This window comes from Sphingomonas sp. BL-S-29, assembly GCF_055521495.1.
In genome coordinates, this window is the sequence record NZ_CM145482.1 from 4,422,833 (window position 1) to 4,533,638 (window position 110,806).

The 110,806-nt window shown below is 66.3% G+C and carries 111 protein-coding genes and 2 tRNA genes (1 of these 113 only partly in view); 63 read left to right on the plus strand and 50 right to left on the minus strand.

Annotated elements, in window-relative coordinates; translation table 11 throughout:
- Positions 1-1,089, minus strand: partial view of an acyl-CoA dehydrogenase family protein gene (locus ACZ1I2_RS21040; RefSeq protein ID WP_465172235.1) — the 5' portion only. It extends 129 nt beyond the left edge of the window; only the first 1,089 of its 1,218 coding nucleotides appear in the window; it begins with the start codon at positions 1,087-1,089; its stop codon lies off the left edge, out of view.
- Positions 1,090-1,387: 298 nt separating this feature from the next.
- Here ACZ1I2_RS21040 and ACZ1I2_RS21045 point away from each other — a divergent pair, with 298 nt between their 5' ends.
- The gene (locus ACZ1I2_RS21045; protein ID WP_465175957.1) at positions 1,388-2,611 is read left to right on the plus strand and encodes a TCR/Tet family MFS transporter; all 1,224 of its coding nucleotides are present in this window, start codon (positions 1,388-1,390) and stop codon (positions 2,609-2,611) included.
- A 44-nt stretch (positions 2,612-2,655) separates the two neighbouring features.
- Here the strand turns inward: ACZ1I2_RS21045 and ACZ1I2_RS21050 are convergent, their stop codons facing one another.
- From ACZ1I2_RS21050 to ACZ1I2_RS21060, 3 genes are all read right to left on the minus strand, one after another.
- Complete coding sequence (locus ACZ1I2_RS21050; protein WP_465175956.1) at positions 2,656-2,988, minus strand: hypothetical protein; 333 nt, start codon at positions 2,986-2,988, stop codon at positions 2,656-2,658.
- Positions 2,988-3,473 carry a hypothetical protein gene (locus ACZ1I2_RS21055; protein ID WP_465172232.1) on the minus strand — a complete coding sequence of 162 codons (486 nt, stop codon included), beginning with the start codon at positions 3,471-3,473 and terminating at the stop codon, positions 2,988-2,990. Before ACZ1I2_RS21055 ends, ACZ1I2_RS21050 begins: the two co-directional genes overlap by 1 nt.
- A 95-nt stretch (positions 3,474-3,568) precedes the next feature.
- Positions 3,569-4,183, minus strand: a complete 615-nt coding sequence (locus ACZ1I2_RS21060; protein WP_465172231.1) for a glutathione S-transferase family protein — start codon at positions 4,181-4,183, stop codon at positions 3,569-3,571.
- Between the two features lie 64 nt (positions 4,184-4,247).
- Between ACZ1I2_RS21060 and ACZ1I2_RS21065 the strand changes: the two genes are divergently transcribed.
- The 5 genes from ACZ1I2_RS21065 to ACZ1I2_RS21085 all read left to right on the plus strand — a co-directional run bounded on the left by ACZ1I2_RS21065 (position 4,248) and on the right by ACZ1I2_RS21085 (position 9,576).
- Complete coding sequence (locus tag ACZ1I2_RS21065) at positions 4,248-5,774, plus strand: class I adenylate-forming enzyme family protein (RefSeq protein WP_465175955.1); 1,527 nt, start codon at positions 4,248-4,250, stop codon at positions 5,772-5,774.
- Positions 5,771-6,547, plus strand: coding sequence for a thioesterase family protein (locus ACZ1I2_RS21070; RefSeq protein WP_465175954.1), 777 nt, complete (start codon positions 5,771-5,773; stop codon positions 6,545-6,547). Before ACZ1I2_RS21065 ends, ACZ1I2_RS21070 begins: the two co-directional genes overlap by 4 nt.
- A 144-nt stretch (positions 6,548-6,691) precedes the next feature.
- Positions 6,692-7,420: a hypothetical protein gene (locus ACZ1I2_RS21075; protein ID WP_465175953.1), complete on the plus strand. Its 729-nt coding sequence runs from the start codon at positions 6,692-6,694 to the stop codon at positions 7,418-7,420.
- Positions 7,421-7,510: 90 nt separating this feature from the next.
- Positions 7,511-8,230 carry a response regulator gene (locus ACZ1I2_RS21080; RefSeq protein ID WP_465173881.1) on the plus strand — a complete coding sequence of 240 codons (720 nt, stop codon included), beginning with the start codon at positions 7,511-7,513 and terminating at the stop codon, positions 8,228-8,230.
- 38 nt (positions 8,231-8,268) lie between these two features.
- The gene (locus ACZ1I2_RS21085; protein WP_465172227.1) at positions 8,269-9,576 is read left to right on the plus strand and encodes a sensor histidine kinase; all 1,308 of its coding nucleotides are present in this window, start codon (positions 8,269-8,271) and stop codon (positions 9,574-9,576) included.
- Here the strand turns inward: ACZ1I2_RS21085 and ACZ1I2_RS21090 are convergent.
- Positions 9,557-10,489: a LysR family transcriptional regulator gene (locus ACZ1I2_RS21090; RefSeq protein WP_465175952.1), complete on the minus strand. Its 933-nt coding sequence runs from the start codon at positions 10,487-10,489 to the stop codon at positions 9,557-9,559. The genes ACZ1I2_RS21085 and ACZ1I2_RS21090 overlap by 20 nt on opposite strands.
- A gap of 99 nt (positions 10,490-10,588) precedes the next feature.
- On the opposite strand from ACZ1I2_RS21090, the gene ACZ1I2_RS21095 reads away from it, so the two are divergent.
- The gene (locus ACZ1I2_RS21095; protein ID WP_465175951.1) at positions 10,589-11,380 is read left to right on the plus strand and encodes an SDR family NAD(P)-dependent oxidoreductase; all 792 of its coding nucleotides are present in this window, start codon (positions 10,589-10,591) and stop codon (positions 11,378-11,380) included.
- A gap of 159 nt (positions 11,381-11,539) precedes the next feature.
- Complete coding sequence (locus tag ACZ1I2_RS21100; protein WP_465175950.1) at positions 11,540-13,420, plus strand: ABC-F family ATP-binding cassette domain-containing protein; 1,881 nt, start codon at positions 11,540-11,542, stop codon at positions 13,418-13,420.
- Between the two features lie 37 nt (positions 13,421-13,457).
- On the opposite strand, the gene ACZ1I2_RS21105 is transcribed toward ACZ1I2_RS21100, so the two are convergent.
- Positions 13,458-13,542: transfer RNA gene (locus ACZ1I2_RS21105), tRNA-Leu, on the minus strand.
- Between the two features lie 446 nt (positions 13,543-13,988).
- On the opposite strand from ACZ1I2_RS21105, the gene ACZ1I2_RS21110 reads away from it, so the two are divergent.
- Positions 13,989-14,492 carry a Ros/MucR family transcriptional regulator gene (locus ACZ1I2_RS21110; protein ID WP_465172223.1) on the plus strand — a complete coding sequence of 168 codons (504 nt, stop codon included), beginning with the start codon at positions 13,989-13,991 and terminating at the stop codon, positions 14,490-14,492.
- Between the two features lie 63 nt (positions 14,493-14,555).
- Here ACZ1I2_RS21110 and ACZ1I2_RS21115 read toward each other — a convergent pair whose 3' ends face one another.
- Positions 14,556-16,706: a sulfatase-like hydrolase/transferase gene (locus ACZ1I2_RS21115; protein ID WP_465172222.1), complete on the minus strand. Its 2,151-nt coding sequence runs from the start codon at positions 16,704-16,706 to the stop codon at positions 14,556-14,558.
- 196 nt (positions 16,707-16,902) lie between these two features.
- On the opposite strand from ACZ1I2_RS21115, the gene ACZ1I2_RS21120 reads away from it, so the two are divergent.
- Positions 16,903-17,244: a hypothetical protein gene (locus ACZ1I2_RS21120; RefSeq protein ID WP_465172221.1), complete on the plus strand. Its 342-nt coding sequence runs from the start codon at positions 16,903-16,905 to the stop codon at positions 17,242-17,244.
- Positions 17,245-17,298: 54 nt separating this feature from the next.
- Here ACZ1I2_RS21120 and ACZ1I2_RS21125 read toward each other — a convergent pair whose 3' ends face one another.
- Positions 17,299-19,134: a hypothetical protein gene (locus tag ACZ1I2_RS21125; protein ID WP_465175949.1), complete on the minus strand. Its 1,836-nt coding sequence runs from the start codon at positions 19,132-19,134 to the stop codon at positions 17,299-17,301.
- A gap of 298 nt (positions 19,135-19,432) precedes the next feature.
- Between ACZ1I2_RS21125 and ACZ1I2_RS21130 the strand changes: the two genes are divergently transcribed.
- On the plus strand, positions 19,433-21,007 hold the full coding sequence (locus ACZ1I2_RS21130) for an alpha-N-arabinofuranosidase (protein ID WP_465175948.1): 1,575 nt from the start codon (positions 19,433-19,435) through the stop codon (positions 21,005-21,007).
- Positions 21,008-21,091: 84 nt separating this feature from the next.
- Here the strand turns inward: ACZ1I2_RS21130 and ACZ1I2_RS21135 are convergent, their stop codons facing one another.
- From ACZ1I2_RS21135 to ACZ1I2_RS21145, 3 genes are all read right to left on the minus strand, one after another.
- The gene (locus ACZ1I2_RS21135; RefSeq protein ID WP_465175947.1) at positions 21,092-21,361 is read right to left on the minus strand and encodes a hypothetical protein; all 270 of its coding nucleotides are present in this window, start codon (positions 21,359-21,361) and stop codon (positions 21,092-21,094) included.
- A 77-nt stretch (positions 21,362-21,438) separates the two neighbouring features.
- On the minus strand, positions 21,439-22,071 hold the full coding sequence (locus tag ACZ1I2_RS21140) for a hypothetical protein (protein WP_465175946.1): 633 nt from the start codon (positions 22,069-22,071) through the stop codon (positions 21,439-21,441).
- Between the two features lie 186 nt (positions 22,072-22,257).
- The gene (locus ACZ1I2_RS21145) at positions 22,258-23,766 is read right to left on the minus strand and encodes a YifB family Mg chelatase-like AAA ATPase (protein ID WP_465175945.1); all 1,509 of its coding nucleotides are present in this window, start codon (positions 23,764-23,766) and stop codon (positions 22,258-22,260) included.
- Positions 23,767-23,884: 118 nt separating this feature from the next.
- On the opposite strand from ACZ1I2_RS21145, the gene ACZ1I2_RS21150 reads away from it, so the two are divergent.
- The 8 genes from ACZ1I2_RS21150 to ACZ1I2_RS21185 all read left to right on the plus strand — a co-directional run bounded on the left by ACZ1I2_RS21150 (position 23,885) and on the right by ACZ1I2_RS21185 (position 29,431).
- On the plus strand, positions 23,885-24,166 hold the full coding sequence (locus ACZ1I2_RS21150; RefSeq protein WP_465175944.1) for a hypothetical protein: 282 nt from the start codon (positions 23,885-23,887) through the stop codon (positions 24,164-24,166).
- Between the two features lie 87 nt (positions 24,167-24,253).
- Positions 24,254-24,388 (plus strand): 50S ribosomal protein L34, encoded by a 135-nt coding sequence (rpmH, locus tag ACZ1I2_RS21155; protein ID WP_010162954.1) that lies wholly within the window; start codon positions 24,254-24,256, stop codon positions 24,386-24,388.
- 56 nt (positions 24,389-24,444) lie between these two features.
- On the plus strand, positions 24,445-24,711 hold the full coding sequence (gene rnpA / locus ACZ1I2_RS21160) for a ribonuclease P protein component (protein WP_465181523.1): 267 nt from the start codon (positions 24,445-24,447) through the stop codon (positions 24,709-24,711).
- Between the two features lie 142 nt (positions 24,712-24,853).
- Positions 24,854-25,066 (plus strand): membrane protein insertion efficiency factor YidD, encoded by a 213-nt coding sequence (yidD, locus tag ACZ1I2_RS21165; protein WP_465175943.1) that lies wholly within the window; start codon positions 24,854-24,856, stop codon positions 25,064-25,066.
- 45 nt (positions 25,067-25,111) lie between these two features.
- The gene (gene yidC, locus ACZ1I2_RS21170) at positions 25,112-26,866 is read left to right on the plus strand and encodes a membrane protein insertase YidC (RefSeq protein WP_465172214.1); all 1,755 of its coding nucleotides are present in this window, start codon (positions 25,112-25,114) and stop codon (positions 26,864-26,866) included.
- A gap of 3 nt (positions 26,867-26,869) precedes the next feature.
- On the plus strand, positions 26,870-27,511 hold the full coding sequence (gene yihA, locus ACZ1I2_RS21175; protein ID WP_465172213.1) for a ribosome biogenesis GTP-binding protein YihA/YsxC: 642 nt from the start codon (positions 26,870-26,872) through the stop codon (positions 27,509-27,511).
- 64 nt (positions 27,512-27,575) lie between these two features.
- Positions 27,576-28,706 carry a zinc-binding dehydrogenase gene (locus ACZ1I2_RS21180; protein ID WP_465175942.1) on the plus strand — a complete coding sequence of 377 codons (1,131 nt, stop codon included), beginning with the start codon at positions 27,576-27,578 and terminating at the stop codon, positions 28,704-28,706.
- Positions 28,707-28,762: 56 nt separating this feature from the next.
- Entirely contained in the window at positions 28,763-29,431 is a 669-nt protein-coding gene (locus ACZ1I2_RS21185; RefSeq protein WP_465172211.1) for a glutathione S-transferase family protein, read from the plus strand.
- A 433-nt stretch (positions 29,432-29,864) separates the two neighbouring features.
- Here ACZ1I2_RS21185 and ACZ1I2_RS21190 read toward each other — a convergent pair whose 3' ends face one another.
- On the minus strand, positions 29,865-30,311 hold the full coding sequence (locus tag ACZ1I2_RS21190; RefSeq protein WP_465172210.1) for a cupin domain-containing protein: 447 nt from the start codon (positions 30,309-30,311) through the stop codon (positions 29,865-29,867).
- A gap of 10 nt (positions 30,312-30,321) precedes the next feature.
- Here ACZ1I2_RS21190 and dapE point away from each other — a divergent pair, with 10 nt between their 5' ends.
- Both dapE and ACZ1I2_RS21200 read left to right on the plus strand, forming a co-directional pair.
- Positions 30,322-31,479, plus strand: coding sequence for a succinyl-diaminopimelate desuccinylase (gene dapE / locus ACZ1I2_RS21195; protein ID WP_465172209.1), 1,158 nt, complete (start codon positions 30,322-30,324; stop codon positions 31,477-31,479).
- A gap of 79 nt (positions 31,480-31,558) precedes the next feature.
- The gene (locus ACZ1I2_RS21200; protein WP_465175941.1) at positions 31,559-32,725 is read left to right on the plus strand and encodes a PrnB family protein; all 1,167 of its coding nucleotides are present in this window, start codon (positions 31,559-31,561) and stop codon (positions 32,723-32,725) included.
- A gap of 4 nt (positions 32,726-32,729) precedes the next feature.
- On the opposite strand, the gene ACZ1I2_RS21205 is transcribed toward ACZ1I2_RS21200, so the two are convergent.
- The 5 genes from ACZ1I2_RS21205 to ACZ1I2_RS21225 are packed head-to-tail and all read right to left on the minus strand — an operon-like array spanning position 32,730 to position 37,156.
- Positions 32,730-33,953 carry a threonine synthase gene (locus ACZ1I2_RS21205; RefSeq protein ID WP_465175940.1) on the minus strand — a complete coding sequence of 408 codons (1,224 nt, stop codon included), beginning with the start codon at positions 33,951-33,953 and terminating at the stop codon, positions 32,730-32,732.
- A complete protein-coding gene (locus ACZ1I2_RS21210) occupies positions 33,950-34,930 on the minus strand; it encodes a cobaltochelatase CobT-related protein (protein ID WP_465172206.1) in 981 nt (326 codons plus the stop codon). Before ACZ1I2_RS21210 ends, ACZ1I2_RS21205 begins: the two co-directional genes overlap by 4 nt.
- Entirely contained in the window at positions 34,930-35,481 is a 552-nt protein-coding gene (gene grpE, locus ACZ1I2_RS21215; RefSeq protein WP_465172205.1) for a nucleotide exchange factor GrpE, read from the minus strand. Before grpE ends, ACZ1I2_RS21210 begins: the two co-directional genes overlap by 1 nt.
- Positions 35,482-35,501: 20 nt before the next feature.
- A complete protein-coding gene (gene hrcA / locus ACZ1I2_RS21220; RefSeq protein WP_465172204.1) occupies positions 35,502-36,545 on the minus strand; it encodes a heat-inducible transcriptional repressor HrcA in 1,044 nt (347 codons plus the stop codon).
- A 59-nt stretch (positions 36,546-36,604) separates the two neighbouring features.
- Positions 36,605-37,156 carry a hypothetical protein gene (locus ACZ1I2_RS21225; protein WP_465175939.1) on the minus strand — a complete coding sequence of 184 codons (552 nt, stop codon included), beginning with the start codon at positions 37,154-37,156 and terminating at the stop codon, positions 36,605-36,607.
- Between the two features lie 83 nt (positions 37,157-37,239).
- On the opposite strand from ACZ1I2_RS21225, the gene rph reads away from it, so the two are divergent.
- Both rph and rdgB read left to right on the plus strand, forming a co-directional pair.
- On the plus strand, positions 37,240-37,956 hold the full coding sequence (gene rph, locus ACZ1I2_RS21230) for a ribonuclease PH (protein ID WP_465172202.1): 717 nt from the start codon (positions 37,240-37,242) through the stop codon (positions 37,954-37,956).
- Positions 37,953-38,576, plus strand: coding sequence for an RdgB/HAM1 family non-canonical purine NTP pyrophosphatase (gene rdgB, locus ACZ1I2_RS21235; RefSeq protein ID WP_465175938.1), 624 nt, complete (start codon positions 37,953-37,955; stop codon positions 38,574-38,576). The genes rph and rdgB overlap by 4 nt, the downstream gene beginning before the upstream one ends.
- 153 nt (positions 38,577-38,729) lie before the next feature.
- Here rdgB and ACZ1I2_RS21240 read toward each other — a convergent pair whose 3' ends face one another.
- The gene (locus tag ACZ1I2_RS21240) at positions 38,730-39,287 is read right to left on the minus strand and encodes a CAP family protein (protein ID WP_465175937.1); all 558 of its coding nucleotides are present in this window, start codon (positions 39,285-39,287) and stop codon (positions 38,730-38,732) included.
- A 50-nt stretch (positions 39,288-39,337) separates the two neighbouring features.
- Here ACZ1I2_RS21240 and hemW point away from each other — a divergent pair, with 50 nt between their 5' ends.
- The gene (gene hemW / locus ACZ1I2_RS21245; RefSeq protein WP_465175936.1) at positions 39,338-40,498 is read left to right on the plus strand and encodes a radical SAM family heme chaperone HemW; all 1,161 of its coding nucleotides are present in this window, start codon (positions 39,338-39,340) and stop codon (positions 40,496-40,498) included.
- A gap of 69 nt (positions 40,499-40,567) precedes the next feature.
- On the opposite strand, the gene ACZ1I2_RS21250 is transcribed toward hemW, so the two are convergent.
- On the minus strand, positions 40,568-41,755 hold the full coding sequence (locus ACZ1I2_RS21250; RefSeq protein ID WP_465175935.1) for a penicillin-binding protein activator: 1,188 nt from the start codon (positions 41,753-41,755) through the stop codon (positions 40,568-40,570).
- Between the two features lie 10 nt (positions 41,756-41,765).
- Here ACZ1I2_RS21250 and rsmI point away from each other — a divergent pair, with 10 nt between their 5' ends.
- The 4 genes from rsmI (at position 41,766) to ACZ1I2_RS21270 (ending at position 44,810) form a co-directional block, all read left to right on the plus strand.
- Positions 41,766-42,599: a 16S rRNA (cytidine(1402)-2'-O)-methyltransferase gene (rsmI, locus tag ACZ1I2_RS21255; protein WP_465172197.1), complete on the plus strand. Its 834-nt coding sequence runs from the start codon at positions 41,766-41,768 to the stop codon at positions 42,597-42,599.
- A gap of 179 nt (positions 42,600-42,778) precedes the next feature.
- Positions 42,779-43,132: a YraN family protein gene (locus ACZ1I2_RS21260; RefSeq protein ID WP_465175934.1), complete on the plus strand. Its 354-nt coding sequence runs from the start codon at positions 42,779-42,781 to the stop codon at positions 43,130-43,132.
- A gap of 121 nt (positions 43,133-43,253) precedes the next feature.
- Complete coding sequence (gshB, locus tag ACZ1I2_RS21265; protein WP_465175933.1) at positions 43,254-44,204, plus strand: glutathione synthase; 951 nt, start codon at positions 43,254-43,256, stop codon at positions 44,202-44,204.
- A gap of 6 nt (positions 44,205-44,210) precedes the next feature.
- Complete coding sequence (locus ACZ1I2_RS21270; protein ID WP_465172194.1) at positions 44,211-44,810, plus strand: DedA family protein; 600 nt, start codon at positions 44,211-44,213, stop codon at positions 44,808-44,810.
- Positions 44,811-44,932: 122 nt separating this feature from the next.
- Here ACZ1I2_RS21270 and ACZ1I2_RS21275 read toward each other — a convergent pair whose 3' ends face one another.
- Positions 44,933-45,817: a tyrosine recombinase XerC gene (locus ACZ1I2_RS21275; RefSeq protein ID WP_465175932.1), complete on the minus strand. Its 885-nt coding sequence runs from the start codon at positions 45,815-45,817 to the stop codon at positions 44,933-44,935.
- Between the two features lie 64 nt (positions 45,818-45,881).
- Here ACZ1I2_RS21275 and ACZ1I2_RS21280 point away from each other — a divergent pair, with 64 nt between their 5' ends.
- The 4 genes from ACZ1I2_RS21280 to ACZ1I2_RS21295 all read left to right on the plus strand — a co-directional run bounded on the left by ACZ1I2_RS21280 (position 45,882) and on the right by ACZ1I2_RS21295 (position 52,878).
- Entirely contained in the window at positions 45,882-48,059 is a 2,178-nt protein-coding gene (locus ACZ1I2_RS21280) for a primosomal protein N' (RefSeq protein ID WP_465181524.1), read from the plus strand.
- Between the two features lie 57 nt (positions 48,060-48,116).
- Positions 48,117-49,676 carry a hypothetical protein gene (locus ACZ1I2_RS21285; RefSeq protein ID WP_465175930.1) on the plus strand — a complete coding sequence of 520 codons (1,560 nt, stop codon included), beginning with the start codon at positions 48,117-48,119 and terminating at the stop codon, positions 49,674-49,676.
- Positions 49,677-49,696: 20 nt separating this feature from the next.
- A complete protein-coding gene (locus ACZ1I2_RS21290; protein ID WP_465175929.1) occupies positions 49,697-51,265 on the plus strand; it encodes a hypothetical protein in 1,569 nt (522 codons plus the stop codon).
- A 74-nt stretch (positions 51,266-51,339) separates the two neighbouring features.
- Positions 51,340-52,878, plus strand: coding sequence for a S1C family serine protease (locus ACZ1I2_RS21295; protein WP_465175928.1), 1,539 nt, complete (start codon positions 51,340-51,342; stop codon positions 52,876-52,878).
- On the opposite strand, the gene ACZ1I2_RS21300 is transcribed toward ACZ1I2_RS21295, so the two are convergent.
- From ACZ1I2_RS21300 to ACZ1I2_RS21320, 5 genes are all read right to left on the minus strand, one after another.
- Entirely contained in the window at positions 52,875-53,756 is an 882-nt protein-coding gene (locus tag ACZ1I2_RS21300; RefSeq protein ID WP_465175927.1) for a lysostaphin resistance A-like protein, read from the minus strand. The genes ACZ1I2_RS21295 and ACZ1I2_RS21300 overlap by 4 nt on opposite strands.
- 56 nt (positions 53,757-53,812) lie before the next feature.
- Positions 53,813-54,283, minus strand: coding sequence for a DUF1203 domain-containing protein (locus ACZ1I2_RS21305; protein WP_465172188.1), 471 nt, complete (start codon positions 54,281-54,283; stop codon positions 53,813-53,815).
- Complete coding sequence (gene ada / locus ACZ1I2_RS21310; protein ID WP_465172187.1) at positions 54,280-55,317, minus strand: bifunctional DNA-binding transcriptional regulator/O6-methylguanine-DNA methyltransferase Ada; 1,038 nt, start codon at positions 55,315-55,317, stop codon at positions 54,280-54,282. Before ada ends, ACZ1I2_RS21305 begins: the two co-directional genes overlap by 4 nt.
- A 57-nt stretch (positions 55,318-55,374) precedes the next feature.
- Positions 55,375-56,040, minus strand: coding sequence for a hypothetical protein (locus tag ACZ1I2_RS21315; RefSeq protein WP_465172186.1), 666 nt, complete (start codon positions 56,038-56,040; stop codon positions 55,375-55,377).
- 92 nt (positions 56,041-56,132) lie between these two features.
- Positions 56,133-57,902 carry a methyl-accepting chemotaxis protein gene (locus ACZ1I2_RS21320; RefSeq protein ID WP_465175926.1) on the minus strand — a complete coding sequence of 590 codons (1,770 nt, stop codon included), beginning with the start codon at positions 57,900-57,902 and terminating at the stop codon, positions 56,133-56,135.
- A gap of 285 nt (positions 57,903-58,187) precedes the next feature.
- Between ACZ1I2_RS21320 and ACZ1I2_RS21325 the strand changes: the two genes are divergently transcribed.
- The 5 genes from ACZ1I2_RS21325 (at position 58,188) to ACZ1I2_RS21345 (ending at position 63,188) form a co-directional block, all read left to right on the plus strand.
- Complete coding sequence (locus tag ACZ1I2_RS21325; RefSeq protein WP_465175925.1) at positions 58,188-58,742, plus strand: F0F1 ATP synthase subunit delta; 555 nt, start codon at positions 58,188-58,190, stop codon at positions 58,740-58,742.
- A gap of 29 nt (positions 58,743-58,771) precedes the next feature.
- Complete coding sequence (atpA, locus tag ACZ1I2_RS21330; RefSeq protein WP_465175924.1) at positions 58,772-60,301, plus strand: F0F1 ATP synthase subunit alpha; 1,530 nt, start codon at positions 58,772-58,774, stop codon at positions 60,299-60,301.
- 73 nt (positions 60,302-60,374) lie between these two features.
- Positions 60,375-61,253, plus strand: a complete 879-nt coding sequence (locus ACZ1I2_RS21335; protein ID WP_465172182.1) for a F0F1 ATP synthase subunit gamma — start codon at positions 60,375-60,377, stop codon at positions 61,251-61,253.
- Positions 61,254-61,277: 24 nt separating this feature from the next.
- Positions 61,278-62,804, plus strand: coding sequence for a F0F1 ATP synthase subunit beta (gene atpD / locus ACZ1I2_RS21340; protein WP_465175923.1), 1,527 nt, complete (start codon positions 61,278-61,280; stop codon positions 62,802-62,804).
- Positions 62,805-62,936: 132 nt separating this feature from the next.
- Positions 62,937-63,188: an ATP synthase F1 subunit epsilon gene (locus tag ACZ1I2_RS21345; RefSeq protein ID WP_465172180.1), complete on the plus strand. Its 252-nt coding sequence runs from the start codon at positions 62,937-62,939 to the stop codon at positions 63,186-63,188.
- On the opposite strand, the gene ACZ1I2_RS21350 is transcribed toward ACZ1I2_RS21345, so the two are convergent.
- Complete coding sequence (locus ACZ1I2_RS21350) at positions 63,189-63,626, minus strand: DUF6265 family protein (protein WP_465175922.1); 438 nt, start codon at positions 63,624-63,626, stop codon at positions 63,189-63,191.
- 181 nt (positions 63,627-63,807) lie between these two features.
- Between ACZ1I2_RS21350 and ACZ1I2_RS21355 the strand changes: the two genes are divergently transcribed.
- Together ACZ1I2_RS21355 and ACZ1I2_RS21360 are read left to right on the plus strand one after the other, a co-directional pair.
- The gene (locus tag ACZ1I2_RS21355; RefSeq protein WP_465172178.1) at positions 63,808-65,325 is read left to right on the plus strand and encodes a CpaF family protein; all 1,518 of its coding nucleotides are present in this window, start codon (positions 63,808-63,810) and stop codon (positions 65,323-65,325) included.
- Positions 65,326-65,372: 47 nt separating this feature from the next.
- On the plus strand, positions 65,373-66,530 hold the full coding sequence (locus ACZ1I2_RS21360) for a retropepsin-like aspartic protease (protein WP_465175921.1): 1,158 nt from the start codon (positions 65,373-65,375) through the stop codon (positions 66,528-66,530).
- Between the two features lie 54 nt (positions 66,531-66,584).
- On the opposite strand, the gene ACZ1I2_RS21365 is transcribed toward ACZ1I2_RS21360, so the two are convergent.
- Both ACZ1I2_RS21365 and phaR read right to left on the minus strand, forming a co-directional pair.
- Entirely contained in the window at positions 66,585-66,770 is a 186-nt protein-coding gene (locus tag ACZ1I2_RS21365) for a hypothetical protein (RefSeq protein WP_465172176.1), read from the minus strand.
- A 9-nt stretch (positions 66,771-66,779) separates the two neighbouring features.
- Positions 66,780-67,334, minus strand: a complete 555-nt coding sequence (gene phaR / locus ACZ1I2_RS21370) for a polyhydroxyalkanoate synthesis repressor PhaR (RefSeq protein ID WP_465173878.1) — start codon at positions 67,332-67,334, stop codon at positions 66,780-66,782.
- Positions 67,335-67,429: 95 nt separating this feature from the next.
- Here phaR and ACZ1I2_RS21375 point away from each other — a divergent pair, with 95 nt between their 5' ends.
- Together ACZ1I2_RS21375 and ACZ1I2_RS21380 are read left to right on the plus strand one after the other, a co-directional pair.
- Entirely contained in the window at positions 67,430-68,434 is a 1,005-nt protein-coding gene (locus tag ACZ1I2_RS21375; RefSeq protein WP_465175920.1) for an alpha/beta hydrolase, read from the plus strand.
- 35 nt (positions 68,435-68,469) lie between these two features.
- On the plus strand, positions 68,470-69,642 hold the full coding sequence (locus tag ACZ1I2_RS21380; protein ID WP_465172174.1) for an acetyl-CoA C-acetyltransferase: 1,173 nt from the start codon (positions 68,470-68,472) through the stop codon (positions 69,640-69,642).
- 30 nt (positions 69,643-69,672) lie between these two features.
- Here ACZ1I2_RS21380 and ACZ1I2_RS21385 read toward each other — a convergent pair whose 3' ends face one another.
- From ACZ1I2_RS21385 to ACZ1I2_RS21400, 4 genes are all read right to left on the minus strand, one after another.
- The gene (locus ACZ1I2_RS21385; protein ID WP_465175919.1) at positions 69,673-70,695 is read right to left on the minus strand and encodes an alanine racemase; all 1,023 of its coding nucleotides are present in this window, start codon (positions 70,693-70,695) and stop codon (positions 69,673-69,675) included.
- 105 nt (positions 70,696-70,800) lie between these two features.
- On the minus strand, positions 70,801-71,040 hold the full coding sequence (locus ACZ1I2_RS21390) for a type II toxin-antitoxin system RelE/ParE family toxin (protein ID WP_465181525.1): 240 nt from the start codon (positions 71,038-71,040) through the stop codon (positions 70,801-70,803).
- 41 nt (positions 71,041-71,081) lie between these two features.
- Positions 71,082-71,351 (minus strand): CopG family ribbon-helix-helix protein, encoded by a 270-nt coding sequence (locus ACZ1I2_RS21395; protein WP_465175917.1) that lies wholly within the window; start codon positions 71,349-71,351, stop codon positions 71,082-71,084.
- Between the two features lie 104 nt (positions 71,352-71,455).
- Positions 71,456-73,078, minus strand: coding sequence for an MFS transporter (locus ACZ1I2_RS21400; RefSeq protein WP_465175916.1), 1,623 nt, complete (start codon positions 73,076-73,078; stop codon positions 71,456-71,458).
- Positions 73,079-73,639: 561 nt separating this feature from the next.
- Here ACZ1I2_RS21400 and ACZ1I2_RS21405 point away from each other — a divergent pair.
- On the plus strand, positions 73,640-74,224 hold the full coding sequence (locus ACZ1I2_RS21405) for an HD domain-containing protein (RefSeq protein ID WP_465175915.1): 585 nt from the start codon (positions 73,640-73,642) through the stop codon (positions 74,222-74,224).
- Between the two features lie 22 nt (positions 74,225-74,246).
- Here ACZ1I2_RS21405 and ACZ1I2_RS21410 read toward each other — a convergent pair whose 3' ends face one another.
- From ACZ1I2_RS21410 to ACZ1I2_RS21420, 3 genes are all read right to left on the minus strand, one after another.
- Positions 74,247-74,612, minus strand: coding sequence for a DUF6768 family protein (locus tag ACZ1I2_RS21410; protein ID WP_465175914.1), 366 nt, complete (start codon positions 74,610-74,612; stop codon positions 74,247-74,249).
- Positions 74,612-75,157, minus strand: a complete 546-nt coding sequence (locus ACZ1I2_RS21415; RefSeq protein WP_465175913.1) for an RNA polymerase sigma factor — start codon at positions 75,155-75,157, stop codon at positions 74,612-74,614. Before ACZ1I2_RS21415 ends, ACZ1I2_RS21410 begins: the two co-directional genes overlap by 1 nt.
- Before the next feature lie 140 nt (positions 75,158-75,297).
- Positions 75,298-77,220, minus strand: coding sequence for a PEP/pyruvate-binding domain-containing protein (locus tag ACZ1I2_RS21420; RefSeq protein ID WP_465175912.1), 1,923 nt, complete (start codon positions 77,218-77,220; stop codon positions 75,298-75,300).
- A gap of 110 nt (positions 77,221-77,330) precedes the next feature.
- On the opposite strand from ACZ1I2_RS21420, the gene ACZ1I2_RS21425 reads away from it, so the two are divergent.
- The 3 genes from ACZ1I2_RS21425 to ACZ1I2_RS21435 all read left to right on the plus strand — a co-directional run bounded on the left by ACZ1I2_RS21425 (position 77,331) and on the right by ACZ1I2_RS21435 (position 78,935).
- A complete protein-coding gene (locus ACZ1I2_RS21425; RefSeq protein WP_465175911.1) occupies positions 77,331-78,293 on the plus strand; it encodes a phytanoyl-CoA dioxygenase family protein in 963 nt (320 codons plus the stop codon).
- A gap of 66 nt (positions 78,294-78,359) precedes the next feature.
- Positions 78,360-78,497: a hypothetical protein gene (locus tag ACZ1I2_RS21430; RefSeq protein ID WP_465175910.1), complete on the plus strand. Its 138-nt coding sequence runs from the start codon at positions 78,360-78,362 to the stop codon at positions 78,495-78,497.
- 183 nt (positions 78,498-78,680) lie between these two features.
- Complete coding sequence (locus ACZ1I2_RS21435) at positions 78,681-78,935, plus strand: hypothetical protein (RefSeq protein WP_465175909.1); 255 nt, start codon at positions 78,681-78,683, stop codon at positions 78,933-78,935.
- A gap of 43 nt (positions 78,936-78,978) precedes the next feature.
- On the opposite strand, the gene ACZ1I2_RS21440 is transcribed toward ACZ1I2_RS21435, so the two are convergent.
- Positions 78,979-79,053: transfer RNA gene (locus ACZ1I2_RS21440), tRNA-Val, on the minus strand.
- Between the two features lie 69 nt (positions 79,054-79,122).
- Positions 79,123-79,500, minus strand: coding sequence for a cell cycle two-component system response regulator CpdR (gene cpdR / locus ACZ1I2_RS21445; protein ID WP_465175908.1), 378 nt, complete (start codon positions 79,498-79,500; stop codon positions 79,123-79,125).
- Positions 79,501-79,635: 135 nt separating this feature from the next.
- Between cpdR and ACZ1I2_RS21450 the strand changes: the two genes are divergently transcribed.
- Positions 79,636-80,493, plus strand: a complete 858-nt coding sequence (locus ACZ1I2_RS21450; RefSeq protein WP_465175907.1) for an N-formylglutamate amidohydrolase — start codon at positions 79,636-79,638, stop codon at positions 80,491-80,493.
- Positions 80,494-80,848: 355 nt separating this feature from the next.
- Here the strand turns inward: ACZ1I2_RS21450 and ACZ1I2_RS21455 are convergent, their stop codons facing one another.
- Both ACZ1I2_RS21455 and ACZ1I2_RS21460 read right to left on the minus strand, forming a co-directional pair.
- Positions 80,849-81,622, minus strand: a complete 774-nt coding sequence (locus ACZ1I2_RS21455; protein ID WP_465172159.1) for a SapC family protein — start codon at positions 81,620-81,622, stop codon at positions 80,849-80,851.
- A 58-nt stretch (positions 81,623-81,680) separates the two neighbouring features.
- On the minus strand, positions 81,681-83,129 hold the full coding sequence (locus tag ACZ1I2_RS21460; RefSeq protein ID WP_465172158.1) for an FAD-binding oxidoreductase: 1,449 nt from the start codon (positions 83,127-83,129) through the stop codon (positions 81,681-81,683).
- A 99-nt stretch (positions 83,130-83,228) separates the two neighbouring features.
- On the opposite strand from ACZ1I2_RS21460, the gene ACZ1I2_RS21465 reads away from it, so the two are divergent.
- The 4 genes from ACZ1I2_RS21465 (at position 83,229) to ACZ1I2_RS21480 (ending at position 86,152) form a co-directional block, all read left to right on the plus strand.
- The gene (locus ACZ1I2_RS21465) at positions 83,229-83,666 is read left to right on the plus strand and encodes a hypothetical protein (protein ID WP_465181526.1); all 438 of its coding nucleotides are present in this window, start codon (positions 83,229-83,231) and stop codon (positions 83,664-83,666) included.
- Positions 83,667-83,769: 103 nt separating this feature from the next.
- A complete protein-coding gene (locus tag ACZ1I2_RS21470) occupies positions 83,770-84,279 on the plus strand; it encodes a hypothetical protein (RefSeq protein WP_465175906.1) in 510 nt (169 codons plus the stop codon).
- Between the two features lie 111 nt (positions 84,280-84,390).
- Positions 84,391-85,908: a DEAD/DEAH box helicase gene (locus ACZ1I2_RS21475; protein ID WP_465175905.1), complete on the plus strand. Its 1,518-nt coding sequence runs from the start codon at positions 84,391-84,393 to the stop codon at positions 85,906-85,908.
- A gap of 7 nt (positions 85,909-85,915) precedes the next feature.
- Positions 85,916-86,152: a DUF1289 domain-containing protein gene (locus tag ACZ1I2_RS21480; protein ID WP_465175904.1), complete on the plus strand. Its 237-nt coding sequence runs from the start codon at positions 85,916-85,918 to the stop codon at positions 86,150-86,152.
- 21 nt (positions 86,153-86,173) lie between these two features.
- Here ACZ1I2_RS21480 and ACZ1I2_RS21485 read toward each other — a convergent pair whose 3' ends face one another.
- From ACZ1I2_RS21485 to ACZ1I2_RS21500, 4 genes are all read right to left on the minus strand, one after another.
- Positions 86,174-86,809, minus strand: coding sequence for a glutathione S-transferase family protein (locus tag ACZ1I2_RS21485; protein ID WP_465172153.1), 636 nt, complete (start codon positions 86,807-86,809; stop codon positions 86,174-86,176).
- 129 nt (positions 86,810-86,938) lie between these two features.
- Positions 86,939-87,430, minus strand: a complete 492-nt coding sequence (locus tag ACZ1I2_RS21490; RefSeq protein WP_465181527.1) for a dienelactone hydrolase family protein — start codon at positions 87,428-87,430, stop codon at positions 86,939-86,941.
- Between the two features lie 241 nt (positions 87,431-87,671).
- A complete protein-coding gene (locus ACZ1I2_RS21495; RefSeq protein WP_465175902.1) occupies positions 87,672-88,760 on the minus strand; it encodes an MBL fold metallo-hydrolase in 1,089 nt (362 codons plus the stop codon).
- A 201-nt stretch (positions 88,761-88,961) separates the two neighbouring features.
- Positions 88,962-89,642 carry a cell cycle transcriptional regulator TrcR gene (locus ACZ1I2_RS21500; protein ID WP_465175901.1) on the minus strand — a complete coding sequence of 227 codons (681 nt, stop codon included), beginning with the start codon at positions 89,640-89,642 and terminating at the stop codon, positions 88,962-88,964.
- 188 nt (positions 89,643-89,830) lie between these two features.
- Between ACZ1I2_RS21500 and ACZ1I2_RS21505 the strand changes: the two genes are divergently transcribed.
- Positions 89,831-90,676 carry a YwqG family protein gene (locus ACZ1I2_RS21505; RefSeq protein WP_465181528.1) on the plus strand — a complete coding sequence of 282 codons (846 nt, stop codon included), beginning with the start codon at positions 89,831-89,833 and terminating at the stop codon, positions 90,674-90,676.
- 9 nt (positions 90,677-90,685) lie between these two features.
- On the opposite strand, the gene ACZ1I2_RS21510 is transcribed toward ACZ1I2_RS21505, so the two are convergent.
- The 4 genes from ACZ1I2_RS21510 to ACZ1I2_RS21525 form a co-directional block, all read right to left on the minus strand.
- Positions 90,686-91,711, minus strand: coding sequence for a glycosyltransferase family 4 protein (locus ACZ1I2_RS21510; RefSeq protein ID WP_465172148.1), 1,026 nt, complete (start codon positions 91,709-91,711; stop codon positions 90,686-90,688).
- Positions 91,712-91,716: 5 nt separating this feature from the next.
- Positions 91,717-92,607, minus strand: coding sequence for a UDP-2,3-diacylglucosamine diphosphatase (locus tag ACZ1I2_RS21515; protein ID WP_465172147.1), 891 nt, complete (start codon positions 92,605-92,607; stop codon positions 91,717-91,719).
- An 86-nt stretch (positions 92,608-92,693) separates the two neighbouring features.
- A complete protein-coding gene (locus ACZ1I2_RS21520; protein ID WP_465175899.1) occupies positions 92,694-93,311 on the minus strand; it encodes a glutathione S-transferase family protein in 618 nt (205 codons plus the stop codon).
- A 189-nt stretch (positions 93,312-93,500) separates the two neighbouring features.
- On the minus strand, positions 93,501-94,502 hold the full coding sequence (locus ACZ1I2_RS21525) for an NAD(P)H-quinone oxidoreductase (protein WP_465172145.1): 1,002 nt from the start codon (positions 94,500-94,502) through the stop codon (positions 93,501-93,503).
- Between the two features lie 73 nt (positions 94,503-94,575).
- Here ACZ1I2_RS21525 and ACZ1I2_RS21530 point away from each other — a divergent pair, with 73 nt between their 5' ends.
- The 5 genes from ACZ1I2_RS21530 to ACZ1I2_RS21550 all read left to right on the plus strand — a co-directional run bounded on the left by ACZ1I2_RS21530 (position 94,576) and on the right by ACZ1I2_RS21550 (position 101,127).
- The gene (locus ACZ1I2_RS21530) at positions 94,576-94,773 is read left to right on the plus strand and encodes a DUF1192 domain-containing protein (protein ID WP_465172144.1); all 198 of its coding nucleotides are present in this window, start codon (positions 94,576-94,578) and stop codon (positions 94,771-94,773) included.
- A 124-nt stretch (positions 94,774-94,897) separates the two neighbouring features.
- Entirely contained in the window at positions 94,898-97,213 is a 2,316-nt protein-coding gene (clpA, locus tag ACZ1I2_RS21535) for an ATP-dependent Clp protease ATP-binding subunit ClpA (RefSeq protein WP_465172143.1), read from the plus strand.
- 211 nt (positions 97,214-97,424) lie between these two features.
- The gene (locus tag ACZ1I2_RS21540) at positions 97,425-99,113 is read left to right on the plus strand and encodes a GGDEF domain-containing protein (RefSeq protein ID WP_465172142.1); all 1,689 of its coding nucleotides are present in this window, start codon (positions 97,425-97,427) and stop codon (positions 99,111-99,113) included.
- Between the two features lie 67 nt (positions 99,114-99,180).
- Positions 99,181-99,378, plus strand: a complete 198-nt coding sequence (locus tag ACZ1I2_RS21545) for a hypothetical protein (RefSeq protein ID WP_465172141.1) — start codon at positions 99,181-99,183, stop codon at positions 99,376-99,378.
- A gap of 39 nt (positions 99,379-99,417) precedes the next feature.
- Entirely contained in the window at positions 99,418-101,127 is a 1,710-nt protein-coding gene (locus ACZ1I2_RS21550; RefSeq protein WP_465175898.1) for a long-chain-fatty-acid--CoA ligase, read from the plus strand.
- A 6-nt stretch (positions 101,128-101,133) separates the two neighbouring features.
- Here ACZ1I2_RS21550 and ACZ1I2_RS21555 read toward each other — a convergent pair whose 3' ends face one another.
- Positions 101,134-101,373 carry a ribbon-helix-helix domain-containing protein gene (locus ACZ1I2_RS21555; RefSeq protein ID WP_465172139.1) on the minus strand — a complete coding sequence of 80 codons (240 nt, stop codon included), beginning with the start codon at positions 101,371-101,373 and terminating at the stop codon, positions 101,134-101,136.
- A 100-nt stretch (positions 101,374-101,473) separates the two neighbouring features.
- Here ACZ1I2_RS21555 and ACZ1I2_RS21560 point away from each other — a divergent pair, with 100 nt between their 5' ends.
- From ACZ1I2_RS21560 to ACZ1I2_RS21590, 7 genes are all read left to right on the plus strand, one after another.
- On the plus strand, positions 101,474-101,713 hold the full coding sequence (locus ACZ1I2_RS21560; RefSeq protein ID WP_465172138.1) for an exodeoxyribonuclease VII small subunit: 240 nt from the start codon (positions 101,474-101,476) through the stop codon (positions 101,711-101,713).
- A 4-nt stretch (positions 101,714-101,717) separates the two neighbouring features.
- Positions 101,718-102,614, plus strand: coding sequence for a polyprenyl synthetase family protein (locus ACZ1I2_RS21565; protein WP_465172137.1), 897 nt, complete (start codon positions 101,718-101,720; stop codon positions 102,612-102,614).
- Positions 102,615-102,787: 173 nt separating this feature from the next.
- A complete protein-coding gene (locus tag ACZ1I2_RS21570; protein WP_465181529.1) occupies positions 102,788-103,309 on the plus strand; it encodes a GH25 family lysozyme in 522 nt (173 codons plus the stop codon).
- An 81-nt stretch (positions 103,310-103,390) separates the two neighbouring features.
- Positions 103,391-103,891, plus strand: a complete 501-nt coding sequence (gene coaD / locus ACZ1I2_RS21575; RefSeq protein ID WP_465173875.1) for a pantetheine-phosphate adenylyltransferase — start codon at positions 103,391-103,393, stop codon at positions 103,889-103,891.
- Positions 103,892-104,050: 159 nt separating this feature from the next.
- Positions 104,051-104,785 carry a peptidylprolyl isomerase gene (locus ACZ1I2_RS21580; protein WP_465177102.1) on the plus strand — a complete coding sequence of 245 codons (735 nt, stop codon included), beginning with the start codon at positions 104,051-104,053 and terminating at the stop codon, positions 104,783-104,785.
- Positions 104,786-104,822: 37 nt separating this feature from the next.
- Positions 104,823-105,848 (plus strand): tRNA preQ1(34) S-adenosylmethionine ribosyltransferase-isomerase QueA, encoded by a 1,026-nt coding sequence (gene queA / locus ACZ1I2_RS21585; RefSeq protein ID WP_465175897.1) that lies wholly within the window; start codon positions 104,823-104,825, stop codon positions 105,846-105,848.
- Positions 105,849-106,259: 411 nt separating this feature from the next.
- The gene (locus tag ACZ1I2_RS21590) at positions 106,260-109,856 is read left to right on the plus strand and encodes a hypothetical protein (RefSeq protein WP_465175896.1); all 3,597 of its coding nucleotides are present in this window, start codon (positions 106,260-106,262) and stop codon (positions 109,854-109,856) included.
- Between the two features lie 167 nt (positions 109,857-110,023).
- On the opposite strand, the gene ACZ1I2_RS21595 is transcribed toward ACZ1I2_RS21590, so the two are convergent.
- Entirely contained in the window at positions 110,024-110,371 is a 348-nt protein-coding gene (locus ACZ1I2_RS21595; RefSeq protein WP_465172134.1) for a DUF2200 domain-containing protein, read from the minus strand.
- Between the two features lie 44 nt (positions 110,372-110,415).
- The gene (locus ACZ1I2_RS21600) at positions 110,416-110,772 is read right to left on the minus strand and encodes a DUF1428 domain-containing protein (RefSeq protein WP_465172133.1); all 357 of its coding nucleotides are present in this window, start codon (positions 110,770-110,772) and stop codon (positions 110,416-110,418) included.
- Between the last annotated feature and the right edge of the window lie 34 nt (positions 110,773-110,806).

Genomic DNA, 110,806 nt, shown 5'->3' on the forward strand with positions numbered 1-110,806 from the left:
AAAGCCTTCACCTTCCCAGCCCAGCCCGTTCATGCCCATGATCTCGATCGACAGCTCGGCGCGGTCCTGGGTGATGCGCGCGCCGACATTCTTCATGATCGAGGTCGTGGCCGACGGCCCCTGGTTCGATTTCGCCTCGAGCGCGGCGCGGCGAAGCGTCAGCGCGAAGGCGCGGCTGTCCATCTCGTGCCGCACGATGCGCATGCGCAGGTCGCTGTCGCCGATCCGGCCCTGCTCGTCCGTCCCGCGATATTCCTTGGCGAGCGTACCCATCGTCTTGCCGGCGAACAGGCGCCCGACCGTGCCGCCGCCCGACAGATTCTGCCGTTCGTGCTGGAGCAGCCGCTTGCCGATCGTCCAGCCCTCGCCCTCGCGGCCGACCAGATTGCCCTTGGGCACTTTCACGTCGGTGAAGAAGGTCTCGCAAAAGGGCGACGCGCCCGAGATCATCTTGATCGGCTTCACCTCGACGCCCGGCGAGGTCATGTCGATCACCAGGAAGCTGATGCCTTCATGCTTCTTCGATTTGTCGGTGCGCACCAGCGCGAAGCATTTGTCGGCCCATTGCCCGCCCGAGGTCCAGGTCTTCTGGCCGTTGACGAGATAATGGTCTCCCCTGTCCTCGGCGAACATCTGCAGGCTGGCCAGGTCCGATCCCGCGCCCGGCTCCGAATAGCCTTGGCACCACCGCACCTCGCCTTTCGCGATCGCCGGGATATGCTCCAGCTTCTGCTCCTCGCTGCCATATTCGAGCAGGGTCGGGCCGAACATCATCACGCCCATGCCGCCGATCGGGTTCCACGCGCCGATCCGCGCCATTTCCTCGCCCAGCACGCGCGCCTGCGCCCGATCGAGCCCGCCGCCGCCATATTGCGCGGGCCAGGTCGGCACGCCCCAGCCCTTCTCGCCGAACGCCTTTTTCCAGGCGGCCTCCTCGTCCGACAGGCTGGTCGGCCCCTCGACCACCGCCATCAGATTCTCCTTGCCCTTCAGCGAGGGCGAGAAATGCGCCTCCAGCCAGGCGCGCGTCTCCTGGCGGAACGCGTCGATCGGGGTGACGGCGACGTCGGTTTCGGCGGCGCTGGCCATAATGCTCTCCTTCGGGACCGAATCTGAATATCGGGTATGGCCGAGCATGTGGCACAGATCGCAGGGCAAGCAAAGCGCCCAGGTGCGTGCCTCCGACCTCCTCGGCGCGTTGGGCGGAACCGCGCGACAAGGCGCGCGATTAATCCAAAATGGCCCGAAAAACAGCGGTTTTTGGAGACAATTGATGCCCCCCTGCCCCCTTGCCCCGCCGTGCGACCTTGTGCATGTTCGGTGAATGTTCCGCCGGCGCCCGCGCGTCAGGAAAATTGTGGGACGCGAGCGATCCGGAGGGGAGTGAATGCGCTTCGAACATCGTGCCGTGCCCATCGTCCTTGCGGCCGTACTGATCGACACGATCGGTTTCGGCATCGTCATGCCGGTCTTCCCGCACCTCATCACCAGCATCGGCCATGTCGACCTCGAACAGGCGACACGGATCGCCGGCTATATGCTGGTGGTGTTCGCGGTGATGCAGTTCTTCGCCGGGCCAGTGCTGGGCAATCTCAGCGACCGCTTCGGCCGGCGTCCCGTGCTCATCGCCTCGATGCTCGCCTTCGGCATGGATTACGCGCTGATGGCCTGGGCCCCGACGCTCGCCTGGCTGTTCCTCGGCCGCGCCATCGCCGGCGTCGCGGGCGCGGTCTACAGCCCGGCCAGCTCGGTGCTGGCTGACGTCACCCCACCCGAAAAGCGCAGCGGCGTGTTCGGGCTGATCGGCGCAGCGTTCGGCATCGGCTTCATCATCGGGCCGGCTATCGGCGGACTGCTCGCCGATTTCGGCCCACGCGCCCCGTTCGTCGCCGCCGCGATCCTGGCGCTCGGCAACGCCCTGGTGATGATCGTCGCCATGCCCGAGACGCTCGCGCTGGAGAATCGCCGTCCGTTCAGGCTGCGCGATGCCCATGTCGTCGGCGCGTTCCGCCCGCTGTTCCATGCCGGCAACGCCGCGCCTCTGCTCGCGGCCTGGTTCGTGTGGCAACTCGCGCACATGGTCTATCCCTCGACCTGGGCCTTCTGGGCGGCAATCCGCTTCGACTGGGACGCCAAGGCAATCGGCTGGTCGCTCGCTTTCGTCGGGCTGGTCATGGCGCTGGTGCAGGGCGGGCTGACCGGCAAGATCATCGCCCGCATCGGCGAACGGCGAGCCCTTGTCGTCGGCCTGCTCTCGGCAGGCATCGCCTTTCTCGCCTTCGCCTTCATCACGCAGAGCTGGCAGGCTTATGTCCTGTTCCTGGTCGGCGCCCTGTCCGGCCTGATCTTCCCCGCGATGAACGGCCTGCTCTCACGCATGGTGGACGCCTCGCACCAGGGCGCGCTGCAGGGCGGCATCGGTAGCATGGGCAGCGTCTCGTCGATCCTCGGGCCGCTGCTGCTCACTCAGGCGCTGGCGACCGGGGTCGACCATGGCTTCCCGGGCGCGGCGTTCCTGCTGGCCGCAATCCTCTCCTTCCTGTCGCTCGGCATCCTCATGTGGAAAGTGCCGGATCGCGTGCCGCTGCCGGAAGCGAAAACCGCGATCTGAAAAAATCAAATTCCCCACCGTTCGGGAGGAGGTCTGATCGCGCCCTATAGCAGCGCGAAGCCCAGCGCCTTGTTGACCGTATCGCGTACCACGCTCACCCCCGCGTTGATCGCCTGCTCCGCCGCGAGGATGCCGATCCCCTTCACCGCCAGCAACATGGTCCGCGAGGTATTCTTCTGGATGTCGAGCTTCAGCCGCGCCTCTTCCGCGTCAATGATGCCCGACGCGTAGAGCTCGCCGATCTGGCGGATCGAGATGGCGATCTTCTCGGCTTCGTTCTTCGCATAGATCGCGGCGGTCTTGCCGCCCCCGACCAGCACCGCTGCCATCGCATTGCCGATCTCTCCGGTCAGCGCCCCTACGTCGATCTGCGCCATCAATTTCCTCCCGGTGCCATGCCGCGCTGCTTGGCCTTTTCCAGCATCAGGATCGCGCCGGTCGACTGCGCGAGGCCATTGAAGTCGGGCTCGAGGATTTGCGCGCTCATGCACTGCTCGGTGCCCTGCCGCGTCTGCTCGCGCCGCTTATGCTCCGCCTCCAGCGCGCTGAGGCTGTCCTCGAGCAGGCCGACCATCTGGATGGTCTGGCTGTTCTGCGCGAACACGCCGACATGGACACGCAGGTCCTCGATATCGGCGTGCGCCTTGCGGTAGAAACCGGTCTGGCGCGAATAGACGCAATCGGGCGTGCCATAGCTGTAGAGCAGAGCCTGGCGCTCGGCCGAAAAGCTGCTCTGCAACGCCGAGACCATCTGCTCCGTCTGGCTGTCATAGGGCGCCATCAGGGTCACGGTACAGGCGCCGAGCGACAGCGCGGCCAGGCTCGCCACGATGCTGGCAAAACGTCGGCGACCCTGAGCCATTTAGCACCTCCCCGAATGTGCCGGAGCGCGACCTTATGGCGCGGCACCCGGGCTGTCGATGACAGCTACAGCCGGTCAGGTTGCAATCCGCCCGCTCACGCCCGGGCGCTTGGTCGGGCGGAAACGCGCTCATGCCAGGCGCGGAGATTCGCCTGATCCTCAGGGATCGCGATCCCGACAAAGCCGGCGAAGTCGACCACCGACAACAGCACGATATCCGCCATCGAATAGCTTTTCCCGTCCAGATAGTCCCGGTCCGCCAGCGCGCGGTCGAACTCGCGCATCGCGCCGGTCACGCGCGGCCGCTGGCTCTCGCCGAACTCGGTATATTGCGGCTTCACCACGCGTGCGGTGAAGGGATGGCAATGCGCCCACACCATCGACAGTGGCACCATCAGGCGCAGCTCGGCGCGGCGGGTCCACATATCGACCTCGGCCATGCCCTGCGGCCCCTCGCCGAACATCGGCGGTTCGGGGTGCATTGCCTCGAACAGGCGGCAGATCGACACGCTTTCCGTCAGCACGTCGCCATTGTCGAGCTTCAGCGCGGGGATTTGCCCCAGCGGATTCACCGCGAGGAAATCCGGCCCCTTATGCTCCCCCGCGACGATCGACAGGGTCTCGCTCGGCACGCTCAGTCCCTTTTCGGCGAGATAGATGCGCACCCGGCGCGGATTGGGCGCCGGATTCACCGCGTCGTAGAACAGCATCGGCATCCTCCTTTTTCGAAGATTGCGTATGGCATTTGCGGCGCGCCTCGCATAGCGGCGTCTCATGACAGCCGCTGATATGCTCGCGAGTGATTTCGCGACCCTGCCCGACCTGATCCGAGCGCATGCGACCGAGCAGGGCGGCAAGACCGCCCTTGCCGCGATCGAGGGCAGCATCGACTATGCGACGCTCGACGCGCTGATGGACCGGGTCGCCGCGGCGTTGCAGCGGGACGGCGTGGCGCAGGGCCAGGCGGTGGCGATCGTCGCGGCTTCGCGCATCGAGTATGGCGCGGTCTTTCTCGGCGCGCTCCGGGCCGGTTGCGTCGCCGCGCCACTCGCCCCGTCTTCCACGCCGGAATCGCTCGCCGCGATGATCGCCGATTGCGGGGCGCCGATCGTATTTGTCGACGACGAGGCCGCCGCAGCGCTGGCGGGCCGGGACATCACGGCAAAGGTCGTTCACTTCCCTTCGTTTGAAGACTGGCTCGCTCCCGAGGGTTCAAGCCCCTCCCCGGTCGCCATCGCGCCCGAAGACGGCTTCAACATCATCTATTCCTCCGGTACCACCGGCACGCCCAAGGGCATCGTGCAGAGCCACGCGATGCGCTGGGCGCATATCCATCGCAACGCCTCGGCCGGCTTCGGCGAGGCGGTGACGATGATCGCGACGCCGCTCTATTCCAACACGACATTGGTCAGTTTCCTGCCCACGCTCGGCTGGGGCGGCACCGCGGTGCTGATGACGAAATTCGACGCGCGCGGCTTTCTCGAGCTTGCCCAGGCCCATCGGGCGACTCACGCCATGCTCGTGCCGGTCCAGTATCAGCGGATCATGGCGCTGCCCGATTTCGGCGGTTTCGACCTGTCGTCCTTCCGGCTGAAGACCTGCACCAGCGCGCCCTTCTCCGCTGCGCTCAAGGCCGATGTCATCGCCCGCTGGCCCGGGCTCCTGGTCGAATATTACGGCATGACCGAAGGCGGCGGCACCTGCCTGCTGGTCGCCAACCAATATCCCGACAAACTCCACACCGTGGGCCGCCCGATCGAGGATCATGACATCCGCCTGATCGACGATGACGGCAACGAAGTGCCGCAGGGGGAGATGGGCGAAGTCGTCGGCCGCTCGCCGGCGATGATGACCGGCTATCACGGCCGCTCCGACGCGACGCGCTCGGCCGAATGGCTCGACGCCGAGGGGCGGCGCTATATCCGCCACGGCGATGTCGGCCGCTTCGACGCGGACGGCTTCCTGACCTTGCTCGATCGCAAGAAGGACCTGATCATCTCGGGCGGCTTCAACATCTATCCGACCGATCTCGAAGCCGTGCTGGCACAACACCCCGCCGTCGCTGATTGCAGCGTGATCGGCATGCCGTCCGACGCCTGGGGCGAGACGCCGGTCGGCTTCTATGTGCCGCATACCGGCGTGGATGCCGGCACTGCCGAGATCCTCGCCTGGACCAATGCCCGGCTCGGCAAGACCCAGCGCCTGTCCGCGCTCCACGCGATCGACGAACTGCCGCGCAGCGCGATCGGCAAGGTGCTGAAACGCGCGCTGCGCGATCGTCTCGCGGAGAAGACGCTGTGACCCCGATCGCCGACATCCTCGCCGCCGGCACGCCGATCGAGGGTGGATTCCGCACCAGCATCCCGGCCGACTGGCTGCAGGGCCGGACCAGCTATGGCGGCCTGTCCAGCGCGCTCGCGCTTCACGCGGCGCAGCGCATCGAGCCGGATCTGCCCCCGCTTCGCTCAGCCCAGATCGCCTTTATCGGCCCGCTCTCGGGCGCGGTGAGCGTCACCGCGACCAGGCTCCGCCGCGGCCGTAACGCCGCTTTCATCCAGGCCGATATCGTGTCGGACGCCGGCCTCGGCTTCCGCGCGACCTTCGTCTTCATGTCGGACCAGCCCTCGCGGATCGATCTCGATGGCCGGCTGCAAAGCGCCAGGCGCCCGCCCGCGCCTGATGCGACGCTCTATACCGGGCCCGACGAGTTCTTCACCGGCAACTTCAACTTCCTCGACCTGAAGGAAGAGGCGACGGGCGACGCGGAATGGCTGCGCTGGGCAAGGCTGCGCGCAGCCGAGGGGCTCGATCCGATGGTCCATGTGCTCGCCGTCGCCGATGCCCTGCCGCCCGCGGCATTCAAGCTGCTCGGCAAGCAGCCCGCCCCGATCAGCTCGCTGACCTGGATCGTGAACCTGCTCACCCCGGCACCCGCGACCACCGATGGCTGGTGGCTGCTCTCGGCGCAGTCGGATTATGCGCGCAACGGCTGTTCGAGCCAGGCGATGACGATCTGGAACGCCGACGGCCAGCCAATCGCCCAGGGCATGCAGAGCGTCGCGATCTTCGCGTGATTTTTCCTCCCCGGCACGGGGAGGAATTAAAGCTGCGACAAATTGCGACACTTTCGCGCTTCGCTGACATAGCCGCGCGACACCCGTGAGCGAAAACCCCGATCATAGCCGGCGGGACCGGGCAATCACTCGAAGGAACAAGGTATGCGTAACTATCTTCTCGCCCTCGCTCTGGCGGGCACTGCCATCAGCGGTGCCGCGTTCGCGGGGCAGAATGGCGGCGCCATGCGCGCCGACGCCGGCAAAATGGACACCAATGGGGACGGCACCATCTCGCGCGCCGAATTCATGGCACGATCGGATCAGCGCTTCGCCCGGCTCGACGCCAATGGCGATGGCGTGATCTCGGGCGACGAACTGCCCGGCCGCGGCCGGCTGGTGGCGGGCACCGACACGGACAAGGACGGCAAGATCACCAAAGCGGAATTTTCGGCCCAGGCGGCCGCGCGTTTCGCGAAGCTCGACGCCAACGGCGACGGCAAGATCTCGCCTGACGAAATGAAGGCGATGGGCGAGCGCATGCGCGAAGGCCGGGGCGGACGGGGCGGCGGCATGATGCCGCCGCCCGGCGCTCCGGGGGCCCCCGGCATGATGGGCCGCCACGGCGGTCATGGCGGGATGATGGCCCGTCTGGACACCGACCATGACGGCAGGATCAGCCATGCCGAGGCAATCGCCCAGGCCGAAGCGCGGTTCGCGAAGACGGATGCCAATCATGACGGCTTTATCGACAAGGCCGAGATGGAATCGGCGCGCGACAGAATGAAGCAGCACATGGGCAGGATGCGAGGCCATGGGTGGCATCGCCCCGGCGGCCCCGGCACGCCTCCCCCTCCGGGTGCCGACGCGCCCAAACCAGACGCCGGCCAGTAATTCCCCGACTGGCCTGGCTGCCGGGCGGGTTTTCCCCCTTGCCCGCCCGGCATGTTCCAAAGGCAACCGATCATGCTAGACGCCGACATCATGGGAGAAACGCCACACCTGCTGCTGGTCGATGACGAGCGCTCGATCCGCGAGCCGCTCGCGCAATATCTGACCAAGCAGGGTTTTCGCGTGACTCAGACGGGCGATGCCGAGGCAGCGCGCACGCGCCTTACGGCCTATGCGATCGATCTGGTCATCCTCGACATCATGATGCCGGGCGAGGACGGATTGAGCCTCTGCCGCCATATCCGCGAGACGAGCGAGACCCCCGTCATCCTGCTCACCGCGCGCAGCGAGGAGACCGACCGGATCGTCGGGCTGGAGATGGGCGCCGACGATTATGTCGTGAAGCCCTTCTCGCCGCGCGAACTGGCCGCCCGGGTCAAGGTGATCCTGCGCCGCGCCGCCGCCGGCGGCACGCGCCAGCACGCGCCCGACACCGGCTCCTTCGCCTTTTCCGGCTGGGTGCTGAAATCGGGCGAGCGCGCCCTGGTCGACCGCGAGGGCGTGTCGGTGCCGCTCTCGACTGGCGAATATAATCTGCTCCACGCGCTGGTGACTCGCCCGCGCCAGGTGCTGACGCGCGACCAGCTGCTCGACCTGACTCAGGGCCGCGAAGCCGCCGCGTTCGACCGCGCGATCGACAATCAGGTCAGCCGCCTGCGTCGCAAGATCGAGACCGATCCGAAGAATCCCGATCTGATCAAGACGGTCTGGGGCGGCGGCTACACGCTCGCCGCCGAAGTCACCCGCCTGTGAGGCATATCCGGCTGTGGCCGCGCAATCTTTCCGGGCAGATGGTGCTGCTGATCGCGATCGCGCTGTTCGTGGCGCAGGCGATCAACTTCGCGATCCAGCTGCAGGACCGGCGCGCCTCCCGCTACGATCAGGCCACCGGCCCCGCGGTCGCCCGCATCGTCGATGCGGTCGAGCGCAGCAATCGTGGCGGTCCCTTCGACGGTAGCCGTCGCGGCGTGCGCAAGGCCGACCTCTCGCCCGTCAACCCGGCAGGCGAGCATCAGCCGATCGTCGAGCAGGGATTGCGCACCGAACTGGCGGAAGCCGGGCTGAAAGTCGGGCGGATCGAAACTGAAGTCCGCGCGATTCACAAAGGCGATCGCCGATCGCGCCGCTGGGGTCCGCGTTTTTCGGAACGCATGGTCAAGATGGGTGGCGAGCTGGTCATCGCGGTCGAACAGCCCGGCAAGGGCTGGCTCGTGCTCAGCGCGCCATGGCCCCGCGCCGAAGCCTTTCTGGTCTGGCGTCTGATCTGGCAGACGCTGGTGCTGTACGCGATCATGCTGATCCCGGTGCTGTGGATCGGCCGGCGCATCTCGCAACCGCTGCGCAGCCTCGCCGCCGCCGCCCGCAATTTCATGCCCGGCGAAGTCGATGTGCCGGTCGAGGAACGCGGCCCGCAGGATCTGCGCGACGTGATCGCCGCGTTCAACGCGCTGCGCCTGCGCGTTTCGGCGATGCTCGACGAGAAGGACCGGATGCTCGGCGCGATCGGGCATGATCTGCGCACCCCGCTCGCCGCGCTGCGCGTGCGCATCGAATCGGTCGAGGACGATACCGACCGGCTGAAGATGGCCGACACGATCGAGGAGATGAACCGGACCCTCGACGACATCCTGTCGCTCGCCCGCCTCGGGCGGCCGAGCGAAGCGCTCACCGAGGTCGATCTGGCCGCCCTGGTCGATGCCGTGGTCGAGGATTTCCGCGATCTCGACCATGACGTGACCTTCGAGGAAGCCGACCGGCTGAGGATGCGGCTGCGCCCGTCGCTGATCCGGCGCGCGGTGCGCAATCTGATCGAGAATGCGGTCAAATATGGCGTATCAGCCGAAGTTCGGGTCGTGCCCGGCGACCGCGAGGTCTCGATCGTGGTCGCCGATCAGGGCCCGGGCATTCCGCCCGAACATCTCGGCGACGTGTTCGACGCCTTCACCCGGCTCGAGACGTCGCGCAACAAGGAGACGGGGGGCATCGGACTCGGCCTCGCGCTGGCCCGCGCCATCGTGCGCGAGGCGGGCGGCGACATCACGCTGGTCAACCGCCCGGAAGGCGGGCTTGACGCGACGATCACCCTGCCCCGGCGTTGACGGGCGCAAGCAGCGGCACGTCCCGCAACTCCTCGACGAGGTGATCGATGAACACCCGCACCCGGTGCGGCAGGATGCCGCCGCCGACATAGACCGCGCTGACCACTTCCATGTCGCCCGGATTAAACTCTTCGAGCAGCGCGACCAGCCGACCCGCCGCGATCATCTCCGCGACATGGAACAGCCCGATCCGGGCGATGCCGACGCCGGCCAGCGCCATCTGCCGCATCGTCTCGCCATTGTTGAGTTGCAGGCTGCCGGTCACCGGCTGGTCGATGATCCCCTCGTCGCAGCGGAACGGCCAGGTCGTGCGCGGTCGGCGGAAATTGAACGTCAGGCAATCATGCCGCGCCAGATCCCGCGGGTGCTCGGGCGTGCCGTGCCGCGCGAGATAGGCGGGGGACGCGGAGATCATCCGGCGGCTCTCGCCGAGCTTGCGCGCCATCAGCCCGGAGTCGGGCAGATTGCCCATGCGGATCGCCACATCGGTGCGCTCCGCCAGCAGGTCGACCACATCGTCGGTCAGGTTGAGATCGACCACTACCTGGGGGTGCTTCGCCAGGAAGGTCGCGACCGCCGGCGCGACGAACATCGTCCCGAACGGCAACGAGGCGCTGACCCGCAGCCTGCCGCGCACCGCCCCGCCCGATGCCTCCTGATCGGCATCGTTCAGTTCCTGCAGGATGCGCATCGCCGCGCGGTGATAGGCTTCGCCCTCGTCGGTCAGGCTCAGCGCCCGCGTCGTGCGCACCAGCAGGCGCGCGCCGAGCCGCTCCTCCAGCCGGGCGATCAGCTTGCTCACCGCCGACGGCGTCAGGTCGAGCGTGCGCGCCGCCGCGGAGAAGCCGCCCTCGGCGACGACCCGGACGAACACTTCCATCTCGCCTGATCGTTCCATCAGGATACGCGGCATTGGTGATTTCCAGTCACAGATGCTGATCTGCTTCAGGACATAGTAGAAACCAGGCGTCACGCCTAGATCACTTCCAACGAAACCCCGTGGAGACTCATCATGGACTTGGAACTCACCGACAAGATTGCCCTGGTAACCGGCGGCACCGGTGGCATCGGCCTTGAAATCGCCCGCTCGCTCTCGCTCGAGGGCGCCGTGGTGACCATCACCGGCCGCTCGCAGCAGAAGCTCGATGACGCGATCGCCGACATCAACGCCTCTGGCGGCAAGCCCGTCGCCGGCGTGATCGCCGACGTCGCGACCGCCGAGGGCGCCGCGGCGGTGACGGCGGCGCTGCCGACCGTCGACATCCTGATCAACAATCTCGGCATCTATGAAAGCAAGGCATTCGGCGACATCAGCGATGCCGACTGGGCTAACATCTTCGACGTCAACGTGCTGAGCGGCGTCCGCCTGTCGCGCGCCTATCTGCCCGCCATGCTGGAGCAGAACTGGGGCCGGATCATCTTCATCTCCAGCGAATCCGGCCTCGCCGTGCCGCAGGACATGATCCATTACGGCATGACCAAGACTGCCCAGCTCGCCATCGCCCGCGGCCTGTCGCAGCTGACGCGCGGCACCAACGTCACGGTCAATTCGGTGCTGCCGGGGCCGACCCGGTCGGACGGCGTCGTCGAATTCCTGCGCAGCCAGGCGTCCGATCCCGCGGCGCCGATCGACCAGATCGAAGCGGAATTCTTCCGCGACGCCCGCCCCTCCTCGATCATCCAGCGCATGATCGAAGCGAAGGAGATCGGCGACATGGTGGCCTATATCGCCAGCCCGCGTGCCTCCGCCACCAACGGCGCCTCGATCCGGGCCGAGGGTGGACTGGTCAACACGATCGCCTGACCTTCTTCTGCCCCCCTCCCGCTTGCGGGAGGGGTGGGGGGGAGGGCCTGTCCTCCCCCACTGAACTCCGCTTATGCGGACAAGCCCTCTCCTAACCCCTCCCGCAAGCGGGAGGGGAAGTGCTTCTAATATGCTGCGCTGCATGATAGTGGCGCCCGCATGCTGAATATCAACGGTATCACGGTGCGCCTCGGCGGGCGCACGATCCTCGACCGCGCGACGGCAACCTTGCCGCCGAAAAGCCGTGTCGGCCTGATCGGCCGCAACGGCGCGGGCAAGTCGACCCTGATGAAAGTGATGATCGGATCGATCGAGGCCGATGAGGGCGAGATCGAGATGCCGCGCAAGACGCGCATCGGCTATCTCAAGCAGGAAGCGCCGAGCGGAAAGACCACGCCGATCGAGACCGTGCTCGCCGCCGATACCGAGCGCGCGGCGCTGCTCAAGGAAGCGGAGGACTGCCACGATCCCGACCGGGTCGGCGAAATCCACGACCGGCTGATCGCGATCGACGCCTATACCGCCGAGGCGCGCGCCGCGCGCATCCTGGTCGGACTCGGCTTCGACGAGGAAATGCAGGGCCGCCCGATCGACAGCTATTCGGGCGGCTGGAAGATGCGCGTCGCGCTCGCCGCCCTGCTTTTCTCCGAACCAGACCTGCTGCTGCTCGACGAGCCCTCGAACCATCTCGATCTCGAAGCGACCCTGTGGCTCGAGAATTTCCTCAAGGCCTATCCGGCGATGATGGTCGTCATCAGCCATGAGCGCGACCTGCTCAACAATGTCGTCGACACCATCCTTCATCTCGAGGGCGGCAAGACGGTGATGTACACCGGCGGCTATGACAGCTTCGAGCAGCAGCGTGCCGAACGCGCGGCTCAGCTCGCCGCCGCCAAGGCATCGCAGGATGCGCAGCGCGCCAAGCTGCAGGACTATATCGCCCGCAACAGCGCGCGCGCCTCGACCGCGAAACAGGCCCAGTCGCGCCAGAAGATGCTCGCCAAGATGCAGCCGATCGCGGCGATGGCGGAGGATCCGACGCTGTCCTTCGACTTCCCCAGCCCGGAAGAGCTGCGCCCACCGCTCGTCACGCTCGACATGGCCGCGGTCGGCTATACCGAGGGCAATCCGATCCTGCGCCGCCTCAACCTGCGGCTCGATCCGGACGACCGCGTCGCGCTGCTCGGCCGCAACGGCAACGGCAAGACCACGCTTGCCCGCCTGCTCGCCGCGCAGCTCACCCCGATGGAAGGCGAGATGACCGCATCGGGCAAGATGCGCGTCGGCTATTTCACCCAGTATCAGGTGGAAGAGCTCGACACGACCGATACGCCGCTCGAACATATGACGCGGATGATGAAGGGCATGTCGCCCGCCGCGGTCCGCGCGCAGCTCGGCCGGTTCGGCTTTTCGGGGCAAAAGGCGACGACCAAGGTCGGCAGCCTGTCGGGCGGCGAGCGCGCGCGCCTCGCTTTGGCGCTGATCACCCGCGACGCGCCGCACATGCTGATCCTCGACGAGCCGACCAACCATCTGGATGTCGACGCGCGCGAGGCGCTGGTCCAGGCGCTCAACGCCTATGACGGCGCTGTGGTGATCGTCAGCCATGACCGCCACATGATCGAGCTGACCGCCGACCGGCTGGTGCTGGTCGATGGCGGCGCGGCGACCGAATATAATGGCAGCATGGAGGATTATATCGCCTTCGTGCTCTCCAGCGATGGTGCGACCGGCGGCGGCGGTGCCGCCAAGGCCAAGGTCAGCAAGAAGGACGAACGCCGCGCCAATGCCGAGGCACGCGAGAAGAGCGTCGCGCTGCGCAAGCGGGCGCACGAGGCGGAGGCGCTGGTCGCCAAGCTCTCCAAGCAGCGCAGCGCGATCGACCGGGCGATGTTCGATCCCTCGACCGCCGAGCCATGGCTGTCCAGGATGAACATGAGCGAGCTGATGAAGCAGCGCGCCGATGTCGCGGCGAAGCTCGAAGCGGCCGAAGCCGTGTGGCTGGCGATCAGCGAGGAACTGGAGACGGTGGAGGCCTGACCTTCGGGCCTGATCCCGAGCCGATCCTCGAAAAATTTGGTGCGGGCGGTCGGAATCGAACCGACACTCCTTTCGGAACCGGATTTTGAGTCCGGCGCGTCTACCAGTTTCACCACGCCCGCACGATCCCGGCAAGACCGGGAGAGCGCGCAGTTAGCCGGGCGCCGCCGCGATTTCAACCCGCGCGCTGCCGCACGCTGCGCTGGTGTCGTCGCCCGACCGGACACGCCCCGCCGCGCGACAAATTCCGCCGATCTCCGCTCATTTGGCGCAAGATGAAGTTTCGTTCATCTTTCTTTCAGATAGTTGGCCTCCCCGCCCAGAGATCAGCCTGAAAATACCAAGCAACCGGCAAGTGTCCGCGCAGAAGTGCCGAGAATTATGGTCGACCGGGCGCTATCGTCGTCGCCATCAACCTTGATCTGCACACGCGCCGTGCAGGCAGTAATATGCACCGGTTTGTGTCTGTGACGAACTCGCCATCATGCGGTGCAGAACAATTGTTGTATTGCTGTTGACGCCACCCGTAATCGCGCTAATGAGCAATATATCCAGTTTGGAGGTAATTATGGCTGACGACACTTCAGATCTCAACGCAACCGAGCTCGCGACCGAGCTGACCATTGCGTGGCTTGGCAATCCCAACAACCGGGTGTCCGCCGACGAAGTGCCGGCCTTCCTCCAGAAGATGCATGCCACCGTGACCGCACTCGCAAGCAGCGCCACAGAAGACGCGGCGCCCGAAGCTGCGACTGAGCATGTGCCCGCCGTGACCGTGCGCAAGTCGCTGGCGTCGAAGGATCACATCATCTCGCTGATCGACGGCAAGCCTTACAAGACTCTGCGCCGTCATCTGTCGGGCCATGGCCTGACCCCGGACGATTACCGTTCGCGCTACGGCCTCAAGGCGGATTATCCGATGGTCGCCGAGACCTATTCGGAGGCGCGCCGCGCCATGGCCAAGAAGATCGGCCTCGGCCGCAAGCCCGGCCCGCTCAAGGCTCCGGCCACCGCGTCCGATGCGCCGGCGGCTCCCAAGGCACCGCGCGGCCGGCCGAAAAAGACCGTTTGAGTTTTACCCGACGCGCTGAAAGGGCGGGCAACCACATGGTTGCCCGCCCTTTTCGTGTCACGGCTACAGATCGCGCAGCTCGAGCTTCGCCAGCAACCGCGCCAGATGGTCGGCCACCTCCTGCACCTTTTCCGCATGCGGCAGGCCGGCTTTGGCCCGGGGCGGCGATCCGGCGACCTCGACCAGGTTGAACGCCTCATTGGGGTCGTTCGCCAGATCGTACATCTCCCATTCCTGCGCCTCGCGGCCGGACGGATCGAAATAGCGCGCGAGCTTATAGTCCTTTGTCCGGACCGCGCGGACATGGTTGGGCTGCTTCACTGACCCCGGCTTGAGCGGGACCGGCCCCTTGCCGTCCTTGCCGCAGATCACTGACTCCACCACCTCCTGATAGACCGCGAACTCCTGATAGGAGCGTTTCTCGCTGGCGTTGCGGGAGGGCGCGAGCGGCGCGGTGATCTCGTCGTCGGTGATGAACAGCACGCCTTCGCGGATGTCCCCGTCCGGCTCGACCACGGGCATGTCGACCCGCGCGCCATCGACGGCGCCGGCGATGATCGGGGACAGGTCGACCCCCGGCAGCGGCGGCACCGGGCGGCTCATTGCCAGCTGCGCGGCGATCGCCTGCCGCTCGGTCGCGTCGACGCCGGCCAGGCCCAGCACCGTCGGCAGGATGTCGATATGGCTGGTCAGCGCATCGATCTGCGCCGGCTCCGCCCCCACGACATGAGGGTTGGCCGGCGCGCTGCCGCCGGGGAACTGCACCACCACCGGCACGTGCAGCGCCTCCTGATAGGCAGCGTGCCATTTTTCGATCATCATGCCGTGCGCGGCGCCATATTCGCCGTGATCCGCCAGGAAGATGACGATGGTGTTGTCGGCCTGGCCGGACTCCTCCAGCGCCTCCAGCACCGCGTTGATCTGCACGTCGACCGCGGCATGCAGCCAGGCATAGAGCTCGAGGAACTTGTGACAATTCTCCTCGGGTCCCGGGTCCTGCGCCAGCTGGAACGGGATGCAGCTCTTCAGCGAAAAGGCGACGGCCGCCGCCATCGCATTGTCGCCCGTCGGGGCGAGGCCCGCGGCCGAGGCAGCGCCGGCCACGCCCGCGACGATGTTGAACCCGCCCTTGGACGCCAGCGCGAGCCCGACCTTGTACGCCGCCTCGTGCTGGCAGCTCGGCTTGTCGGCGAGCGATTCATTCTGGGTCGGCGAGGGCTTGGTCGAATGCCGCGGGAAATCGTCCGGATTGAGCGGGATCTGGGTGGTGCCCGCGGCGGGCGGCAAGGTCGCGGCGCCCACTTCCGGCACGGTCAGCGGCCCGAAGATCGACTGGGTGCCGCTGCGACTGTCCGCATCGGGCAGCGCCTGCGCGATCACGCCGGGATAGGTCGCGATGTCGTGCGGGTTGGCGAAGGATGCGACCGCGAACCAGGGCGGAATGTCGGCAACCACGGGCCCGCTGCTCGTCGGATCCTGCGCCAGCATCGAGGCATAGGCGCGGTTGTAATTCGCGGCGAGGCCCTGGCGGCGAATGAAGTTGCTCGCGCTCCCGGCGAATTCGGCATCGCGATAGATGCCCAGATTATTGGCCTGCGCGCCGTGCGGCTCGGGATAGGATTCCTCCCAATCGTCGAAGCCGTAGCGCCTGAGCGAATGCTCGGGCGGGTTGGAGACATGCCATTTGCCGAAATAATGCGTCGAATAGCCCGCGGCACGCATCCAGGTGCCGAGCGTCGGGATGCCGTCCGCCGCGAGCCAGGGGAAGTTAGAGGAATCGCCGTTCTTGAACAGCCCGTCGGTCTGGGTGACGCCGGTCTTCGTGCCATATTGCCCGGTATAGATCACCGCGCGGCTGGGCGTGCAGGCGCTGGCGGCGATCGTGTGATTGCGCAGCACCGCCGCATTCCGGCGCAGCCTGAGCAGGCCGGGGAAGAATTTCGCATAGGGATTGGACTGGTGAATCTCCCCCTGAAAGCCGAGGATTTCCTTCAGCGGCTCGGCGAACCCGCCACCCGCCCCATAGGAAAAGCGCGGGAAGCGATACTGGTCGCAGGTGATCAGCAGGATATTGGGCCGGGGCGGCGGAGTCGGTGCCGGCGTCGGCGTGTCCGCGATGTTGGTGCCGTTCATGCCCGCCGTTCGGTTCGCGCTGCTCGCCATGTCCCGCTCCTCGTCAACGCGGATCGTCGATGCGTCCGCAGGACGCTTCATGCCACGACATCGCGACCTCGGGATTCCGAGTCGGAGCCGAAACGGTTATGACATTTTGGCGAAGCTGAACGGCGCTGGCCTATCCATCACATATCGCGACACTTTCGCGCTCGAAACGGCACAATTCCGCGACAGGCGGGTTCCACAACATCCACGGCGCCCGGCAAAGGGGCCATGGAGTCAAAAGGAGTTCGTAATGCGTAAGATACTGATCTCGATCGCGATGGCATCTGCCACGATGGCCGCCATGCCCGCCTCCGCCCAGGCCTGGCGGGTTCAGCCCGGGGTCCAGCGGGAGATCCAGAGCGACATCAACCAGCTGCAGAACCAGATCCAGCGCGCGCAGTTGCGCCACACCATTTCGCAGCGCGAGGCCGCCGGTCTGCGCCGCGACGCGACCAGGCTGCAGCGCACCTATAACGACTATCTGCGCGGCGGCCTGAACCGCGCCGAAGTAAGCGCGCTGCAGACTCAGGTGAACCGCATCCATGTCCGCCTGCGCCTCGAGCGCCGCGACTGGGACGGCCGCCGCGGTTGAGGCCATCCGCATCACCAGCCTGGAAGGGGCGTCACCGCGGTGGCGCCCCTTTTGTCATATCGGCTTGAACAAGGCCGTGAACGCCGCGCTGTTCTGCATCACCGTCCAGGCGGTCAGGTTGGACAACAGGTTCATCTGCACCGGAGTGCGCTGCGTCTTGAGCGTATCGTAATGCGGGAAATTCTCGGCGGTCAGCTCGAAGTCGATCCTGGCCTTCACGACGAAATCCTTGACCTCCTTGAACCAGGCTTCGGACATGCCGAGATACACCCATAGCACCGTCACGTCGCGCCCGGCATCGATGCCGAACCAGTCGTTCGCCACCGTGACGAGCTGCTGGGTGAAGATCGGCGCCATGTTCTCGTCGCCGCCCGTGCTCTGCCACAGGCCGTCGAGCAGCGGCTGGAAATCCGCGCTCGGAAAGATCTGGTTGAACCGGCGCAAATTGCTCGTCGGCGCCCCCGATAGCGGCGCATAGGGTGACGACGCGTTCCCATCATATTTCTGGAATCCGAACAGGGCGGACACGCTCTCGTCGATCGCGATATTGCCGTTCGAATCCTGGGTCAGCGCATTCTCGGTGTTGATGAAGGCGATGACGGTCGACACGTCGGGATAGAACAGCATCGAGGTGACGCCGCTATTGTCGAGCGATCCGCCATCGGCGAATTCCTGCTGCGCGAACCCGCCCGAGGATGGCGGCGTGCCGGGCGACCAATAATCATAAGTCGGGATCAGCCCGCTCAGCGCATCGATCCCGCCCAGCCGGCCCTTCACCGCGTCCATGCCGCCCGTCTCGGCCGTCTCGGCCAGGTCTTCCAGCGTGGCGGCGACGTCGGCCGCCGAATAGCCATGCTCGGCCAGGCTCGCCGCGGCGCTGTCCTTGTTGGCGCGCAGCGCGGCGGCGAAGCGATGGGACGATTGTGCCATTTTGGCGAGCTCGCTCTCCAGCGACGCGGCGAAGGCGGCGCTGCTCGTGCCCACGATATCCATCAGCGACCATTGCCCGCTCTGCTGGATCGTCGCGGTCCCGTCGCTCCCGCTCGATTCATAGGTCGAGTCGAAGCTGAACGATCCGATCGCGCCGCCGCCCACCGCCAGGCCATTGCCGTCGACGCCGCCGACCGGCGTCGGGAGGATGCCGGTCAGCACCGGGGTCGACTGCACCGGCACGAGCGCTTGCACTTGCTCGATGGGCAAGGTCACGAACATGCTCGCGACGCCGAGCAGATAGGGTCGCTGCTGTCCGGAGACCTGCGCGACCAGATAGGCTGGCACATCGGCCAGCGACGGGTTGGGCCCGGTCACCTGGCTGCCGAAGATCTGCGAATCGAGCGAGAACAGGGTGTTCGGCTGGAAATCCGACGCGACGGGAAACAGGCCATAGGGCTGGAGGAAATGCAGGCCCATCAGCGTCTGCCACAATTGGCTCGACGGCACGCCCTGGCTGCTCAGATAGACCGCCTTGGTGGCGAGATCGGGAAGCGAGAAGCCGCTCGACACCTGCCCGCCGAGCCATCCAGCCGGCGACGCGGTGATGATCCCGTCGGTAAGATTGGCGGGCTCGGTATAGCTGCCGAGGAATTGCGAATCGGAAAAGCTCGACGGCAGGAACGTGAAGGGAATGCCGACCCAGCCGCCGCCCGACACGGTCGACATCGCCAGGACCTGGCTGAACAGGCTGTCGCCCGCGGCCGTGGTCAGCGCCTCCAGCGCCTGGAGCTGCCCCATCGCCGCCCCCATCGCACGCGAGCCGCCGCCGCTGAGGCAGATGCCCACGCCGCCCGGATTGATCGGGCCCCCGGTGGCGCCGCCCGTGGACATTGCCGCCAGGACCCCGCTGGTCCGGTATACCGGCGTGACGAAGCTACCCGAAGTCTGATCGGACATGACAAATCTCCGCTGGAAATCGGCGGCAAAAAGATGCCCGGTCGCTGACTGAGTCAATCGGGCGGGATGCCAACTCGAACCGATCCGGGGAAGACTCTTTCGAGGAACTCCAACGCCTTGCCGACGCTTCGACCGCGTTGTCGCTTGGTCTCGCGAGGCTGGCACCTCTTGTAGGAGTTATGATCATATCGAAGGCGGACAAATGACCGCGAGGGCCGCGCAATCCCCCGACCTCCTCTCTTGCGATCCTATATGATCCCGTATACTTGTCCGACAATAAGACAGGGAGAGGAATATCATGAGGAAAGGCTTTGTTGCCGCGCTGCTGGCCTGCGCCTGTTTCGGGATGACGCCGGGCCTCGCCCAGTCACCCCCGCCCGCCCCCGCCGCCACGCTGACGATCCATGCCGATCAACCGGGGGCGAGGATCGACCGCCACATCTTCGGCCAGTTCGCCGAGCATCTCGGCACCGGCATCTATGGCGGCGTCTGGGTCGGCCCCAATTCGAAGATCCCCAACACCCGCGGCATGCGCAACGACGTCGTCGCCGCGCTGAAGGCGCTTCAGGTCCCCGTGGTGCGCTGGCCCGGCGGCTGCTTCGCCGACGAATATCATTGGCGCGAAGGCATCGGCCCGCGCGCGCAGCGTCCCACCAAGGTCAACACCCATTGGGGCGGCGTGACCGAGGACAATGCGTTCGGCACGCATGAATTCATGGATTTCGCCGAGCAGATCGGCTCCGAAGTCTATGTCTCGGGCAATGTCGGCAACGGCACGCCGGCGGAGATGGCCGAGTGGGTGGAATATATGACGGCGCCTGCCGGCAGCCTCGCCGATCTGCGCGCGAAGAACGGCCACAAGGCGCCGTGGAAGCTCGAATGGTTCGGCCTCGGCAATGAGCTATGGGGCTGCGGCGGCAATATGCGTCCCGAATATGCGGCCGATGTGACCAAGCGCTACTCGACCTTCGTCAAGCTGCCCCAGGGCACGAAGACGATGAAGATCGCCAGCGGCGCGACGCACAATGCGGAGCCCTGGGCGGAATATAACTGGACCGAAGTGATGATGCGCGAGGCCGCGAACGAGATCGATGGCACCGGCGTCCATTACTACACCTTCCCCAGCCGCCGTAACCCCAAGGGATCCGCCACCGATTTCGACGAGGAATCCTGGGCCCGCGTGCTCTCCAAGACCCTGCTGATGGACACATATCTCGACGGCCATGAGAAGATCATGGACAAATACGACCCCTCCGGGAAGAAGATCCTGGCGGTCGACGAATGGGGCACCTGGTACGATCCGACGCCGGGCAGCAATCCGGGCTTCCTGCAGCAGCAGAACACGCTGCGCGACGCGGTGGTCGCCGCGCTCAACATCAACATCTTCGCCAAGCATGCGAAGCGCGTGAAGATGGCGAACATCGCGCAGATGGTGAACGTGCTGCAGGCGATGATCCTGACCGACGGACCGAAGATGGTGCTGACCCCCACCTATCATGTGTTCGAGATGTACAAGCCGTTCCAGGACGCGACCTTCGTACCGATCGATCTCACGTCGAGCTGGTATAACAAGGATCAATGGGCGATCCCGTCAGTCAGTGCCTCGGCCGCGCGCGGCACCGACGGGCATCTCTACATTGCGCTGGTGAACGTCGATCCCAACCGCGCGGCCGCGGTTTCGGCGACGCTGGCCGGTGTCGCCGGCACCAGCGTCACCGGCCGCATCCTGACCGCGGCGACGATGCAGGCGCATAACGACTTCGCCGCGCCCGATGCGGTGAAACCGGCGGCATTCAACGGCGCGCGGCTCGAGGGCGGCGCGCTGAACGCCACCATCCCGGCCAAGTCAGTGGTGATGCTGAAGGTGCAATGAGGCGACAGGGGGCGTCATCGGGCGCCCCCTCATCGGTACAAGGGAGACATGTCGGCAGCCACCTTCGCGGGCCGGATGCCCTGCCTATCCGCAGATCTTGATGGCCTTGCCGAATCCGGAAGTCTTGAAGCTGACGCCGCTCACATCGGCAAGCACGACGAGTGCCCCGCTGCCGTTCATGCTTGAGTCCGCGAAGCGCCGTGCTTCCGTCAGGTCCGCCTCGCCCCGGCCGGTGGCCATGTCGTCCGTCACCCTGGCCTGCCCGTGCATATAATCGGTGCCGTACACCACGGTCCTGCCGCGCTCGACCGCCTGAGACTGGATCTCGCGCAGCACGCCGTCGACCTCGAACAAGCAAAAGCAAATATTGTTGCGATACTGAAACGTCAACGGAGACCGAAAAGAGTCACCATTTCAGCGGGTATCGCTTTTCACTTGGTCGTTGAAACGGAAGCCTGCGCGGGTGCGGGCGCCGATGCAGGTGTCGGCAGGGGCGCCGCGGCTTGCACGACCAACGGCTGCGTCTCAGCTACACCAGCGAAAGAAACGGGCACATCTTCGTCTATCGATCCCTTGACGATCGTGCCGGCGGGCATGCGCGCGCTTGTGCCAGTCATGAAGAAACCAGCGGGCAAGAAAACGATCGCCGAGACTGCGGCTGCACCGATACCTCCGGCCACGCCTTTGTCGTCCAACGTGCCCGCCAATCGGATTTGGCGGTCACCAAGACGCAGGTGCAGAAGGCGGATGTCGAAATGGCCCGATTTTCCCCACATCCCTTTGTTCGTTACGCTTGTCACTTCACCGACGCCGGGGGTGCCCACGGGAATAATGAGGTGTCCATCGAGCATCACAGGCTCTGTGGTTTCGATCTCGAACCTTTGACCAACCCGCAATGCCTTGTGCTTCGTGGTCAGCTCTGTGCGAAGGCGCACAGGAACTTCTGTGCCAATCCTTAACATCGGGCTGGTGGGACCGCCAATTACTACGGCCTGCTGAGCCGCAGCGTACGTTAGCGGCGCGCCAGTGACTAAAAGCGCCATGACCAGTGCATATTTTTTCATTTTGCATCCCCCCCTACTGGCTTGCCCCCAAGCCTTCATGCCAAAAGAGACGCATAAATAGTTTATGTCAACACCATCGCCTTGGCCGCTCAAATTACGCAAAATCGCCGTGATCAGCGCTTTACTTGCGGACACTTCGGCGTCGCCCCATCGCGGAACGGGCGACAAAGCACGCCGCCACATAGCTCAATTCCGCGGCGCCTGCCGCCGGTAACTCAGCGCCTCCGCCACATGGATGCGCCCCACCCCTTCGCTCCCCGCCAGATCGGCGATGGTCCGCGCCACGCGCAGGATGCGGGTATAGCCGCGCGCCGAGAGGCGCATCGCCTCCGATGCCTGGGCGAGCAGCTTGCGCCCCGCCTCGTCCGGCGTCGCGACCGCCTCGAGCAGCACCCCGTCGACCTCGGCATTGGTGCGGATCGGGTGGTCGGCATAGCGCGCCGTCTGCACCGCGCGCGCGGCGGCCACGCGCGCGGCGACCTCGGTCGATCCTTCCGCCGGCGGCGGCAGCACCAGGTCGGCGGCGCTCACCGCCTGCACCTCGACATGCAGGTCGATCCGGTCGAGCAGCGGCCCCGAAACCTTGGTCTGGTAATCCGCCGCGCACCGCGGCGCGCGCGAACAGGCGAGCGACGCGTCTCCCAGATGCCCGCAGCGGCAGGGATTCATGGCAGCGATGAGCTGGACGCGCGCCGGAAAGGTCACATGCGCATTGGCCCGCGCGACGCTCACCGTGCCCGTCTCCAGCGGCTGGCGCAACGAATCGAGCACCGCGCGCTGGAATTCCGGCAATTCGTCGAGGAACAACACGCCGAGATGCGCGAGGCTGACTTCCCCCGGCTTCACCTTCAGCCCGCCGCCGACCAGCGCCGCCATCGAGGCCGAATGATGCGGCGCGCGGAACGGCCGCGTGCGGGTCAGCCGCCCGCCGCTGAGCGTGCCGGCCACGCTCGCCACCATCGACACCTCCAGCGCCTCGGCCGCATCGAGCGGCGGCAATATGCCCGGCAGGCACGCCGCCATCAGCGATTTGCCCGCGCCCGGCGGCCCGACCATCACCATGTTGTGGCCGCCGGCGGCAGCGATCTCCAGCGCGCGTTTGGCGGTCTCCTGCCCCTTCACCTGCGCGAGATCGGGGCCGAACCCGGCTTCCTCGACCTCGCCGGGCTGTGGCGGGGAGAGCAGGCCATGTCCCTTGAAGTGGTTGAGCAACGCCAGCACGTCGGGCGCCGCCAGCACCTGCACCCCCGCCGCCCAGGCCGCTTCCGGTCCCTGCGCCGCCGGGCAGACCAGCCCCTTGCCTATCTCCGACGCGTGCAGCGCCGCGAGCAGCACGCCCGGCGACGGCGCGATCCGGCCGTCCAGGCTCAGTTCGCCGACCACGACATAGTCGGCCAGCGTCTCGGCATCGACCACGCCCATCGCGCCGAGCAATGCGAGCGCGATCGGCAGGTCGAAATGAGATCCCTCCTTGGGCAGGTCGGCCGGCGACAGGTTCACAACGATGCGCTTGGGCGGCAGCGACAGGCCCATCGCCGCGATGGCGCCGCGCACCCGCTCGCGGCTCTCCGCCACCGCCTTGTCGGCAAGCCCGACGACATTGAACGCGGGGAGGCCGGGGATCAGCTGGACCTGCACTTCGACGGCGCGCGCCTCGAGCCCGAGATACGCCACCGTCGATACGCTCGCGACCATATTGCCCCCGACTCCCCCCGAAGAGCGTTGGTCATACGCAATTTTGTCCGGGAAAGAACCGGTCGTGGCCAGGAATAGTGTCTTGTCAAACCAACACACCGCACCCACATCGCGTCCCATGCGCGCTTCACGTCACCCGACGATCCGCTTCGGTCTGTTCTGGCTGGGCGTCCTGTTGGTCATCGCGACGCCTCTTGTCGGCGTCATCCCCGGCCCCGGCGGCGTGTTCGTCTTCGCGGGCGGGCTGGCGCTGATGCTGCAAAACTCGCATTGGGCGAAACGCCAGTTCGTTCATGGCAAGCGCCGCTGGCCCAGACTCGGCCATTATGCCGATATGGGCCTGCGCCGCGCGAGCGCGCGGCGGCGCCGCGAACGGGACCGCGAGTCCCTGGAACGTTGACTAAGCCGCACTCTTTGCCTAAGGGCACCCGCTACGAGGCCGTCCGCGTGGCGGCCCTTTTCTATTCAGACGACCAGGGAATGAACGATGAAGCGGACCTTTCAGCCGAGCAATCTGGTGCGCGCGCGCCGGCACGGTTTCCGGTCGCGGATGGCGACTCCGGGCGGCCGCAACGTGATTCGCGCTCGCCGCAATCGCGGCCGCAAGAAGCTGTCGGCCTGACCACCCTTCGCATCCGCCGCGATTTTCTCGCGGCGAATGCGGGAAAACGCGCGCCGATGCCGGGCTTTGTCCTGCTGGTGCGCGATCGTGACGACGGCGATCCGTCGATGCGAATCGGGTACACCGTCACCAAGAAGATCGGCAATGCGGTCGTGCGTAACCGCATGAAGCGGCGCCTGCGCGCGCTCGCTCGCGATCTGCTGCCCGAATCGGGCATTCGCGGCGCGGACCATGTGCTGATCGGGCGGAACGGCGGCATCGACCGCGACTTCGCCCAGTTGCGGGCGGATCTCGCCAAGGCGCTGACCAAGGTGGCGCGGTGACCGGCCCCACCCCAGCCGTCATGCTGAACTTGTTTCAGCATCCAAGCGCGGCCACTCGCCTCAGGAGCGTCGCCCAGGGCTCAGATGACCGCGCCTGGACCCTGAAACAAGTTCAGGGTGACGAAGAAGAAGGCGGGCAACCATGCTGACCCGCCTCCTCATCGCTCTGGTCCGCGGGTGGCAACTCGGCCCATCCGTCATCCTCCCGCCGAGCTGCCGTTACCAGCCCAGCTGTTCCGCCTATGCAATCACTGCCCTTCGCCGCTATGGCGCGCTGAAGGGCGGGTGGCTGGCGGCAAAGCGGATCGGACGGTGCCATCCCTGGGGCGGGTTCGGTCACGATCCGGTTCCCTGAATCAATGCCTCACCAGACGCCCATCATGAGCGGGACATCACTCACGTGAATAACGACAACAAGAATTTCATCCTGTTCGCGGTGTTCGCCGCGCTGATCCTGTTCGGCTGGCCGATCGTGACGTCGAAATTCTTCCCGGCGGCCAACCCGCCCGTGACGAAGATCGAGAAGGGCAAGGCGACCGTCGTCGCGAATCCCGGCGCAAGCCCGGTGGCAAACAGCAGCGCCGCGACGCGCGACCGCAGGGTCGTGCTGGCGGAATCGCCGCGCGTGCTGGTCGAAACCCCGGAACTGAAAGGGTCGATCAACCTGAAGGGCGCGCGAATCGACGATCTGGTGCTGGTCAAGTACAAGGAAACGATCGACAAGAACTCCCCGCCGATCCGGCTCCTGTCGCCGTCCGGAACCAAGGATGCCTATTTCGCGGGCTTCGGCTGGACGGGCGATGGCGTCGCCGTGCCCGGTGCCGATACCGTCTTCACTGCCAGCGCGCCGACCCTGAGCCCGGGCAAGCCGGTGACGCTCAGCTGGACCAACCCGACCGGTCAGACCTTCGTGATCCGCGTCGCGGTCGACGAGAAGTTCATGTTCACCACCGATCAGTCGGTCATGAACGCTGGCGCTGGTGCCGTGAAGGTCGCGCCCTACGCCTTGGTATCGCGCGCCGGCCCGGGTGCTGATGTGGATACCTGGACCAACCATATCGGGCCGATCGGCACCTTCGGCAACGGCACGACCTACGACATCACCTACGACAATCTGCACGGCAAGGAGCCAGGCTTCTTCGGCAAGATCTTTGGCAATAGCGGCCGCCCGGGCGACAATTATTTCGACACCACGGGCGGCTGGGCCGGCTTCGGCGACAAATATTGGCTGGCGGCGCTGATCCCCGATCAGAAGGCGTCGGTCCATTCCGGCTTCCGCGCTGCGACCCCCGGCACCAATTTCCAGGCCGATGTGTCGCGCGCGCCGGCGATCATCCCGCCCGGTTCGCAGATGAACACGACCACTCATCTGTTCACGGGTGCGAAGGAAGTGAACACGCTCGATCGTTATGAGGACAACCTCAAGATCCGCCATCTCGGCAAGGCGATCGACTGGGGCTGGTTCGAAATCGTCGAAAAGCCGATCTTCAAATATCTCGACTGGCTGTTCCGCATGGTCGGCAATTTCGGCCTGGCGATCATCCTGCTGACGGTCACCATCCGGGGCCTGATGTTCCCGATCGCCCAGCGCCAGTTCGCCTCCATGGCCAATATGCGCGCGATCCAGCCCAGGATGAAGGCGCTGCAGGAGAAGCACAAGGACGACAAGACGCGCCAGCAGCAGGAGATCATGGCGCTGTACAAGGCGGAGAAGGTCAATCCGCTCGCGGGCTGCCTGCCGACCTTCCTGCAGATCCCGATCTTCTACGCGCTGTACAAGGTGCTGCTGCTCACGATCGAAATGCGCCACCAGCCGTTCGTGCTGTGGATCAAGGATCTGTCGGCGCCCGATCCGGCGACCATCCTCAACCTGTTCGGCTATCTGCCCTTCACCGTGCCGCATTTCCTGGCGATCGGCGTGATCCCGGTGCTGCTCGGCATCTCGATGTATTTCCAGTTCAAGCTGAACCCGGCCCCGATGGACGAAGCGCAAAAGCAGGTTTTCGCGCTGATGCCCTGGGTGCTGATGTTCGTGATGGCGCCGTTCGCGGTCGGCCTGCAGATCTACTGGATCACGTCCAACACCCTCACCATCCTCCAGCAGCGCCTGCTCTATGCGCGGCATCCGGGGATGAAAGAGGCGATCGCGAAATAACCCATGGCTGATCCCTTCACTCCCGAAATGATCGAGGCCGCGCGAAAGACCTTCGCCGGCCCGGTCGCCTTCCTGAAATCGGCGCCCAAGCTGGAATTCCTGCCGGACGCGACCGTGCCCGAGGTTGCCTTCGCGGGCCGCTCCAACGTGGGCAAGTCGTCACTGCTCAACGCGCTGACCGGCCGCAACGCGCTCGCCCGCACGTCGAACACGCCTGGCCGCACCCAGGAGCTCAACTTCTTCGACGTGGGCGATCCCCTCGCCTTCCGGCTGGTCGACATGCCCGGTTACGGCTTCGCCAAGGCGCCCAAGGACGTCGTCAAGAAATGGCGCTTCCTGGTGAACGACTTCCTGCGCGGTCGGCAGGAACTGAAGCGCGCGCTGGTGCTGATCGACGCCCGCCACGGCATCAAGGACGTTGACCGCGAGATCCTCGAGATGCTCGACAAGGCCGCGGTCAGCTATCGCATCGTCCTGACCAAGGCCGACAAGATCAAGCCGAGCGAGCTCGCCGAGGTCGCCGCGCAGACCGCCGAGGAAGTGCGCAAGCGCCCCGCCGCGCATCCGGATATCCTGGAGACGTCGAGCGAGACCGGCCTCGGCATTCCCGAGCTGCGTGCTGCGGTAATCGAAGCGATCGGCTAGAATCCCCCTCGCGTCGAGGCAACTTCCGTTGCATATCGCTACCCATAAAATTGGGAGAGACGCGATGACCATCACCACCGGCCTGCAGATCAGCTCGCTGATCACCCCCGAAGGCGAGCTGCGCCTGACGCTGGACGATGTCGCCATTCCTGCGCCGGCCGCCGACCAGATCGTCGTGCGCATGGAGGCAGCGCCGCTCAACCCGTCCGATCTCGGCCTGCTGCTTGGCCCGGCTGACCTCTCGACGATCGCGGCCGGCGGCACCGCCGACCGCCCGGTCGTCACCGCGTCGGTCAACCCGGCTTTTCTCCCGTCGCTCCAGGCGCGAATCGGCGAGCCGATGGCGGTCGGCAACGAAGGCGCCGGCGTCGTGGTCGATGCCGGTGACGATGCCAAACACCTGATCGGCCGCACCGTCGCGATCCTCGGCGGCTCGATGTATTCGCAATATCGCGTCATGCGCGCCGCCGAGGCGCTGGTCCTGCCCGAAGGCACCGCCGCGGCGCAAGGCGCCTCCTGCTTCGTCAACCCGCTGACCGCGCTCGCCATGGTCGAGACGATGCGGGCCGAGGGTCATACCGCGCTGGTCCACACTGCCGCTGCCTCCAATCTCGGCCAGATGCTCAACCGCATCTGCATCGCCGATGGCGTGCCGCTGGTGAACATCGTCCGCAGCGAAGCCCAGGCGAAGATCCTGACCGATATCGGCGCCAGATATGTCGTCGACAGCACCGCGCCCGATTTCCGCAACCAGCTGATCGAGGCACTGATGGAAACCGGCGCGACGCTTGGCTTCGACGCCGTCGGCGGCGGCCCGCTGGCAGGGCAGATCATCGGCGCGATGGAGGCCGCCGCGACGCGGAAAATGACGTCCTACAGCCGCTACGGTTCGACCACCCACAAGCAGGTCTATATCTACGGCGTGCTCGATACCCGCCCGACCGAGATCGGCCGCAACACCGGCATGGCCTGGGGCGTGGGCGGTTTCCTGCTCACCTATTTCCTGATGAAGGCCGGACCGGAAACCGGCCAGCGCATGCGCGCGCGCGTCGCCGCCGAGCTGACCACCACCTTCTGCAGCACCTACACCGCGGAAATCTCGCTGGCCGAAGCGCTGCAGCCGGAAACGATCGCCGCCTATGCCCGCAAGGCGACCGGCGAGAAGTTCCTGATCAATCCGAACAAGGGCCTCTGACACCACGTCGGGCGCGGGAGTTGCCGCCCGCGCCCGGCCCGTCTATCCACCCCCGCATGCTCAAGCTCATCATCGGCAACAAGGCCTATTCCTCCTGGTCGCTGCGCGGCTGGCTCGCCTGCAAGCAGTCGGGCCTTCCCTTCGAGGAAGTGGTCGTCCCGCTCTACGACGCCGACTGGGACAAGCGCCGTGAGGGCGACGAGTTCGCGCCCTCCTCGGGCAAGGTGCCAATCCTGTGGGACGGCGACGCCGTGGTGTGGGACAGCCTGGCCATCATCGAATATCTCGCCGAAAAGACCGAGCGTGCTAAATTCTGGCCGGAGGACGACACTGCCCGCGCCATGGCCCGCTCGATGGCCGCCGAGATGCATTCGAGCTTCACGGCGCTGCGCCGCAAGCACAGCATGAATATCCGCCAGGTCTTCCCGCCCAAGCGCCCCGACGACGATGTGCTGGCCGATATCGGGCGCATCATGGAACTCTGGGCCCAGGCCCGCGCCCGCTTCGGCGGCACCGGCAAGTTCCTGTTCGGCGAGTTCGGCGCGGTCGACATGATGTACGCGCCGGTCGTCACCCGCATCGTCACCTACGGCCTGCCGATCGCCCGCTTCGCCACCGGCTATATGGATGCGGTGCTGCAGCACCCCTTCATGCAGGACTGGATCGCCGGCGCGCAGGAAGAGGAATGGGTGATCGAGCAGTTCGAGCAGCCGGCCTCGGCCTAGGCGACGTCGCCCGGCGCAGGCCGGCCCAGGATCAAAACGCCGACGATCGATTCAACTGCGTCGCGAACCGGTGCATCACGCGCGGCGCGCGGACCAGCACGCTCTTTCCCATGATGGTCGAAACGCCGCGCTTCGCCCGTCCCCGCCACCGTCAACATCGGCCCTGTTACCGGCGCGACTTTCCCTGTTCCGTGCAGATTTTACCCTGTTATTTTCATAACAGGGTAAGCACCTCACAAGTCACGAATAACGTGACGAAATTTCGGGCGAGAAATCCAACATAACAGGGTAAAAGCGGTGAAAAAAATAAAGTCACCCTGTTCTACCCTGTTATTGGCAGGGAACAGCGAAAAATCACCCCTGCTGGCTTGGAACTGACGGTCGCTGGCAAATATCTGAATTCCGTCATCGAGCGAACTTTCGGTTCGGGACACTAGAAGTCACCGCCATCCTTCCGCCGGAACCCCTTCTCCGCAAACAGATGCATGTCGATGTCGGGATAATGGCAGTCGGTATCCGATGGCCGCCCGACCGCGATGAACATGCAGTCCGCATCGCTGCGGTTCTGCAGCACATGGCCGTTGCCGTCATTCTTGGGGAAGGCCGCGCAGTCGCCGGCGCGCATCACCGTTTCCCCGCTATCGTCGACCAGCACTGCCTCGCCTGCGATCATCACCACGAATTCATCCTCGCCCTCATGCCAGTGCCGCTGCGACGACCAGGCGCCCGGCTTCAGCGTGACATGGCTCACCCCGAAGTCGCCCAGCCCCGACGCCGGGGCGAGGCGGCGATACCAGCGGCCCTGCACTTTCTCGGAATGCGGCGGCGGATAGCCGGTCGCATTGGTCTGCGGGATTGAATCGAGATCGAGCTTGGGCAATGCCACCTCCATGGATGCTGAGACCAGATTGCCCGATGTCGTCGCGCTGACCAAGGCGCTGATCGCCCGCGAGAGCGTGACCCCCGCGCAAGGCGGCGTGTTCGACGTGCTAGAAGCGGCGCTCGTCCCGCTCGGCTTCCATGTCGATCGCTTCATTGTCGGCGAGGCGCCCGACGGCCCGGTCGAGAATCTGCTCGCGGTGCGCGGCTCCGGGGCGCCGCATTTCGCCTTTGCCGGCCATCTCGACGTCGTTCCCCCGGGGGCCGGCTGGACCAGCGGCGCGTTCGAGCCCGAGATCCGCGGTGGCCTGCTCCATGGCCGCGGCGCGGTCGACATGAAGGGCGCGATCGCTGCCTTCGTCGCCGCGCTTGGCCGGGCGCCAGCGATGGGCACGCAAAGCCTGATCATCACCGGCGACGAGGAAGGCCCCGCCATCTTCGGCACCCGCGCGCTGATCGACCGCATGGCCGAGCGCGGCCTGAAACCCGATTTCTGCCTGGTCGGCGAGCCCACCTCGGTCGCGCGACTCGGCGACATGATCAAGATCGGGCGGCGCGGCTCGGTCAATATCTGGATCGACGTGCCCGGGCGGCAGGGCCATGTCGCCTACCCCCATCTCGCCGACAATCCGATCCCCAAGCTGGTGGCGATCCTCGCCGAGATCGACGCGATCATACTCGACCAGGGCAATGACTGGTTCCAGCCCTCGAACATCGAAGCGACGGACATTACCGTCGGCAATCCCGCCACCAACGTCATCCCGGCGCACGCCTCGGCCCGGCTGAGCATCCGCTACAATGATCTGCACAAGGGCGACGATCTCGCGGCGCGGATCGAAGAGATCGTACACCGCCACGCTCCCAAGGCGACGATGATCGCGCGCGTGTCGGGCGATGCCTTCCTGACTGCGCCGGGGGCGCTCTCGACCCTGATCGGCGACGCGATCGAGGCGCGGCAGGGCATCCGGCCCGAGCTGTCGACCACCGGCGGCACGTCCGACGCGCGCTTCCTTTCGGCGCTCTGCCCCGTCGTCGAGTTCGGGCTGATCAACGCGACGATGCACAAGCTCGACGAAGCGGTGGCGATCGACGATCTCGCCGCGCTGACCGACATCTATGCCGATATCATCGGGCATGTCGGCGCCCTGAAAGGCAGCACCGCCCCCTGACATGGCCTCGGAACTGGCGTCGGGCGGGCTGCGCGGCTAGGACGGTTTCATTCGATACCGGTTTGCTGAAGGACTTCTCATGACGCTGCAGGGCCTGGCCCATTACGGGCTTTCGGGCGAACGCGGCTTTTTGTCGCAGGCCGAGATCGACGAGGTGGCGCTGCCGGCCGGGTTCGCGGCGGTCGAAGCGATGGCCGCCGACCTGTCCGGCCTCGTCACCACCGGGCGGATTCGCCACTGGCTGGCCGAGCTGCCGACACCCGACATGGCGGCGTTCCTCGCCACCGCCAGCGACGCGCAGATCAGCCTCGCGATGGTGCGCTATGCCTTTCTGGTCCAGGCCCATGTCTGGGGCGAGCCGACTCCGCCCGAGATGCTGCCGGCCAATCTCGCCGTGCCGTTCGTCGCCCTGTCCGACCGGATGGGCTTCCCCCCGGTCATGAACTATGCCTGCTATATCCTCGACAATTGGTACCGGCTCGACAAGCAAGCGCCGATCGCACTGGGCAATGTCATGCAGAAGCAGCGCTTCGCCGGCGGCCTGGACGAGGAGTGGTTCGTCCAGATCCATGTCGCGATCGAGGCGACCGCCGGCCATGCGCTGGAGCTGGCGATCGACCTCGTCCAGGCCAGCGACGAACGCGATGCGGCGCGCGTCGAGGCGCTGCTGATCGAGATGAACGCGGTGTGGGAACGCCTGTTGGCGATCTTCGACCGCATGGTCGAGAAGTGCGATCCGTACATCTATTACAACCGCATCCGCCTCTACATCAACGGCTGGAAGAACAATGCGGCGCTGCCCCAGGGCCTGATCTACGAGGGCGTCGAACGCTTCGGCGGCAAGCCGCAGGAGTTTCGCGGCCCCACCGGCTCGCAAAGCTCGATCGTGCCGTCGATGGACGCGCTGTTCCAGGTCTCGCACGAGAATGACGAGCTGCGCGACCTGCTGGTGGAGCTGCACCCCTATCGCCCCCGCCGCCACCGCGCCTTTATCGAGGACCTGCAGCGCGCCAGCCACCTGCGCGACTTCGCCGCCACGCAGAATCAGGGGGTGAAGCAAGCGTTCAACGCCTGTGTCGAACAGGTCGCCCGCTTCCGCACCCGCCATCTCGAATATGCCGCGGCCTATATCAACAAACAGGCCTCATCCGGCGCGGGCAACGACCCCGATATCGGGACCGGCGGCACGCCCTTCATGAAATATCTCAAGAAGCACCGCGACGAGAACCGCGCGCAGACGCTCTGACGGGTCAGAGCGCCGCCAGATCGATCTCGCCGAACCGGTCGATCGTGTCGTTCGCCTCGGGCATCGGGTATTTCAGGCCCGTCGCGCAGTTGAACAGGACGGTGCTTTCCTCCTCGTCGACCAGGCCGGTGCGCAGCGCCTCCTTATAGGCCGCCAGCGTCGCGCCGCCCTCGGGACAGAGCAGCAGCCCGTCCTTTTTCGCGGCATCGTCCACCGCCTTGAGGATCGCGGGGTCGCCCACCGCCATGGCCTGGCCACCGCTCTCGCGCACCGCGCGCAGGATCAGGAAGTCGCCGACCGCCTTGGGCACGCGGATGCCCGCCGCGACCGTCGCCGCATCCTCCCAGCGCTCGGCATGCTCGACACCTTCGTCGAAGGCACGGACGATCGGCGCGCAGCCCGAGGCCTGCACCGCGAACATGCGCGGCCGTGCCGGGCCGATCCAGCCGAGCTTCTCCAACTCGTCGAACGCCTTCCACATGCCGATCAGGCCGGTACCGCCGCCGGTTGGGTAGAAGATCGCATCGGGCAGCTTCCAGCCGAACTGGGCGGCCAGCTCCAGCCCCATCGTCTTCTTGCCCTCGATCCGGTACGGCTCCTTCAGAGTCGAGAAATCGAACCACAGCCCTTCCGCCGCGCCCTTGCCGACGATCGCCCCGCAATCGTCGATCAGCCCGTTGACCCGGTAGACGCGCGCGCCCTGTTGCGCGATCTCGCGCACGTTGATTTCGGGCGTGTCGTCGGGACAGAAGACGATCGTCTCGATCCCGCAGCGTGTCGCATAGGCAGCGAGCGCGGCGCCGGCATTGCCGTTGGTCGGCATCGCGATCTTCGTGACGCCCAGCGCCTTGGCCATCGACACCGCCATGACGAGCCCGCGCGCCTTGAACGATCCGGTCGGCAGCCGCCCCTCGTCCTTGACCAGCACGTTCGGCCCGCCCGAGCGCGGGATCGGCACCAGCGGCGTCTCGATCTCGCCCAGGCTGACCACGTCGCGGGTGGCGCGCACCGGCAGCAGCTCGCGCCAGCGCCACATGTCGGTCGGCCGCGCGGCGACCATCGCGCGCGGGATCATCGCGCGGAGCGAGTCGAGATCATAGCGCACCAGCAGCGGCCGCCCGACGCGCGACAGGCCGTGCAGCGTGTCGGCGTCATAACGTTCGCCCGTCATCGAGCATTCGAGATGCGTGACGAAGGTCGGGCGATCGGTGGTGATGTTCTCGTTCATGCGTCTTCCGTCTTTGCCCGAACGGTTTGCGCTATGAGCGCCGCCAGTTCGCCCGGCAACACATCGAGAGTATCGACCGACCGCGAGCGATGGTAATATCGGCTGACATCATAGCCAATGCCAAGGGCTGCCAGGATCACGTCATCCGAGGCTTCGATATTTTGAATAACGGACTGAAGATGCCGTTCAAGATAGGACGGACCGTTTTGCATCAAGGTCGAATCATCGACCGGAGCCCCATCAGAAAGAATGACGAGCAGCTTGTGCGGTTGGGATTGCTCACGCAGTATGGCGCGCGCCCATTCGATCGCTTCGCCATCAACATTCTCGCGCAGAATGTCCGGATGGAGCATGACTGCCCAATCCTCCTGCCCCAATGGTTCGCCCGCGCGCTGATAGAGAATATGGAGCAGCGCGCAGAGCCGACCGGGCCGCTGTGGCTGGCCGTTCGACAACCAGTCTTGCCGCGATTTCCAGCCGTGCCACCCCATGGTCGAGAAGCCCAGGAGCGTGACTGTCGCGCCGATATCGCCGAGGATAGCAGAGAGCCAGCGGACAGCTGCCGCGGTATGCAGGATCGGATCGTCCCGCATCGATCCCGATTGATCGACGAGTATACAGATCGCCCAATCACCCGGCGTCGTTGTTGCAAAAGCCGCACGCAGGGAATCGGCGTCAGCAGCGGGGACGGCGTCGAAGAGCTTCTTTGCCGCGTCAGCCCTGCGATGCCAGATGGCCGGATCACGCAGCAGCCAACCCTTGGCACTACTGAGGTCGTCCGCCGCGAACGCCGCCGGGAGATCGCGGGCCCGCAACGTCAGGTCATGTGTTCGGGAATATACCCTATAGGGCTGACCCACCGGGCCGTCCGAAACGCATTTCGAGACGGGACGACGGCGCTGAAAAGCCCAGATGATATAGCCGAAGAACAAGACGGTGAGTGCAACGCTTAACGTGTCACCCACCGGCTCTCCCATCACTCCGGCTTCTTCGCCACCCCGACCAGCGCCGGGCGCAGCAGCCGGTCCTTGATCATATAGCCCGCCTGCATTTCCTGGACGATCGTGCCGACCGGCTTGTCGCTCGGCATTTCGAACATCGCCTGGTGGAAATTGGGGTCGAGCGTCTCGCCGAGCGTGCTCATCTTCTTGATGCCGTGGCGCTGGAACACCGATTCGAGCTCGCGGCCGGTCGCATCCAGGCCAGTGATCAGGTTCTTGAGCTTCTCGTCCGCGCGCAGCTCGGCCGGGATCGCCTCGAGCCCGCGGGCGAGATTGTCGGCGACCGACAACAGGTCGCGCGCGAACGCGGTCGCGGCATAGGCGCGGGCATCGGCTGCTTCCTTCTCGGCGCGGCGGCGGACATTCTGCGCCTCGGCATGGGCATAGAGCACCGCCGATTTCGCGTCGGCCAGCTCGGCCTCGAGCTTCGCCACGCGATCATGCTCGGCAAGCTCGGGGGCGTCCTGCGCGGTCTCCTCGCGCAGGTCTTCGGCGGTGGGCGTCTCGATCTTTTCGTCTTCGATCATCGTGTGTCGCTTCGATCCTGTTAGGGCATGAGCCGCGCGAGTGTCGCGGCAGTGAAATCCACCATGGGCACGACGCGGGCATAGTTCAACCGAGTCGGGCCGATTACGCCGACCACGCCGACCACCCGCCCATCGAGCCCGCGGAACGGTTTCGCAATGACGGATGATCCCGAAAGCGAGAATAATTTATTCTCGGCGCCGATGAAGATGCGCGTCGCATCGCCCGCGCCGGCGCTGTCGAGCAGCCGGGCGATCTCCTGCTTGCCCTCCAGGTCGTCGAGCAGGTCGCTGATCCGTTCGAGGTCGGCCGCGGCCGCCGCGTCGATCAGCCGCCCCTGCCCGCGCACGATCAGCACCGGACGGCGATTGCCGTCCTCGCTCCAGATGGCGAGGCCGCGTTCGATCAATGTCCGGGCGACGGTATCGACCAGCGCGCGCTCCTCGCCGATCTCGCGCTCGATCCGCGCACGCGCCTGGGCGATGGTCATGCCGGAGAGCATTGCGGTCATGTAATTGCCCGCCTCGACCAGCGCGGAGGGCGATACGCCGGCGGGCAGGTCGATCACGCGGTTCTCGACCGATCCGTCCTCGGCGACGAGCACCGCAAGCGCCTTGTCGGTGGAAAGCGGCACGAAGCTCATCTGGCGCAGCACCAGCTCGCGCTTCGGCACCAGCACCAGCCCGGCACAGGCCGACAGGCCGGACAGCGCGGCCGTGGTGGCGGCAAGCGCTTCCTCGACCGGGCCGACCTGCGACACGCGCGACTCGATCGCCGCCCGCTCCTCGGCGGAGGGCTCCAGTGCCTGCATCATGCCGTCGACGAACAGGCGCAGCCCGATCTCGGTCGGCAAGCGCCCCGCGCTGGTATGCGGCGAGGCAAGCAGGCCAAGCTCCTCCAGATCCTGCATCACGTTGCGGATCGAGGCCGGCGAGAGGTTCAGGCCGGAAAGGTGCGCGATGGTGCGCGATCCGATCGGTGAGCCGGTATCGAGATAGCTTTCCACCACCACGCGGAAGACGTCACGCGCGCGGTCGTTGAGCTCAGTGATCGGGGGCGCGGACATGGGTGTCATGTAAGGAGCACCGATGCGCGTCTCAACGCCGCTTGTCACCTTGTCAGTCCTCACCACTCGTCAATTGGAGCGGTTTGTCCCGCCCCAAGAGGCCTGCCGTTGATCGGATTCATCTGCGCCGCGGCCAGCGCGGAAAAGATGGCGTGACGTACGCGCGCGTCTTCGTAGCAGGCTCTCAATCGGGAAGGCGATGCGCCGCCGCGCCACTCGATCACATAGTGACTCACACCGTGGCGAGTCCCGCCCGAAATCGGTTCTCCATTTGCTTTGGGTCTTTGGTAGGCGTCGCACGCCCGTCCGAACTGGCGATCTCCAATTGGCCTGATGCCAGCCAACCGCCGTCTGAAGCCCGCAAGTTCGGAGGTGCTGAGCCTGTATCGGGCTGTCTTGATGACCTGCTCCCCTCCCGGCTCGAAGGTGCGCTGCATGACACCGCCATCAGTCGCGATACTCACCGAAAAGTCGGGGCAAATTCCCAGGCAGATATTGGTGATCCAGCGAATGCGAATGGTGATCGTCTCCGAAGACGGCAATGCCTGCGGCGATGCCGGCGCCGAGGATGCCAACGATGCCATCATCGCCAGAACCCAGATGCGCATCATATTGTCTCCATGACCATCACCAAGACTGGCGCGTTCACCTTGTCGCGTCTAGGTGGCGAAGCCCAGTTTCAGGAGATTCCCCAATGCGCCCATCCGGCCGCGCCCCCGATCAGATGCGCACGATCACGATCGAGCCGCGTTTCACCCGCCATGCCGAAGGCTCCGTGCTGATCGGCTTCGGCGACACCAAGGTGCTGGTGACCGCCTCGGTCGAGGAGAAGGTCCCGCCCTTCCTGCGCGGCAAGGGCGAGGGCTGGGTCACCGCCGAGTACGGCATGCTCCCCCGCGCGACGCATACGCGCGGCCAGCGCGAGGCGGCCAAGGGCAAGCAGTCCGGCCGCACTCAGGAGATTCAGCGGCTGATCGGCCGTTCGCTCCGCGCCGTCACTGACATGAAGCTGCTCGGCGAGCGCCAGATCGTGCTCGATTGCGACGTGATCCAGGCCGATGGCGGGACCCGCACCGCGTCGATCTCGGGCGCCTGGGTCGCGCTGCGCCTCGCCATTGACGGGCTACTCGCTTCGGGCAAGCTGACGGTCGACCCGCTGAGCCAGAAGGTCGCGGCGATCTCCTGCGGCATCTATAATGGCACGCCCGTGCTCGACCTCGACTATGACGAGGATTCGAACGCCGATGCGGACGCGAACTTCGTCCTGCTCGAAAATGGCAACATCGCCGAGGCCCAGGCGACCGCCGAGGGCGCGACCTATGACGAGGAAGCGTTGCTCCGCTTGCTCCGCCTCGCGCGCATCGGCTGCTCGGACATCTTCGCCGCCCAGGCCAGGGCCGTCGCGAAATGACCATCGAGGTCCCGCCCCAGGCGATCCGCAAGCTCGTCCCCGGCAAGCTCGTCATCGCCAGCCACAATCCCGGCAAGGTGCGCGAGATCCTCGAGATGCTTGGGCCGCACGGGATCGAGCCCGTCTCGGCCGCCGAGCTCGACCTGCCCGAGCCGGAGGAGACCGGCACCACCTTCCTTGCCAATGCCGAGCTGAAGGCGCTTCAGGCCGCCGATTTGACCGGCCTGCCTGCGCTGGCCGATGACAGCGGCCTGTGCGTCGACGCGCTGAACGGCGATCCGGGGATCTTCTCGGCGCGCTGGGCCGGCGAGGGCAAGGACTTCAAGGTCGCGATGCAGCGAGTCAATGACGCGCTTGAGGCAAAAGGTCCGGATGCCAGCCGCGACGCGCATTTCATGTGCGTGCTCGCGCTCGCCTGGCCGGACGGGCACGTCGAGTGGTTCGAGGGCCGGGTCGACGGCACGCTCGCCTGGCCGCCGCGCGGCACCGGCGGGTTCGGCTACAACCCGATCTTCGTACCCGAGGGCAGCGAGCTGACCTTCGCCGAGATGCCCGACGCGAAAAAGGCGATCAGCCACCGCGCGCGGGCGTTCGATGCGATGATGGCGGCGGTGCTTTAAGAGCCCTCTCCCTTTCGGGAGAGGGAGACGACCGTTAGGTCGTCGGGGAGAGGGCTGGGTCGGAACGGCCGGCTTTCGTCTCATGACCCGTTCCGACCGAACCCTCTCCTTGCCGGCTTCGCCGGCTTTCCTCTCCCGAAAGGGAGAGGAGTTTTATGTCGGCATTTGCCCCACGACATTCCCCGGCGGCGTGTATCGGCAGACCAGATAATCATCCGTCGCGTTACTCGCCGTCGCGCAGCCGAACTCGGTCGTGCCGCGCCAGATGATCTGGGCGTAGTGCGCCACGTCCTCCCACCGCCCGGTCACGCTGAAATCCGGGGTCGGGCCACGGCGGTAGTCGCGGCGTTCGTCGACCCAGTGGCCGGCCATCTCCTCGTAGCGATAGGCCCCGCGAGTGCCGGTCCAGAGATTCTCGCCCTCGGGCGCGGGGCCGCGCGGTTCCTTCGAATGCTCGAATCGCCCGGTCCGGGCGAGCTCGCGGGCATAGCGTTCGGCATCGACCGCCAGTGCGGGATTCCACACCAGCGGCGGCACACCGGCGGCGGCGCGGGCGCGATTATGTGCGTCGATCATCGCCTGGCGCATCAGCGCCTCGCCGCGCGGGGCCACGCCGGAGAAGCGGCGCTCCTCGATCACCCGCTCGCTCTGCGGCGGGGCGGCGGCGGAGCAGCCCGTCAGCAATGCCAGCGCCATCAGCAGAAACCGCATCTTTGCCTGCCTCTTCCCTGGCCTCGTTCGCACGATCATATGGGGGCCACATGAACGATCCCCAAACGCCACCGCTCGCGCTTTATGTCCATTGGCCGTTCTGCGTGTCGAAATGCCCTTATTGCGACTTCAACAGCCATGTCCGCGCCGAGGTCGATCAGGCCGCCTGGCGCGCCGCCCTGCTCGCCGACCTGCGCCATGAGGCGGCGGAACTGCCCGGCCGCACGCTCGGCTCGATCTTCTTCGGCGGCGGCACCCCCTCGCTGATGCCGCCAGAGACGGTCGCGGCGGTGATCGACGCGGCGGAACGGGCATGGGGCTTCGCGCCCGATGTCGAGATCACGCTTGAGGCCAACCCCTCCTCGGTCGAGGCGGCGCGCTTCGCCGATATCGCCGCGGCGGGTGTGAACCGGGTGTCGCTCGGGCTGCAGGCGCTCGACGACCAGGCACTGAAGTTCCTCGGCCGCGCGCATGACCAGGCCGAGGGGCTGGCCGCGCTCGACACCGCGCAGCGCGCCTTTGCCCGGGTGAGCTTCGACCTGATCTATGCCCGGCCCGACCAGCGGCTGGCCGGCTGGGAAGCGGAGCTGACCCGGGCGATCGGCTTCGGCACCGAGCATCTGTCGCTCTACCAGCTCACCATCGAGCCCGGCACGCGCTTCGCCACTGAGGCCGCAGCGGGGCGGATCGTCATTCCCGATGGCGACAGCGCCGCGGACCTGTTCGAGGCGACGCGGGCGATCACCGCAGCGGCGGGTATCCCCGCCTATGAGATTTCCAACCACGCCCGCGCCGGCGCGGAGAGCCGGCACAACCTGACCTATTGGCGCTACCGCGACTATGCCGGGGTCGGGCCGGGCGCGCATGGCCGGCGCGGTGGGCTGGCCACGGTGCGCCGCAGGAAGCCCGAGAACTGGATGAGCGCGATCGAGCGCAACCAGCACGGCATGGAGGGCGAGGAAGCCCTCGCCCCGCATACCCGCGCGACCGAAGCGCTGCTGATGGGGCTGCGCCTGCGCGAAGGCGTCGATCTCGCCCGGATCGCGCGGCTGGGCGAGACCAGCGTCGAGGCGCTGATCCACTGGCCCGCCGCCATCCGGCTGCAGGACCAGGGCCTGCTTGTCCGCGACGGCGACCATCTGACCGTGACCGAGGCAGGCATGCTGCTGCTCGATGCGATCCTGCCCGAGATCGTCAACGACGCCGCCTGAGCGCCCGACAACAGCGCCGTTTGCCGCTGTCTATCGCTCTGCGATGCTATGCCTTGCGGGCGATGTAACTCAGAAGCCGGTCGGCGCCGGGGAGACGGTGACCGTGGTCCCGCCGCGGATTTCCTGTACCTCCAGCGCGCGGTCGGCGACGCTGTCGCGGCCGAAGCGGAATGGGCCGTCGATGCCGGAGAACCCGCCCGGATCGCGCAGCCGCGCCTCGGGGAACGGGCTGCCGACCGTCCAGTCGCGCGCGATGCGCACCGTCAGCAGCACCGAATCATAGCCCAGGCTCGACAGGCGATAGGGCGCCGCGCCGAAGCGGGCGCGGTATTTGGCGGCATATTGGCGATAGAAAGTGTCCGACACGCTCGCGAACCACGCGCCGTTGAGCGCCGGCCGGGTCGTGATCGAGCTTTCCGAATTCCACAGATCGGTGCCGAGGACATGCGCCCCGCCCCCGCCATTGCGGCGAATGAGCGGCACCGCCGTCGCCGCGGATGCGCCGCTGTCGGCGATCAGCACCGCCTGATAGGGCGCGTTCTGCGCCAGGCGGCCGATCGCCCCGGTCAGCGATCCCGCGCCGCGATCATAGGTCTGAAGCGTGCGCACCTGGCCGCCGGCACCCTCGACCGCGCGCAGAAAGGCAGTCGACGCGCGTTCGCCATAAGTGCCGTTGGGAACGAGCCCGGCGAACTCCGTGACGCCCTGTCCCTTGGCATAGCGCACGACCCGGTCGATCGACTGGGCCGGGGCATAGCCCATCAGATAGGCGCCGTTGCCGGCCGCCGTGGTGTCGTTGGAATAGCTGATCACGGGTACGCCGGCCCGGCGCGCCAGCGGGGCCACCGCGCGAACGTCCTCGGCGAGCAGCGGGCCGAGGATCAGCCGGTTGCCGTCGGCCAGCGCGCGCTGGGCGGCGGCGGCGGCACCGCCATTGGTGTCATAGGTGGTGATGCGCACCTTCTCGTTCTTGCTGTCGAGCAAGGCGAGCTGGGTGGCGTTGGCGAGGCTCTGGCCGATGCCGGCATTGGTGCCGGTCAGCGGCACGAGCAGCGCGACGCGGTGGCGCGCGACGTCGGTCGGGATGCCCGCCTGCACCTGCCCGCTATCCTGCACCGGCCGCGGCGGCGGCGGCGCGGCCGGCCCCGGCCCGCGCGGCACTACCGACTGGCAGGCGCTCAGAAGCAACGCTCCCGCGATGAATGCTGCACGAAGAAGCTTCGCTCCCCGTTGCGGTATCGATAGGGCCTCTGCCATGACTGCTCCAATGAACGCCGAACTCGCGCCCGGTCTCTATATCGTTGCCACCCCGATCGGCAATCTTGGCGATCTGAGTCCGCGCGCCGCGCATATACTCTCAAACGCCGCGGTAGTTGCAGTCGAAGACTCGCGTGTGACGGCGGGCCTGCTGCGCCATATCGGGGTGAAGCGGCCAATGACACCCTATCATGATCATAATGCCGAGCATGTCCGCCCCGGCCTGATCGCGCGGATGGGCACCGAGGCGGTGGCGCTGGTGTCCGATGCGGGGACGCCGCTGATCTCCGATCCCGGCTACAAGCTGGTGCGCGATGCGCGCGCGGCCGGGCATCTGGTGGTGACGATCCCCGGCCCCTGCGCAGCGATCGCCGCGCTGACGCTCGCCGGGCTGCCGACCGACCGGTTCCTTTATTGCGGCTTCCTGCCGCCCAAGGCGCAGGCGCGCGCGACGGCGATCGCCGAGATCGGATCGGTGCGGGCGACGCTGGTGCTGTACGAATCCGGGCCGCGCCTGGGCGCGACCCTGGCGGCGCTGGCCGAGGGGCTGGGCGACCGCGAGGCAGCGGTGACGCGGGAGATCACCAAGAAGTTCGAGGAAGCGGTGACGGGCACCCTGTCGTCGCTCGCCGCGCGCTATGCCGATGCGCCGCCCCGCGGGGAGATCGTGGTGGTGGTGGCACCGCCCGGCGAGCCCGAAGCGGCGAGCGTGGACGATGCCGAGGCGGCATTGACCGAGGCGCTGACGCGATTGCCCATGGCCAAGGCGGTCAGCGAGGTGGCGAAGAAGCTCGGGGTGGACCGCAAGGAGCTTTACGCGCGAGCGCTGGAGATGAAGGGGTGATGGGTGGCGCACTTCATTCCTCCCCCGGGAACCGGGGGAGGGGGACCATTCGCCTCTTCCGGCGAATGGTGGAGGGGGCTTGGAGCGCGGAACAGATGCACCGTGTGCCAAGCCCCCTCCACCACCCGCTGAAGAAGCGGGCGGTCCCCCTCCCCCGCTTCGCGAGGGAGGAATAAGGGGTGCGTGACCGCCGCGTTGCCGAAGCCGCCGGCCGTCGCGGCGAGCGTCTCGCCGGATGGTGGCTCCGCCTCAAGGGCTGGCGCATCCTCGATCGCCGCGTGCGGACGCCAGCCGGCGAGGTCGATCTGGTCGCGCGGCGCGGCAACCTGGTCGCCTTCGTCGAAGTGAAGATGCGCAAGACCTCGGCCGAACTCGACTTCGCAATCGACGCGCGCCGCCTCTCGCGGGTCGCGGCAGCCGCGGAATACCTCATGCCGAAATATGCTGGCCCCGGAGACGACATCCGCGTCGACGTGATCCTGCTCGCGCCCGGCACGCGACCGCGTCATATCGAGAATGCGTGGATCGGGTGACAACCGCCTAACCCGCGCCTACATCCCCGACCGTTCGGGCTGAGCTTGTCGAAGCCTTGCATTTTCTTCCTGAGAAGAAGGACAGTCCTTCGACAAGCTCAGGACGAACGGAGGTTGTTCGATGCCGCTTACCGTCGCCGTCCAGATGGACCCGCTCGATGCGATCAACATCGCGGGCGATTCAACCTTTGCGCTGATGCTGTCGGCGCAGGCGCGCGGGCACCGGCTATTTCACTACACCGCCGAGGATCTGAACTATTCGGACGGGCGCGTCTGGACCAAGGCGCATCCGGTGACGGTGCAGCGCGTCATCGGCAATCATTTCAGCTTCGGCGACCCGGTCAGCCTCGATCTCGGCAAGCAAGCCGATGTCGTGCTGATGCGGCAGGATCCGCCGTTCGATCTCGGCTATATCACCGCGACGCACCTGCTCGAGCGCATTGCACACGAGACTTTGGTGGTGAACGATCCCGCCAATGTCCGCAACGCGCCCGAAAAGGTCTTCGTGCTCGATTATGCGCGCTTCATGCCACCGACCCTGGTCACCCGCTCGCTCGACGAAGCGCGCGCCTTTCTCGCCACGCACGGCGAGATCGTGGTCAAGCCGCTGCACGGCAATGGCGGCAAGGCGATCTTCAAGGTGGGCAGCGACGGGGCGAACCTGTCGGCGCTGATCGAGGTGTTCAACACCGCGTACCGCGAGCCGCACATGATCCAGGCGTTCCTCCCCGATGTGGCGAAGGGCGACAAGCGCATCGTGCTGGTCGACGGTAAAGTGGCGGGCGCGATCAACCGCGTGCCCGGCGCGGGCGAGATCCGCTCCAACCTCGCGGTGGGCGGATCGGCGGAGAAATCGATCCTGACGCCCGAGGAGGAAGAGATCTGCGCGGTGCTCGGCCCCGAACTGAAGAAGCGCGGGCTGCTGTTCGTCGGCATCGACGTGATCGGCGGCAAATGGCTGACCGAGATCAACGTTACGTCGCCGACCGGGATCGTCGCGATCGAGCGGTTCGACGGGACCGATGTGGCGGGCCTGATCTGGGATGCGATCGAGGCGAAGGTCGCCGCGTAGCATTTCGTGACCGAGTTCATCATCGATCTGACTGCCTGGGGCGGCTATTTCGGCATCTTCCTGCTGATGATCCTCGAGAATGTCTTCCCGCCGATCCCGTCCGAGGTGATCATGGGGCTGGGCGGCATCGCGGTGGCGCGCGGGCAGATGGAGGCGCTGCCGCTGATCGCGGTCGGCACGGCGGGCACGGTCGTCGGCAATTATTTCTGGTACGCGCTGGGCCGGCGCTTCGGGTATCTCGGTTTGAAGCCCTGGGTCGATCGGCACGGCCGCTGGCTCACCGTGGACTGGCATGAGGTCGAGCGACTCCATGCCTTCTTCACGCGGCACGGCGAGTGGATCGTCTTCGTGTTCCGCTTCATGCCGGCCTTCCGCACGATCATCTCGCTGCCCGCCGGCATGACCTGCATGCCGCGCTGGCGCTTCCTGCTGTGGACGGCGGCGGGTAGCGCGATATGGAACTGCCTCCTGACCTGGGCCGGCTGGTATCTCGGCGCGAATTTCCATGCGCTGGACCGGTTCATCGGGCCGGGCGCGCTGGCGATCATGGTGGGGATCGTGCTGGTGTATGTGTGGCGCGTGTTTACGTGGAAGCCGCGGGGGTGAGTGGTTCAGAAACACCACCTCTCCGTTCGTTTCGAGCGAAGTCGAGAAACCGGGCCTAGCGCTCCATCAAAGTTTCTCGACTTCGCTCGAAACGAACGGGAGAGAGGGGCCGGTGAAAGCCCCTAAGCCCGCGGATGGGCATTCCGGTACACGTCGAGCAGATGCGCCGCGTCGACCGCGGTGTAGATCTGGGTCGAGCTGAGGCTGGCATGGCCGAGCAATTCCTGCAGCGCGCGCAAGTCGGCACCCCGCCCCAGCAGATGCGTCGCGAAGCTGTGGCGCAGCGCATGGGGCGTGGTGCGTTCGGGCAGCCCGAGCCGGACCCGCGCCGCCTGGACCGAGCGGCGCACGATCGCAGGCGATAGCGGCCCGCCCTTGGCGCCACGGAACAGCGCCGTATCGCGGGAGATCGGCCAGGGGCAGGTCTGGAGGTAAGCCTCGATCGCCTCACGCACCTGCGGCAGCAAGGGCACGATCCGGGTCTTGTCGCGCTTGCCGGTGACGCTGAGCGTGGGTCCGAGCGGCAGCACCGCGCCCGTCAACCCGGTCGCTTCGCCGACGCGCAGGCCGGCGCCGTAGAGCAGCATCAGCACCGCCCAGTCGCGCGCGCCGATCCAGGGTTCGGCCGCATTCTCCTCGACATCCTCGGCCAGCGCGACCGCTTCGTCGGGCGAGATCGGGCGCGGCACGCCCTTCTTGACGCGCGGCCCCTTCACCCGGGGCGGCGCCCCTGCCCCACCGGCAAAGACCAGGAAGGAGCGCACCGCCGACAATTCCCGCGCCGCGGATGCGTTGCCCAATCCCTCGCCGCGGCGCAGCGCGAGATAGGCGCGCAGATCGGCGGCGCTGACCTTGCCGAGCGAATCGCGCGAGACGGCGCCGCCCCAATGGGTTTCGAGAAAGTGGATCAGCCGGTTGGCCGTCGCTTCATAGGCGCGGATCGTGTGCACCGAGCGGCGTCGGTCGCGGCGGAGATGATCGGCGAAATCGGGGGCGAGACCGGACATGGTCCGACCATAGCGCCGAAGCAGGTTCATGCGGAAGCTTTGCGCGAGGCCGCCGAGCCGCCATATGGGCGCCGTGTCCCGCGCCCGTGTCCTTGTCATGAATTCAGCGCTCGGCCCGCTCGATTACCGAGTCCCGCACGGGATGACGGTCGAGCCGGGGTCGATCGTCGTCGCGCCCCTGGGGCCGCGCCAGTTGATCGGGGTGGTGTGGGAGCCGGAAAACATGCCGTCCGATGCGGAAGTCGGCGACAACCGCCTGCGCAATCTGGTCGGCGTGATGCCCGTGCCGCCGCTCGCCGCACCGTTGCGCCGACTGATCGAATGGACCGCGAATTATTATCTCGCCCCGCCCGCCTCGGTGGCGCGCATGGCGCTTGCCTCCACCTCGGCATTGGAGGGCGGACGGACCGTAACCGAATATCGCGCGACCGGGCTGGTGCCCGATCGGCTGACGCCGCAGCGCGAACAGGCATTGGAGCGGATCGGCGAGCGCCAGGGGCTGATCCGCGAGCTGGCGCTGGCCGCTAACGTCTCCGACGCGGTGATCCGCGGGCTGGTCAAGACCGGGGCGCTGGAGGCGGTCGAGGTGGATATCGACAGTCCCTTTCCCCTACCCGATCCCGAACATGGCGTGCCGGCCCTGTCGCCGGACCAGCGTGCGGCGGCCAAGGTGCTGATCGCCAATGTCGAGGCGGCGGCATTCCAGCCGACCCTGCTCGACGGGGTCACCGGCTCGGGAAAGACCGAGGTCTATTTCGAGGCGGTGGCCGCCGCGATCCGCGCCGGTCGGCAGACGCTCGTCCTGCTGCCCGAGATCGCGCTGACCGAACCCTTCCTGCAGCGCTTCGCCGCGCGCTTCGGCGTGGCGCCGGTTGCCTGGCACTCGGGTCTGCGCCAGTCGCAGCGGCGCCGCGCCTGGCGCGCGATCGCCAGCGGGCAGGCGCTGGTGACGGTGGGCGCGCGATCGTCGCTGTTCCTGCCCTATGCCAATCTCGGCCTGATCGTGGTCGACGAAGCGCATGAGACCAGCTTCAAGCAGGAAGAAGGCGTGCATTATCATGCGCGCGACGTGGCGGTGATGCGCGGGCTGTTCGAGAAATGCCCGGTGATCCTCGCCTCGGCCACGCCGGCGATCGAGACGCGGCAGCAGGTCGCGCTGGGGCGTTATGCCGAGCTGAAGCTGCCGGGGCGCTGGGGCGCGGCGGAAATGCCGGCGATCGAGGCGATCGACCTGATCGCCAACCCGCCCGAGCGCGGCCGCTGGATCGCGCCGGCAATCGTCAAGGGCATCGAGGAACGGCTCGAACGCGGCGAGCAGTCGCTGCTGTTCCTCAACCGGCGCGGCTATGCCCCACTGACCCTGTGCCGCACCTGCGGGCACCGCTTCCAATGCCCCAATTGCACGGCGTGGATGGTCGAGCACCGCCTGGTCGCGCGGCTCGCCTGCCATCATTGCGGGCATATCGAGCCAGTGCCGCGCGCCTGCCCGGAATGCGGCAACGCGGACACGCTGGTCGCGGTCGGGCCTGGCGTGGAGCGCATCGCCGACGAAGTGCGCGCGCTGTTCCCCGCGGCGAAGACCGCGATCGTCACCTCCGACACGATCTGGTCGCCGGCCAAGGCGGCGGAGTTCGTCCACCGCATGGAGGCGGGCGATATCGATATCGTGGTCGGAACGCAGCTGGTCACCAAGGGGTATCATTTCCCCAATCTGACGTTGGTCGGGGTGATCGATGCGGATCTCGGGCTGGGCGGGGGCGATTTGCGCGCGTCGGAACGGACCTTCCAGCAGATCATGCAGGTCGCGGGGCGCGCCGGGCGCGGCGAGAAGCCGGGCCATGTCTATATCCAGACCCACAGCCCCGACGCGCAGGTGATGCGCGCGCTGGTGACGGGCGATGCCGACGCCTTTTACGAAGCCGAGACCGAATCCCGCCGCGAGGCCGGCGCGCCGCCCTTCGGGCGCTTCGCCGGGATCGTGGTGTCGAGCGAGGACCAGGCGGCGGCGCAGGAGATCGCGACCTTGATCGGCCGCACCGCGCCGAAGCTGGAGGCAATGGAAGTGTACGGCCCCGCCCCCGCGCCGCTGGCGATGCTGCGCGGGCGGCACCGGTTCCGCCTGCTGGTCCATGCGCGGCGTGCGCTCGACGTGCAGGACGTGATCCGCGACTGGCTCGGCAAGCTCGACTGGCCGAGCAAGGTGCGTGTCGTGGTCGATGTCGACCCTTACAGCTTTCTCTAGGACTTACAGCGCGCTAGAAGGGCCTTCATGACCTTTCGAGGGATTGGGGGAACAAGGATGATTCGCAAAGTGATGGCGCCGCTGATGGCGCTCGCGTGCTGCCTGCCGGGCGCCGCCGAAGCAGCATGGCGCAAGGCCGAATCGACGCATTTCATCGTTTATAGCGAGGATGACGAGGCGACCATTCGCCGCCAGGCCGAGCGGCTGGAAAAGTTGAACCTGCTGCAGCGGGCGATGACTGGGCTCGACAAGAGCAAGGACAAGGCGGGGATGAAGGTGAAGGTCTTCGTCGTCCGCAGCTATTACGACGTCCAGCAGACCATGCCCTTCCCCAATCAGGTCGAGGGTGTGGCGGGATATTACGACGCCAGCCCGCGCGGGCCCTATTCGGTGATCAGCCGGCAGAGCGATGCCGGCCACGGCTTTCCATCGCAGCTCGTGCTGTTCCACGAACTGACCCACCACTTCATGTTCCAATATTACAACGTGGCGTATCCGCCCTGGTACGTCGAGGGATTTGCCGAATTCATCGGTGCCTCGAAGATCGACGACACGAACGAGGCGATCCTCGGCACGCTGTCGGAGAGCCGTTACTACACGTTGCGCAAGGAGCTGTGGACGCCCGTCCAGGAAATTCTGGCGGCGCACAGTTATGACGACATGAAAGGCAATGTCGGCGCTCTCTACGCCGAGGGATGGCTGCTGACTCATTACCTGCAACTCGGCGGCAAGCGCGATGGGCAGCTCGCCAAATATCTCGCGAACATCAACGCGGGAATGTCCTTCGAGGATGCGGCCAAGGATGCCTTTGGAGATCTCGGAAAGCTCAACGCGGAACTCAGCGCCTACAGCAAGCGCAACCGGCTTCCCGCGACGTACATCACGTTCAAGCCGATCTCGATTCCACCGATCACCGTGCAGGAGTTGCCGGCCGACCAGGCGGCGATGGTGATGGACGACCTGAAGCTCTATGCCGGCCTGTCGCGTCGCAATGTGAAGGCCTTCGCGGCGAAGGTCCGCGATGATGCGACACGCGCGGGCGACACCGCCTGGACGTTGCGGCTGCGCGCGGAAGCAGACCGGCTCGCCGGAGACCGGACGGATTACGAGGCCTCGGTCGCGCGCTGGAACGCCCTCGCACCCGAGGATCCGCACGCCATGATGCACCAGGCGCTGGTCAGGATGGATGCCTTGCGTGAGGCCAAGTCGACCGACACGGCGGCCTGGACGGCTGCCCGGCGCATCATCGTCAACGCGGCGCGCAAGGCCGCAGACGATCCGGTCGTGCTAAAGGCCTATTTCGACAGCTTCGGCATGCAGGGCATCGCGCCCACCGCGGATGCGCATAACGCCCTTTACAGGGCGCTGGACATGGTGCCCGCGGCGAACGAACTGCGTTACCAGCTAGCGGCGAGTTTCGAGGCGCATGGCGACGTCAAGGACGCGATCAACGTGATCCGCCTCGCCGCCTTCAACGAGAAGGACAATCTGTCGGACAAGGAACGTGCGGAACGCGACAAGGATGAAGAGAAGTACCGCCTCGCCGGCACGCCGAAGCACGAGACGCCTCGCGACATGCTCGACCGGCTGCTGAAGAAGCAGGGTGACGCGAAGTGAAGCAACCATCGGGGGATCGCATGTTTCGCAGCGTCATTCTGGGCCTGGCCTGTCTCATTCCATCAGCCGCAAGCGCCGAGTGGCAGGAAGGCACGTCCGAGCATTTCATCGTCTATGCGGACGACAAACCGGCCGATGTGAAGGCCATGACCACCCGGCTCGAGCGGTTCGACCGCGCCGTCCGGGTCGCGCTGAACCTCAAGGAACGTCAGGTCGGGCCGAACGCGCGGGTTGTCGTGTTCGTCCTGCCGACGATGGCCGACGTACAGAAGATGCTGGGCGACAAGAATCGGAACGTCGGCGGCTATTATCGCCGTGAGATGCCATCGGGCCCCATCGCCTTCGTTCCGGCACAGAGCCCGTCGGATTCCGGCCAGACGCTGACGCCGCGCATGGTGCTCCAACACGAATATACGCATCACCTGATGTATTCGAACTGGGGCGATGTGGTCTTCCCGCAATGGTTCAGCGAAGGGTTTGCCGAGCTGTTCGCGACGGCGCGGGAGCGGGATGACGGCAGCGTCGTGATCGGTGCGGTTCCAGGCTATCGCAGCTACGGCATCGACCGCATGAACGACCTGCCCGTCGAAAAGCTGGTGGCCGGCGCGCCGGATTCCCACGACACCATGCAGACCCAGATTTTCTACGGGCGATCCTGGCTGCTGACCCATTTCCTGATGTTCGATCCGGACCGCGCGAAACAACTCGCCGCCTATATCGGCGCGATCAACACCGGAAAAACGCCTGCGGAAGCGGCCGCCCTGATCGGCGTTGCGCCGTCCCTCGACCTCAAGCTCAACGGCTATGGCGCGCGCAAGACACTTCCAGCCGCCACGCTCGCCGCCGCCAAGCTACCGATCGGCGAGGTTACGGTGCGCGCGCTTTCCCCGGGCGAGGCGGCAGTGATGCCGGCCAGGATGCGATCGCAGAACGGGGTCGACGCGAAGCTGGCCAAGGAAGTGCTCGTGCAGGCCCGGCAACTCGCCGCACCCTATCCGAATGATGCGGGCGCGCAGAACGCGCTGGCCGAGGCCGAACTCGACGCGGGCAATCTGGCCGAGACCAATGCCGCAGCCGACCGCGCGCTGGCGGCCGATCCGAAATCGGTCCATGCGCTGATCTACAAGGGCAAGGCGCAGATGGCGATCGCCGAAAAGGCGCAGAACAAGGACCCCGCCGTCTGGACGGCGGCCCGGCGGTGGTTCCTGGCCGCGAACAAGATCGACCCGCTCTATTCCTGGGCACCGCAACTTTATTTCGAGAGCTTCGCCGAGGCAGGCCAGGGCGCGCCGAAGAGTGCGCGCGATGCGTTGATCTACGCCTATAAACTGTCGCCGCAGAATACCGTGCTGCGGCTGGAGGCATCGCGTATATTTCTGCAGGACGGCATGACGCGGGAAGCACGCGTCGCGATTGAACCGATCGCCTTCAGCCCGCATGGCGGCGACCTAGCGGATCAGGCGAAGCGGGTAATCGCGGCACTCGACAGCGGCGGCACGGCTGCGGCGATCGTGGTGCTGCAGGCGGATAGCGCCAAGAGGAAGGAACCAGACGACGCCAAGGCGAAACCTGGCGACAAGAAAAGCTGAGTCGTGCGCGACGACGGTTCGTCGCGCGCATTTTCCCTGTCCCGGCGCGCCGGTTGATGTCAGAATCGCCGGCGATGCCGATTGCCCTTTTCCCCGCCGCCGTGCGCCGTGCCCTGTTCGGCGCGCTCGCGCTGCTCATTGCCCTAATAGCCCCCGCGCACGCCGACGACATCTCCGCCACCGGGCGCGGGGTGGTGCGGATCGTCACCATCGCGGTGGTCGATGACGAAGTGGTGGGCTTCGGCCATGGCAGCGGCTTTGCGATCACGCCCAACCGGATCGTGACCAATGCGCATGTCGTCGATCTGGCCAAGCGTTATCCCGACAATGTCGTGGTCGGCGTGGTGCCCTCGGAGGGCGCCAAAAGCTATGAGGGCAAGGTCATCGCAATCGATGCCGCGCGCGATCTCGCGCTGATCGAGTTCACCGGCACGAAGCTGCCGACGGTCGCGCTCTATAGCGGGCCGGTCGAGGAAGGCGCGCCGGTCACTGCGCTCGGCTATCCCGGCAATGTCGATCTAGCGACGGCGCGCTCGGCGGTCGATTATATCCATCCGCTGTCGCCGATCCGGTCCGAAGGCGTGTTCTCGGGCCGGCGCGTCATGTCGGGCGTCGACGTGCTGCTCCACACCGCGAACATCGCGCGGGGCAATTCGGGCGGGCCTTTGCTCGATCCGTGCGGGCGGGTGATCGGGGTGAATTCGTCCTTCGCCAAGGGCGAGGAAGGCGATTCGAGCTTCGGCTTCGCCATCGCCGATTCGGAGGTCGCGGCGTTCCTGCGCGAGGCCGGGCAGGACTATCCCGCGGTCGGCACGCCCTGCACCTCGATCCTCGACCGGGTGAAACAGGACAGCGAGGCCGATGCGCGCGCCAGCGCCGAAGCCGATGCGGCGACGCGCGAGGCCGCCGCCCAGGCCGCCGTCGCGCGCGAACAGGCGCTGGGCAATGCGCGCGTCGCGGCCGAGCGGAATCGCGAGAACATCATGGCGCTGGCCGCCGTGCTGCTAGTCGCGGGCGCGCTCGCGGTCGGCGGAGGCGGGTTGCTCGAGGTGCGGCGCAAACGGCGCGAGGCGATCTGGGCTGCTTCGGCCGGCGGGGTGCTGATGCTCGCCTCGGCGGTGGTGTTCTTCACCCGGCCGAGCGGCGAGGTGACGTTGCCGCCCGATGTCGCGCCGACCCAGGCGCCGGCAGTGTCCTCCACTGCCCCGCTGGGCAAGATGGTGTGCACCGTGATGCCGGATCGCAGCCGGATCGTCTCCTCTTCGATCGACGACCTGACGATCGACTGGGGCAGCGCGGGCTGCATGAACGGGCGCACTCAATATGCCGAAAACGGCAGCAAATGGGACCGCATCCTGGTGCCGGACGAGGAACAGACCGTCTCCATCCTGCAGTTCGACCCGGCGGCGCGAGTCTATTCCAGCCAGCGCTATTTCCTGAGCGCGACGCAGATGGACTCGCTCCGGAAGATCAGGTCGCAGGTGACGATCAAGGCCTGCACCCCGGACGAGGCGGGGCGGGCCAATCTGGCGACTCAGCAACGCGCGATCCGCACGCTGCTGCCGCCCTATCCCAACGAGAAGATCGTCTATTCCTGCAAGGCGGCCAGTTAGGGCTTCCTCACCCAGAAGGGCGGCACGATCCGGTCGCGGCGATAGGCGAGCACGAGCAGCGCCACGCCAAAAGCAGTGCACACGATAACCGCCGGCAGCGACGCCTCGGCGCCGAAGGACCCGCCGGTCAGCAGGTCTGAGCCGCTGATCCGCGGGATCAGGATGCCGTCCTGCCTGAAGCCGGACACGGCGATGCCGTAGATGCCGCCCTGCGAGAGGTTCCACGCCGCATGCAATCCGATCGCCGCCCATAGCCGGCGCGTCACCGTATAGAGCGCGGCGAGCATGACGCCCGCCTCAAGCGCGATGGCGGAGCCCGCCAGCAACGACGCATTGGGATTGCCGAGATGCAGCGCACCGAACAGCGCGGCGGACAGGATCAGCGCGATCCAGCTGCCCAGCCAGGATTCGAGCAGCCGGAAGAAGATACCGCGCAGCATGATCTCCTCGGTCACGCCCGAGGTGATCGAAATGGCGAGCACCGGCAGCAGCACCGCCGCGGGATGTTGGCCGATCACTTCATAGCCGCCGGCCGCCGCGATGATGCCCACCACCACCGAGAAGAGCAGGAAACCGCCGAGCAGGCCGGCGCCGAGTTCCTTCGCCCAGCCGTTCAGCGCGAATTCGGCGACGACCGGCCGGCGTTCGACCAGCCGCACGAACGCGCAGTAGAAAGCGATGAAGATCGCCGCGACGAGGATCGCGACGAGCACCGCAAGCAAATCATTCTTGGCGTGCGGGATGGCGCGGCTGACCAGGGTTGCGGTCATGCCCGCCCCGATCATGAAGGCGATGCCGATGACCAGCAGCGCCAGCGGAAAATGCACGATGCGCCACACCAGGCTGTTCGGCGGCGTGACGGGCCTGATCGGTTCCATGAGTTCCCCCCTCGATGATCGAGGGAGCCTAACGGGCATCGCCGCCCGACGCAAAATCAGGTGCGGTCGATCCTGGCGGCAAAGCAGCCGCGCTTCGCATTGTGCGCGTGCAGCCAGGCGACCGCCGGATCAGCGAAGAACCGGTCGATCAGCGCCGGCAGGTCGCGCCCTTCTATGAGGTCGGCGTCGGTCATCATGCCGGTCGCATCATAGGCGCGGACCGACAAAGTGCGGATCGCGAGCTGTTCGGGCACTTCGTTCTCGAAGCGCGCCGCCTCGGTTGCCCCGTCGCGCACGAAGATCGCGTGGCGCTGGCGATAGGGCGAGGCGACCGGCAGATGCTCATAGTTGAGCAGCAGCACATGCTCCCCCGGCACCGCATCCTCGAGCGAGACGCGGCAGGGAAAGCCGGGCTTCGCATCGACCGGCAAGCGCACCATGCCGAGACCGGCAAGCTCCGCATCGCTGAAGCCGTACAGCGGCACGAACGGCGCCGGATCGAGCCCGGTGATGGCGAAGCCGTTCATGCCGCGCCCTCCCGCTTGAGCAGCACGGTCTTGCGGTCGAGGCCGTACGCATAGCCGCCGAGCGTCCCGTCGCTGCGCTGGGCGCGGTGGCACGGGATGACCACCGCGACCTGGTTCTGGCCGCACGCGGTGCCCGCCGCGCGGACTGCCTTTGGATTGCCGGCGATCGCAGCAAGTTCGCTATAGCTGCGCGTCTCCCCGGCCGGGATGGCGCGGAGCGCCTGCCACACCGCTTCCTGAAAGGCGGTGCCCTGCACGTCGAGCGGCAGGTCCTGGTGACGATCGGGCGATTCGACGCTCGCCACCACACGCGCCGCCAGATCGGCCAGCGCCGCGCCGCCGGGCACGATCTCGGCGTTGGGGAAACGCGCCCTCAGCGCGTCCTCGCCCTCCTCGAACGACACGCGGCACAGGCCCTTGTCGGTCGCGGCGACGAGCATCGGGCCGAGGCTGGTATCGGCAATGGTCCAGCGGATCGTCACCCCTGCCCCGCCCTTGCGCCAGGCGCTCGGCGTCATGCCAAGGCGCTTGGCGCCGCCTTCGTAGAAGCGGCTGGGCGCCGAATAGCCGGCCTCGTAAATCGCCTGGGTGACGCTGTCCTCGTCGATCAGTGCCTTGGCGGCGCGCTGCGCCTTGAGGCCGCGCGCATAGGCCGCGGGAGTCACCCCGGTCGCGCGCTTGAACAGGCGGTGGAAATGATGCGGGGCATAGCCGACCCGCGCGGCGAGCTCCTCGAGCCCGATGCCGTCCTCGTCCGCCTCGATCAGCGCTACCGCCCGCGCCACCGCGACGCGGTCGCGGCCGACCTCGTCGGGCGTGCAGCGCAGGCAGGCGCGGAACCCCGCCGCCCGTGCCTCGGCCCCGTCGCGGTAGAACAGGACATTCTCGCGCTTCGGGTGCCGCGCCGGGCAGCTCGGCTTGCAATAGATGCCGGTCGAGGTGACCGCACCGACGAAACGGCCGTCATAGGCCCGGTCGCGCCGTTCGAAGGCGGCCCAGGCGATATCGGCGTCGATGGCGAGTGGCTCTGTCATGATGCCGATATAGGCGCCGCCGATGCCCGCCACATCCCGAGGCTTGCGCTCAAAGCATCAGGCCGGCGGGGTTGCCTTGATCGTCAGCGCAACCGCCTTCGCCTCGCGCAGCAGCGCCGCGATACCGGCGTCATCGGCCTTGGTGCCATAGCGATTCACCACGACCACCCGGTTGCCGATGCTGGTGATGCAGGTTCCGACCGCCTGGAGATAGCTGATCCCGTTCCCCGTGACTTTGGTTGTGCCGCCCAGATAGGCGCAGACATCGTCCCGCCCGAGCGGTTTGATATCGCCGGCGAATTGCGGCTTGCCCGGAATGGCCTTGCCCGCATCTTCGGACACCTTCCTGTCGAATTCGTCCGACTGCAGCATCTTGAGCGTCTCGGGCTTGTCGAACTCGGCGCCGAGCGACGCGAGCAATTGCGGCCGATCGACGGCCACTGCCAGCGCCGCCGTTGGCGTCTTGATCAGAGTATAGTCGTTGGCGCCCGTGCCGATCGTGACGCCGCACTGGACCAGGGTCAGATCCGTGACGCTGTTGGGGTCGGCCGCCGCGATCATCTGCGCGATATCGATCTGCACGCCTTGCGGCAGGCAATAGCCCTTGGGCAGCGGCAGGGAGAAGTCGACGCCACCGACCCGAAACCCGGCGGGCGCCGCCGTATCGGCGGCGCTGACGGACGACGTGGCAAGCGCGGCGGCAAGCAGGAGCAGGGCTTTCATCGTCATCCTTGTCTTGGTGCGAGCTGGTGCCGGCACCCTATCCATCGCAGCGATGCCGAAAAGCCCCGATCGAGAATAATCGGCAGCGCGCCTCACGCCACCCGTACATCGTCGATCAGGCGACTGATCCGGCTGCGCAGCGTCTCGACGCCGCCGGCGACGGCTTCCGCGGTGTGCGCTACCTTCTCGGCGCTGCGCCGCGAGCGTTCGGCGCGTTCGTACAGGAGCTGCATGTTGGTCGCCGCATCGGCGGTGCCGCCTTCCACCTCGGCGATGGCGGCGGCGATGCGGCGGGTCATGTCGCGCTGCTGTTCGACCGCGCCGGCGACATTGGCGGCCGAGCGATCGAGATCAGCGGCGAGCGAATCGACTGACTGGATCGTCTCCAGCACCGTATCGCTCGCGCGGGAGACCGCGGCGAGGCGCGATTCGATCCGGCCCGCCGCTGCCTGGCTCTGGCGCGCCAGCAGCTTCACCTCGTCGGCGACCACCGCGAAGCCGCGACCGGCATCGCCGGCGCGGGCGGCCTCGATCGTCGCGTTGAGCGCGAGCAGATTGGTCTGCCCGGCGATTTCGGAGATGAGGTCGAGCACGCCGGCGATCTCGCCGACCAGGACGCCGAGCGATTCGGCATGCGCGCGACCTTCCAGCGTGCGCGCCCGCACATGCGCCGCACCCGTCTTGGATTCATAAGCTTCGTCGCTGATGCGCTCGATTGCGCCGGCGAGCGCCGCACCGGACTGGGCGATGGTGCGGGCGCTCGACGCACTCTGCTTGGCCAGCGCCGCGGTCGCGAGCGCATGGTGCTCGGTCGTCCCCGCTTCGCCGGACATGGCGTTCGCCGTCTCGCGCAGGGCGGGGCCGGCCGAGATGAGATCGTGCACGACAAGCCCTGCTTCGCGCTCGAACACCGCGAACAGCGCATCGAGATCGGCCGCGCGTTTCGCCCGCGCTTCATGCTCGGTGACCTGGCGGCGGTGCAGCGCCTCGTTCGCACGGTGCGATTCCTCGCTGAGCCGCCGGGCATCGCCCGAGCGCTTGCGGGCAAAAGCCAGCGCGCGGGCGATCTCGCCGATCTCGTCGGTGCGGTCGAGGCCGGGGATCGGCGTGTCGTCGCGCTCGAGCGTGATGCCGCCAGTCGCGACCGCGATCTCGGCGAGCGGCTGTTCGATCCGCAGCGCCAGCATGCGCATGCCCCACCAGCCGATCAGCGCGGCGAGCAGAGTCACGAACGCGACCATGAGATAGGTCGTCGCAAAGCCTCGTTCGAGTGCGGTCCGCTCGCGCGCGGCATCCGCCCTAAGGTCGTCGATCAGCCCGTTGCTGGCGGCCGTCAGCGGATCGATCGCGGCATAGAGCGCGCCGCTGACGAAGAAATCGAGCTGGTCGACGCGGTGGCTGCGGAGCAGATCGAGCAGGCGCTCGATCGCGGCATCGGCATCCCGGCGCGCAACGGCGACCTGGGCGACGGCGGCACCGCGACGGTCATCGAGCGCCTGCCTCGAAAAGGAGCGCCAGTTGCTGCGGATGGTAGCGCGCGCTTCCTCGATCGCGCTGATCGCACTGTCGGCCGAGAGATTGCCGCTCTGCACCTTCTGCGCGGTGAGCAGGGCCGCGACATAGCTGTCATTGACGCGCTGGAGCTCACCGATCGGATCGAGCCGGTCGAGCACGAGTGATCGCACGCCGTGGCTGGTGCTGAACGTGGTGCCGATGAGCGCGATGGCGAGGAGTGCCTGGATGCCGAGCAGGCTCCAGACGATACGGCGAAGCTGGGAGCGGATGCTGCTGCCGCCGGCGTCCCACCGCGCGGCGATTTGCTTGAAAGCGGAAAGGGCGGCGGCGATGTCTGGGCGAGGCATGACCCCGGCTATGGGGGCAAGACCCAAACGCATGGTTAACTGGTTGTTGCGATTATGTGAAATTCTGGAAAAATCGTGACATGCAGGAAATCGTGCCCGCACGGGCAATGGCGCGCACGATGAAACGGCACCTATATTATATAGCGAGGCTCAAGCGGGCAGGTCGGACTCGGGTTGCATCCCGCGTAACCCGATGCTAACCGCGCGGCGACCCATCAGGGGGGCCGATTCCGGCCTCCCTTTTCGTATGGGTCGCAAACAGTTCCAAACGAGGATTTCGATCGCGTGGAGACATCCGGCGGTATTCAAGCAAGCTTAAGCGGTCGCTACGCCACCGCGCTGTTCGAGCTTGCCCGCGATTCAAAGACGATCGACGCAGTCGAGGCGAGCCTGGCCAATGTGCGCGCTGCGCTGGAGCAGTCGGACGAGTTCGCCCGGCTGGTCGCCAGCCCGCTGGTGAGCCGCCAGGACGCCGCCAGGGCCGTTGCCGCCACGGCGACCGCGCTGGGCGTCGATGGCACCACCAGGAATTTCCTCGGCGTGCTTGCCGACAACCGCCGTCTGGCGCAGCTGCCCGCGATCATCCGCGCGTTCCGCATGCTTGCCGCCAACCATCGCGGCGAGACCACGGCCGAGGTGACCTCGGCGCATCCGCTTTCCGACGCCCAGATCGATGCGCTGAAGCAGCAGCTTCGCACCCGCATCGGCCGCGACGTCGCGGTCGACCTGTCGGTCGATCCCGCCCTGCTTGGCGGGCTGGTCGTGAAGATCGGCTCGCAGATGATCGATAGCTCGATCAAGACCCGTCTCAACACTCTCGCGCACGCAATGAAAGGCTGACAGCTCTTAGCTGTTGGGAAAGGCTGACAATGGATATCCGCGCCGCTGAAATCTCGAAGGTCATCAAGGACCAGATCGCTTCGTTCGGTACCGAGGCTCAGGTCTCCGAAACCGGCCAGGTGCTGTCGGTCGGCGACGGCATTGCGCGCATTCACGGGCTGGACAATGTCCAGGCCGGCGAGATGGTCGAATTCTCCAACGGCGTGCAGGGCATGGCGCTCAACCTCGAGGCCGACAATGTCGGCGTCGTGATCTTCGGGTCCGACTCGGAGATCAAGGAAGGCGACGTCGTCAAGCGGACCGGCACGATCGTGGACGTTCCGATCGGCAAGGGCCTGCTCGGCCGCGTGGTCGATGGCCTCGGCAACCCGATCGACGGCAAGGGCCCGATCGTTTCCGACCAGCGCAGCCGCGTCGAGGTGAAGGCGCCGGGCATCATCCCGCGCACCTCGGTGCATGAGCCCGTGCAGACCGGCCTGAAGGCGATCGACGCCCTCGTCCCCGTCGGCCGCGGCCAGCGCGAGCTGATCATCGGCGATCGCCAGACCGGCAAGTCGGCCGTCGCGATCGACACCTTCATCAACCAGAAGAACGATCACGCCGGCGACGACGAGTCAAAGAAGCTCTATTGCATCTATGTCGCGGTCGGCCAGAAGCGCTCGACCGTCGCGCAGCTCGTCCGCACGCTGACCGAGAATGGCGCGATGGACTATTCCATCGTCGTCGCCGCGACCGCGTCCGACCCTGCCCCGCTGCAGTTCCTCGCGCCCTATACCGGCACTGCGATGGGCGAGTATTTCCGTGACAACGGCATGCACGCGCTGATCGTGTTCGACGATCTGTCGAAGCAGGCAGTCGCCTATCGCCAGATGTCGCTGCTGCTGCGCCGCCCGCCGGGCCGCGAAGCCTATCCCGGCGACGTGTTCTATCTCCACTCGCGCCTGCTCGAGCGCGCGGCGAAGATGAACAAGGACAATGGCTCGGGCTCGCTGACCGCGCTGCCGATCATCGAAACCCAGGCCGGCGACGTGTCCGCCTATATTCCGACCAACGTGATCTCGATCACCGACGGCCAGATCTTCCTCGAAACCGACCTGTTCTTCGCCGGCATCCGCCCCGCGATCAACGTCGGCCTGTCGGTCAGCCGCGTCGGTTCCGCCGCGCAGACCAAGGCGATGAAGAAGGTGTCGGGCTCGATCAAGCTGGAGCTGGCGCAGTATCGCGAGATGGCCGCCTTCGCTCAGTTCGGTTCGGACCTCGACGCCTCGACCCAGAAGCTGCTCAACCGCGGCGCGCGCCTGACCGAGCTGCTCAAGCAGCCCCAGTTCAGCCCGCTGCCGTTCGAGGAACAGACGGCGTCGATCTTCGCCGGCACTCAGGGTTATCTGGATACCGTCGCGGTGCAGGACGTGGTGCGTTACGAAGCCGCGATGCTCGCCGATCTGCGCGCGAACCATGCCGATGTGCTCTGCCTGATCCGCGACACCAAGGATCTGGGTGACGAAGCCAAGGGCAAGCTCAAGGCTGCGCTCGACGCGTTCGCGAAGACGTTTGCGTAACTGACTTGTGCCCCCGCGAAGGCGGGGGCCCAGACTGGGTTCCCGCCTTCGCGGGAACACAAGAAGGAAAACAATGGCTAGTTTGAAGGCCCTCAAGATCCGCATCGGCTCGGTGAAGTCGACGCAGAAGATCACCAAGGCGATGAAGATGGTCGCCGCCGCGAAGCTGCGCCGGGCGCAGGAAGCGGCCGTCGCCGGCCGCCCCTATGCCGAGCGGCTGGAAAAGGTGATGGCGAGTCTCGCCGCCAAGGTGAGCGTCAGCGAATCCTCTCCGAAGCTGCTCGCCGGCACCGGCAAGGACCAGGTCCATCTGCTGATCGTCGCGACCTCCGAGCGTGGTCTCGCAGGCGCGTTCAACACCAACATCGTCCGTGCGGCACGCCGCAAGATCGAGGAACTGGTCGCCGCCGGCAAGACGGTGAAGATCTACATCGCCGGCAAGAAGGGCCGCGTGCTCAAGCGCTTCTACCCGAACCTGGTCGTTGCCGATCATGAGATGGGTCACATCAAGCGGGTCGCGTTCGCCGATGCCCGTGCAGTGGCCGATGACGTGATCGCACGCTTCGAGGCGGGCGAGTTCGATGTCGCTCACCTGTTCTACGCCCGCTTCCAGTCGGCGCTGGTGCAGGAGCCGATCGGCCGCCAGATCATCCCGGTCGCGATCGACGTAAACGCCGCTCCCGTCGACGATGGCGGTGCCGCGGTCGAATATGAGCCCGACGAGGAATCGATCCTGGCCGACCTGCTGCCGCGCAACGTGGCGATCCAGGTGTTCCGGGCATTGCTCGAGAATGCCGCGTCGGAGCAGGGCAGCCGCATGACCGCGATGGACAATGCCACGCGCAATGCCGGCGACATGATCAACAAGCTGACGATTCAGTATAACCGCACCCGCCAGGCCGCGATCACCACGGAACTGGTCGAAATCATCTCTGGCGCCGAAGCGCTCTAAGCAGTTCGAAGCAAGGAAAGAACGATGGCAACCGCAGCCCCGACCACCGAGAAGCCTGCCCGCAAGCCGCGCGCGAAGGCAGCCGCTCCCGAGACGACCGCGCCGATCGCGACGACGAACAATGTCGGCCGTATCAGCCAGGTGATCGGCGCCGTCGTCGACGTCGCCTTTCCGCAGGGCAGCCTGCCGGCGATCCTTTCGGCGCTCGAGACCGACAATAACGGCAACCGCCTGGTTCTCGAAGTCGCGCAGCATCTCGGCGAGAACACCGTCCGCACCATCGCGATGGACGCGACCGAGGGCCTGACCCGCGGCCAGACCGTCACCGATACCGGTTCGCAGATCCGCGTGCCGGTCGGCCCGAAAACGCTCGGCCGCATCCTCAACGTCATCGGCGAGCCGATCGACGAGCGTGGCCCGGTCGGCCACACCGAGACGGCCCCGATCCACGCATCGGCACCTTTGTTCGTCGACCAGTCGACCGAGAGCGCCATTCTGGTCACCGGCATCAAGGTCATCGACCTGCTCGCCCCGTACGCGAAGGGCGGCAAGATCGGCCTGTTCGGCGGCGCCGGCGTGGGCAAGACCGTGCTGATCCAGGAACTGATCAACAACATCGCCAAGGGGCACGGCGGCACCTCGGTGTTCGCCGGCGTCGGCGAGCGTACCCGTGAGGGCAACGATCTGTACCACGAGTTCCTCGACGCAGGCGTCATCGCCAAGGATGCCGACGGCAATCCGCAGTCCGAGGGTTCGAAGGTCGCGCTGGTCTATGGCCAGATGAACGAGCCGCCGGGCGCCCGCGCCCGCGTCGCGCTGTCGGGCCTGACGATCGCCGAATATTTCCGCGACGTCGAAGGCCAGGACGTGCTGTTCTTCGTCGACAACATCTTCCGCTTCACTCAGGCGGGTTCGGAAGTGTCGGCGCTGCTCGGCCGCATTCCGTCGGCCGTGGGCTATCAGCCGACCCTGTCGACCGACATGGGCGCGCTGCAGGAGCGCATCACCTCGACCAACAAGGGTTCGATCACCTCGGTGCAGGCGATCTATGTGCCTGCCGACGATCTTACCGATCCGGCGCCGGCCACGTCCTTCGCTCACTTGGACGCGACGACCGTGCTCAACCGCGCGATCTCGGAGCTGGGCATCTACCCGGCGGTCGATCCGCTCGACTCCACCTCGCGCGTGCTCGAGCCGCGCGTCGTCGGCCAGGAGCATTACGAGACTGCCCGCGCCGTCCAGTCGACGCTGCAGAAGTACAAGTCGCTGCAGGACATCATCGCCATTCTCGGCATGGACGAGTTGAGCGAAGACGATCGCCTGACCGTGTCGCGTGCGCGCAAAATCCAGCGTTTCCTGTCGCAGCCGTTCCACGTCGCCGAGGTCTTCACCGGCATCCCGGGCAAGTTCGTGCAGCTCGAGGACACGGTGAAGAGCTTCAAGGCAGTGGTCGAGGGTGAGTATGACCACCTGCCCGAGAGCGCTTTCTACATGGTCGGCGGCATCGAAGAAGCGATCGCCAAGGCTGAAAAGATGGCGCAGGACGCGTAAGACTTCCTCCCCTCCCGCTCGCGGGAGGGGACCGAGGGTTGGGCGCCCGGCCTAAGCTGGACGCACCGCCCGTGATTGACCGGGTGCCCACCCCCAACCCCTCCCGCAAGCGGGAGGGGAGTGAGAAACGAAATGCTGCACTTCGAACTCGTCACTCCCGAAAAGCTCGTCCGCTCCGAGGACGTGTACATGGTCGTCGTCCCCGGTTCCGAGGGCGATTTCGGTGTGCTCGAAGGCCATGCGCCCGTCATGTCGACGATCCGCGACGGCGCGCTGTCGATCTATCGCACCGAAAAGGGCGAGCCCGAGACGATTGCGATCGAAGGCGGCTTTGCGGAGGTCAGCTCGGCCGGCCTGACCGTGCTCGCCGAGCGCGCCGAATAACTAGCGCATTGCCCTGAAGTGCCAGCGCATCGGCTTGCTGCCGTCCAGCATTGAAATCTCCGCGTTGAGCGTGGCGCCGTCCCGCCAATAGCGGATGCGCTGCGGGTAATCATGCGCCGGATTGGCGAACACCATCTCGCTCGCGGTGCGGGAGGCGAGCGGGAACGCGACGCGTTGCCCGCCCTGAGGTGAAGCCCAGAACACCGGCTTGCCCGCCACGTCGGGCAGGATCTGGGTCGCCTCCCAGGATCGGAGCCGTTCCCCCACCCCGCTTCGCCCCGAACCAAGCATCATGCCGGCGCGGGGCGCGGTCCAGCATTCCTCCGTCCATGCCTGCCCTTCCTGCTGAATCCAGCAGCCGGCGAGCCAGGCCGGCAGGCCATCCGGATCCGGCGCTCGGGCCGACGCATTGCCCGCGCCCAGGGCCAGCAGACACATCAATGGCGTTATGCGGCGCATCCCCGTCCCTCCGAGTCCATCCATGACATAGCAGCCTGGCTCGGTTCTGGCTCGTACCTCCTCAAGAGCGGCGGAGCAGGCGCGGCGACACCCAATGTGGTTAGTCAATTATCAAGCCTTGGGCGCTAGGCCCGTCCCCGACCATGAGGAATCTATCGGCATGAGTGCATTTGGACGTCGTCCCGGGTTAGCCAATGGACCCGGAAGCCGTCCGGCATTCGGTGTCGCGCGCCCGATGCAGGGCGCCGCGGTGCCGCGCGAGGTGGACAGCGGCGGCGAGCAATTCCCGCCGATCCCGAAAATGCCGCTGCCGGGCAGCAATGACGGCGGCAACCCCGCTAATGCGGAAGCGCTGGCGCGGCTGGCCGATCGGCAAAATGCCTCGGGCGAGGCCGGCAGCAGCAAGGTCGAGGGCTTCGAAGCCTCGGTCCACAAGATCAAGGAACAGGTCCTTCCCCGCCTGCTCGAGCGAGTCGATCCCGAAGCCGCCGCTACCTTGAACAAGGACGAGCTGGCCGAGGAATTCCGCCCGATCATCGGCGAAGTGCTTGCCGAGCTGAAGCTGACGCTCAACCGCCGCGAGCAGTTCGCGCTGGAAAAGGTGCTGGTCGACGAACTGCTCGGCCTTGGCCCGCTCGAGGAATTGCTGGCCGATCCGAACGTGTCGGACATCATGGTCAACGGCCCCGAACAGACCTTCGTCGAACGCAAGGGCAAGCTGGAGCTGGCGCATATCCAGTTCCGCGACGAGGAGCATCTGTTCCAGATCGCGCAGCGCATCTGCAACTCGGTCGGCCGCCGCGTCGACCAGACCACCCCGCTCGCCGATGCGCGATTGAAGGACGGATCCCGCGTCAACGTGATCGTGCCGCCGCTGAGCCTGCGCGGCACCGCGATCTCGATTCGTAAATTCTCCGCCAAGCCGATCACGCTCGACATGATGGCCGGATTCGGATCGATGAGCCCGAAAATGGCCACCGCGCTGAAGATCGCCGGCGCGTGCCGCTTCAACGTGGTGATCTCCGGCGGTACCGGTTCGGGCAAGACGACGATGCTCAACGCCCTGTCGAAGATGATCGACCCGGGCGAGCGCGTGCTGACGATCGAGGACGCGGCCGAACTTCGCCTGCAGCAGCCGCACTGGCTGCCGCTGGAGACCCGCCCGGCCAACCTGGAGGGCCAGGGCGAGATCAGCATCCGCGATCTCGTGAAGAACGCCCTGCGTATGCGCCCCGACCGCATCATCCTCGGCGAAATCCGCGGCAGCGAGTGTTTCGACATGCTCGCCGCCATGAACACCGGTCATGACGGCTCGATGTGCACGCTCCACGCCAACTCCCCGCGCGAGGCGCTCGCCCGTATGGAGAACATGGTGATGATGTCGGACATCAAGGTGCCGAAGGAGGCGATCAGCCGCCAGATCGCCGATTCAGTCGAGATGATCATCCAGGTGAAGCGCCTGCGCGACGGCTCGCGCCGCGTGACCAACGTGACCGAAGTGATCGGCATGGAAGGCCCGGTGATCGTCACCCAGGAGCTGTTCAAGTTCGAATATCTCGACGAGAGCGCCGACGGGAAGATCATCGGCGAATATCGCTCGATGGGGCTGCGCCCCTACACGCTGGAAAAGGCACGGCAGTTCGGCTTCGACCAGGCCTATCTCGAGGCATGTCTCTGACGCCTTCCGACTCGGGCTGAGCACGGACCTTGGCTATCATGGGGCCGATGCGCTTTCTGGCCGGTCTTCTCCTGTCCCTCCTGGCCACGCCCGCGGTCGCGCAGCAGCCCGTACCAGCGCCTGTGTTCGCGCTTGCCAGCGACACCGAGGCGCGGTGGGTGCCGTTCGAGCTGACGCCGCAGGACCAGATCCGCTTCACGCTGGAGCTCGACGGCAGGCCGGTGACGGCGATGCTCGATACCGCCGTCAGCGTCACCACCATCTCGCGGGCCTATGCACGCCGCATGAAGCTGAGGACCCGGGGCGAGCGCAGCGCCGCCGCGATCGGCGGTGCGGTGGGGATCGAATGGGCCGATGCCGCGTCGATCACGCTGGGCGGGCTGCGCCGCACTGGCGGCAAGGTGGCGGTGCTCGACCTGGTTCAGGCGGCGACCGGTGGCGAGCCGGTCGAGATGCTGGCGGGCATCGACCTGGTCGGTGGTTATGCGCTCGACCTGGACTATCCGGGAAGGCGGTTCCGGCTGCTGCAATCGGGCCGCATGCCCTTTCCCGGGGCGACCGCACCGCTGCGCGCGGGCACGGACCTGAGCTTCTACCTCACCGAGATGGAGCTTCACGGTGTCCGCGTGCGGCCGCTGGTGATCGACACCGGGGACGGCGGCGCGATCACCGTCTCGGGCGATGCCTGGCGCCCGCACGGCGCGCTGGCGCCGCTCGTCACCACGACGATGAGCCATGGACTCGCCGGTCCGGTCGTCACTGACCTGACGATATTGCCCGAGCTGACGCTGGGGGCGCTCACCGCGCGGCATGTCGCGATGAATGTCGAGCGGCCGGGCGGCTATTCGAGCCGCATGGGAGTCGCGGGGCGGATCGGGTCGGGCTTTCTCAAGCGCTATCATGTGCTGCTCGACCCCGGCGCCGGTCACATGATCCTGAGCCCGGGGCCCGAGGCGGACATGCCGTCCGTACGATCGACCAGCGGATTGCTGGTCGAGGCACAGGGCGCGGCACTGGTCGTGCTGCATGTGATGAAGGGCGGGCCGGGCGAGGCGGCCGGCTGGCGCGCGGGAGAGCGGATCTGCTCGGTCGACGGCATCTCGCCGCCGGCGAGCGACTGGCCGGCGGGAGAAGCGGGACGGACGGTGACGCTGGGGCTGTGCGACGGGAGCGAGCGGCAGCTGACACTTGCCGCCTTCTACTGATCCCCTTTTCGCCCGGAGCAAGTCCAAGCCCGAACGAGGATCGGCGTGTCCGCTTCAGCTATTGGCGGCGATGCTGGCCAGAATGGCGGTGACGATCAGCGCCAGAACCTGGACGGTCGGCCAGTCGACCAGCCCGATCGAATCGAGATTGGCGCGCCGGCTGCGCCGCCGGTCACCAACGCCAGCGACGATCGCCAGAGCGAGCGTACCGCCCGCGCCGATCCAGAACGGCATCGCCATCGACCGGAATCAGTCGCCGAGCTTCTCGATCTTTTCGTGAAGCCGGGTGAGCTCGGCTTTGAGCGCTGCGATCTCTTCGTCCTTGGTCGCCGCCGGTGCGGGGGTCTCGCCGGGCTTCGCACCGGGCTTGAACGCCTGGGTGGCGGCCTCGAACACCGCCATGTTGCGCTTGGCCAGTTCGGCGAAGGGCGAGTTGGCGAACGCACCCTCGACCGCCGACTTGAACTGTTCCTGGTTGCGGCGGAAACTGTCCATCGATGCCTCGAGGTAACCAGGCACCATCTGCTGCATCGAATCGCCGTACATCGCGATGAGCTGACGCAGGAAGTTTACCGGGAGCATGGTCTGCCCACGCGATTCCTCCTCCATGATGATCTGGGTGAGGATGTTATGCGTGATGTCTTCTTCGCTCTTCGCGTCGACCACCTTGAAGTCGCGGCCTTCGCGAGTCATCGCGGCGAGGTGCTCAAGCGTGATGTAGGACGAAGTCTCGGTGTTGTAGAGACGACGGTTAGCGTACTTCTTGATAATCACCGGGCCGTCGCCCGCATTCTGCTTCTTCATAAAAGAAGGCTCCCGACCCTGTGTTTGATCCATCTGTATCACCCTTTCATACTGCACCGCAACACGGTCCGCGCCCGCTTCCGTTGTTCCTGGACATGTTGCGCAACGAGACTGCACCATCACCTGAACGGCGCGCCGCGGCGCTGGCGGGATTGCGCGCCTATCAGGACGCGCCGCGAGGCCGCGCGCGCCGGCCGGCACCGGCGCGATTCCGCAAGGGACGCGCGCGACTGCGCGATTACGGCGCGAAGGACAGCAAAGGGCGCGCGGTGATCCTTGTCCCCTCGCTGATCAACCCTCCCTTCATCCTCGACCTGATGCCCGGGAATTCGTTAATGAAATGGCTCGCTGCCGAGGGATTCCGGCCATTTCTGCTCGACTGGGGCAGCCCGACGCCGGCCGAGCGCGGCATGGACGTGACCGCCCATGTCGAACGATTGCTGCTGCCGCTGATCGCCAAATTCGAGCAGCCGCCGGTGCTGGCCGGTTATTGTCTGGGCGGGACGATCGCGATGGCGGCCGCGTGCGCGGTGCCGGTCGCCGGGCTGGCGATGATCGCCGCGCCCTGGCGCTTTTCGGGCTTCGGCGCTGCAGCACGGGCGGATATCGCCGCACTCTGGCAAGCGGCGCAGCCGGCCTGCGAGACGATGGGGCTGGTGCCGATGGAAGTGCTGCAGAGCGGGTTCTGGCGACTCGACCCGGCGCGCACCATCGCCAAGTACGAGGCTTTCGCCGCGATGGAGCCGTGCAGTGCCGCGGCACGATCCTTTGTCGCGATGGAGGATTGGGCGAATGCGGGCGCCCCCCTGCCCTATGCCGCCGGGCGGCAGATGTTCGACGACTTCATCGACGCGGATTTGCCCGGCACCGGCCGCTGGAGGGTCGGCGGCGGCATCGCCGATCCGGCGCGGCTGACCTGCCCGGCGGTCGATTTCGTGTCGATGACTGACCGGATCGTGCCCGCCCGGAGCGCGGCGGACCTGCCCGACCGGCGCGACCTGGGCGCGGGCCATGTCGGCATGATCGTCGGGCGCGGAGGGCGATCCCAGCTCTGGGAGCCCCTTGCGGACTGGCTAAGCGCGATCCCCGGCACTAGATAGCCGCCAAACATCTCTTCCACTGGAGTCCCCACATCATGCAGGACATCGTCATCACCGCCGCCAAGCGTACGCCGGTCGGCAGCTTCCTCGGCGCCTTCGCGGCGACTCCGGCGCATGAGCTTGGCCGCATCGCGATCGAGGCAGCACTGGCGCAGGCGGGGGTCGAGGCGGGCGACGTGTCCGAAGTGATCCTGGGCCAGGTGCTGACCGCCGCGCAGGGCCAGAACCCGGCGCGCCAGGCGTCGATGGCGGCGGGCGTGCCCAAGGAAATCCCGGCCTGGGGCGTCAACCAGGTCTGCGGATCGGGCCTGCGCGCGGTCGCGCTGGCGGCGCAGGCGATCCAGACCGGCGATTCGACGATCGTCGTCGCGGGCGGACAGGAATCCATGTCGCTCTCGACCCACGCGCAGAACCTGCGCGGCGGGACCAAGATGGGCAATCTCGCGCTGGTCGACACGATGATCAGCGACGGCCTGACCGACGCCTTCAACAATTATCACATGGGCATCACCGCCGAGAACCTCGCCGAGCAATATCAGGTGACGCGCGAGATGCAGGACGTGTTCGCGACCCGCTCGCAGAATCTCGCCGATGCCGCGCGTTCCTCGGGCCGGTTCAAGGACGAGATCGTGCCGGTGACGATCAAGGGCCGCAAGGGCGACACGATCGTGGCGAACGACGAATATATCCGTAGCGGCGTGACGCTGGAAAGCCTCTCGGGCCTGCGCCCGGCGTTCAAGAAGGACGGCACGGTGACCGCCGCCAACGCCTCCGGCCTGAACGACGGCGCCGCGGCTTTGGTGCTGATGACGCGCGAGGAAGCCGAGAAGCGCGGCTCCACCATCCTGGCGCGGATCGCGAGCTGGGCCTCGGCCGGCGTCGACCCGTCGATCATGGGCATCGGCCCGGTACCGGCGACTCGGCGCGCGCTGGAAAAAGCCGGCTGGAGCATCGCCGATCTCGACCTGATCGAGGCGAACGAGGCGTTCGCGGCGCAGGCGCTGTCGGTCGGCAAGGAGCTCGGCTGGGATGCCGAGCGCGTCAACGTCAATGGCGGCGCGATCGCGATCGGACATCCGATCGGCGCCAGCGGCGCGCGTGTGCTGACCACCCTGCTCTACGAGATGGCCAAGCGCGACGCCAAGAAGGGCCTCGCCACACTGTGCATCGGCGGCGGCATGGGCATCGCCATGTGCGTCGAGCGGTAACCTCTCTCCCCTCCCGCGCGCGGGAGGGGGTCAGTCGCTCCAGACGCGATCGAAGCGGTCGCCCAAGCTGGTGAGCAGTTCGTACTGCGACATGCCCGAGCGCGCGGAGGCTTCAGGCAAGGCATAGTCGAGCGCAAGCCAGTCGCCCTCGGCGAGATCGGGCGCGGCGGTGACGTCGATCGCGATCAGGTCCATCGAGACCCGGCCGAGCAGCGGCAGCGACTGCCCGTCGGCCCGCGCCGAGCCCGTATTGGAGAAGCCACGGAAATAGCCGTCGGCATAGCCAAGGTTGAGGATCGCGACCTCGGTCGGCGCGGGCGCCGTCCAGGTCGCGTTATAGCCGATGGTCTGGCCCGCGGCCACGGTGCGGCGCTGGAGGATCTGCGCCTCGGGCGTGACGACCTGGCGGATCGCGCCGAGTTCGCCGCGCGGGATTCCGCCGTACAGGGCCAGGCCGGGCCGCGTGAGATCGAAGGCATAATCGGACCCGAGGCCGATGCCCGCGGAATTGGCGAGGCTCATCCGCCTGGCGCCCGTCCGACCGGCAAGCGGGGCGAACGTCGCCAGCTGCCGCGCGTTCATCGCCGCATCCTCGTCGGCGCAGGCTAGGTGGCTCATCAGCGTCTCGATGACGAGCCCCTCGAGCAACGGCAGATCGTCGACCGACAGGCCGAGCCGGTTCATGCCGGTGTCGATCATCACATCGCAGGCACCGCCCCCCGCCGCTTTCCAGCGCGCGGCCTGCCCTGCCGAGTTGAGCGCGGGGCGAGCGATGCCGGTGAGCGCCAGCGCCATATCCTCCTCGCGCACGCCGTGCAGCACGGTGACCGGCAAGCCCAGCGGGGCGAGCGCCGCTGCCTCGGCCCAGGTGGCGACGAAGAAGTCGCGGCACCCCGCCGCGGCAAGGCGCGTCGCAACCTCGGCCGCGCCGAGACCATAGCCGTTCGCCTTGATCGCCGCGCCGCAGGCCGCGGGGCCGCTCATCGCGGCCAGGGTGCGCCAATTGTCGACAAGGGCGGCGCCATCGAGGCGGAGACGTAGGGGAGCGCTCATCAGGAGCCGGTTAGCGGGGCGGCTCGCGCTACGCTAGGCCGATCAAGGTTCGAAAGCGGTTCGGGAGCCGCCAGCCGGCCACGCGCGCTTTGCGGCGATGAAATACTATTCCGCGCCACGATCCTCCCGGCTGTGCCACAATCGCAGGATGAAGATGACAGCATCGGCAATCTCATAGCGCATTTCATAATGCCCCACGACGATGCGACGGACCTCACGAGGTGCATACGCATCCAGTCTCTCCCCCATCCGGGGAAACTCGGCAAGGCGATCCGGGGCATGCGCGAGTTGCTGGACGACCCGGGCTGCCGCATCCGGAGCGACCAGCTCAAGAAAAGCGTGCAAGCGAACGAGATCGGCCGACGCCCTGCCCGTCCAGACAATCCTCACGCTGCCGGTGGCGGCAGCGGTCGATCGGTCGACAGGCTGTCCGCCCATGCCTGGATGCTTTGATGGTCGATCACCCGCCCCGCGTCGACATCGGCGAGCGCCGCCAGCGTCATCCTGTGGCGCTCCTCCTCCTGGTCGACCCAGGCGGCGATTGCCTGCTTGACGATCCAACCTCGCGACCGATCCAGTCGCGACGCCATGACATCCACCTTGTCCGCCAGATACAGCGGCACATGCGCGGTCAGGACGCGGGTTTCGGCCGTCATTTCAATCACTCCAAATCAACCTGATTAAAATATAATCGGTCGGCCGATTTTGCAATCTGGCCGAGGCATTTGTCGAGCGACCGGGATGCCGTCCGCCGGGTGATCTAATCCGCGCTCGCCGTGCCCGGCTTGGTCTCGTGCAGGCCGACCGCCGTCACGACGAACGCCATCGCGACGACGGCGAAAGTGTACCACAGGCCGGCATAGGGATCGCCGGTCCGCGCGACGATATACTGGCCGATGAACGGCAGGAACCCGCCGAAATAGCCGGTGCCGATGTGATAGGGGATCGACATCGAGCTGTAGCGGATGCGCGGCGGGAACATCTCGGCGAGCAGCGCGGCGACCGGGCCATAGGTCATGCCCGACAGCGCCCCCATCACGATGATGGCGAGCATGATGATGAGGATGCCGCGGAAGCCGGGCACGACCTTGTCGAGATTATAGCCGGCAGCGGCGAGCGCGGCGTCGAGCCCGGCCGGGCTGGTGTCGGCGATCGGCACCTGGCCGATGGTGACGAGCGTCACCGGCGTCTTGCCCTTGGTATAGGTGACGCCCTTTTTGGAGAAATAGTCGAGCAGTTCGCCGCAGCGATCGACCTGCTTCGCGGCGAAAGGATTGTAATCGCAGATGGGGCCGGAAACGACCACGGGCGCGCGGCGTGCGGCGCGGGCGAGATCGGGGTTGGCGGCGCCGCCGAGCATCCAGAACAGCGGGAAGATCAGCACCAGGGTCATCGCATAGCCGAGGATGATCGGCGTCTTGCGCCCGACCCTGTCGGACAGGCGGCCGAAATAGATGAACCAGAAGAGGCTGAGCGACGCGCCGAAGCCGACGATGAGCTGCGCGGTGGTCGCCTCGACGCGCATCGTCGTCTGGAGGAAGGAGAGCACGGTGAAGGTCGCGGTGTACCAGATCACGGTCAGGCCGGCGGAGATGCCGAACAGGGCGACGAACAGGCGGCGGAGATTGCCGGGATAGGTGAAGCTTTCGGTGAAGGGGTTCTTCGCGGTCTCGCCCGCGTTCTTCATCGCCTTGAACACCGGGCTCTCGTTGAGCTTCAGCCGCATCCATAGCGACACGGCGAGCAGCAGCAGCGAGAAGACGAAGGGGAAGCGCCAGCCCCAGCTGTCCCAGATCGCGACCGGCATCAGCCATTTCGAGAGCAGCACGACGACCAGGCTGAGAATGAAGCCGCCGACCACGCTGGCCTGGATGAAGCTGGTGAAATAGCCGCTCTGCCCCTTGCCGCTATGCTCCGCGACATAGATCGCGGCGCCGCCATATTCGCCGCCCAGCGCCAGGCCCTGCAGGATGCGCAGGAAGATGACGATGAACGGCGCGGCCAGCCCGATCGACGCGGCCGAGGGCACCAGGCCGACGCCGGCGGTGGCGACGCCCATCAGCGTGATGGTGACGAGGAAGGTATATTTGCGCCCCCATTTGTCGCCGAGGAAGCCGAACAGGATCGCGCCGAGCGGGCGGAAGCCGAAGCCGACCGCGAACACCGCCCAGGCGGCGAGCGTCTGCACCAGCTCGTTGCCGGCGGGGAAAAAGACCCGGCCGATGATGCCGGACGCGGCGAGCGTGCCGTAGATGAAGAAATCATACCATTCGAAGATCGTGCCGAGCGACGACGCGGTGATGACGAGCTGGATGTCCTTCCGGCTCGGCTCTGGCGTCGCGGCGGGTTCGGGCGCCAGGTCAGTGGGCGCGATCGTGGCCATGCTTGCTTCTCCCCTTGAGAGAGAGGTTTAGCGGGATTGGGGCGGGCGGCAAGATGAATGGGCGCAGAGGTTGGCGATCGTTTCCGCCTGCGTCGGCAGGCGGGTCCGATCGGGGCGAAGGGCACGCCTTCCGAGGGCCGGAAATTCGCTGTTCCGGGCCGGTAAACAGGGAAATAACAGGGAATTTCTTTTTTTCGGGACTTTGCGGGTGATCTTGGCCATCTTTTCCGGAGCGATATCAGCATCTTGCTGACCCATTCCCTGTTATCCCGGAACAGGGAATGTCGGGCGCGGAACAGCGAATTCGCGGCGACCGGTCGCCGCCAGAACGCGGCAAGGGCCAGCGGCGGCGAGCAGACGGACGCCTGCGCGATCGGGATCATCCTGGGCAATGCCATGGCGCGACGATAGCCACATCGTGCCGAGGATTGAATCAAGCGCCCGGGGGGCGGTGCGACCAGCCAACGGTACGCCGTGGAGCGAAACAGGCCTGGCACCGAACGCAATCGACCCACCCCGCCCAGGCTTGCTATCCAGGGCACCGCCATTCGGGAGTCCGGGATGTTGAGCGCCACCCTGCTGCAAGAGATACGAGACCTGCATTCGGGGCCGGATCGCGGCTATCATGGCTGGAGCCACCCGCTCGCGCTGCTCGCGCTCCATACCGAGGTCGAGACCATGCTGCATGACGCCGAGGCGGTGCGCTGCGCGATCCTGCTGCACGATGCGATCTACGAACCGCGCCGAAAGGACAATGAGCGCCGCAGCGCCGCGCTGGCGGCGGAGATGTTGGCGGGCGTCGTGCCCGAACCGACGCTTGGCCGGACGCTGCGCCTGATCGAGGCGACCGCGCATCATGCGATTCCGGCGGGCCTCCCCGCCGACGAGGTGGCGGATATGGCGATGTTCCTCGACATGGACCTGTCGATCCTCGGCGCGGCGCCGGAGGTTTTCGATGCGTATGAAGCGGGCGTGCGGCACGAGTATCGCGAGGTGCCGGAGGCAGCGTTTCGGGCTGGACGGGCGGCTATCCTGGAAGGATTCCTGGCCCGCGATTTTCTCTATTTCTCCGATTGGGGTCGGGCCAGTTTCGAGCGGGCCGCGCGCACCAATCTGAAGGCATCGATCGCGAAACTCGGCAAGTAGCCGTCGATCCGCTTCGGTCGATTCAACCCCGGCTGCGCGCGAGCTGAAGCTCGATTCGCTTCAGCTCGCGCTTCAACTGGTTGAAGTGCATTCGCGGCCAGATCGACATCTTGATCATCAGCGACGTCAGCACCAGCACGCCCGCAGGCAAGCCCCAACGCAGCGCGGTCAGTGCGTCGCGCGCCTCGAAGAAGCGCCAGGCCGCCCAGGCACCGGCAAGGAACGTCAACAACTGAGCCCCCACCATGACGGCGGTGACCCATCCGGTCGGGCCAGCGAAGAGTCCCAGCGCCTGCCGGAAAAAGCCCGGCTCCTCGCCAATACTGCGAAGCAGTTCGCGCTCCTCCGCATCGAGCGCCTCGCCGATCATCGCGTCGATATCGCGCATCACTCATCTCCTTCCAGCACCGCGCGCAACTTGCGGCGGGCGTGCATGAGGCGGGTCTTGACCGTGCCCGTCGGAACGTCGAGCGCGACCGCCACTTCGGCGACGCTCATTTCTTCGAAATGGAAAAGCGCGATCGCTGCCCGTTGCTCGGCGGGCAGAGTCTGGATCGCGGCCCGAAGGCGTTGGGTGGCGTCGAGGCGGTCGAACGCCGGATCAGCCCGTTGCACGGACGGTTCGGCAGCCAGTGCCGTTTCGAGTCCGCGCTCGCGCCGGGCATCGCGGATCGCCGCCGCGCATTTGCGCGAGACGATGCGATAGGCCCATGCCGGGAACGCCCGATCGTCGCGTAGCCCGCCAAGCCCTCTCGCAATGTCGATCCATGCTTCCTGTGCGATATCCCGCGCGCGGTCGCCCCGGCCCATCAATCGCGCGGCGTGCGCCACGAGCCGTGGATGCCAGCATTCGATGAGCAGCCGCGAGGCACGCTCATCGCCGGCACGTGTCGCTGCCACGAGATAGGCGTCGAAGACTCGCTCACGCCGCACGATCCGGACTCCGCCCCTTTCGTTTCCCAGGCACAAGGTGAGTCCCAGCGCGTGATCGGTTCAACGGGAATCGCGAAAAACTGAATCGCGGTGGAAAATGCCCTGATCCGCCAAACGCCGCCTGCAATATTTACCGGGGATCACCGCCCCCGCACATAATCCCGCGACTGCACGATCATGATCCGGTCGCCCGCCACAAGCCATTCCACATCCTGCGGGCGGTGGCCGAACACCTCCTCCACCGCGCGGCCGATCTTGCCGAGACGGCGGACCAGATCGTCGGAAAGCACGGGGCGGTCGGGGTCGATCTTCGCTTCCTCCACGCCGCCGCCGGGCGCGAAGTGCAGCAGCACATCGTCCTTCGAGCGGGTGAGAACCTGGATCGAGTCGAGTTCCGGGCGGTAAATGAGTTGCTCGGCGATCTTCCGGCCTTCGACCACGCGGATGCCGAGGCCGCGTTTGGCGGCGATGAAGAGGCGGATCTCGTCGGCCTGCTGCTCGTCGAACGGGTCGATCGTGGTCATCACCCCGGCCGCATCGGCGTCGACGCCGATCTGCACCAGCACGGCGGCGCGGACCGAGCGGTGGTCGATGCCGGCCGCTTCGCGCGCGGCGAAGGCGCGGTCGTTCCAGATCGAGCCCCAGACCGTCTTCACGGCCTTCGCCAGATCCCCGGCGCTGACCACATTGGGCACGGTGTCGTAAAGGCCGGCGCCGTTGAAGCCGCGCAGATCCTCGGCATTGGTCGAGGAGCGGATGAACACGCCCTTGGGTCCGAGCAGGCTGGCGCGGCGCGCAGTGATCGCGGCGAAATCGGCGTCCGGGATCTTGCCGGTGAGGAAGGCGGCGCGGAGCTTTGCCAGTTCCTGCTGGCGCCACGCCGCATCGGTGCGGCGCGGATCGGCGAGCAGCGCGGCGATGCGCGGGCCGAGCCGGTTGGCGGCGACGAAGCGGTCGTAGAAGGAGAAGGGAATGCCGAAGCCGGGCGGCACGGTGAAGCGGCCATCGCGTACCGCGAGTTGCGCAACCTGGCCGAGATTGGCTGACTTGGCGCCGGTGCGGCGGGCCCAGTTCGAATCCTGCTCGACCAGCGACGGCAGGCCCGCATAGACGGTGTCGGCCTGCGCCACCTGGATCGCGCGGGCCTTTTTGGCGCGCTCGGCCGTCTTGACCTCGGCCCGCGTGGCCATGCGCAGCACGACCATCGCGCCGCGCGTATCGAGCACCACCATCTGGCCAGCCAGCGACGCCCAGCGGCGATCGGCATCGGCGCGATAGGCATTGGGAATGCGCCAGGTCTTGGCGAGCAGGCTGACATGGTTGATCGGGGTGGTGAAGGTGGCCGAGACGATGCCCGCGACCGGCGGCATGCGGATCGGCATGGTCGTCAGCACCGCCACGTCGCCGGGGGTGAGCACATCTTCCTGCCCCTCCTTCACCACGACCAGCCGGCCGACCGCGCGGCCATGGTTGAGGATCAGCTCCTCGCGGCTGCCATAGGCTTCGTCGATGCCGATGGTCGGCAGCTTGGCCTGGCCGGCGGCCTCGCGCTGCTGATCGGAATTGGGCTTGAAGGTGAGCGGCGCGGGAAAACCCGCCTGGAGCACGCGCATCATGTCGGCGAGCAAAGCGGGCTCGACCAGGTCGCCTTCCCATAGTTCGACACCGTAGCGGTTCAGCTTCGGATAGCGGACGACCGAGCCGAGCAGGAATCGCCGTTTCGGGTTGGCATAATTGGCGGCATTGAAGGTCTCGCTGTCGGCGAGCGTCAGATATTTCGCCTGGAGATAGTCGAGATGATAGCGATAGCGCTTCGTGTCGATCCACAGCAGCTTCGGGGCCGCGGCGGCGCGATCGATCGCGAACATGAGCTGCGGCAACGCGATAAAACGGCCGGCGCCTTCGGTTCGGGCGAGGCGATCGAATTCGGCGGCGTTTCTGATAGCGGCCTGGGGCGCCGGGGAATGATCCGGGGCAGTCGTCTGGCCAATAAGGGCGGACAGATCGCCGCCAGCCAAGCCGATGGCCGCGATGGCGAGCAGTGCCGCGGTGGTTTTGGTCACGAGTCTCTCCCGAACGCCAGCGAGGCTGCGCGAAAGCGGGGCCGGGGTCCAGTGACTAGGTGCCCGGAGGCGCGCGTTTGCGCGGCGGTGGCGGTCTGCTATGCCGGCGCATGACGGCCCGCCCGAGAAGGGGGGCAACAACGGGCGATTTCGTGCAGACATCCATTCTTCGGAATCGAGCGCTGCAGCCACGGCTGACACGGGACGGCTTCGTCCAGCTTCCCTTGCTGGATGCAGCAGAAGTCGACGCCCTGCTCCACACGCTGAAAACCATTCGCGACCGGGCGTCCCGTTCGTCGACGATCACCGGCCAGGCGCTTGCCTATCACGCGACGGCGCTCGACGGCGATCCTCAGTATCGGGAATCGATATTCTCCGCGGTGCGGGATGCGGTCGCGCCGAAGCTCGAGGGGCTTCTCGACGACTTCGACATCATCACGGCGGGCCTGATCATCAAGGAGCCGGGAACGGGTGCGCTGAGCCTCCATTCGGACTGGACCCTGACGGAAGACGTGGATCAGCCGACACTGACGGTGTGGTGCCCGTTGGTCGACGTCGACGATCATAATGGCTGCCTGCAGGTCGTGCCCGGCAGCCACCGGCTGGTTCGACAGATCCGCGGCCCGGGGATCAAGAACTATCACGCGCATTTTCAGAAATCCCTCGGCGACATCGTCCTCTCCTTGCCGATGCGGGCCGGTGAGGGCCTGATCTTCGACAGCAGCCTGCTGCACGGCTCGCCGATCAACGAATCCGGCGTTCCCCGCCCGGCAATCATGGTGTCCTGCGTGCGGAAGGGTGTCCGTCCGGTATTCTACCGTCATGAAGACGGCCCGGCGCAACAGGATTTCGAGATTTACGCGCTGTCCGACGGTGCGTTCAAGGAACACTCGGCCCATGATTATTTCGCGGGGCTGGTGCCCGATCGGTTCATCTCCCGGATACCCGACCGAAACGGCCCTGTGTCTCATCCCGGGTTCCGGCGCAGGCATTTGCTTGCCCGCTGGTGGCGCCGCCTGACGGGACGATATGAACCCCGCTGGCTGTTCGAGGCTCTGCCGGGATTTCGTTGAGGCTCGATGGTCGCGGGAACGCGCAGGCGTTCCGAACGGCAGCCAGGCGCTTGCCGGTCGCACCGGATGCCCACCCTGATCGCGGCGCAATCGATGATGGTTATGACGGCGGTTACGCTGAAAAATTTCACCTGCGAAACGATTATGACGCAAAACCGCGGAATGGGCCGTGGCGTCCCGCAGGAAAAGGAACCGCGTCGTTGACCGTGGAACTGATGAACATGACGTCGCGCATCGCACGGGGCCAGCCGGCCCGGGCCTGTCTCGGGCCATGTCCGGCCCTGACTGTGCACGCCATGAATCGACCGTGCAGGGATATTCCTGCTTCCCGCACGGCCGGAAACGCACATCGCCGCATGGCGCTGATCTCGACAAGGGATAGCTGACGTGAGCGATTCTCCGGCCGGAAAGGGCGATGTGACGCCCGGTGCCGACGGCCCGGAGGAGCAGCGCGACCGGTTCCACGAGCTATCCGACCAGTTCGCGGGCCAGGACGAGGACGCGAGCGACGCCATGCTCGACATGCTGACTGGCGACGCGATCAAGGAATGGCGGCTGCAGGACGCGACCTTCTGGCAGCGGGTCAAGTTCCGGTCGCGCATGCTCCGCGCGTCGGGTGCCGGCCGCAAGGATCAGGAATAAAAAAGCCCGTGAGATCCATCGGGACCCCACGGGCTTTTTAAGATGGTGGGCGTGGCAAGGATTGAACTTGCGACCCCTGCGATGTCAACACAGTGCTCTACCACTGAGCTACACGCCCACGCGAGTTGCGCGCTCTAGCGAGGGTTATCGGCCCGCGCAACCCGCGACGCGCGAAATCGTACCGGGATCAGACTCCCCGGGTCGCATTCTCCATTTCGAACATGCGTTCGATCTCGATCACGAGGTCGCGCAGGTGAAAGGGCTTCGACAGGACCCGGGCCTGCGGCACCGTCTTGCCCGCCTTCAGCGTGACCGCGGCGAAGCCCGTGATGAACATGACGCGCAGGTCCGGGCACATCTCTCCGGCGCGCTGCGCCAGCTCGATGCCGTCCATTTCCGGCATGACGATATCGGTCAGGAGCAGATCGAAGGGTTCCGATTCGAGCAGCGGAATCGCCTCTGTACCGCGATCGACCGCGCTGACGGCATAGCCCGACCGCTCGAGCGCGCGCGTGAGATATTCACGCATCACCCGGTCGTCCTCGGCCAACAATATCCTGATCATCGCATTCCGCTCACTCTCTGGGCGCGGTTTATGCGCGAAGCTCTTAAGATTTTCCAGCATTGCTGGCTCGTTTCGCCATCGCGCACGAGGCGAAGCCCGATTGCCGCGGCGCGCCAGTCGCCCTAGGTTGGGACGATGGCCGCCAGCGCCCTTTCCTTCGATCGATACGGTTCGGACGAGCCGGCCAGCCCCGTCATCCTGTCCGTGCCGCATGCGGGGCGGGATTATCCACTGGCGCTCCGCGCGGCGCTGCGCGTGCCGGTGACCGCGCTGACCCCGCTCGAGGACCGGCATGTCGACGCGGTGGCGATGCTGGCGCGGGGCAACGAGACGATGCTGGTCCAGCGCGTCGCGCGCGCCTGGATCGATCTCAACCGCAGCGAACAGGAACGCGACCCCGGCATCGACGATGGCGCCAACCGCCAGGCGATGCCGATGCAATCGGCCCGGATGCGCGGCGGGCTGGGCCTGGTGCCGCGCCGGGTTTCGGGCGCGGGCGATATCTGGCGGCGGCGGCTGGATGGCGAGGAGGTCATGGCGCGGATCGAGATGGACCACCGGCCCTATCACGCCGCCCTGACCGAGGCGTTGAAGCGCGCGCGAGCGCGATTCGGGATCGCGATATTGCTCGATCTCCATTCGATGCCCCCGCTGACCCCTGCCCAGGGCAAGGCGCGAATCGTGCTGGGGGATCGTTTCGGGCGATCGGCAGCGACGCGATTCGTCCATCGGCTGGAGAGCGAGATCCTGGCGGCGGGCATCACGGCGGGGCTGAACGCGCCTTATGCCGGCGGCCATATCCTCGACGCGCAGGCGCGGCCGGCGACGGGCGTGCATGCCATCCAGATCGAGTTCGACCGCTCGCTCTATCTCGATCAGGCGCTCGACGGACCCGGCGACGGGCTGGCCGACACGGCAACGCTGTTGCGGCGGATGATCGATGCGGTGGCCGATGAGGCACTGGCCCTGCCCGCCGCCATCGCCGCGGAATAAGCCAAACCCAAAAAAAACCACCGCGTGCAATGCAGCACGCGGTGGCCAAGGTTCAGGGAGGAGACACACCCGAAGGTGTGTCGCACGGCCCCGCGAAAGGGGGGACACGACGCCGCGCAACACCCATATAGGTGGGGGGTTTTCGGGCTTCAAGGGCGAAAAGAGCCGGTTTGACTGTGCTTGGCGCCGCGGCCCGATTTCAGCGCGTTCGTTGCGCGAATGGGGGCCGAGCGCGACAGAAAATGATACCGCGCTGCCGCAGCGCAGCGGATCGAGCGGCCGAGGCACGACTCGATCGGGATAGAATTTGTCATCCGGTCGCGCCGCGAAGGACGCGACCGGATGAGGGTGGCGATCAGACCGCCGGAAGCTGCGCGGGCATGAGGCCGAGCTGCATCTGGCGGCTGAAGATGTCGCGCATCAGGCTGAGCGAGAAGAGATGCGCATAGAGCAGCGGCAGCATGCCGTTCTTGTGGATCTTGCGCAGCTGGTCACCGCGAAGATCGGCCAGCTTCTCCTCGTTCACGATGCGGAAGCCGCGATAGATGAAGGGCTGCTCGACGCCATCCGCCTGGATGGTCGTCTCACCGTCCATCAACAGGCCAAGCTCGGTCAGGTCGCGCATGAACTGCGCGGTGCGGGCACCGGCCTGCTCGAACGATTCGTTGAACTGCATGATGCTCTTGGTCACCTCGGACGGCTGACCGTCGTCGAACAGCGGCTGGCCCTCGAGATCGGCACCGATGCCCTCGGACGTCGGGTCGAAGCACAGCGACAGCTCGTCCGCGCCGGGACGCAGGCGCGCGAGCATGAACGGATAGCGGCGGATATAGGCCGGCAGGTACATCTGGTTCTCGGTCAGCGTGCCCTCGGCATCGACGAACACGTTGACGCCCTCGTTCAGGCCCATCAGCGCGAGCGGCACCGCATCGTCGCCCTCCGTGAAGACGATCGGGAAATGGCGCTGCGCGAGCGGGAATTCGTCCACCGTGATCGGGATGGCGTGCTGGCCGATCAGGAACTTCGCCTGAGTAATCGGCTTCATCTTGAAATTGACGTGAGTCTCGCTCGAAAGCGGTTCGAGCGCATTATAGAACAAAGGAAGTTGCGATTGCGGCGCGCTGGCCATGAAAACTCTCCATCGGGACTGAACGTAACGGCTATTGCGTGCCGGACGGCGCCCGGCTCTATGGTGCCGAGGGTTCCGGCGCAAGCGCCACGAGCTTGCCGGGGTTCATAAGGACTCCCGGATCGAACGCCGCCTTGATCGCGCGCAGTGCCGCCATGCGGGCCGGCGAGGAAAGGCGTTCCAGCTCCTTGAGCTTCATCTGGCCGATGCCGTGTTCGGCCGAGATCGACCCGCCCGCCGCCACGACCAGATCGTTGACGAAGCGTGTGATGGCCGGGGCATCCTCGGCATACCAGCGGGCCGCGTCCACGCCGCGCGGGGCGCGGATGTGGAAATGGACATTGCCGTCGCCGAGATGGCCGAACGCCATCGCCTCGGTCCCCGGGAAACGCGCCTCGCAGGCAGCGCCGCCTTCGATCATGAAGCGCGGCATGCCGGATACGGGCACCGAGATGTCGTGCTGCACGGCGGGGCCGTTGTTGCGCTCCGCCTCCGAGATCGAATCGCGGATGTGCCAGAAAGCCTCGGCCTGCGCCTCGCTTGCCGCGATCACCGCATCGGCCACCTGGCCATCCGCCAGCGCGGGGGCGAGCAGCCGCTCGAGCAGATCGGCGGGGGCCTCGTCCTCCGGATCAGTGATGACCGCCTCGATCAGCACGTGCCAGGGATATACGCCGGTCAGCGGCGCGCGCGTACCCGGGACATGCTGAAGCACCAGCGACAAGGTGTGGCCGGGCACGATCTCGAAACTCTCGATCCGGTCGGTGCCGGCCTCGAGCCGGCGCAGCAGCGCGAGCGCCGTTTCCGGATCGGACAGGCCGCACCATGCCACCGCCCGCGCGGCGATCGCCGGCACCAGCCGTAGCGTGGCCGCGGTGATGACGCCGAGCGTGCCCTCGGCGCCGATCAGCAACTGGTTGAGATCATAGCCGCGATTGTCCTTCTTGAGCGCGGCGAGCCCGTCATGGATGCTGCCGTCGGGCAGCACCGCCTCGACCCCCGCGACGAGGTTGCGCATCGTGCCGAAGCGCAGCACCTGCGTACCGCCGGCATTGGTCGAGGCAAGACCGCCGATCGTCGCGCTGCCGCGCGCCCCAAGAGTCAGCGGGAAGCGCCTACCCTGCTCCAGCGCGGCCGCATGGAGATCGGCGAGGATCACCCCGGCCTCGGCGATGGCCAGGCCGTTCACGGGATCCACCGCGCGGATGCGGTTCATCCGGCGCGTCGACAGGATCAGCGCCGACCCGTCGACGGGAGGCGTCGCGCCGCCGACCATGCCGGTATTGCCGCCCTGCGGCACCAGCGGAACGCCCGCGTCGCGCGCCAGCGCGATGATCGCCGCGACGCCGTCGCGGCTGTCGGGCGCGAGGATCGCCGGGGCGGCGCCGTGATAGCGGCCGCGCCAGTCCTCGAGCCACGGCGCGATCGCGGTTTCGTCAGTGATCACGGCCTTGGGGCCGAGCTTTTCGCGGACCGAGTCGGTCAGCTGGCGTTGGGCGGGTGTCATCGCCGCGCCCTACCACGCGGGAATGGGCGCGCCAATTCATGCACTGTTCAAGCATTTCAGGTAACGCGGCAAAGCATGTCGCAACCGATGATTCTTGCGTTGATTCTGCTTGCCGTCGCGCCCGGCGCGTCGGTCGACGAGTCGCGCCTGCCGACGGTCGAGGTCGCGCAGCTGACGGTGCACCAGCGAATCATCATCCGCATCCCCCGCATGACCCTTCCCCCGCAGCAGCCGGTCCAGCCCCAGCAGATGGTGACATGGTCTGAGAAGAAGGGCCCGAAATGCGTGGTGATGGGCGATCTGGTCGGCGCCGCGATCTCGGCGCCGGACAGCATCGACCTGATGATCGACGATGGATCGCGAATCCGCGCGCGACTCGACGATGATTGCCCGCCGCTCGATTATTATTCGAGCTATTATCTGAAACCGACCCCGGACGGCATGGTCTGCGCCGACCGCGACGCGATCCGCTCGCGCTCGGGCGGATCCTGCCCGATCGAGGAATTCAAGCGGCTAATCCCCAAGGTGAAGCGGTAGAACATCCGTAGCGATCATCGTATCGGATCGCGCCCGGAACGGAGTGACTCGGCCGAACGAATAACCGACCGGTAACGGCCCGGTTTGTCTACCGTCCACGTCATTGCAGGCGCTCGACATCACGTTATGCTGGCCGCGCATCGTTGGCCGCGCTGGACCGGGGGGGTATGTGATTTTTTTGCCGACCCTGCTGACGCTCGTCGCCTCCGACGTCACTGCGCATCAGCCGCAGGAATCGAGAGCTCCCGCAACCGCCGAAGGCGCCGCGCTTATCGTGGCGCGCCTTCTCGACGCTACAGCGGCAAGCGACGATATCGCTTTCGACAAGGTCGCCGGCGGCATGGTGATCATGCTCGCACCGGATTTCGGTGCGCCGGTTTCTCGCGCCAAATTCGCGGCATCTCTGGAAGGTTGCGTTGCAATTCACGTCGTGAATTCAGTACCGTTCCCGCAAATGCCGGAAATGCAGTCGGTTCGCATCACCATGCAGTGCCGAAAGCATGAGGACTCGCAACCGGTGGCTGTGGTGGCAGATGTCATGGCCGATAACGAACATGCTATCGCCGTTTTTCCAGGCGGCGTGTCAAAAATATGGCCCGCACCCAAGCGCTAAGTTACCCTCGGCGGGTCGCCACGACCCCTTTTCCTTGACAATCGCGCCCTTATCGGCAAGCGCTCCGGGGCTGGCCGGGCCACGATGACCGGGCCTTTTTCCGGACACCGCATGACTTTCGCCGACCTCGGCCTATCCGACCAACTTCTGAAAGCCGTGAACGAGTCCGGCTATACCGAGCCGACTCCGATTCAGGCGAGCGCGATCCCGAGCGTCCTGATGATGCGCGACATCGTCGCCATCGCCCAGACCGGCACGGGCAAAACCGCCGCCTTCGTGCTGCCGATGATCGACATATTGGGCGAGGGCCGCAGCCGCGCGCGCATGCCGCGGTCGCTGATCCTCGAGCCGACGCGCGAGCTCGCGGCGCAGGTCGCCGAGAATTTCGAGAAATACGGCAAATATCACAAGCTCTCCATGGCGCTGCTGATCGGCGGCGTCTCGATGGGCGACCAGCAAAAGGCGCTGGAAAAGGGCGTCGACGTGCTGATCGCGACGCCGGGCCGGCTGATGGACCTGTTCGGCCGCGGCAAGATCCTGCTGACCGGCTGCAACCTGCTGGTGATCGACGAGGCGGACCGGATGCTCGACATGGGGTTCATCCCCGATATCGAGGAAATCTGCACGAAGCTGCCCAAGCAGCGCCAGACCTTGCTCTTTTCCGCGACGATGCCGCCGCCGATCAAGAAACTGGCCGACAAGTTCCTGTCCAACCCGAAGACGATCGAGGTCGCGCGTCCCGCGACCGCCAATGTCAACATCAAGCAATGGCTGGTGCCCGTCTCCGCCTCGAAGAAGCGCGAGAAGCTGGTCGAGCTGCTCGAGCATGAGGATGTGAAGACCGCGATCATCTTCTCGAACCGCAAGACCACGGTGCGCGAGCTGAACAAGGCGCTGCAGCGCCAGGGTTTCCGTTCGAGCGAGATTCACGGCGACATGGAGCAATCGCAGCGCATCGCCGAGCTCGACCGGTTCAAGGCGGGCGACGTCAACATCCTGGTCGCCTCCGACGTCGCGGCGCGCGGGCTCGACATCAAGGGCGTCAGCCACGTCTTCAATTTCGACGCGCCCTGGCATCCCGACGATTATGTCCACCGCATCGGCCGCACCGGCCGCGCGGGCGCGACCGGCGTCGCCTTCACCCTGGTGACCGCGGACGATGCCGAGAACATCGCCAATATCGAGAAGCTGACCGGCCTGAAGATCGATCGCCACGAAGGCGCCGAGGACGAGCCTGCTTCCGCCGCGACGCCGCGCGGACGCGGCCGGGGCAAGCCCGCTGCTGCCAGGGCACCCAGGGCCGAGGCGAAGCCTGCCCGCACCAGGGGCCCGAAGGCCGCGCCGGTCGAGGCGGAGGCTCCGGCCGACGTCGAGCGCGCACCGGTCGAGGCCGAACCGCCTGCGCGGCCGGCTCGCGCACCGCGCGAGGCGCGCCCGCCCCGCGACGAGCGGCCAGCTCGTGAAGCGCGGCCCGCCCGTGAAGAACGGCCGGCACGCGACAGCCGTCCGCCCCGCCAGGAACGCCCCGCGCGCGACGAGCGCCCGGCACGCGGATCGCAGGACGATGGCCCGGACGAGGGCTGGAACGGGCCGCTGCCCGACTTCCTGTTGGCGAAGCTGACCGACTGACCGGGGCATGGACGGGATCGTCGAGACGGTGCCGGTTCAGCGACTCGAGAGCCCCTGCGTCAACATCTGCGAGATGGACGCGGCCACGGGCCTGTGCGTCGGCTGCGCGCGGACGATCGACGAGATTGCCGGCTGGTCGAGCGGAAGCGCGGCCTGGCGGGATACGGTGATCGCGGCGTTGCCCGGGCGGATGGCCGGGGCGCGTTTAATCTATAAGCCCCTCCCTTTCAGGGAAGGGGCTTAAGAGCAGGGCGTCAGCCTCCACTCACGCCGCCCGTTCAGGCTCCGGCGCGGGCATCAGCGCATTGTCCATGTCGTTGGCGCGCTTGTAGGCGTCGCGTGCCGTGATGCGGTCCGCATAAGCGACAAAGGCATCGCGTTTCGGCAAGGTACCGAACTGGACGCCCCAGACGACCTGCGACCCGACATAGACGTCCGCCGCGGTGAAGCTGTCACCCGCGATATAGGGGTGCGCCGACACCGCCTTTTCGAGCGTATCGACCGCGAGGTCGTAATTGCCGTATCCCGCCGAACGCTGCTGCTGTTCACTGGGGACGAAGTTCATCGACTTGTTGGTGACGGCCTGCTCGACCGGGCCGGCCGCGTAGAACATCCAGCGATAATAATCCGCGCGATCGGCCGTCGGCGGCGCGAGGCCGGCATCCGGGAAAGCGTCCGCCAGATAGGCGCAGATGGCCGCGCATTCGGTCACGACATGGCCGTCATGGACGATCGCCGGCACTTTCCCCATCGGGTTGATCGACAGATAGGGTTCCTGCTTCATCGTCGAGTCGTAATCCAGCACAACCGTCTCATAGTCGGCGCCGGTCTCTTCCAGCATCCAGCGCGCGATCCGCCCGCGCGACATCGGGTTGGTGTAGAAAGTCAGGTCCGCAGCCATCTCATGCTCCCATATTGGTTCTTGGCGAATCGGGTTCGCAGAACATAAATCGAACATGACAAAGGAACGGCGTCAAGGTTGCCCCTGACGCCGGCCGGAAAATTCGCGCTGAACGTCGAATTGCTGCCGTCAGGCGGCGACGACGCTGATCTTCGCTGCCTTGCTGTTGCTGTGCGACAGGCGCTTCAGCTCGGGCATTGTCTTCATCATCTCTGCGACCATCGCGTCGCGGCTGCCACCCTTGAAGGTCGCGCCGAGATCGGGCGCGATCGCCAGATAGCCGGCGTGCGCATAGCGCCGCGCGGTTTCCTGCGCCTTGGCATCGGCGCCGACCTGGTCGGGCATGACCACGACCACGCCGAGATTCGCCTTGCCGCGCGGCGAGGCGAAATAGCCCGTGAGCGTCTTGCCGCCGCGCAGTGCGTAGCGAACGTCACGCGTGTTGAGGCGGGAATCGTCGGTCGCGGCAAAGGCGGGACCAGCGAAACCGAGCAGGCCAGACCCGGCGATCGCGGGCGCGGCCGAGAGCGCGGCCATACGGCGCACGACGCTGCGGCGACCGATGGGCGCGGCGCCCAGCGCTTCGAGACCAGCAACGGGTTGGTCGTTCATATCTGACATGGTGCCTCCCTTGCGCCGCCCCTGTGCGGACCAGCGGAAGCGTAACCTCAGGACCAGCCCGTTACAACCAAAACGAACCGTTTTTAACGCTGGGTGTCCGTCCTTTTTATTGGGGACCCGCATTTTTTATTTCGGAATGCTTAAGGAGAAGGGAATAACTTCCGATACGGACCAAATCGGCCCGCGCGCATCACGACGCTTTCGCCTAAGTATCTTTCGCGGAATCGCTATCGGCCGGTCTTCAGGGAGCGCGGTACCACCACACGCCGCCGCGCACGTCCTTCACCGCCCTGCCCTCGAGCTCGAGCCGGCGAAGATGCGCCAGCGCTTCGCCCGTCGCCATGCCGAGCATGTCGGGTCCGATTGCCCGGCGGAACAGGCGGCCGAAACAGTCGATGGCGCGGCGCGGTTCGGCAAGGAAGACCTCGAGTTCGTCGAGCCGTTCGCGGTGCTCGCGGTCCATCGCATCGAGCCTCGCGTGAAGGCCGGTAAAGGGATCGCCGTGCCCGGGCAGGACGAGCAGGTCGTGCGGCAGCAGGCGAAGCTTCGCGATCGAGGCGAACCATTCGCCGAGCGGGTCGGCCTCGGGCTCGGTCATGCCGAGCGAGACATTGGGGCTGATGCGCGGCAGGACCTGGTCGCCCGCAATCAGCACGCCCGCCGCTTCGTTGAGCAGGCAGGCATGTTCGGGGCTATGGCCCGAGCCGACCAGGACGCGCCACCCGGCACCGCCGATCGTCATGTTGTCGCCATCCTTGATGCGGCGATAGCTGAGCGGCATCGGCGTCACGATCCGGCGGAAACCGGACCAGCCGCGCGCGCTGGCGTGCTCGACCTGCTCGTCATTCCACCCCGCGGCGCGCCAGAAGGCGATCATCTCGTCGGGCACGGCATCACGTGCGTCGAGCAGGACCGAGCGCAAGGTAAGCCATTCGCCGCGGGTCATCACCAGCGGCGCCGCGTGATGCGAACACATCCAGCCCGCCAGGCCGATATGGTCCGGGTGGAAATGCGTGCCGATCATCTGCGTGACGCGCGTGCCGGCGAGCGCCCCCCGGAATAGGCTCTTCCACGCTTCGCGCGCCTCGGGCAGGTTCATGCCGGTGTCGACCAGGGCGACGCCGCCCTCATCGTCGACCAGCCAGCAGTTGACGTGCTTGAGCGGCCCCGGGACGGTGAGCCGCACCCAACGGATGCCGGGCGCCACCGTCATGACGTCACCATTCGCCGGCTCGCGGCCGCCGAACGGATAGATCAGGCCCTTATGGCTGGTCGGGACGAAACTTTCGTCCGCGACGAAGGCGGCATCGGTGCGGGAAGCGGTGGCCATAGGTTGCGACTAGCAACGGAATGATGGGCGAGTCACGCGACAAATGCGACGACGCATTGCGTCACCCCGGACTGGTTCCGGGGTCGATCGTTCCGCAATCGCAACACCGGTTGCTTTTGCGGAACGACGGATGCCGGAACAAGTCCGGCATGACGGCAGCGGCAATTGTCCGCGCCGTCTACACGGCGCGGGCGTCCGTCATCAACGGCGGAACAGGCTTTCCGCGGTCGGCTCGGCCGGCACCGGCAGTTCACCCGCTTCGGCCGCCTCGGCGTCGCGCGCCAGCTGGTCGCGCTGGGCACGCAGCTCGGTGATCAGCGCCTCGCGGTCACCCTCCAGGCGCGTGTCGACGGGGGCTTCGATGCCCGCAGCCTTGGCTGCCTTGGCCACTGCCGCATCCAGCTCGCGCTGAGTCGTCAGGCCCAGGGTCACCGGATCCTTCGGCGTGATGTTGGCGATGTTCCAATGGCTGCGGTCGCGGATCGCGGCGATGGTGGTACGGGTCGTGCCGATCAGGTTGCCGATCGCGCCGTCCGAAATCTCCGGATGGTTACGAATGATCCACGCGATGCCGTCGGGCTTGTCCGACCGCTTCGACACAGGGGTGTAGCGCGGCCCCTTGGTGCGACGGACCTGTTCCGGCCCCTTCAGCATGACGAGGCGATGATCGGGATCGGCCTGGCCCTTGTCGATCTCGTCCTGAGTCAGCTCGTGCGCGCGGACGGGATCGCGGCCGGTCAGCTTGGTCGCGGCGGTATCGTCGGCGATCGCCTGAATCTCGAGGATGTGCAGGCCGCAAAAGTCGGCGATCTGCTCGAAACTGAGCGACGTGTTGTCGACCAGCCAGGAGGCGGTCGCATGGGGCATGAGCGGCTGGGCCACCGGAAACTCCTCAAAAGCACTAAGCAGCGCAAACAATAAGGGCCGCCCCTTTCGGAGCGGCCGCACAATGTTGATGACTTAGTCGCCCTTGAGCGGGGTGGCAAGGCGCGAGCTTTGCGGAACCCCAATGTTGAGGCAGAAGGAATCCTGTTCGGGCACAATATCGGCCCCTTGAACCGGGAGCGACGATGCCTTCCTTCTTCTCTCGGCTGTTCGGGCACCGGCCTGACTCGGCAACGACGGACTCCGCGCTGATCGCGGCAATGAAGCAGCGCACGGTGCCTGCACTGGCCGTCGAACATTGCGAGCAGCCGACCGGGTCGGCGATCGGCGGCTCGCCCGATCTCTCCTCCGCGCATCAATGGCCCGAATGGCGCGACGTGCCGCTTGCCTTCCTCGCCCAGTTGGACTGTGCGGCGATGCGCGCGGCGGGCGGCCCGGACTGGCTGCCCGCTCGCGGGACGCTGTTTTTCTTCTATCATCCGGAGCAGGAAACATGGGGCTTCGATCCCGAAGATCGAGGGAGCTGGGCGGTCATCCACGATGCGGACGGACGGGCCGACGCCCCCATCGCGCCGCCTGCTGACCTGACGGTACGCTATGGTGCGTTACCCGTCGACTTTCGACTGATCGAGTCGATGCCAGACCCCGACCGTCTCGTGGAATTCGGCCCCGACGCCTTCGACACCGCTGCGTGGGACGATGCCTATACCCTGCTCGACAGTAGTTCCGGCACCGAGCCCCGACATCAGGTCGGCGGATTCCCGCACCCGGTGCAGGGAGATTCCATGGAGCTGGAATGCCAGCTCGCTTCCAACGGCATCTATTTGGGCAATGGGGACGGCTATTCCCGGCCCGAGGCTGAGGCGCTTTCGGCAGGCGCTACCGAGTGGCGACTGTTGCTCCAACTCGACACCGACGATGACGTCGACATGATGTGGGGCGATTGCGGCACGCTCTATTTCTGGATCCGCGAGAGTGACGCCAGGGCGGGCAATTTCGACGCCGCCTGGATGGTCCTGCAATGTGCCTGATGCTGCCCGTCAGGCAGCGATCGCCTCGTCCCCGTCGACCGGCACGAGCGCGCTGAGGAACTGGCGGGCGCTCGCTTCCCAGGTGAAGGTCCGGCCATAAGCGGCGCAGGCCGCGCGATCCTTGGTGAGGGCGCGGGCAATCGCCGTGGTCAGATCGTCATCCATCGCGCCGACCGCATCGTTCAGCACGTCGACCGGGCCGGTGACGGGATAGGCGGCGACGGGCACGCCGCAAGCCATCGCCTCGATCATCACCAGGCCGAACGTGTCGGTACGGCTCGGGAAGACGAACACGTCGGCACTGGCATAGGCCGAAGCGAGATCAGCGCCGAAGCGCGGCCCGAGGAACTTCGCCTCCGGATAGCGCGCCTCGAGCGACGCGCGCGCCGGGCCATCGCCGACGATCACCTTGGTGCCGGGGTGGCTGCTCGTCAGGAACGCCTCGATATTCTTCTCCACCGCGACCCGCCCGACATAGAGCTGGATCGGACCGGGCAGGCCGGCCAGTGCGGGATCAGGCGCGGTCGCCGCCGAGAAGATCGAGAGATCGACCCCGCGCCCCCAGTGACGGACCTTGCCCAGCCCATGTTCCTTCAGCGTCGAGGCGATCGAGGGCGTCGACGCCAGGATCGACTGGGCCGGGGCGTGGAACCACCGGATATAGCGCCAGACCCATTCCGGGTTCACCCCGGTCCGCGCCGAGACATAGTCGGGAAACTGGGTGTGATAGGCCGTGGTGAACGGGAATTCGTTCATCAGGCACCAGCGTCGCGCGGCGAGGCAGACCGGGCCTTCGGTCGCGAGATGGATCGCCTGCGGGTTGAAATCGGCGAGCATCCGGCCGACCGCGTGAGTCCTGGCAAAGGCCAGGCGGATCTCCGGATAGGTCGGGCACGGCATCGAGTAGAACAGGTCGGGTGAGACGACCATCACGACATGTCCTTGCCGCTCCAGCTCGGCGCGAACGGACTGCAGCGTCCGCACCACGCCGTTCACCTGGGGGGCCCACGCATCAGTGGCGATCGCGATACGCACGCTCTTCAGGCCGCCAGCATCTCGATCTTCGCCGCTTCAGGGAAATCGGATTCCCTGGCGGCGATCTCGTCGGGCCAGTGAAGCAACTCCATCCGTCCGTCGAAATGCTCGACGAGCGCGTTGCAGCCCTCCACCCAGTCCCCGTCATTATAATATTCGATGCCGCCGATGTTGCGGAATTCGGCGGTGTGGATGTGACCGCACACGACGCCGTCGACGCCGCGCGCGCCGGCCGCCTGAGCGATCACTTCCTCGTAATTGGAGATGAACTCCACCGCGTTCTTCACTTTCGCCTTGGCATGCTTCGACAGCGACCAATAGGGCAGCTTGAAGAAGCGGCGATACGCGTTCACCAACCTGTTGAGCGCCATCATGAATTCATACGCCACGTCGCCGACGTGCGCGAGCCATTTATGTGCGAGCGTGATCGCGTCGAATTCGTCACCGTGCAGCACCAACAACCGGCGGCCGTCAGCGGTTTCATGGATCGCATTGCGGCGGATCGAGACGCCGCCGAAATCCAGGCCGGTGAACTGGCGCACGACCTCGTCATGGTTGCCCGGGATGTAGATGACGTCGGTGCCGCGCTTGGCGCGCTTCAGGATGCGCCACACCACGTCGTTGTGCGACGCCGGCCAGTAGAATTTCTTCTTGAGACGCCAGCCGTCGATGATGTCGCCGACCAAGTACATCCGCTCGCTGTCGACATGATCGAGAAAGTCGATCAGCATATCGGCGTTGCAGCCACGCGTGCCGAGATGGATATCCGAAATCCAGATCGTGCGATATTTGCGGCGTTCGGTGACCTCGCGCTCCGGAATCGACGGTTTGGAATGGGCGAAATCGGCGAAATCGGCGATGCTGTTATCCATCGCGATCCTGGTGATGGCATCCATCTTGGCAATATCCCGCAAAGCCCGTGATGGACCCGCGCTATGGCCGCTTTATGTTACAGCTTGATTCCAGTGATGTGAAAGCCAGGTTACGCTTTCATCGCAATATGATGCGGATCGGCGGCGATCCGCGCCAGCCAGAGCTGCACCGCGGGGTAGCGTCCGAGGTCGAAACCGCCCTCTTCCGCGACATGGGTATAGGGGTAGAGCGCGATATCGGCGAGGGTCAGCCGGTCGCCGATGAAGAAGGGCGTCTGCGCCAGATGCTCGTCCATCAGCTCGAGCGCGGCCTCGCCAGCCGCCTGTTTCGCCGGAATTTGAGTGCGTTGCAGGTCGGTCAGCCCCGCCTCGCCGATGAAGTGACGCCAGAAGCGCAAGGTCGCGACATTGGGCTCGTGATTATACTGCTCCCAGAACATCCAGCGGAACATATCGGCGCGGTCGAACCGGTCGTGCGGGATCAGATGCGAGCCGTCGGCGAGATAGAGGCAGGCCGCGCCGCTTTCGGGAAGATAATCGTCGCCGATCTGCAACACCGGAATCCGGCCATTGGCGTTGACGCCGCCGAGGAAAGCCTCTGACCGGGTCTCGCCCTTCATGATGTCATATTCGCGGCGGTCGAGCGGAATGCCGAGATGCGCGGCGGTGAGCCGGATCTTGTAGCAATTCCCCGACGCGGCATATTCATGGAGGATCAGGCTGGACATGTGGCGCTCCCCTTTGCGGCCGCCTTCATGGCGGTGCCGCGCCGAACGTCAAATCAAATGCAACGGGCGATCGACAAGGAGTGCTTGTCGATCGCCCGCGAGCAGGTGCCGCAAATCAGTCCAACCGCATCCCGGCGGCGGCGTAGCGCGCCAAGCTCGAACGGGCCGATCCCCCACCAAGTACGGACCCTATTCCATCGTCAGCACGATCTTCCCGACATGGTCGCCCGCTTCCATCCGTTCGTGCGCGGCGGGCGCCTCGGCGAGCGGGTAGGTCCGGTCGATCACCGGCTTCAGCCGCCCTTGCTCGACATGCGGCCAGACGGTGCGTGTCAGTTCGTCGGCGACCATCGACTTGAACGCGGTGTCGCGCGGGCGGAGGGTCGAGCCGGTCAGGGTCAGGCGTCGGCGCATGATCTCGAAGATCGGGATGGTCGCCATCAGCCCGCCCTGCACCGCGATCGAGACATGGCGGCCGTCATCGGCGAGGCATTGCAGGTTGCGCGGCACATAATCGCCGCCGACCATGTCGAGCACCACCGCCACGCCCTTGCCGCCGGTGATCGCCTTCACGTCGGCGACGAAATCCTGCGTCCTGTAGTTGATCGCATGATCGGCGCCCAATGCCGTTGCCGCGGCGCATTTCTCGTCCGATCCGGCGGTGACGATGATGGTGAGGCCGAACAGATTGGCGAGGCCGATCGCCATGGTGCCGATGCCGCTGGTGCCGCCATGGACAAGCACCGTGTCGCCTTCCCTGGCATAGCCGCGCTCGAACAAATTGGTCCAGACGGTGAAGAGCGTTTCCGGCATCGCCGCTGCCTCGACCATCGACAGCGCCTCGGGCACGTGCAGGCACTGGCCATAGGGCGCGACGGCATATTGGGCATAGGCGCCGCCGCTGATCAGCGCGCAGACCGGCTGGCCGACCAGCTCGGGCTGAACCTCCTCCCCCACGGCCGCGATGACACCCGACACTTCCATGCCGAGGATCGACGGCGCGCCCGGCGGCGGCGGATAGAGCCCCTTGCGCTGCATCACCTCGGGCCGGTTGACGCCGGCCGCGGCGACGCGGATCAGCACCTCGCCCGGGCCGGGCACGGGCACGGGGCGTTCGACCAGGCGCATCACCTCGGGCCCGCCCGGGGTTTCCGGGTCGATCGCCTGCATCATCGTTGGAATATCCACCATAATCCGCCGCCCCCCGTCGCGGAATTGCCCGGCCTTATTGACATCGCGGTCTGCCGGGTCAACGTTCCATGCCATGGACCCGGACGAGATTCTCGCGCGAAAAGCGGGCGATCCGCTTACCGAGCTTGCACGGCAAGACCTCGATCCCCTGTCGGTCGAGGAGTGCCAGGCGCGCATCGAGGCGCTGGAGGCGGAAATCGTCCGGACAAGGACCCGGTTGACGCGCGCCGTTAACCACAGGGCAAGCGCCAACGACCTATTCAAGCGATGAGCAGCGACGCTCCGGCACGGCGATCAGGCCGGAGCATTCGTCAAGTGCTTGATGCGGGCGCCCTGCCTTCCGACATAAGAGGAAAGGGCCGTCCGCCACGTTGCGGCCCGCATGGAGTAAACTAATGCCTTCTTTCGCATCAGCGCTGGAAACCACCCTCCACAAGGCGCTCGAAGCCGCGTCGTCGCGGCGCCATGAATATGCGACGCTCGAACATCTGCTGCTCGCCCTGATCGACGACGAGCATGCTTCCAAGGTGATGACCTCCTGCGGGGTCGACCTCGAGGAGCTCAAGGCGACCGTCGCGCATTATCTCGACACCGAGCTCGAGGCGCTGAAGGTCGATGCCGCGACCGATCCCTCGCCCACCTCGGGCTTCCAGCGCGTCGTCCAGCGCGCGATCCTTCACGTTCAGTCGTCGGGCCGCGACGAGGTGACCGGCGCGAACGTGCTCGTCGCCCTGTTCAGCGAGCGCGAGAGCTATGCCGTCTATTTCCTCCAGCAGCAGGACATGAGCCGTCTCGATGCCGTCAGCTTCATCTCGCATGGCGTCGGCAAGGGTGGCGCCGCCCCGGAAGCCCGCGAAGTGAAGGGTGCCGAGGAGGAAAAGACGCAGAAGCCGGACGGCAAGGGCAAGAGCGAGAGCGCGCTCAAGCAGTTCACCGTCGACCTCAACGAAAAGGCCAAGAACGGCAAGGTCGATCCGCTGATCGGGCGCGGGCCCGAAGTCGATCGCACCATTCAGATCCTGTGCCGCCGCTCGAAGAACAACCCGCTCTATGTGGGTGACCCCGGCGTGGGCAAGACCGCCATCGCCGAGGGCCTGGCCCGCAAGATCGTCGAGGGCGACGTTCCCGACGTCCTGCTGCCTGCGGTGATCTATTCGCTCGACATGGGCGCGCTGCTTGCCGGCACCCGTTATCGCGGCGATTTCGAGGAGCGGCTGAAGGCGGTCGTCAACGAACTGGAGAAGCTGCCTGACGCGATCCTGTTCATCGACGAGATCCACACCGTGATCGGCGCCGGCGCGACCAGCGGCGGCGCGATGGACGCGTCCAACCTGCTCAAGCCGGCTCTGTCGGGCGGCACGATCCGCTGCATCGGATCGACCACCTACAAGGAGTTCCGCAACCACTTCGAGAAGGACCGCGCGCTGCTGCGGCGCTTCCAGAAGATCGACGTCAACGAGCCGACGATCGAGGACACGATCAAGATCCTCGCCGGTCTGCGCAGCGCGTTCGAGGACCATCACAAGGTGAAATACACCCCCGACGCGATCAAGTCGGCGGTGGAATTGAGCGCGCGGTACATCAACGACCGCAAGCTGCCGGACAAGGCGATCGACGTGATCGACGAAGTCGGCGCGATGCAGATGCTGGTGCCGCTCAACAAGCGCAAGAAGACCATCACCACGCGCGAGATCGAAGCCGTGATTGCGACGATGGCGCGCATCCCGCCGAAATCGGTCTCGACCGACGATACCAAGGCGCTGGAAAGCCTCGATACCGATCTGAAGCGGGTCGTGTTCGGCCAGAATGCCGCGATCGAGAAGCTCAGCTCGGCGATCAAGCTCAGCCGTGCCGGCCTGCGCGATCCGGACAAGCCGATCGGCAACTATCTGTTCACCGGCCCGACCGGCGTGGGCAAGACCGAGGTCGCCAAGCAGCTCGCCGCGATCATGGGCATCCCGCTCCAGCGGTTCGACATGTCGGAATATATGGAGCGTCATTCGGTCAGCCGGCTGATCGGCGCCCCTCCGGGCTATGTCGGATATGACCAGGGCGGGTTGCTGACCGATGCCGTCGACCAGCAGCCGCATTCGGTGCTGCTGCTCGACGAGATCGAGAAGGCGCATCCGGACCTGTTCAACATCCTGTTGCAGGTGATGGACAATGGCAAGCTGACTGACCACCACGGCAAGACCGTCGATTTCAGGAACGTCATCCTGATCATGACGACCAATGCCGGCGCGTCGGACATGGCGCGCGAGACGCTCGGCTTCGGCACGCTCTCCCGCGAGGGCGAGGACGAGCAGGCGGTCCAGAAGATGTTCACGCCGGAATTCCGCAACCGGCTCGATGCCATCGTGCCGTTCGGTTACCTGCCGCCGGAAGTCGTGGCGCGGGTGGTGGAGAAGTTCATCCTCCAGCTCGAGCTTCAGCTGGCCGACCGTCACGTGCACATCAGCCTGGACGACGAGTCCAAGGCGTGGCTGACCACCAAGGGCTATGACAAGCTCTATGGCGCGCGGCCGATGGGGCGGTTGATCCAGGAGAAGATCAAGCAGCCGCTCGCGGAGGAGCTGCTGTTCGGCAAGCTCGTCCATGGCGGCGAGGTGAGCGTGAAGATGAAGGACGGCGCGCTGGCGTTCGAGATCGTCCCCGCGCCGCCCAAGAAGCCGAAAAAGAAGGGCAAGGCCGAAAGCGTCGACGCCAAATAGGCGTGAGCTCGATGTACGAAGAGACCGCGGCAGCGATGCCGCGGTCTTTTTCATTTTCAGGCGCTTAGTCGCCTGAATACTGGCTCGGGCGACTCGGGCACCGCTCGCGAACGACTCGCTGCCCAATATGGGCATGAAGATTAGCCAGAAATCTCAGCCATATCCTCGCTCTTTACTTTTTGTTTACCATCCATGGTGTATAGCGCGCGCTATGCTCAAGGGGTGGGTTTTCACGTTGCTGGCGCCGATCGGCGCGCTGCTGCTCCTTGCGCTTGCCGGCGCGGCGCCGGCCGCGGCGCAGGCCGGGCTTGCCGGCCGGCCTGTCGCGGTGTGCGTGACCAGGGCTATGCACGGCATGGCCCCGCGTGCGTTGTTCGCCCGGCCTGACCGCTTCGATTGCAGGGTCCGCCAGACCGCGCTCGGCTCCGGCGACTATTGGGCACTGTCGATGCCGTTCCGCGCCACCGGCCCGGTCGATGTGCGCATCGGCAGCCTGTGGCAGGAGCGCGTGACGCTCCATGCGCTCTACGCCGATGGCACGATCGTCTCCGCGGTAACGGACGGCCGCGCCGCGAGCCGGCATCTCCAGCTCGGCGCGATCATCGAGCGCGGCCTGCCCGAACGCGGCGCGCCGCTGGTGCGGCTGCTCTGGCATGTCGAGGGCGCCGCCAACCTGCGCGGCATCCTGGTCGGCGCTCGGATCGCGACGCCGGCGGAAAGCGCCAATGCGAATCTGAAGATGGCCTCGCTCTATGCCGGGTTCGCCGGGCTGTGCACTGCCCTGCTCGTCTATAACCTCGCGCTGTGGGGCGCGCTGCGCCACCGCTTCCAGCTCGCCTATTGCGGCATGCTGTTCGCGCTGATGGTCTATGCGACATCGTCCTCCGGCGCGCTGGCCTGGGCCTGGCCGGACATCGTCAACAATGATCGGCTACGGATCAACTATGCGTCGCTTGGCGTGGCGGCGATCGGGGCGATGCTGTTCGCGCGCACCTTCTTCGAGCCGCGCGTGTTCGCCGGGTGGCTGGCCAGGGCGAGCAACGCGATCTGCGCGCTAATGCTGCTCACGGTCGCGCTGCTGGCGACTCTCGCGCCGTCGCGGATCACCCTGTTCGACCGGTTCTTCTCGGTCGTGTTCATTGCCCAGATCGGCATCGTCGTGCCCATCCTGTGGCGCGGCTGGCGGACGCGGAGCAATTATCTGTGGATGTTCGCGATCGCCTGGGCAGCGCCGATCATGCTCGCCTGCCTGCGCATCGCCAGTTCGCTCAACGCGATCAGCTGGAGCTTCTGGCTCGACAATTCCACCATCCTGACGATGACGATGGAGGCGCTCTTCTCCAGCCTCGCCATCGCCTATCGCATCCGCCTGCTCAGCATCGAGCGCGATCAGGCGCGCGAACAGGAGATCGCGGCGCGGGTGCTCGCCGATACCGATCCGCTGACGGGCCTGTTCAATCGCCGGGCCTTTCTGCGCCATGCGATCGGCCGTGAAGGCGATCATATCTTGCTGCTGGTCGACATCGACCATTTCAAGCGAGTCAATGAGGCGATCGGCCATGACGGCGGCGACGAGGTGCTGCGCGTGTTCGCGCGTACCTTGCGCCAGGCGGTACCTGCTCAGGCGCTGGTCGCGCGGATCGGCGGCGAAGAATTCGCGATCATCACGCCGGCCAGCCTGGCGGTCGAGGCCGAGGAAGTATTGGCCCGCCTGCGCGCCGCGCGCATGCCGTACGACCTGTCGGTGACGGCAAGCATCGGCACCTGCGTCGGACCGCTGGTGCGGGAGAGCGACTGGAAGGCGCTGTATCGCGGCGCCGACCGCGCGCTGTTCGAGGCCAAGCGCGCGGGCCGCAACCGGGCACGCGGCACCCGGAATCAGGGGCGCATCGCTGCCTGAATCGGGACGGCGCCGGCTTGCCCCGATCCTGCCCCGCGCCTATGGAAGGCGGCACGGGAGGTAGCCGATGCGTCGTCGTCGAACAGGATTGATCATCGCGGCGGCCGCATTGCTGATCATGGCGGCGCGCCATCCCTCCGCCGATCTCCGCATCCTCACACACGACCGGGGTGACACCGCGCCGCACAGCTTCCGGGCCGCACTGGATTTGGGGCTGATGGCCGTCTCCGTGCTGATCACCTGGACCGAAAAGCGCTTCGTCTGACGCTTGCGCCGTGCGGGACCGCTGCTTACACCCTTGTCAATGACTGATCCCGAAAGCGCCTGGCGCGAGTCCTATCGCCACCCCACGCGCTGGGACAGCGCCTATCCGCCGCAATCAATGGTAGACTTCTTCGACGAAGCGGCGACGCGGAGCGGCAAGGCGCCGCTGATCGATTTCCTCGGCCGGCATTACAGCTATGCCGAGACGCTGGACGGCGCGAACCGGGTCGCGGCGGGGCTGAAGGCGCTGGGCTATGGCCCCGGCGACCGGATCGGGCTGTTCCTGCCCAATGTGCCGCATTACCTCGCGGCCTATTACGGCATCCTCAAGCTCGGCGCGACGGTGGTGAATTTCTCGCCGCTCTACACGCCGGCCGAGCTGGAGCATCAGGTCGCCGATTCGGGCACGAAGTTGCTGTTCACCCTGTCGGCCAGCGCGTTGCTGCCGACCGCCTTGCAGGTGCTCGACGGTTCCAGCCTGGAGCGGCTGGTGGTGGGGTCAGTCGCCGGGGCGCTGCCGGCAACCAAATCGGTCCTCTACCGGCTGTTCAAGCGTGGTGAAGTGACCAGGCGCCCGCATGACCCGCGAATCATCGCCTTTTCGAAACTGATCGCGAATGACGGCGCGCACCCCGAGGCGACAATCGACCCGGTCAATGACGTCGCGCTGATCCAATATACCGGCGGCACGACCGGCACGCCGAAGGGCGCGATGCTCACGCATCAGAATCTGAGCGCCAATGCGCGCCAGGTGATGGGGCTCGATCCGCATCCCGAGATGCACGACCGAATTCTCGGCGTGCTGCCGCTGTTCCATGTCTTCGCCAATACCTGCGTGCTCAATCGCACCGTGCTCAACGGCGGCTGCATCGTGATGCTGCCGCGTTTCGAGGCGGGCCAGGTGCTGGCGGCGGTCGACCGCACCAAGGCGACGGCCCTGCCGGGCGTCCCGACCATGTACCAGGCGCTGCTCGATCATCCGAAGCTCGCCGCCACCAATTTCTCGTCGCTCCGCGTCTGCATCTCGGGCGGCGCACCGCTGGCGGCCGAACTGAAGGCCCGGTTCGAGGCGGCGACGGGCGCTACGGTGGTCGAGGGCTATGGCCTGTCCGAAAGCTCGGGCGTGATCTCGGCCAATCCGTATGAGGGCGAAGGCAAGGCGGGCACGATCGGCCAGCCGATCCCGGGCACCTGGGTCAAGCTGGTCGACAAGGGCGATCCAAGCCAGCCCGCGCCGGAAGGCGAGCCGGGCGAGATCGTCGCGTCGGGCCCGCAGATCATGAAGGGTTATTGGAACCGGCCCGATGCCGATGGCGACGTGTTCATCACCGATGCCGCCGGACGGACCTGGCTGCGCACCGGCGATGTCGGCACGATCGATACGGACGGCTTCATCAAGATTGTCGACCGGCTGAAGGACATGATCGCCGTCTCCGGCTTCAAGGTGTTCCCCAGCCAGATCGAGGCAGTGCTGCATCACCATCCCGCGGTGAAGGAGGCCATGGTGATCGGCCTGCCCGATCCCTATCGCGGCGAGCATCCGCGCGCCTATGTCACCCTGAACGACGGCGCGATCGCGACCGGCGAGGAACTGCGCGACTGGCTCAATCCCCAGATCGGCCGGCACGAGCGCGTCGACCAGGTGGTGATCCGGCTGACCATGCCCAAGACGATGATCGGCAAGCTCAGCCGCAAGGATCTGGTCGCCGAGGTGATGGCTGAAAGTCAGGCTTCGAGCAGCGCAGCCTGATTGCCGTCAGCGAGCACGATCGAGCCGAGCGAACGCTTCGTCCAGTGGGATGGATGGTCTCGGATCGGCCAGCGCCTCGTCGATCTTGCGGCGATACAAGTCATCCAGCATCGCTTCCCGCCGATCAAGCGCTCGCAACCCTTCGCGCATCAGCTCGCTCATTGAGGCATAGCGTCCGGATTCGAGGTGCTTGCTCGCCATCTCGACCATGTTGCCCAAGGTGACGGTGACAGTCTTGCGCGCCATGTGAGCCTCCAATGATTTATCATAAACTTCACACCGACTCTGCTCAACACCTGCTCAGCCGTCCTTGACCCCCCTCGCCCGCGTGCCGCATAGCGGCGCGATGGAGAGACCCATTGAAGAGCTGTCGTTCGAGGACGCGCTAAAGGAATTGGAGACGATCGTCTCTCGACTCGAAACCGGCGAGGCCCCGCTCGACCAGGCGATCAGCCTGTACGAGCGCGGCGACAAGCTGCGGCGCCGCTGCGCCGATCGGCTGGACGCGGCGCAGGCGCGAATCGAGGCGATCCGGCTTGATGGCGAGGGCCGCGCCGCCGGCACCCAACCCTTTGCCGCGGGCTGATCCGATGCCCGCGTCCTTGTCGCTGCAGGCGGCGCTCACTCAGGTCGGCGCGGATGTCGACCGGCGGCTCGACGCTTTTCTCGCCATCCCCGGCGATCCCCGCGCCGAGCTTTACCGCGCGATGCGCCATGCGGCCATCGGCGGCGGCAAGCGGCTGCGCCCCCTGCTGGTATTCGCGACGGCGCGGTTGTTCGGCGTCGACCGGGATTGCGCCGGCCGGGTCGCGACGGCGATCGAATGCATCCATGTCTATTCGCTGATCCACGACGATCTGCCCGCGATGGACAATGACGACATGCGCCGCGGCAAACCGACGGTGCACAAGGCGTTCGACGAGGCGACCGCGATCCTGGCGGGCGATTCGCTCCACGCGCTGGCCTTCGAGATCCTGGCCGATCCGGCCACTCATCCCGATCCGTTCGTGCGCAGCGAGCTGGTGCTCGACCTTGCCCATGCGGCCGGCCCGTCGGGCATGGCGGGCGGCCAGATGATGGACCTGGAGGCGGAGAAAGCGAGCTTCGACCTGCCGACCGTCACCCGTCTGCAGGCGATGAAGACCGGCGCGCTGATCGCCTGCTCGGTCGAAGCCGGAGCGATCCTGGGTCGCGTCCCGCCTGATGGCCGGACGCCCTTGCGCGGCTATGCCCGCGACGTCGGCCTGGCCTTCCAGATCGCCGACGACCTGCTCGACGTCGAGGGCGACGAGGCAGCCGCGGGCAAGAAGCTGCGCAAGGACGAAGGCGCGGGCAAGGAGACCTTCCTGTCACTGCTCGGCGTCGATCGCGCCCGTGCGCAGGCCCGGATGCTGGTGGATCAGGCGATCCAGCACCTGCAGGGTTTTGGGCCGGAGGCCGACCTACTGCGCCAGATCGCGCGCTTCACCCTGGAACGCGACCGATAGGCCGATCCCGCCCACTACGGATTGGCGCGGCGCTGCTGTTCGCGGCGATCGGGCTTGGCGCCTGGTACTACGCGCCGCACTGGCACCCGTCCGAATCGCGCTATCCGCGCCAGGGCATCGACGTCTCGCATCATCAGGGCACGATCGACTGGGCGGCGCTACCCGCACAACAAGTGGATTTCGCCTATATCAAGGCGACCGAGGGCGGCGATCATCGCGATCCGCGCTTCGCCGGGAACTGGGCCGCAGCGGGCCGGGTCCGGATTGCACGCGGCGCCTATCATTTCTTCACCTTGTGCCGCTCCGGCGCTGACCAGGCCGCCAATTTCATCGCGACCGTGCCGCTCGACCCAGCAGCGCTGCCGCCGGTCATCGACCTCGAGTTCGGTGGCAATTGCGCAGCGCGCCCGTCAATTTCGGCGCTGATGGCGGAACTGGCGGCCTTTATCCGTCCGGTCGAGGCACGGTTCGGCAAGCCGGTGACGCTCTACCTCACCCGCGAATTCGATGCCGCCTACGACCTCAGCACCCGCGTGAACCGTCCCCTCTGGCTGCGCCGGCTGGTGCTGGAACCGGATTGGGCCGCCCGCCCCTGGACGATCTGGCAGACATCCAGCTTTCGCCGGGTGAGCGGCATCACCGGCCAGGTGGACTGGAACGTGATGCGGCCCGAGATGATGCGGCCCCCAATGTGATGCAGCCTTGACACCCGCACCCGGCCCCCGCAGTCCCCGTTCGCAGATCTTGCGGGCTTGGCAGAGGCAGTCGACATGACCATGCGTACCGGCGTCTATCCGGGCACCTTCGATCCCGTCACGCTCGGGCATATGGACATCATCCGGCGCGGCGCGAAGCTGGTCGACCGGCTCGTCATCGGCGTGACGACCAATCCGTCCAAGTCGCCGATGTTCGATCTGGACGAGCGCATGGCGATGGTCCAGCGCGAGGTGGCGGGGATCGGCGGGGAGATCCATGTCGTCAGCTTCGATTCGCTGCTGATGGATTTCGCCGAGCGCGAGGGCGCGAAGGTGATCGTGCGCGGCCTGCGCGCCGTCGCCGATTTCGAATATGAATATCAGATGGCGGGCATGAACCAGCAGATCAATCCGCGCGTCGAGACGGTGTTCCTGATGGCCGATGTCTCGCTGCAGCCGATCGCGAGCCGGCTGGTCAAGGAGATCGCGCTTTATGGCGGGCCGATCGGCCGGTTCGTCTCCCCGGCCGTTGCGGTGGACGTCGCCGCCCGCGTGGAGAAGATCGGCCGCAAGGGCAGCTGACGACGATTTCCCCTTGCCTGCCACATGAGCGCCACGGTTGCGTCGGATGAGGGCGGTTTGCAGCGGGACGTTCAGATTGGCGCAAGCGGGGATTTGCTCTAAGCGCGCTGCAAGTCTTACGGGTCCGAAATATCGGGACCAGGATGTTACGGGGATATGATGCGTTTTATTGCCAGCCTGATCGCGTGTGTATCCGCCCTTTTCGTCGCGGGCACGGCGACTGCCCAGAATGTGGATACGCAGATCGCGGGGCGCATGCCGCTGCCCAGCAAGGATCCCGCGAATCTATGGTATCTCGACCTGTCGACCGGTGGCCGGGTGGTCATCTGGCTGCGCCCCGATGCCGCGCCGAAGATGGTCGACCGGGTGAAGGAGCTGACCCGGCAGCATTTCTATGACGGGCTCGCCTTTCACCGGGTGATCGACGGCTTCATGGCGCAGGGCGGCGATCCCAAGGGCGACGGTACCGGCGGATCGACGCTGCCCGACATGAAGGCCGAGTTCAATTTCCTGCCGCATGTGCGCGGCGCGGTCTCCGCGGCGCGCACCGCCGATAATGAGGACAGCGCGAACAGCCAGTTCTTCATCGTGTTCCAGCCGCGCCTGACGCTCGACCACAAATACACGGTGTTCGGCCGCGTGATCGAGGGCATGGACTATGTCGACGCGATCCAGCGCGGCGAGCCGCCGGCGAGCCCGACCAAGATCCTCCACGCCTATATCGGCTCGGACAATCCGCCGGCCTATGTCGCACCTCCACCCGCGCCGGTGGTGGTCGCGCCGACCCTGTCGCTGACCGATGCGCCTGCCGCGCCGATGGTCGTGAAGGCGCCGGCGCCTGCGGCGAAGAAGCCCGCGCCCAAGGCTCCCGTCCCAAAGGCAAAGGCGAAGTAATCAGCGCCGGCACCGGGCGGGCAAAGAGGCCGCTCCCATGAAGGTCGACCTGTTCGATTTCGATCTGCCGCCGGAACGCATCGCGCTCCGGCCCGCATCGCCGCGCGACTCCGCGCGGCTACTGGTGCTGGACGGCGCGGATACGCGCGATCTTCACGTCACTGACCTGCCTGACCAGCTCCGTCCGGGCGACCTGATCGTGTTCAACGATACCCGCGTGATACCCGCCCAGCTCGAGGGCCGGCGCGGCGATGCGAAGATCGGCGCGACACTGCACAAGCGCGAAGGCCCGCGGCGCTGGCGCGCCTTTGTCCGCAATGCGCGGCGCCTGCGCGAGGGCGACAGCATCGATTTCGGCGCCGGCGTCAGCGCGATCGCAGGCGACAAGGCCGAGGATGGCAGCCTGGCGCTGACCTTCGCGGGCGACGAGCCGGTCGAGCTGCTGCTGGAACGCGCCGGACGCATGCCCCTGCCACCCTATATCGCCACGCGCCGCGCGGCCGATGCGCAGGACGCGGCGGATTACCAGACCATGTTCGCGGCGGAAAAGGGCGCCGTCGCCGCCCCCACCGCCTCGTTGCACTTCACGCCCGCGCTGATGGAACGCCTGGCAGTGGCGGGGATCGATCATGCCACGCTGACCCTCCATGTCGGCGCGGGCACCTTCCTGCCGGTGAAGGCGGAAGATACCGACGCGCACCGCATGCACGCCGAATGGGGCCGCATCGACGCAGCGACGGCGGCACGCCTCAACCAGGTACGCCGGGATGGCGGCCGCATCATCGCCGCCGGCACCACCAGCCTGCGCCTGATCGAAAGCGCGGCGGGCGAGGACGGCACGATCCACCCCTTCGAGGGCGATACCGCGATCTTCATCACCCCCGGTTACCGCTTCAGGGGCGTGGACGGGCTGGTGACCAATTTCCATCTGCCCAGATCCACCCTGTTCATGCTGGTATCGGCGCTGATGGGGCTCGAGCGGATGCGGGCGGCGTACGCCCATGCGATCGCCAATGGGTATCGCTTCTATTCCTATGGTGACGGGTCGCTGTTGCTGCCCTGATTCGCGCACGTACCGGCGGCCCACCGTCTCGCGCAGCGCCACGCGGCGAACGCTCCTAGAGTCTGATGACTTTACCTTTACCCGTTCGTGCCGAGTGAGACCGAGTAGCTCCGCAGGAGCGTATCGAGGGCTCGTATCGAGGCACTGTTCCGGGCGACACCTGTCTCTCGATACGCCATCTCGCTACGCTCCTGCGGAGCTACTCGATAGCTACTCGAGACGAACGGCAGGGATCTCGACCTGAAGTCAGCTCGCTCTAAGTCGGAAGAACGCAGCGGCGTCAGGTCGATACGGTCCGGGCGCGCTGAGGCCGAAATGCGCCATTTCGGTTTCGAAACCGATTGCCGCCACCGCGCGGATTGTTGCTCTATCCGGGCAGCTTCGATCCTCTCCGCGCAGGAAATTCGCCCGATGACCGCGACCCCGCCCGTTCCGTCCGCTGCCACCATCTGGGTCTCGCTCGATGGCGACGACACCGCGCCGGGCACCCGCTACGCACCGTTGCGCACGCTGGCCGCCGCGCACGCCGCCATCCTCCGCTTCGCCGGGGAGGCGCCGCTGGGGAGCAGGATCACCATCGTGCTGATGGACGGAACCCATGAGATCGACGCACCTTTGGTATTCGACCCGGCGCTGTTCGGCCCCGACGGCCCGGACGTCCGCTTCGTCGCAGGAGGTGATGCCGCACCGGTGGTATCGGGCGGCCGCCGCATCGAGGGCTGGACGCTCCACGACGCCGAGCGCAACATCCATGTCGCCAGCGCCCAAGGGGCCCGCTCGCGCCAATTCTACGTCAACGGGCGCCGGGCCATCCGCGCCCGCACGACCATGGCCGATGGCGGCATCCCCGCCGGTTTCAGGCCCAACCCGACCACGCCCGCCGCGCCGCCGCCGGACGGCGCCCCCTATGTCATCGGCGGCGGGATCGATTACCTGCCGACCGAGCTCAACCCCGCGACCTGGCGCGATCCCGCAACGTGGCGGAAGCTCGATCAGATCGAGGCCGTGATCGACACCCAGTGGAAGACGATGCGTGTCCCCCTGCGGTCGCGCACCCTGCCCGACGGCGCCACCCCCGGCACGCTCCACCTTGCCCAGCCCGGCTGGACCAACGCCAACCTGTTCTTCACCGCCACCAAAACCGATCCCAAAGGCGTGCCCGGCATCTGGAGCCTGTGGCAGGTCACGCGGTTCGAGAATGGCTATGAGTTCCTCGACGAGCCCGGCGAATGGGTGCTCGACACCGACGAGGACCTGATCTTCTACATCCCGCGTCCCGGAGAGGATCTCGCGACCGCGGAAGCGATCCTGCCGGCGCTCGAGATACTGGTGGAGGCGCGCGGCACCGCCGAGCGGCCGGTGACCGGCCTGTCGTTCGAAGGCATCGGCTTTCGCCACGCGACCTGGCTCGATCCGAGCGGCGACGACGGCTATGTCGCCGACCAGAGCGGCTTCCACCTGCGCGGGAACCGGCACCAGCCCAACCTTACCGGGCATGACCCGCATGTCGTCCGCACGCCCGGCAATTTGCGCTTCGCCCATGCGCACGGCATCCGCTTCGATCGCTGCCGCTTCGAGCATCTGGGCGCCGTCGCGATCGATTTCGGCACCGGCAGCCAGCGCAACAGCATCACCCGCTGCGCCTTCGACGACATCGCGTCGGCCGCGATCCAGATCGGCGGCATCGACCGCCGCGACTTCGAGCCGACCCCGGCCGATCACACGCGCGACACTGTCGTCACCGACAACCATATCCGCCGCACCGGACGCGACTATGCCGATTCCGCGGCGATCTATCTCGGCTTCACCACCAACAGCCTGGTCGCGCACAACAGCATCAGCGAGACGCCCTGGGCGGGCATCGCGCTGGGCTGGGGCTGGGGATTGCTTGATCCGGGCAGCTTCCCCGGCATCTCCAACGCGGTCTCGGGCATGTGGGGCCTGCCCGCGCCGCGAACGGTCAATTGCGGCAACATCGTCGCCAACAATCACATCTCGCACTTTCTCGAGACATTGTGGGACGGCGGCGCGATCTATTGCTGCGGCTGGCAGGGCAATTCGTTCGACGACGCTTTGCGGATCGAAAACAATGTCGCCTGCGACAAGCGGCCCAAGGGCGGCGGGAACATCATCTACACCGATGGCGGCAGCCGCTTCGTCAAGGTCACCGGCAACGCGCTGTTCGACAATGCGATCGGCGCGGTCGATCTCGGTCCCCCACCCCGCCCGGGCGATCCGCTTCCCTATATCGCGACGCCGAGCAAGCTCAACGGCATCCCCTATGGCGGCGACATCGGTGGCTGCCGCACTTATGGCGACATCCATTATGCCGGCAATTACTGGGCGGCGGGCCTGATTCCGATCGAGGAGGGGCTGATCGACCTGGCCGAGCTTGCGATCACCAAGATCTTCACCGGCGAGGCGGTGGACACCTATTCGCCGCAGGGCTTTTTCGACATCTGCCCCTATTCGCAGGGTGGCGTCTCCTATCCCACCGGCCTGGTGTTCGAGGACAACCACAAGCTCCCGTTCGGCCGCGCCTCGGTTCCCGCCGCGATCCTCGCCGCCGCGGGCGTGCGCGGCGGCGGGAGCGACTATGTCGCGACCGGGCACGCGCCATATGGCGGCGGCGCGGCCTTCCCGCCGCTCTATCCCGGCCCGAGCTGGAACGTGCCGCGCGTCTCGCTTCCCGGCCTGTTCGGCATGCAGAAACAGTTCGCCCAGGAATGGTGGTATTATGTCGGCATCGCCGAGGACGATGCCGGGCAGCGTTTCGGCCTCCAGCTCGAGATCGGCCGCTTCGCGCTCGGCGGCACCCAGCTGTGCCTGGGCCTGACCGGCATCGGCTGGCGCGACGGCGATGGTGGGGACCACTATCTCAGCGGCGAGGGCATCGGCTTCGGTGCCGCGCTCGGGCGGCCAACGCTCGCCTCGGCGGTGATCCCGCCCGTCGGCGACCAGGCGTATAGCGCGCATTTCCGGCCGCTGGTCGAGATCGTCGGCCGCTCCGACGATCTGTCGCGCGACGTGCGGTGGAATCTGCCGCTGTTCGGCACCAGCAAGGGCTGGAAGTTCGACTATCTCCAAAGCGCGTCGCAGGGTGCGCCGGTCGGGACGCCGGGATCGCGCTATGCGCTCGCGGTGCAGGGCCGCGGCTATATCACTGGCGCGGACAGTGCGGTCACGCGGCCGGCCCACTATGCGGTCGACCTCACCCTCGCCGATCGCCGCGGCACGGTGATGGAAGGGCTCTCCGGCTATGTCGGCCCGTCGATGTTCGAGAATGATGATATCGGGCTGAGCTCCTACGAATGCGCCCAACCGGTGCTCCGCATCGAGCGCGGCGGTATCACGCTCGACGACCGCGTCCATGCGATCACCGGGGGCACCCTGTGGCTGGACCGCCAGATGATCGCGAAAGCCGCCGGCGACGGCACCCCCACGGCGAGCGTATCGGCGGCGCTGCGCGGCCAGACGCCGTCGCCGCGCGAGCTCTATCTCGGGGACTGGATCGCCGTGACACTCGACGACGGGCTGTCGCTGGCGCTCGCCCTGTTCTGGCAGCCATCGAACCCGCAATGGATCACCGGCACGGCGGTGGGCAGGCCGCCCAAACAGGGCTTCGGCAATCTCTATCTGCCGGTCCGCGGCACCGCGCCGCAGGGCAATGGCGGCCTCGCGCTCACGCCCCGCACCGCGATGTCGGGCGACGATTGGGATTTCGACCTCAATCTGCTCGAACCCGAAGAGCCCGCGCGGTCGCCGCACTGGACGTCGCCGGCATCGGGCAAGACCTACGCCACGGCCTGGCGCATCGACTTCGCACCGCGCGCGCAGCAGCAGGGCTTGCCGTCGGTCCTGTATCTCCACACCGTCAGCGACAATTGCGAAATCATCCCCGCCACCCCGTCGGGGGCGTTCTTCGAAGGCGCGGCACTGGTCTATGCGGACCGGGAACGGCGCCGGCGGATCGGCCAGGCTTTTGTCGAGCAGATGGGGTTCAACTAGGGGCCGAACCGGAAGTTCGTTCCATGACAAACCTGCCGTCAAACACGTATCAAACGAACTTCAGTTCTGGGCCGCTCGAGTCGAATTCGATCCAGTTTAACCGTCAACTGGATTAACCAGATCGAATTCCACACCGGTACTATCTGCCGTGCTGCATGGCCACCGGGCTAGCGAAGGATTTTCTCCATCGCCTTCCCTTTGGCGAGCTCGTCGATCAGTTTGTCCAGATAGCGTATTTCCCGCATCACGGGCTCCTCGACATTTTCCACGCGAACGCCGCACACCACGCCCGTGATGAGCGCACGGGAAGGATTCATCTTGGGCGCCTGCGCGAAGAAATCCCTGAAGGTCACCTTTCGCGCGAGCTGATCCTCCAGGCTGTCCTGGCTGTGTCCGGTCAGCCAGCGGATGATCTGATCGACTTCGGCCTTTGTGCGTCCTTTCTTCTCCGCCTTGACGACATAATGCGGGTACACGCTCGCGACGCTTACCGAAAAGATGCGGTGCTCCGTCATTTTACCTCCCAAAGCGGTGAGTGGATCGCTAGGCGGACGGGCCGTCAGTCCCGCCCCACCGAAACGATCGGCTCGAAACAGCCAAGGATAAGGCGCCTGGCATCGAACGGCGGGTCCCCGGCCGAGTCCATGCGCGCGTCATGGTGCATCTTCTCCTCGGCGGCCTGGAAATAGGCCTTGTCGGGCCAGACCTGCCAGGTGAAGACGATCTTCTCGCCGGCCTCCGCCGCGACCGCTCGGCGGAAATCGGTCTGCTTGCCGTCCGGGATATAATCCTCCCAGCATTCGACGATCTCCAGGCAACCATAGTCCCTGAAGAACTCCGCACTATTCTCGGCCCAGGCGCGATAGGCGTCGATCCGATCCCCGGGCACCGGGATGACGAGACCACAGACATACATGGCACAGTCTCCTTCCGTTATCCGCTTCAAGGCA

Excerpts from the sequence above, each read along its gene's own strand:
- ACZ1I2_RS21045 (WP_465175957.1), top strand. The coding sequence starts at position 1,388 with ATGCGCTTCGAACATCGTGCCGTGCCCATCGTCCTTGCGGCCGTACTG.
- ACZ1I2_RS21050 (WP_465175956.1), bottom strand. The coding sequence starts at position 2,988 with ATGGCGCAGATCGACGTAGGGGCGCTGACCGGAGAGATCGGCAATGCG.
- ACZ1I2_RS21055 (WP_465172232.1), bottom strand. The coding sequence starts at position 3,473 with ATGGCTCAGGGTCGCCGACGTTTTGCCAGCATCGTGGCGAGCCTGGCC.
- ACZ1I2_RS21060 (WP_465172231.1), bottom strand. The coding sequence starts at position 4,183 with ATGCTGTTCTACGACGCGGTGAATCCGGCGCCCAATCCGCGCCGGGTG.
- ACZ1I2_RS21065 (WP_465175955.1), top strand. The coding sequence starts at position 4,248 with ATGACAGCCGCTGATATGCTCGCGAGTGATTTCGCGACCCTGCCCGAC.
- ACZ1I2_RS21075 (WP_465175953.1), top strand. The coding sequence starts at position 6,692 with ATGCGTAACTATCTTCTCGCCCTCGCTCTGGCGGGCACTGCCATCAGC.
- ACZ1I2_RS21080 (WP_465173881.1), top strand. The coding sequence starts at position 7,511 with ATGGGAGAAACGCCACACCTGCTGCTGGTCGATGACGAGCGCTCGATC.
- ACZ1I2_RS21085 (WP_465172227.1), top strand. The coding sequence starts at position 8,269 with ATGGTGCTGCTGATCGCGATCGCGCTGTTCGTGGCGCAGGCGATCAAC.
- ACZ1I2_RS21090 (WP_465175952.1), bottom strand. The coding sequence starts at position 10,489 with ATGCCGCGTATCCTGATGGAACGATCAGGCGAGATGGAAGTGTTCGTC.
- ACZ1I2_RS21095 (WP_465175951.1), top strand. The coding sequence starts at position 10,589 with ATGGACTTGGAACTCACCGACAAGATTGCCCTGGTAACCGGCGGCACC.
- ACZ1I2_RS21100 (WP_465175950.1), top strand. The coding sequence starts at position 11,540 with ATGCTGAATATCAACGGTATCACGGTGCGCCTCGGCGGGCGCACGATC.
- ACZ1I2_RS21110 (WP_465172223.1), top strand. The coding sequence starts at position 13,989 with ATGGCTGACGACACTTCAGATCTCAACGCAACCGAGCTCGCGACCGAG.
- ACZ1I2_RS21115 (WP_465172222.1), bottom strand. The coding sequence starts at position 16,706 with ATGAAGCGTCCTGCGGACGCATCGACGATCCGCGTTGACGAGGAGCGG.
- ACZ1I2_RS21120 (WP_465172221.1), top strand. The coding sequence starts at position 16,903 with ATGCGTAAGATACTGATCTCGATCGCGATGGCATCTGCCACGATGGCC.
- ACZ1I2_RS21125 (WP_465175949.1), bottom strand. The coding sequence starts at position 19,134 with ATGTCCGATCAGACTTCGGGTAGCTTCGTCACGCCGGTATACCGGACC.
- ACZ1I2_RS21130 (WP_465175948.1), top strand. The coding sequence starts at position 19,433 with ATGAGGAAAGGCTTTGTTGCCGCGCTGCTGGCCTGCGCCTGTTTCGGG.
- ACZ1I2_RS21140 (WP_465175946.1), bottom strand. The coding sequence starts at position 22,071 with ATGAAAAAATATGCACTGGTCATGGCGCTTTTAGTCACTGGCGCGCCG.
- ACZ1I2_RS21145 (WP_465175945.1), bottom strand. The coding sequence starts at position 23,766 with ATGGTCGCGAGCGTATCGACGGTGGCGTATCTCGGGCTCGAGGCGCGC.
- ACZ1I2_RS21150 (WP_465175944.1), top strand. The coding sequence starts at position 23,885 with ATGCGCGCTTCACGTCACCCGACGATCCGCTTCGGTCTGTTCTGGCTG.
- rpmH (WP_010162954.1), top strand. The coding sequence starts at position 24,254 with ATGAAGCGGACCTTTCAGCCGAGCAATCTGGTGCGCGCGCGCCGGCAC.
- rnpA (WP_465181523.1), top strand. The coding sequence starts at position 24,445 with ATGCCGGGCTTTGTCCTGCTGGTGCGCGATCGTGACGACGGCGATCCG.
- yidD (WP_465175943.1), top strand. The coding sequence starts at position 24,854 with ATGCTGACCCGCCTCCTCATCGCTCTGGTCCGCGGGTGGCAACTCGGC.
- yihA (WP_465172213.1), top strand. The coding sequence starts at position 26,870 with ATGGCTGATCCCTTCACTCCCGAAATGATCGAGGCCGCGCGAAAGACC.
- ACZ1I2_RS21180 (WP_465175942.1), top strand. The coding sequence starts at position 27,576 with ATGACCATCACCACCGGCCTGCAGATCAGCTCGCTGATCACCCCCGAA.
- ACZ1I2_RS21185 (WP_465172211.1), top strand. The coding sequence starts at position 28,763 with ATGCTCAAGCTCATCATCGGCAACAAGGCCTATTCCTCCTGGTCGCTG.
- dapE (WP_465172209.1), top strand. The coding sequence starts at position 30,322 with ATGGATGCTGAGACCAGATTGCCCGATGTCGTCGCGCTGACCAAGGCG.
- ACZ1I2_RS21200 (WP_465175941.1), top strand. The coding sequence starts at position 31,559 with ATGACGCTGCAGGGCCTGGCCCATTACGGGCTTTCGGGCGAACGCGGC.
- ACZ1I2_RS21205 (WP_465175940.1), bottom strand. The coding sequence starts at position 33,953 with ATGAACGAGAACATCACCACCGATCGCCCGACCTTCGTCACGCATCTC.
- ACZ1I2_RS21210 (WP_465172206.1), bottom strand. The coding sequence starts at position 34,930 with ATGGGAGAGCCGGTGGGTGACACGTTAAGCGTTGCACTCACCGTCTTG.
- grpE (WP_465172205.1), bottom strand. The coding sequence starts at position 35,481 with ATGATCGAAGACGAAAAGATCGAGACGCCCACCGCCGAAGACCTGCGC.
- hrcA (WP_465172204.1), bottom strand. The coding sequence starts at position 36,545 with ATGTCCGCGCCCCCGATCACTGAGCTCAACGACCGCGCGCGTGACGTC.
- ACZ1I2_RS21225 (WP_465175939.1), bottom strand. The coding sequence starts at position 37,156 with ATGATGCGCATCTGGGTTCTGGCGATGATGGCATCGTTGGCATCCTCG.
- rph (WP_465172202.1), top strand. The coding sequence starts at position 37,240 with ATGCGCCCATCCGGCCGCGCCCCCGATCAGATGCGCACGATCACGATC.
- rdgB (WP_465175938.1), top strand. The coding sequence starts at position 37,953 with ATGACCATCGAGGTCCCGCCCCAGGCGATCCGCAAGCTCGTCCCCGGC.
- ACZ1I2_RS21240 (WP_465175937.1), bottom strand. The coding sequence starts at position 39,287 with ATGCGGTTTCTGCTGATGGCGCTGGCATTGCTGACGGGCTGCTCCGCC.
- hemW (WP_465175936.1), top strand. The coding sequence starts at position 39,338 with ATGAACGATCCCCAAACGCCACCGCTCGCGCTTTATGTCCATTGGCCG.
- ACZ1I2_RS21250 (WP_465175935.1), bottom strand. The coding sequence starts at position 41,755 with ATGGCAGAGGCCCTATCGATACCGCAACGGGGAGCGAAGCTTCTTCGT.
- rsmI (WP_465172197.1), top strand. The coding sequence starts at position 41,766 with ATGAACGCCGAACTCGCGCCCGGTCTCTATATCGTTGCCACCCCGATC.
- gshB (WP_465175933.1), top strand. The coding sequence starts at position 43,254 with ATGCCGCTTACCGTCGCCGTCCAGATGGACCCGCTCGATGCGATCAAC.
- ACZ1I2_RS21275 (WP_465175932.1), bottom strand. The coding sequence starts at position 45,817 with ATGTCCGGTCTCGCCCCCGATTTCGCCGATCATCTCCGCCGCGACCGA.
- ACZ1I2_RS21280 (WP_465181524.1), top strand. The coding sequence starts at position 45,882 with ATGGGCGCCGTGTCCCGCGCCCGTGTCCTTGTCATGAATTCAGCGCTC.
- ACZ1I2_RS21285 (WP_465175930.1), top strand. The coding sequence starts at position 48,117 with ATGATTCGCAAAGTGATGGCGCCGCTGATGGCGCTCGCGTGCTGCCTG.
- ACZ1I2_RS21290 (WP_465175929.1), top strand. The coding sequence starts at position 49,697 with ATGTTTCGCAGCGTCATTCTGGGCCTGGCCTGTCTCATTCCATCAGCC.
- ACZ1I2_RS21295 (WP_465175928.1), top strand. The coding sequence starts at position 51,340 with ATGCCGATTGCCCTTTTCCCCGCCGCCGTGCGCCGTGCCCTGTTCGGC.
- ACZ1I2_RS21300 (WP_465175927.1), bottom strand. The coding sequence starts at position 53,756 with ATGGAACCGATCAGGCCCGTCACGCCGCCGAACAGCCTGGTGTGGCGC.
- ACZ1I2_RS21305 (WP_465172188.1), bottom strand. The coding sequence starts at position 54,283 with ATGAACGGCTTCGCCATCACCGGGCTCGATCCGGCGCCGTTCGTGCCG.
- ada (WP_465172187.1), bottom strand. The coding sequence starts at position 55,317 with ATGACAGAGCCACTCGCCATCGACGCCGATATCGCCTGGGCCGCCTTC.
- ACZ1I2_RS21315 (WP_465172186.1), bottom strand. The coding sequence starts at position 56,040 with ATGAAAGCCCTGCTCCTGCTTGCCGCCGCGCTTGCCACGTCGTCCGTC.
- ACZ1I2_RS21320 (WP_465175926.1), bottom strand. The coding sequence starts at position 57,902 with ATGCCTCGCCCAGACATCGCCGCCGCCCTTTCCGCTTTCAAGCAAATC.
- atpA (WP_465175924.1), top strand. The coding sequence starts at position 58,772 with ATGGATATCCGCGCCGCTGAAATCTCGAAGGTCATCAAGGACCAGATC.
- ACZ1I2_RS21335 (WP_465172182.1), top strand. The coding sequence starts at position 60,375 with ATGGCTAGTTTGAAGGCCCTCAAGATCCGCATCGGCTCGGTGAAGTCG.
- atpD (WP_465175923.1), top strand. The coding sequence starts at position 61,278 with ATGGCAACCGCAGCCCCGACCACCGAGAAGCCTGCCCGCAAGCCGCGC.
- ACZ1I2_RS21345 (WP_465172180.1), top strand. The coding sequence starts at position 62,937 with ATGCTGCACTTCGAACTCGTCACTCCCGAAAAGCTCGTCCGCTCCGAG.
- ACZ1I2_RS21350 (WP_465175922.1), bottom strand. The coding sequence starts at position 63,626 with ATGTGTCTGCTGGCCCTGGGCGCGGGCAATGCGTCGGCCCGAGCGCCG.
- ACZ1I2_RS21355 (WP_465172178.1), top strand. The coding sequence starts at position 63,808 with ATGAGTGCATTTGGACGTCGTCCCGGGTTAGCCAATGGACCCGGAAGC.
- ACZ1I2_RS21360 (WP_465175921.1), top strand. The coding sequence starts at position 65,373 with ATGCGCTTTCTGGCCGGTCTTCTCCTGTCCCTCCTGGCCACGCCCGCG.
- ACZ1I2_RS21365 (WP_465172176.1), bottom strand. The coding sequence starts at position 66,770 with ATGGCGATGCCGTTCTGGATCGGCGCGGGCGGTACGCTCGCTCTGGCG.
- phaR (WP_465173878.1), bottom strand. The coding sequence starts at position 67,334 with ATGAAGAAGCAGAATGCGGGCGACGGCCCGGTGATTATCAAGAAGTAC.
- ACZ1I2_RS21375 (WP_465175920.1), top strand. The coding sequence starts at position 67,430 with ATGTTGCGCAACGAGACTGCACCATCACCTGAACGGCGCGCCGCGGCG.
- ACZ1I2_RS21380 (WP_465172174.1), top strand. The coding sequence starts at position 68,470 with ATGCAGGACATCGTCATCACCGCCGCCAAGCGTACGCCGGTCGGCAGC.
- ACZ1I2_RS21385 (WP_465175919.1), bottom strand. The coding sequence starts at position 70,695 with ATGAGCGCTCCCCTACGTCTCCGCCTCGATGGCGCCGCCCTTGTCGAC.
- ACZ1I2_RS21395 (WP_465175917.1), bottom strand. The coding sequence starts at position 71,351 with ATGACGGCCGAAACCCGCGTCCTGACCGCGCATGTGCCGCTGTATCTG.
- ACZ1I2_RS21400 (WP_465175916.1), bottom strand. The coding sequence starts at position 73,078 with ATGGCCACGATCGCGCCCACTGACCTGGCGCCCGAACCCGCCGCGACG.
- ACZ1I2_RS21405 (WP_465175915.1), top strand. The coding sequence starts at position 73,640 with ATGTTGAGCGCCACCCTGCTGCAAGAGATACGAGACCTGCATTCGGGG.
- ACZ1I2_RS21410 (WP_465175914.1), bottom strand. The coding sequence starts at position 74,612 with ATGCGCGATATCGACGCGATGATCGGCGAGGCGCTCGATGCGGAGGAG.
- ACZ1I2_RS21425 (WP_465175911.1), top strand. The coding sequence starts at position 77,331 with ATGACGGCCCGCCCGAGAAGGGGGGCAACAACGGGCGATTTCGTGCAG.
- ACZ1I2_RS21430 (WP_465175910.1), top strand. The coding sequence starts at position 78,360 with ATGCCCACCCTGATCGCGGCGCAATCGATGATGGTTATGACGGCGGTT.
- cpdR (WP_465175908.1), bottom strand. The coding sequence starts at position 79,500 with ATGATCAGGATATTGTTGGCCGAGGACGACCGGGTGATGCGTGAATAT.
- ACZ1I2_RS21450 (WP_465175907.1), top strand. The coding sequence starts at position 79,636 with ATGGCCGCCAGCGCCCTTTCCTTCGATCGATACGGTTCGGACGAGCCG.
- ACZ1I2_RS21455 (WP_465172159.1), bottom strand. The coding sequence starts at position 81,622 with ATGGCCAGCGCGCCGCAATCGCAACTTCCTTTGTTCTATAATGCGCTC.
- ACZ1I2_RS21460 (WP_465172158.1), bottom strand. The coding sequence starts at position 83,129 with ATGACACCCGCCCAACGCCAGCTGACCGACTCGGTCCGCGAAAAGCTC.
- ACZ1I2_RS21475 (WP_465175905.1), top strand. The coding sequence starts at position 84,391 with ATGACTTTCGCCGACCTCGGCCTATCCGACCAACTTCTGAAAGCCGTG.
- ACZ1I2_RS21480 (WP_465175904.1), top strand. The coding sequence starts at position 85,916 with ATGGACGGGATCGTCGAGACGGTGCCGGTTCAGCGACTCGAGAGCCCC.
- ACZ1I2_RS21485 (WP_465172153.1), bottom strand. The coding sequence starts at position 86,809 with ATGGCTGCGGACCTGACTTTCTACACCAACCCGATGTCGCGCGGGCGG.
- ACZ1I2_RS21490 (WP_465181527.1), bottom strand. The coding sequence starts at position 87,430 with ATGTCAGATATGAACGACCAACCCGTTGCTGGTCTCGAAGCGCTGGGC.
- ACZ1I2_RS21495 (WP_465175902.1), bottom strand. The coding sequence starts at position 88,760 with ATGGCCACCGCTTCCCGCACCGATGCCGCCTTCGTCGCGGACGAAAGT.
- ACZ1I2_RS21505 (WP_465181528.1), top strand. The coding sequence starts at position 89,831 with ATGCCTTCCTTCTTCTCTCGGCTGTTCGGGCACCGGCCTGACTCGGCA.
- ACZ1I2_RS21515 (WP_465172147.1), bottom strand. The coding sequence starts at position 92,607 with ATGGATGCCATCACCAGGATCGCGATGGATAACAGCATCGCCGATTTC.
- ACZ1I2_RS21520 (WP_465175899.1), bottom strand. The coding sequence starts at position 93,311 with ATGTCCAGCCTGATCCTCCATGAATATGCCGCGTCGGGGAATTGCTAC.
- ACZ1I2_RS21525 (WP_465172145.1), bottom strand. The coding sequence starts at position 94,502 with ATGGTGGATATTCCAACGATGATGCAGGCGATCGACCCGGAAACCCCG.
- ACZ1I2_RS21530 (WP_465172144.1), top strand. The coding sequence starts at position 94,576 with ATGGACCCGGACGAGATTCTCGCGCGAAAAGCGGGCGATCCGCTTACC.
- clpA (WP_465172143.1), top strand. The coding sequence starts at position 94,898 with ATGCCTTCTTTCGCATCAGCGCTGGAAACCACCCTCCACAAGGCGCTC.
- ACZ1I2_RS21540 (WP_465172142.1), top strand. The coding sequence starts at position 97,425 with ATGCTCAAGGGGTGGGTTTTCACGTTGCTGGCGCCGATCGGCGCGCTG.
- ACZ1I2_RS21545 (WP_465172141.1), top strand. The coding sequence starts at position 99,181 with ATGCGTCGTCGTCGAACAGGATTGATCATCGCGGCGGCCGCATTGCTG.
- ACZ1I2_RS21550 (WP_465175898.1), top strand. The coding sequence starts at position 99,418 with ATGACTGATCCCGAAAGCGCCTGGCGCGAGTCCTATCGCCACCCCACG.
- ACZ1I2_RS21555 (WP_465172139.1), bottom strand. The coding sequence starts at position 101,373 with ATGGCGCGCAAGACTGTCACCGTCACCTTGGGCAACATGGTCGAGATG.
- ACZ1I2_RS21560 (WP_465172138.1), top strand. The coding sequence starts at position 101,474 with ATGGAGAGACCCATTGAAGAGCTGTCGTTCGAGGACGCGCTAAAGGAA.
- ACZ1I2_RS21565 (WP_465172137.1), top strand. The coding sequence starts at position 101,718 with ATGCCCGCGTCCTTGTCGCTGCAGGCGGCGCTCACTCAGGTCGGCGCG.
- coaD (WP_465173875.1), top strand. The coding sequence starts at position 103,391 with ATGCGTACCGGCGTCTATCCGGGCACCTTCGATCCCGTCACGCTCGGG.
- ACZ1I2_RS21580 (WP_465177102.1), top strand. The coding sequence starts at position 104,051 with ATGCGTTTTATTGCCAGCCTGATCGCGTGTGTATCCGCCCTTTTCGTC.
- queA (WP_465175897.1), top strand. The coding sequence starts at position 104,823 with ATGAAGGTCGACCTGTTCGATTTCGATCTGCCGCCGGAACGCATCGCG.
- ACZ1I2_RS21590 (WP_465175896.1), top strand. The coding sequence starts at position 106,260 with ATGACCGCGACCCCGCCCGTTCCGTCCGCTGCCACCATCTGGGTCTCG.
- ACZ1I2_RS21595 (WP_465172134.1), bottom strand. The coding sequence starts at position 110,371 with ATGACGGAGCACCGCATCTTTTCGGTAAGCGTCGCGAGCGTGTACCCG.
- ACZ1I2_RS21600 (WP_465172133.1), bottom strand. The coding sequence starts at position 110,772 with ATGTATGTCTGTGGTCTCGTCATCCCGGTGCCCGGGGATCGGATCGAC.